This is a genomic window from Mycobacterium sp. IDUB_5 (genome assembly GCF_055419565.1).
Genome location: NZ_JBVAXX010000004.1, coordinates 282,583 through 392,815, shown reverse-complemented (window position 1 = coordinate 392,815; position 110,233 = coordinate 282,583). Strand labels below are relative to the sequence as shown.

Sequence of the window (110,233 nt, the reverse complement as noted above, 5' to 3'; positions counted from 1 at the left end):
CGAACCGAGGTAGCAGACCCGTCCCGGGTCCAGCGCCTGCAGTGCGCCCACGGGTTGACGGTCGAAGCGGAACTCCCCATCGTAGTCGTCGTCGAGCACGAAACGACCTGTGCGGCGCGCCCATTCGACCACCGCGGTGCGCCTCGATGGGTGCAACGGCATGCCGAGCGGATTGTGGTGTGCCGGAGTCAGAAGGACTCCCGTGACGTCGAGATCCTCCAGTTCCTCGACGACTGCACCGTGACCGTCGACGGCGATCGGTACCGTCGTTCCGCCCGCCGCCGTGATCGCGTCACGGAACAGGTGCAGCCCGTATGCCTCGACCGCGAGCGGTCCGCCGAGCACGCGGTTCAGCAGTTCCACCCCCTGACGCACCCCGGCGCAGATCACGATCGAGTCGACGGACGTTCGAACGCCGCGTGCTCGGGCCAGGTAACCCGCCAGGGCAGAACGCAATTCGACACGGCCGCGGGGGTCACTCATGTGCAGTGCCTCGTTCGGCGCGACGGTGAGCGCGCGACGCGTACAGGTGATCCACTGGCTTCGGGGGAACTCGGACACATCCGGAGAGCCGGGCATGAGGTTGTGCACCGGAGTGACGGACCTTCCCCGCGGGCGGGTACCGCTGTGCGGCTGGGCAGTGTTCAACACCCAGGTGCCTGCGCCTTGGCGGGATGCGAACCACCCTTCGGCGACGAGTTCGGCGTACGCGTCGGCGACCGTGTTGCGGGCCAGTCCGAGATCGGCGGCCAACGTGCGCGACGCAGGCAGCATCGTGCCTGGCGGCAGCCGACCGGATCGCGCCGCGTCGCGCAACGCCACGATCACCGCGTCTTTGGCGCCGCGCGCACCCGGGGTCAGCACGTCCCGCAGCTCGAGGTGCAGATCCCGCGCACCCGAATTGGCCCATGAAACCATCACTCGATTGAACCATCAGAACGGGCTTTTGCCGCATAGTGTCGATGACATGACACAGACGCTGAAGGGCCCGAGATTCCCGATCTACAAGAGCTCGCCGGAGCTCTACGAGGCGATGATGGCGCTGTCCACCGCCGCGGCCAAGGACGTCGAACCCGAGCTGGGAGAGCTGATCAAAATCCGCGCCTCGCAGATGAATCGGTGTGCGTTCTGCCTGGACATGCACACCCGCGATGCGCGCAAAATCGGCGTGAGCGACCAGAAGATCGACGTGCTCGCAGCGTGGACCGAAGCCGGCGACCTCTTCACCGCGCGCGAGCAGGCCGCGCTCGCACTCACCGAATCCCTCACGGTGCTCGGCGATCACGGCGTCCCCGAGGACGTCTACGCCATCGCGGCCGAGGCGTTCACCCAGCGTGAGCTCGGCCAGGTCATCGCGATGGCCGTCACCATCAACGCGTGGAACCGGATCAACGCCGCGGTCCAGGCCCCGCCGCCCCGCCGCTGATCCGCCGAAGAAGTGCCGTTGGACCCTACGGCCAGACGTCGCCGCCGACGAGCATGGTGGGCATGGATGCGACAACCACCCCGGTGACCGAACTGTCCGAGGCACAGAGTTGGCAGCTGTTGTCCGGACTCACCCTCGGCAGATTGGTGACGACCGTCGGCGGTTGGACCGAGATCTTCCCGGTCAACTACGTCGTCCAGCACAAGACCCTGCTGTTCCGCACTGCCGAGGGCACCAAATTGTTGACCGCTGTGCTCAACGAGAACGTCGTGTTCGAGGCGGATGACCACAATGCCGCTGAGGGGTGGAGCGTTGTGGTCCGCGGGACAGCCAAGCTTCTCCACACCTCAGCCGAGATCGCCGAGGCCGAACGCGCTGGGCTGTATCCGTGGATCGCGACCCGCAAATTGCGCTATGTGCGAGTCACCCCGCACACGGTGACCGGCCGGCGGTTCGTGTTCGGCCCGGAGCCTGACCAGACCGCGCTGGTCAGCTGAGGGTCACACCCAGTACGGCACCCGGGCGCGATACTGGCGCATCGCCAGCGCAGCGCACACCCAGCCGAGCACTGTCAGCACCAGCACGACGACCCAGTGCCGCAGTTCCTGATCCGCGCCGAGCAGAGGCGCCCGCACGATGTCGAGGTAGTGCAGCAACGGATTGAGTTCGACGATCTTGGCCCAGTGTCCGGCGCCCTGGGCCTGCAGTGTGGACTCGTTCCAGATGATCGGTGTCATGAAGAACAGCAGCTGCACCAGGCTGTTCAGCAGGGGGCTGATGTCGCGGTAGCGGGTCGCGAGAATGCCGAAACACAGTGACACCCAGACGCAGTTCAACGCGATCAGACCCAGTGCAGGGATGACGGCGAGGTCGGTCCATTTCCAGGGCTTGGGATAGATGATCGCGATGATCACGAAGATGATGATGTTGTGCGCGAACAGGATCATCTGCCGCCACACCAGGCGGTAGACGTGCACCGACAGTGGCGTCGGAAGCTGTTTGATCAGACCTTCGTTGGCGATGAACACCTCGGCGCCCTCGAGGATCGAGGCGTTGATCAGGTTCCAGATGATCAGCCCGAGTGTGACGTAGGGAAGGTGTTCGGACAGTTCGAGTTTGAACAGCTTCGAGTACAACGCACCCATCGCGACGGCGGTCGTGCCCGTGGCGATGGTGATCCAGAACGGGCCGAGCACCGAACGCCGGTAGCGCTGCTTGATGTCCTGCCAGCCCAGGTGAAACCAGAGCTCACGCTTGCCGAAGCCGCCGACCAGGTCGGCCCAGGCCCGGGTGAACGTCCTCGATTGCGCTGCGGCATCGGTGAACGTCATTTCCGTGTGAACCTCTCTCGTCGTCCCAACCGCCGCAACCGAATCCACTCGGCGAAGCCGCGGGGGTCGCGCGTCGACACCAGGAAGTACCAGCCGAAGCGCAGCCACTCCTGGGCGACGAGTCGGCGCATGCCGGGTTGCGACTGCAGGTAGCCGCGGTTGCGGTAGGTGTAGAACCGTTTGGCGTCGTTGTCGGGGTACTGGGTGTGCATGCGGCCGCCCAGGATCGGCTTAAATTCCTCGGTCCCGCATGGATGCAGGTACACCGCGTCCAGGCAGGTGCCGAACGGCAGGCCCGTTCGGATCAGCCGCCGATGCACCTCGGTCTCGTCGCCGCGGATGAACAGTCGCAGATCCGGCACGCCCACCGCCTCGATCGTGGACGCGCGGAACAGGGCGCCGTTGAAGAGCGATGCGATGCCCGGCAGCAGGTCTCCGCTTCCGTCGGTACGCAATTCGCTGACCAGGCGCCGCCACTGGAGTCCGCGGCGCAGCGGGAAGGCCAGCCGTTCGGGGTGCTCGAGGTTGCACACCATCGGCGACACCTCGGCCAGGCCGTGTCGGTCGGCGCACCTCAGCAGGGTGCCCAGCACCTCGCTGTCTGCCGGGCGGCCGTCGTCGTCGGCCAGCCACACCCAGTCCGCGCCGAGCGCCAGGGCGTGCAGCATGCCGAGCGCGAAACCGCCCGCGCCGCCCAGATTGCGCTGCGAACCCAGGTAGGTTGTCGGAATCGGTTGTCCGGCAACGATATCGCGCACCCGGTCGTCGGCATCGTTGTCGACGACGATGAGGTGGTCGGGCCGGCGACTCTGCGACGCCACGATGTCGAGGGACTTCGTGAGCTCGTCGGGACGGCGGTGGGTCACCACCACCGCGCATATGGTCTGCTCTTCGCGCGAGCGCTCATCGACGAAGACGTCACCCACGCGCGGTTTCCTCCAGGACTTCCCGCACGTGCCGTGCGGCGTCCTCACCCTCGTAGGCCCGCACCACGTCCTCGATGCCGCCCTCCATCTTCACGGTGCCGTGGTCGATCCACATCGCGGTGTTGCACAACCGGGCCAGGAACTCGTTGGAATGGCTGGCGAACACCAGGATTCCCGACCGGGCCACCAGATCGGCCAATCGGGTCTGCGCCTTCTTCAGGAAGTCGGCGTCGACCGCTCCGATGCCCTCGTCGAGCAGCAGGATCTCCGGATCGATGCTGGTCACCACACCCATTGCCAATCGCACACGCATACCGGTCGAGTAGGTCCGCAGCGGCATGGACAGGTAGTCCCCCAGCTCGGTGAATTCGGCGATCTCGTCGACCTTGGACAGCATCTGCTTGCGTGTCTGCCCGAGGAACAGACCCCGGATGATGATGTTCTCGAAGCCGGAGATCTCCGGGTCCATGCCGACGCCCAGGTCGAACACGGGAGCCACCCGGCCCTGCACCGTCGCCACTCCCCGGGTGGGTTCGTAGATGCCGGAGAGCAGGCGAAGCAGCGTCGACTTGCCGGCTCCGTTGTGCCCGACCAGACCGACCCGGTCGCCCATCTTCAGCGACATCGTGATGTCGCGCAGCGCCTCGATGACGACGACGTTGGAGTCGTTGCGCCCGATCGCGCCACCGGCCTTGCCGAGGAAGGCCTTCTTCAGCGAGCGCGTCTTGGCGTCGAAGATCGGAAACTCCACCCACGCATTACGCGTCTCGATGAACGGTTCCGACGAGTTGTGGGGACTGCTCACCGATGTCTCACAGGTACTGGCCGGTACCGGGATGACTGGGCCCGCCGCGTTGTCCCGGAATGCTCACACCGGGCGGCAAGGCGCCCTGGCGCATCTGCTCGAGCTGCTGACGGGCGGCCATCTGCTGGGCGAACAGCGCGGTCTGGATGCCGTGGAACAGGCCTTCCAGCCAGCCCACCAGCTGCGCCTGGGCGATCCGCAGCTCGGAATCCGTGGGCACCGCGTCTTCGGTGAACGGCAGCGTGAGCCGCTCGAGTTCGGCACGCAGCTCCGGCGCGAGGCCGTCTTCCAGCTCGCTGATGCTGGTGCGGTGGATGTCACGCAACCGGCCGCGGCTCGCCTCGTCGAGCGGTGCGGCGCGCACCTCCTCGAGAAGCTGCTTGATCATCGTGCCGATCCGCATGACCTTGGCGGGCTGCTCGACGAGGTCGGTCAGCGACTTGCCGTCGGAGCCCTGCTCGGCGTCGACCGATCCGTCGCCGATGATCTCGATGTTGTCGTCGTTTTCGGAGGTCATGCCTGAAGTCCCGCCTGAAGTCATATTCCTAGAGTGCCCCAGCGTTGCGTCGTCATTCCGGTCGGGCTCCGCGCCACTGGTAGATGCGCGCCTCGCCGTTGTCGTAGATCTTCTCCCAGGAGCGGGATTTGTCCAGCGACGCCAGGCCGTCGGGAATCACGAACCCCCGAACCACCGGCGTGCTCACGAGAAGGTAGCGGATGTCGAGCGCTGCGACGGCCTCGGCCACCCGGGGATCGGTGTCGGCGTCGTCGGCGTAGGCCCAGATGATGAAGCGGTTGTAGCCGGGCCCCTGCTGCACCGGGTAGTCGTAGTGGGTCCACAGCGGGTGCAGGTCGGCGATGGCGTACATCCACGCGGTGCCGTCGGTGTTTGCGTTCGCGATCAGGCTCTCGCGTGCCCCGGGCAGCGTCGCGAGGTGCGCGAAGGCCTCGAGGTCCTTGCCGTCGATGATCACCGAGTCGTACTTGTCGCCGAAGAGGAACTCGTGGCGGGGCAGGTAGTGCACAGCGGAGACGACGGACGCCACGCCGAGAACTGCGGCCACCGTCGCGTGCCGGACCCGAGCCGGCACTGCCGGGACACGGGCGGCGAGCCAACAGGCGGCGGTCACCGCGGCGATTCCGACCAGCGCGCTCAGCAGCAGCGTGATCACCGCCGACAGCCGGCGGGGGTCGCTGTAGAACAAGTCGCTGAACTGGCCGGTGGCCGCGCCCAGTGGGCCGCCGAACGGCGCGGAGGAGTGCACGATCGACACGACCAGCAGAAGCCACACCGGCACGGGCCACCACACCCGCCGCGCGGTGATCAGGATGCCCCCGGCTGCTGCCAGCGCAATCAGCCACCACTGGATCGGGAAGTCGTTGAGGTGGCGGGTGTGCTGCACGACGGCATCGAAGAGCGCCCGCTTCCTGCCCTGATGAGTCACGAAGGAATGCCCTTCGATGATCTCGGCCAGCTGCAGCACGCCGAGGAACTGGGGCAGCAGCAGCGCCACCGACGGAGCGCCGACGGCGACGAGGGTGCCGAGGTCGGCCAACCGCCCCCGGACGGGGTGGCGCAGCACCTCGACCAGCCACCAGGCCGCGACGAAGACGACCGTCACCACGCCGCCGGTGATGTGAACCGAAAACACCCCCACCACGGCGAGCACGGCCATCGGGATGCGGTCGCGGTGCGCCAGCGTCGTCGTGACGAGCACGAAGACCGGGATGGCGATGCCGTAGGCGGCGAGGTTGGGGATCGAAGCCGTGTCGAACTCGACGTACGGGACGGCGGTGAACGACGCCGCCAGCACCGCGGAGGTGGCGGCGGCGGCGAACGTGGGCCACGGTGCCGCCCAGCGGTGCATGAGCTGCCACGTCAAGATCGCGGCGCTGGCGGGGAACAGCCAGCAGGACACAGCGACGGAGACGACGGTGTAGGCCGTCGCCGGCGCGGCACCGGCCACCTGGGCGAACACCGCGGCGAGGGCGTGGAAGGTGGACGGGTAGTACAGCGCCTCGTGGGTTTCGATGTTGCGCAGTTCGCCCATGTGGGTGGGGGAGGCCTGGCCGGTGTCGAGGATGAACCGGATCGTGTTGGCGTGCCACACCGCGTCCCAGGTGCTGGGGATCGACTGCCAGTCGTCCAGTCCACGCGCAGCGGCGAGCCAGATGAGGACCGCGCCCAGGACGACGCCACCGCCGGCCACGAGTACGGCGCCGCGCGGCGGACGTGCGCGTTCGGCCGGGTCCGCTGCGGGCGTCCGGATCCGGCGCGCCAGTACTCGTACACCGGCGACCAGGCCCGTGAGCACCGCGAAAGTGAGCAGCGCCGTGCCCGTGTTCCATGGCACCCCGAGCGCCCCGAACGGCACGATCGCCATGGCCACCGCGCCGTAGGTCAGCGCGGGCCCGATCGCCACCGAGGCAGCCCAGTGCAGGCCGCCGCACCGAGCGATGATTGCCCCGGGGACCACCAGCAACGCGAGGGCAAGTAGCACTCCAAGCCCGAAGCTCACTGGACTAGTATGGCTGCCCAGATGACCCGTACCGGCCACGGCACGGGCAGCACGAGCGAGGTCGGGCAATCGCTCACCGTCTGCGCTGCAGCGGTACAGCGAGATTCCCTAGACGCACTAAGGTGGGCTGACATGGCATACGACGTCGCCCGGGTGCGGGGTCTGCACCCGTCGCTGGGCGATGGCTGGGTGCACCTTGATGCGCAGCACGGGATGCTGCTGCCCGACACGGTCAGCCGTGCCGTGTCCACCGCTTTTCGTGGCTCGATGCCCTCGGTGGACAGTGCACATCCCTCGTCGCGGCGCAGTGCGGCCGTCCTCGCGGCGGCCCGCCAGGCGGTGGCCGATCTGGTCAACGGAGACCCGGCGGGAGTGGTTCTCGGCCCCGATCGCGCGGTGCTGCTGACCTCGCTCGCCGACGCCGCGTCGGGTCGCGTTGGGCTCGGCTACGAGGTGGTCGTGTCTCGGCTCGACGACGAGGCGAACATCGCTCCGTGGCTACGCGCATCGAACCGGTACGGCGCCCAGGTCAAGTGGGCCGAGGTGGACATCGAGACCGGGGAGCTGCCCACCTGGCAGTGGGAGGGTCTGGTGAACCGGGCCACCCGGCTCGTCGCATTGACCTCGGCGTCAACGACTTTGGGTACGGTCACCGAGCTGCGCGAGGTGACCAAACTGGTCCACGAGGTCGGCGGCCTTGTCGTCGTCGACCACTCCGCAGCGGCGCCCTATCGCCTCATCGACATCGACGAGGTGGAGGCCGACGTCGTGGCGCTCAACGCGCTGGCCTGGGGTGGTCCGCCGGTCGGCGCGCTCGTGTTCCGAGACCCGTCGCTCATCGACGCGTTCGGGTCCGTGTCGCTGGATCCGGAGGCCGCCGGGCCGGCGCGTCTCGAGTTGGGATCGCACCAGTTCGGCTACCTCGCGGGCCTCGTGGCCAGCGTCGAATACCTTGCTGGTCTTGAGGATTCGGCCCAGGGCAGCCGCCGCGAGCGGCTGGCCGTGTCGTTGAGGTCCGCCTCGAGCTACCTCGACGGTCTGTTCGACTACCTGCTGTCCTCGCTGCGGGTACTACCGACAGTCATCGTGATCGGCAGCCCCGAGCAACGCATCCCGGTGTTGAGCTTCGCTGTCGAGAACGTGCCCGCCGAACGCGTCGTGCAGCGCCTTGCCGACAACGGCATCCTCGCGATCGCGAACGCGCCGTCGCGGGTGCTCGACGTCATCGGCGTCAACGACGTCGGTGGCGCGGTGACGATCGGCCTGGCGCACTACAGCACCGCCGCCGAGGTGGATCAACTGGTGCGGGCGCTGGCCTCGCTCGGCTAATCACACACGCGCAGAATGACTTTGCCGGACACGTCGCCGGATTCGAGCAGCTCGTGAGCAGCCTGGGCCTGCGAGATCGGGAACTCGGCGCCGATCACCGGCCGGACCTGGCCATCAGCGATCATCGGCCACACCTGCTCGCGCACCTGCGCCACGATCGCCGACTTCCCGGCGGGTCCGTCGACGGGACGGGCGCGCAGCGCGGTGGCGAACACGCCGCCGCGCTTGGCCAACAGCTTGCCGATGTCGAGGTCGCCCTTGACGCCGCCCTGCATGCCGATGATCACCAGGCGGCCGTCCTTGGCCAGGGCGTCGATGTTGCGGTCCAGGTAGGCCGCTCCCATGATGTCGAGGATGACATCGGCGCCGCCGGCCTCGCGGATCACCTCGACGAACTCTTCGTTGTGGTAGTCGATGGTGATCTCGGCGCCGAGTTCCGCGCACAGCTCCAGTTTGTTCGCCGAACCCGCGGTCACGGCGACCCGGCAGCCCAGCGCGCGGGCGACCTGGATGGCGTGGGTGCCGATGCCGCTGGCGCCCCCGTGCACCAGGAGAAGCTGGCCGGGCGCGATCCCGGCGGTCATCACGATGTTCGACCAGACGGTGCACGCGACCTCGGGCAGCGCGGCGGCGTGTTCGAGCGGCACACCCTCGGGAGCGGGAAGCAGCTGACCAGCTGGGACTGCCACGTACTCGGCGTAACCGCCGCCCGCCAGCAAAGCGCAGACCTGTTGCCCCGGCGCCCAGTCCGTGTTATCGAGGTCGGCGCCCAGACTCTCGATCACGCCGGACACCTCGAGACCGATGATGTCGCTGGCGCCCGGCGGGGGCGGATAGTGGCCGGCCGCCTGGAGGAGATCAGCCCTGTTGACCCCTGCCGCGATCACCCGCAGCAGCACCTCGCCGGGGCCCGGGGTCACATCGTCGACGGCTTGCCAGGTCAGTCGGCCGGAGTCGGCCACGATAGCCAGCATTCGCGCAACGCTACTACGCAGGGGAAACTGCAGCCTGTTTGCCCACTGGCATTAGGGTGCTGCCTCTAATATGGGCAAATGGAGGGGATAATCGGGGGGCGTAGTGCGAGCGATACGCCAGGTTTGGACATGTCAGAACAGCGTGCGTGGCAGAACTTCTTGGAGGCCGCGCTGCGCTTGTACGCCACGATGAATCGGGCGCTTGTGGACAGCCACAAGCTCACGCTGAATGACGTACGGCTGCTGGACCTGTTGGCGGCATCGCCGGCGGGGGCGGCCCGGATGGGGGATCTGGCGGAGTCGTTGATGTCGTTGCCGAGCCGCGTGACACGGCAGATCATCCGGCTCGAGAAGCAGAACCTGGTGACCCGCGGCGCCAGCCCGGACGACGGTCGCGGGGTGGTGGCGTCCATCACCCCGCAAGGCCGTGACGTGCTGGCGGCGGCGCAACTGACGTACGGGGCGGCTGTCCGCGAGCATTTCGTGGACAGGCTGTCGCGGCCGCAGGTGGCGGCGATGGGGGAGAACTGCCGCCGGATCAGCACCGCGCTGCAGTCGGGGGCGCCGTCGGCGAAGGTGGGCCGCGTCTAGACTGTCCCGCGGTGGCGTGGCAGAGCGGCCTAATGCACTCGCCTTGAAAGCGAGAGACGGCTAACACCGTCCGGGGGTTCAAATCCCTCCGCCACCGCAGGTCAGCAGGGTTGTCCGGGCGGGGTGTAATAGGGAACCCCTTCCACGGTGTAGCAGGGGATCTCCCCGGGCACGTACGGTACGGACGCCGATTCGATGGCGACGCCGGCGGCCACGCCGGTCGCGATCGCCGCGCCGGTGGCGATGTGCGCGATCGGTGCGCCGCAGCCCTCGACGCCGACGAAGCGGCCGTGGACGCCGGCGCAGATGTCGGCGCCTGCGGTGGGAGCGGAAGCGACGGGGGCGACGGCCGCAGCCAACGCCACCGACAGGGCTGCGATCGCAGATCTCGTCATCGACGAATCGTAGCCAGAGCTGGGCGGAACCGGTGAGAACTCGGGGCCTCGCGTCGAACCCGTTACACCCGGCCTGCGGCGAAGGCTGCCGCCTGGTCGACCATTCCGTTCTGCACATAGGCGAAGTGCCCCGTGTTGTTGGAGGGTCCCGCGTCGCAGTACTGGTCGCCGGTGGCGCATTGGTCGATCGTCCTGCTGCCGTAGACCGGGCTCTTGTCGACGAGCGAACCACCGCCGTTCATCGTGCGCATCGGATTGCCGAACACCGCGATCGCCGCGACGTGCGGTTCGTCCTCGGCGGGGATGGGCATCGGGGTGAACAGGCCGACTCGCTGGCCGATCGCGAGGAGGTCGATGACCCCCGCCCCCTGCGAGTAGCCGCCCAGCACGATCCGGGTGTTCGGGCAGCTCGCCGCGGTGGCGTGCACGTGGGCCAGGGCGTCGGAAGCGCCGACCCGCACCGACGAGTACAGGTTCCAGTCGGCGGGATAGTTCACGGCGTAACTGGATACCGACTTGCTGCCGACCTTGGTGCGGACAGAATTGATGAACGCGGTGCCGAGCCACCCCACCCCAGCAGGCTCCGTCGTCCCGCGGGCGAACACAACTTCCACATCACTGCAATCCTGTGCTGACGCCGCAGGTGCAACCATTCCGGTCGTGATGCTCGCGCATAAGGTTGTGGCAGAGGACAAGACACTCACTATTGATCGTTTCTTCATGCTGTTCTCTGTTGCACAAAGCAAAGTCATCGAAACGTCATCAGCAACTTCGTTTGCCATTGATTGGCGCGCGGGCGGCATATCCCCCGATCGGTGGACATCACAATCCACCGGGGCATTCCACCCAATAGCGGATGTGAATATCCGGCAAACCCGTCAATATCGACCCCATGACGATGGAAACGGCGCCCACAGCCGCGACAGCCCCAACAGCCAGCCAACCGCTGTGGCGGATCGCCCTGTCCAGCTACGTGGGCTCGGCGATCGAGTTCTACGACTTCTTCATCTACGGCACCGCCGCGGCACTGGTGTTCCCGACGGTGTTCTTCCCGGAGCTGAGCCCGATCATGGCGACGACGGCCTCGCTGGGGGCGTTCGCGGCCGCGTTCCTGGCCCGTCCGGTGGGGGCGGCCGTGTTCGGTCACTTCGGCGACCGCATCAGCCGCAAGCAGACCCTGGTGGTGACCCTGCTGCTGATGGGCGTCGCGACCGTCGGGGTGGGTCTCATCCCCAGCACAGCAACCATCGGAATCGCGGCGCCGCTGTTGCTGCTCGGCCTACGGCTGATCCAGGGCTTCGCCGTCGGCGGCGAGTGGGCGGGCGCGGTACTGCTCAGTGCCGAGAACTCGCCGCAGGATCGGCGCGGCTTCTTCGGCATGTTCACCCAGCTCGGCCTGGGCACCGCGCTGGTGCTGGCCAACCTCGTGTTCTGGGTGGTGCAGGCGATCTTCGGCGAGGATCCTGGCTCGGCCTTCTTCGACTGGGCCTGGCGAATCCCGTTCTTGCTCAGCGGGATTCTGATCCTCGTCGCGCTCTACATCCGAGTGCACGTCAAGGATTCCCCCGCGCTCGACGCGGACGCCGGACACCAGGGCGCCCCCCTGGTCGCGCTGTTCCGCCGGCAGGGCCGTCAGGTGCTGCTGGCCGCTGGTGTCGCGGTGTGCGCCCCCATGCTGGTGTTCCAGGCGGGCACCTTCTTCGTCCACTACGCCGCCGACCGCCTCGACTTCTCCTACGACCTGGTGTTGATGACCGGGGTGATCGGCGGTCTGTGCGCCGTCGGCTTCGCCGCGGTGTCAGCGATCCTGAGCGACACCTACGGTCGGCGCCGCATCGTCTCGTGGGGGTTCGCGCTGACGGCGCCGTGGGCGTTCGCGGTGTTCCCGCTGATCGAGACCGGCGACAAGACGATGTTCGGCGTGACGATCGTCGTGACCTACTGCCTGATCGGCTGGTGCATGGGGCCGCTCGCCGCGCTGCTTCCCGAGATCTTCGCCCCCGAGTACCGCTACACCGGCGCCGCGCTGTCGCACACGCTGGGCGCGATCGTCGGCGGCGCCTTGCCGCCCGTCGTCTCGCCGATGCTGCTGGCGTCCTACGGCGGATGGGCCGTGTCGGTGATGATGGGCGCGCTGGGGCTGGTCAGCCTCGCTTGTGTGCTGGCCCTGCCGGAGACGGCGGGCCGCAGGATCTAGCGGGTCACTCGCCGGTGAAGTTCGGCGGACGCTTGCCGAACATCGCGGTGATGCCCTCGGTGAGGTCTTTCGAAGCCAGGAACGCCGAGTTCCACGCCGCCACGTACCGCAGGCTCGCGGACACCGCCGCGGTGCGCTGCTCGTCGAGGACGTCCTTGACGCCGGCAACCACCAGCGGCGGGTTCGCGGCGATCTCGGCCGCGGTCGCGCGTGCCGCAGCCAGGGATGCGTCGGCGTCGGGGTACACGTCGTTGACCAGGCCGATCTTTTCGGCGCGCGCCGCGTCGATGTCCTTGCCCGTCAACGCCAGCTCACGCAGATGCCCGTCGGACAGGATCAGCGGTAGCCGCGCCAGCGAGCCAACGTCGGCGACGATCGCGAGCTTGACTTCACGCACCGAGAACTTGGCGTCGGCACTCGCGTAACGGATGTCGACGGCCGAGATCAGATCGACCCCGCCGCCGATGCACCAGCCGTGGACCGAGGCGATCACCGGCGTGCGGCAGTCGGCCACAGCGGTGATGGACTGCTGCATGGTCTTGAGGCGGGCGTGGAACTCGGCCCGGGGCTTGGCCAAGGCGCCCTCGGCCATCATCGGGGCCAGCGTGTCGCCCATCGCGGGCAGGTCGAGCCCGTAGCTGAAGTTCTTGCCGGAGCCGGTCAGGACGATCGCGCGCACCTCGGGGTCAGCGTCCAACTCGGCGAACACCTGGGGGAGTTCGACCCAGAACGCCGGCCCCATCGCGTTGCCCTTGCCCGGGCCGATCAACGTGACCTGCGCGATGCGGTCGGCGATCTCGACCGTCACTGACTCGTAGCTGCTGCCCATGGACCATGAGGCTAGCTCCCGCCGCGTGGCGGCAGCCATCAGCCCATCGAGTCGTCAGCCCATCAGAACGTCGGCGACCTTCGCGCTCGGCAGGAACTGGCACGCGGCGTCGGCGAGAAGTTGGCCCACCGTCTCGCCGTTGGCGCCGATCGGGTTGTTGCCCTGGGCGAGGATCGCCTTGACCACCGCGAGCCGGGTCGCCTCATCGAGTTTCGAATACTCCTCGCACGACATGCTGGTGGCGTTCGGTGGGGGTGGCACCTCGGGGACGTTCGACCCGCGGGTCGGCAGCGGCAGGTTCGGAATCGTGATCTCCGGCAACCCGGGGATGCTCGGCATCCCGGGGATGCTCGGCGCGCTGCGTTCGGTGGTCAGCGGCGGTCCCGGCTCGGTGGTCTGCGCCACCGCGCCTTCGGTGCTGCGCGAGCACGCCGTCGTCGCGCCGAGCACGATTGCCAGCCCGACCATGGCCGTCGTCGTCACCCGCGCGCGCGTCCTCATGGTCGCCACGATAGGGGGCTACACCCGCTCGAGATAGAAATACAGGTGACGCGGCGTGCCGGAGCTGGTGTCCATGGCGCCCTTGCCGTTCATGATGCCGATGACCGCGTTGTCGTCGACGATCTTGAAGTGGTCGTGCACCGGCTTGCCGTCGTAGACCATCGACGCGACCGTCTCGCCGCGGAACTCCTCCATCCACAGGCTGGCTTCGCCGTTCATCGCCTCGGCGTTGGAGAACCGGTTGCCGTCGGCGTCGAAGCAGACCAGCGGCTTCGCGTCGGCCGCGGAGTGGAACGTCTTGCCGAACCAGTTGAGCCGCTTCATGAAGCCGTTGGCCTTGTGGCCGGTGTCGAACTCGCCGCCCTTCCATTCGCCGATCATGAACTCGATGGTGGCGGGGGCGAGCGTGGCCCAGAACGTGTCGAGCTCGGCGTCCTCGATCCGGCCGGTCCGTGCGGTCAGGTCGGTGAAGGTCTTCCGGGGATCGGTCATGAGCGTCCTGTCCAGGTGCGGGCGAAGTCGAGGAAGGCGTCGTTCTCGTGCGGGGCAGCCACGGTGACCCGTACGCCGTCGTCACCATAGGGCCGCACGATGATGCGGGTGTTGGCGGCGTCGGCGGCGAACTGCTGGGCGCGGCCGGGCAGTGGCAGCCAGACGAAGTTGGCCTGTGATGACGGCAGCTCGTACCCGGCCTCGCGCAGGGCGTGGGAGACGCGGGTGCGCTCGGCGACGACGGCGTCGGTGCGCTCGAGCAGTTCATCGGCGGCGTCGAGCGAGGCGATGGCGGCGGCCTGCGACACGGTCGTCGCGGTGAAGGGCACGTAGACCTTGGACAGCGCGCTGACGATGTCAGGGTCGGCGACGGCATAACCGACGCGCAGGCCCGCCAGGCCGTAGGCCTTCGAGAAGGTCCGCAGCACGACCACATTGGGGTGCGATCGAACGAGACCGAAGCTGTCGGGCACCAGGTCGTCGCGGATGTATTCGATGTAGGCCTCGTCGAGCACCACCATGATGTGCGGCGGGACGGCCTCGACGAACGCGGCGAGCTTGGCCGGGTCGACGACGGTGCTGGTCGGGTTGTTGGGGTTGCAGACGAAAATCAGCCGGGTGCGGTCGGTGACCGCGGCCAGCATCGCGTCGAGGTCAAAGGTGTGGTCGCTCAGCGGCACCTGGATCGGGGTGGCGCCGGCGGTGCGGACCTGCAGGGGGTAGATCTCGAAGCTGCGCCAGCCGAACAGCACCTCGTCACCGACGGTCGAGGTGATCTGGATCAGCTGCTGGCACAGGCTCACCGACCCGCAGCCCACCGAGATGTGCTCGGGAGCGAAGTTGACGTGCTTGGCAAGGCGCTCTTTGAGCTCGACGTAGCCGTTGTCGGGGTAGCGGTTGATGCCGTCCATCGCGGCGGCGACGGCGGCGCGCACGCTGGGCAAGGGACCGTGCACGGTCTCGTTGCTGGCGATCTTGATGGCACCCGGCACGGTCTTGCCTGGCGTGTAGGCGGGCAGATCAGCGAGTTCGGGACGCAGACGGGCGGGCACCGAACCAGTTTAGGGGTGCGGTCGATCTGCTTTGCTTCTCGCGGCAGGGCCTGTGTACTCTCTTCCTTCGGCGGTCAACGTCAGGAGGCGTGCCAGAGCGGCCGAATGGGACTCACTGCTAATGAGTTGCCCGCCTTAAAGCGGGCCGGAGGTTCAAATCCTCTCGCCTCCGCCAACAACTGAACATGCACCACCAAGCGCCCGTAGCTCAACGGATAGAGCATCTGACTACGGATCAGAAGGTTAGGGGTTCGAATCCCTTCGGGCGCACTCTCTATTTCTTGTTGGCGAGCACCATGTCGACAGCCGCCGCGATGACTTCGTCTCCCGGCACAGTGCCGAACATCAACGACGGGCACGCCACCACGCCCGCCAGCATGGAGATCGCCGCTTCCAGCTGGACCCCGGCGAAGACGTTCTCCAACATCGCCCGGATCGGACGCTGCGCCTCGCTGTTCAGCGCGTCGCGGATCTCGCCCATGGTCTCCACCGAGGCCCACTGCGCCATCGCGTAGAGCACCTTGTCCATGTGCAGGTCCACCACGGCGGTGCGGAACGCGGTCAGCTCACCGATCAGATCGGCACGCAGCTCGCCGGTGGGCTCTTGGTGGGGCAGCTCGCCGATGGCGTCGACTGCGATCTTCAGGAGGTCGACGCGGGACGGCCAGTGGGTGTAGAGCGTGGTCTTGGAGTAGCCGGCGAGCTCGGCGACGCGGGCGTGGGTGACGGCGTCGGAGCCTTCGGCGATCAAGACGTCGAGTGCGGTCCGGCCGACGTCGGCGCGGGTGCGGAGGACGCGAGAATCTTCGCCGGAGGCAGCCTTGCCGCTGCGGCCTGCCATGTGTCCTCACCTCTGCCCGTCGTCTCTGCTGCCTCCAATTAACGCACGGATTCCGGCGTCGCCGGCGAAGACGTGCGCGGGGCACCCTGTGAGCGTCGATAAAATTCACCGGTGATGTCCGACGTTGCCATGCTCACGCAGTCTGCTCAGGCCAGTCTCGGCGTGAAGGATTACGGCGCGGCAGCCTCGGCGGCCTGGGCGGTGTTGAACGTCGAGCCGTTGAACGAGCATGCGATGCGGTTGTATGCGCTCGCGTTGCACGGGCAGGGCCGTGGCGCCGACGCGTTGGCGATGGCGTGGCGTCTGGTGACGGAGCATCCACGGTCGGCGCTGGCGCAGTACACCTACGCGAGCCTGCTGCACGAGTCCCGCATGGATCAGCAGGCGCTGGCGGTTCTCGACGAGTCGTTGCGGCTGGACCCGACGAACACGGACGCACTGGTGTTGCGCGGCGACATCTTTCGCACGACGTGGGGGCTCAAAGCTGCCGAGCAGCAGTACCTGCAGGCGCTGCGGATCGAGCCGAACAACGCGTTGGCGACACACAACCTCGCGGTGGCCCGGCTGCGGTGGGGGACGCTGACGCAGGCGGTGCGGGGCCTGCTGGCTGCCGACAGACTCGATCCGGCGTTGCGCCCGTTGGTGACCGACAACATCGGGCTGGCGATGGCGCGCGTGTTGCGGATGGCGACGGCGTCGGTGGTGTTCCTGGCGGTGGCGCTGATCGTGGTGATGGCAGCACACGACGACGGGATGTCGACGGTGATTCCGCGGATCGCAGCGGGAGTACTGGGTCTGGCTCTCGTTGTCCCGCTGGTGTGGGTGGTGCGTACGGTCCCTGCGGCGGTCTTGAGTGTTGTTGTGCAGCAACGTCTTTTGCTCGGGGTGCGAATGGCTTTCGTGGCGTTGGCGGTGCTGCTGGGCGTGGTGACGGCGGCGGTGGGCGCGAACCCGGTATCCGACGCGGCGGGCACGCTGCTGTTGTTCGGGGTGTTCGGGCTGACGGTGCTCGGATTCGTGACGGGTTCGTAGCGTTTCCAGCAAGTCGCGAGTGTGAGGCTACCGCCACCCTCGGCGAGGAGCGTAAAGCTAGCGTCACACTCGAATTGTTCAGTTCGTGGAGCCCTGAAGTCACTCGTGACGCGTCTCCTTCACATCAATGTTCTCGAATTCTTCCGGTGAGAAAGTGCCGGTCCGCCCCATGTACTGGTCGCCAGTCAGCCCGATTTCCTTTGCCGCTGCCGGGGATCCGATGAAACTCACAGAGATCAATCCGTTGGGTGATCGCCGACTGAGGGAAACGATGTGCCCCTTGATAGTTCCTGTTACTCGGCGGTGGATGATGCCCCCGATGCTGGACCTTGGCACTTTGACCCACTTGAGTGGAAGGCTGAACCTCTCATGTGAGGAGCCATACTGCAGCGCGTCCGGATATTCGAATCCATAGTCGTGGCTGATCGCTAGCCACTCGTTTGTGCTGCGGTGAACCTCGAACCAGCGTCCACGATAAAGGGTAAATGCGCTGTTGACTGGCGTCTCGGTCATGGTCCTTACTCCGGAAACAGCGGACGTCCTTCGGCATCACTGAATGAAGCCGTGAGGTCACTTAACGACGACGAGAGAAAATGGGAAAGCATTACGAGCCGCGATACGGCACTGATATCGCCGGCAGCAACGGCTACGACATCTCCCTCTCGGCTGAAAAGGGTGCAGTGTCCTTCTTCATCGATATCGCTGAGACGGTAGCCACGAGCAATGAGCTCGCGTTTACTGGGAATCCGCAGACGTTTCAGGCGGTGCATGGATCTATATGCCGCGCCAAACTGGCCGTACAGGTAGCGCTCGATGGTGCTCATCGTAGGAGCGAACAACTCGAGGTGTTCTGTTGACCGGCGCTGTGCCCTCGTGAGCGCATATCTATCCTGAGTTCGTCTGACGTACAGGCGGGTCTCGCCTCCAGTCGACCAGAAGATGGCAGCACCTGAACTATCCTCAGGTGTCAACGTGAAGTTTGCGGCTGCCGCCCATTCAGCCAGTCGATCTGAAATCGGAGGCGCGGTCATTCTTCCAGTATCCCGTCGATGAGGAGCTGGTCGACAGGCACTTCAACGTTCTCGGCGTTGTATACGAGCACTTGAAGAGCGCCGCCGTCTCTGCCGAAAGCTGGCGCGACTTGTGAAACCTCTATCGACCATCCGTTGGGCAATTCGCCGAACGTGTACGCGTGGTATTCGAGCTCCAAAGATTTGACAGGAAGCGAGCGCGATTCAAATGATGGCGCAACACCTTCCGGCATGACGCCAAGGTACGCGCCGCCGGGGCCGCCGATTCGGTCGAGGTGTTGCCCGTAGTCTCGAAGGAACGCGCTTCCCGACTCATACATCACACGAGTTCCCGGCATCGCTCCGTCATTCGGCGGGTAGTTATGCCAATGGTCACCGTCGGGTCCGATCTTGTTGTACCGCTCGTCGTACTGTTCCTTGCTGAGTGGGTTGCCGTGCTCATCATGCCCGTACGGCTCGTGAGGATTCTCGACAAGGCTCAATGTCTCCCGGTTGACGTCGTTCGGTGTCGGGTATTCCCCTGATTCCCAATGGTGCTCGAGCGGCTGACCGTATTCTGGTTCGTCAGGTCCGTCATCGATTCGATGCCATCCATCCCCAGACGGTTCGTGGGAATGCACCGGCGAGTGCGCGTGAGGATCTGAACTAGGCGCATTGTGGTCGTGCGTGCCGGCGTCCGTGTGATGGTCGGTGTCCGTCCTAGCGTGTGCATCAGCCGCAGTGCCTCCGCCTGCGTGCTCTCCTAGCCGACTGCCATCTGTTGGAGTGGTATGACCGGACGACTCCTTGCTCTGCGGTGAGGCATCAGTCGCGTGCTCAGGGGTAGGAGACCCATGAGGAGGCGCCTCGGCTGGGTGTGGCGCGTCTGTTTGCGGGTTGGCAGGCGTATCCGCGCCGTTGGGATGCGTCGATTCAGCTGACGGAACATGCTGCGGCGCAGCGCTTGTCGGCGCCTCTGACGGCCCATCATGCGAGGGCGAACCTCCGCCTGATGACTCCGGCGGCTGGGAAGAAGCCGAGTGTGCGGGCGCCTCCGTTGCCCCTCCCGACGGTCCGTGCGGCGTTGTCGATCCGCCACCAGATTCGGGGACCCCGCCGGGTGACGCCGACGGCGTGGACCCGCCCGGCGACGATCCATTCGGCGAAGCCGCCGAACCTGGTGACGTGTCGCCGCCGCCGCCTCGTCCTGCATCCACCGGTGCCCGCGGACCGGAACCGCCCTCAGCACCCGAGCCCGACGGCCGGCCCCCAGGAGCCGATGGCTCACCAGTGCGCGGGCCGCCTCCCGACGGCCCGCCACCTGACGGCGAGCCACCCGACGGCGTCGACCCACCCGGCGCCGGTCCGGCGCCGACAGACCCCGGCCCCGCACCGCCCGGAATACCCTCGGGCCGCAGCGGCGGCACCCCGCCTGCGCCGTTGGGGTTGAACTCCGGAACATGCGGCGTCTCAATGCGACTCGGCGTCCCACGGGTCCAGCTGCCCAGCTCGCCGACCTTGGGCAGGCGGCCTTCTTCGAGCACCCGTCGGCTCAGGTTCAGGCCCTTGGCGACGCTGCCGGTCTTCGACAGCGCGCCGCCGGGCACGAACAGCGAGCCGATGTTGAACGCCGCCTCGCCCGCGGCACGGCCAGGATGGTCACCCGACCACTTGTCCCACGCGACGAACTCCTTGCCCATGTTCGCCAGCACGCCAGGCAGGCTCGACGGGTCCTTGGCCACCGAGAGCGCCATCTCGGCCATGCCCTTCCAGGTGTCCGGATCGGCCATCGCCACGATCCCCGACACCGTCCCGATCAAGCCGGTCACCGCACCCACCTGGATATCGGTGTACAGCGTCACGGCGTTGGCGAGGTCGTTGCCTACCCGGTCGCCGAACGTCTCGACCAGGATGGGGCGGATCCACTTCTGGAACGCAGTCGCCGCATCGCCGATGAGGCCGGTGAGTTCGTCGAGCAGCCCGACGATGCCCTTCACCTGACTCTGGAAGTTGTGCAGGACCGTGCCGATGTCGTGGGCGACCTCCCGCAGGATGTCGTCGGCCTCACCGGTGAAGATGCCCTTCACCGTGTCCCACAGGCCGTCCAACGACAGCCGGTCGAGGATCCGCCGGATCGCGTCCTGGGTCTCCTGGACGCCGTTCGCAAAATCCGTAATCGATTGCGCCACAGACTTCGACACGTCGGCGAGCGACGAGATGGCGGTGCCCAGGCTCTCCATTGCGGTCTTCATCGCCGCGACCTCGGGGATCTGCTGGGCGGCGATCACGTTTTTGATGCCCGTCAGCTGCGGCTCGATCAGCGCGAATCCGGTGGCGAAGTTGCGCCACTGCGTCGCCGTCACCCCCATGATTGGCGCATTGCCAGACGGCCACGTCATCGCCGCGCCGGCGAAGAAGCCGATGCCAGGCAGCACCTGCAGAAACGGTTGGATCAGATACCACTTGTCCGGCGGCGGGACGGTGACACCGTTGGGCCCGGCCGGAACGTGGGCGGGCAAGGCCTTACCGGGCTCGGCGCCGACGCCGCCCGAGGGGCCGGGGCCGCCGATCGTCACCGACGCATCGGCGTTGCGGTAGTTGTAACCGGTGGCCTGCAACAGCATGCCCACGGCGTTGAAGGCGTTGGCGGCATCGGCGACGGCCGAGGTGAATTCGCCTGCCTGATGGCCGTATTTCAGCCCGAAATTCATGCCCGCCGGGTCCATGCCGGAGGAGATGCCGCCACCCAGCGCCGCGCCCAGCGCATCCGACAGCCGAGCCAGTTGGGCACCGATCGCTCCGGTCTGCTGACCCGCGGCGATCAGCGCCTCTGGGTCAACTTCGATCCGCACTGAGTGACCCCCCGATGGTCATACCTGCCACATCTGACCGTTCTTGGCGACGGCGTCGGTGTAGTTCTTGTGGGCCGTGTCGGCGACTTTCTGCAGCGCGGTGAGCGATTCCTTCATCTGCTCTGCGCCGCTCTCCCATTGCTTCTGTGCCTGGTCCTGGGCGTCGGAGGCGGCGCCTTCCCACGATCCGCGCAGCATGGCCATCGTGTGCTCGATGTCGTCGAGGCACTCGGTGACCTCACGGCCGAATTCCTCCATGTGACGGATCGCGGCGCGCAGCGCATCGAAGTCCACCACCAGCTCGCTCATCGCTCGTCCTTCGGCGTCGAGTCCCGTCCGGATTCCGGTGGCGATTCGGGTGCGGGAGCCTGGTCGCCCTGTGCCGCGCTTTCGACCATCGACGACACCTGCTCGACGAGGCCGCCGGCCATCTGAGCGCCCTGCTGCAGGAAGCCGCCGAGTTGTTGGGGCGCCGACTGAGCGGACTCCGCGACCGACCCCAGCTGATCGAGGTTCATCGCCTTGGCCAACCCCGTCAGCGGCTCGGAGGAGGGAGCAGCAGCCCCACCGACCGCCGCGGAAGCCGCCGGCGCCGCACTCGGAGCCCCCCCGCCGCCACCTCCGGCGGGCGCACCCCCGCCGCCACCGCCCTGCATCGTCGCGTTCAGTGCCTCACCGGACTGCTGGTCGGTTTTTGCGTACTCCTTGCCCGCGAGGCTCAGCAGGTCGGCCATGTTCTGCAGGCCACGGACCACCTGGCCGGCTCCGGTGTGCCACTGGTCCCACGCAGGCCCGTACGCCGAGGCAGCCCCGCCCTTCCAGCCCGAGCCCAGCAGCTGCCGTGTCTCCAGGTCGACGCCGGACAACCCGTCCTGCAGCCGCTGTCCGGCGTCGCGCAGGCGCTCCGACGCCGCCTGCAATTCCGAGACCACCACCTCGACCGAACGCTCCACGGCAAGCAGCCTATGGGCCGCCGGGAGGGGGTCCGTGCGCCAATTTCGCGGCGCCCCGAGGTTCTAGGGTGGTGACGTGCGCCTCCTCCTGATCGCCGACACACACGTGCCGAAGCGGGCCAAGGACCTGCCGCCACAGGTGTGGGATGCGGTCGACGCGGCCGACGTCGTGATCCATGCCGGGGACTGGGTGGAACCCGAACTGCTCGACGAGCTGGAGCAGCGCTCCCGCCGGTTGGTGGCCTGCTGGGGCAACAACGACGGCGACGAACTGCGCCGCCGGCTGCCCGAACGGGCCGACGTCGAACTGGGCGGGCTGCGCTTCACCGTCACGCACGAGACGGGCGGTGCCGAAGGCCGCGAGGCTCGCATGGCCAAGGCCTACCCCGACACCGACGTGCTGGTCTTCGGCCACAGCCACATCCCGTGGGACACCACCGCCGAGGGCGGTCTGCGTCTGCTCAACCCGGGCTCGCCGACCGATCGCCGGCGTCAGCCGCACTGCACCTACATGACGGCGACGGTCGGCGAGGGGGTGCTGACCGACGTCGAGCTGCACCAGGTGCCTCGCCGTGAGTGAGCGGCCCGCGACCGTCGACGACGTGCACCGCATCGCCGCCGGGATGCCGCACGTGACGCGCATCGAGGGCCCGAAGGCCGGCAATCCGATCTACCAGGTCGGCGGCAAGTCGTTCGTGTTCTTCCGGACCCCGCGGCCCGACGCGGTCGATCCCGACACCGGGGAGAAGTACCCGGACGTCATCGTGATCTGGGTGGAGTCCGAGGCCGACAAGCTCGCACTCACCCAGGACCCGTCGTCGCCGGTCTTCACGACGCCGCATTTCGACGGGCATCTGTCGGTGCTGGTGCGCGCGAGCCGTCTCGGCGAGGTCGCGGTGAGCGAGCTCCAGGAACTGATTCAGGACGCGTGGCTGTCCCGCGCGTCGAAACGCCGCGCGCAGCAGTGGCTCAGCCGAGACGAGTGACCGTGTCGTGCTCGGCACCGCAGCAGAACAGTGCGAGCCGGGCCGGCACGTCGCCGGGATTGCGCCACCGATGCCGAGTCCCGTTCTGCACCACGGTGTCCCCGGGGTGCAGCGTCACCTCGGCGCCGTCGTCGAGCTCCAGGATCACGGTGCCCTCCAGCACCACCTCGAAGTCGATGGTGTCGGTGGTGTGCATACCGGGATCATCGAGTTCCATGTAGGCCAGCAGGCCGGGCAGCTTCTCCTCGCCGTCGGCGATCGCCTCCTCGGTGGTGAGGTCGTCCGTCCTGGCCGTGGCGGTTCCCGGCGGCAGCGTGAACATCGAGAACCGGAACCCGCCGATCGGCGGAAAGTAGGTGCGCCAGTTCGGCATCGACCCGTCGTCGGGGAAGTGCGGCGTCTGGTCGCCGCCCCACAGCATCGTGAACTCCGACCCGGGAAGCAGCACCGGCGTGCGCGGGGCGACGCTCTGGTCGCTGACGAACACCGACTTCCCGGCGGCATCGTGACCGGTGACAACCCGACGGACATCCATTGACTCAGTCAACCACCGAGACCACCCCGGTCGTGGCAGTCTCAGCGGAATGGAGCACAAGCCGCCCACCGGCACGATCGAAGCCGCCCACCGCCAGCATCTGAGCACCCTCCCGTTCGACGACACCAGGGATTTCACCGACGCCGATCGCGGCTTCATCGCCGCGAAGACACCGTGCGTCATCACCGCCGCCGACGGGCGGGTGGTTTGGGACAACGACATCTACGACTTCCTGAGCGGGGACGCGCCTACATCGGTGCATCCGAGCCTGTGGAGGCAATCGCAACTGGCTGCCAAGCAGGGCCTCTACGAGGTAGTCGCAGGCATCTACCAGGTCCGCGGATTCGACCTGTCCAACATCACGTTCGTCGAAGGCGACACCGGCATCATCGTCATCGACCCGCTGGTCTCCACCGAGGTCGCCGCAGCTGCCCTCGCCCTCTACCGCGAGCACCGCGGCGAGCGTCCCGTCACCGCCGTCATCTACACCCACAGCCACGTCGACCATTTCGGTGGCGTTCTCGGGGTGACCACACAGGCAGACGTCGACGCGGGCACGGTCGCGGTGCTGGCACCCGAGGGCTTCACCGCGCACGCCGTGCAGGAGAACGTCTACGCGGGCACGGCCATGGCCCGCCGCGCCGGCTACATGTACGGGGCGGTCCTGGAACGCGGACCGCAGGGTCAGGTGGGCTGCGGCCTCGGTCAGACCCCGTCCACCGGTGAGGTGGCGATCATCTTGCCGACCATCGACATTCGCGAGACGGGGGAGACCCACACCATCGACGGTGTCGAGATCGAGTTCCAGATGGCGCCCGGTACCGAGGCGCCGGCCGAGATGCATTTCTACTTCCCGAAATTCCGCGCCCTGTGCATGGCCGAGAACGCCACCCACAACCTGCACAACCTACTGACGCTGCGCGGTGCGCTGGTGCGCGATCCACACGGCTGGGCCGGCTACCTCACCGAGGCGATCGACACCTTCGCCGATCGCGCCGACGTCGTGTTCGCCTCGCACCACTGGCCCACGTGGGGCAAGGACCGCATCGTCGAATTCCTCTCCCTGCAAAGGGATCTGTACGCCTACCTGCACGACCAGACCTTGCGCCAGCTCAACCAGGGCTTCACCGGGATCGAGATCGCCGAGACGTTCACGATGCCGCCCGCGCTGGAGAACGCCTGGCATGCACGCGGTTACTACGGCTCGGTGAGCCACAACGTCAAGGCTGTCTACCAACGCTACATGGGCTGGTTCGACGGCAACCCCGCCCGGTTGTGGCCGCATCCCCCGGAGGCGGCAGGACCCCGCTATGTCGCCGCGATGGGCGGGCTCGACCGTGTGGTGGAGATCGCGCAGCAAGCCTTCGATGACGGTGATTTCCGATGGGCAGCAACACTTCTGGACCATGCCGTCTTCACCGACGAGAATCATGCGGGTGCTCGACAGCTCTACGCTGACACCCTCGAGCAGCTGGCGTACGGGGCGGAGACCGCCACGTGGCGCAACTTTTTTCTCGCGGGAGCCACCGAGCTGCGCGACGGCAACTTCGGCACCCCGACGTCGACATCGACGACGATGGCGGCCCAGCTCTCCCCGGAGCAGATGTTCGACGTGCTGGCGATCAGCGTGAACGGGCCGCGCGCATGGGATCTCGACCTGGCGATCGACGTGACATTCCAAGACCTCGCGACCAATTACCGGCTCACTCTGCGCAACGGTGTGTTGGTCTATCGCAGGGTCGATGCCGACGAACAGACCGCGCAGGCGACGCTGCGGTTGGCGACCAAAGTGCGGCTGCTGAGCCTGGCGGCCGGTGACGCGACGTCACCGGGGGTCGAGATCGTCGGGGACGCAGCAGTTCTCACACAACTGGTCGGGGTGCTGGACAAGCCGGACCCGGCATTCGACATCGTGACGCCCTAGGGCTGGCCGCCGTCGGCGCGGATGATCGATCCGGTGGTGAAGCTGCTCGCGTCCGACATCAAAAACAGCGCAGCGCCGATGATCTCGCGCGGCTGGCCGGCGCGCTTCATTGCCAGGTGGCCGAACGCCTGGTCGGGGTCGAACGTCCACGCGTCGGCGATGTCGGTGAGAAACGGACCGGGCATCAGCGTGTTGACCCGTACCGTCGGTCCGAAGGCCTTCGCCAGGGCCTCGGTCATCGCATTGAGGCCCGCTTTGGCTGCCGCATACGGGAGGAACATCGGATCCGGTCGCAGCGAGCCGCTCGTGCTGACGTTGATGATCGACCCGCCGCCTGCGGCCAGCATCCGTTCCCCGACGAGCGCGGAGAGTCGGAACGGCCCCTTCAGGTTCAGGTTGAGCACGGCGTCGAACAGCTTCTCGCTCACAGAGGTGAGGGAGTCGTACAGCGGGGACATGCCCGCGTTGTTCACCAGCACGTCGATGCGCCCGAATCTGTCGTGGGCGGCGTCGACGAGGCCGTCGAGCTGATCCCACCGTCCGACGTGCACCGCGTAGGGCAACGCGCTGCGTCCCGTCTCGGCCGTGATCTCGTCGGCCGTCGCGGCGCAGGTCTCGTAGGAGCGGCTGGCGATCACGACGTCGGCGCCGCACCGGGCCGCGGCGAACGCCATCTCGCGCCCCAGCCCGCGGCTGCCCCCGGTCACGAGCACCACGCGGTCGGTCATGTCGAACAGCGCATCGGCGTACCCGGTCACGGGCCCTATGGTGGCACGGTGCAACTGCTTCTCGTCCGACATGCGCTCCCGCTGCGCAGCGAGCCGGGGGAGGGTTCGGACCCGAGCCTGTCGCCCGACGGTGTGGCTCAGGCCGCCCGGCTGCCCGACGCGCTGGCCCGCTTCCCGATCACCCGGCTGGTGAGCAGCCCGCAGGTGCGGGCCATCGACACCGGCAGGCCCGTCGCCGACGCCCTCGGCCTACCCATCGAGGTCGACGATCGGCTCGCCGAGTACGACCGCGACCTGGAGCACTACATCCCGATCGAACAGATCGCGCAGGAGAGCCCGCAGGAGCTGCAGCGGTTGATCGACGGTCACCTGCCCAGCAGCGTCGACGAGGACGCTTTCCGCGCCCGCATCACCGCCGGCATCGAGGACGTGGTGGCTGCTGCCGATCACGAGGACACCGTCGTGGTGTTCAGCCACGGCGGCGTGATCAACGTGCTACTGCACACCATCCTGCGCACGCCGCGGCTGCTCAACTTCCACGTCGACTACGCCTCGGTGACTCGTGTGCTGTCCTCCCGCAGCGGTCGGCTCTCGGTGGCCAGCGTCAACGGCACCGAACACGTATGGGATCTGCTGCCGCGAAACACCAGGTGGTAAACAGAACGCCGTGACGGACCTCGAAGGCCTCGACCTCACTGCCCTGGATCGCCACCTGCGCGAGGTGGGCGTGCCCCGCTCCGGTGATCTGCGCGCCGAGTTGGTGTCCGGCGGCCGGTCGAATCTGACGTTCCTGGTGGCCGACGATGCCTCGACGTGGGTGCTGCGCCGGCCCCCGCTGCACGGGCTCACGCCGTCGGCCCACGACATGGCCCGCGAGTACCGCGTGGTGGCCGCACTGAAAGACACTGCGGTGCCGGTGGCCCGGGCAGTGACGATGCGCAACGACGACTCTGTGCTCGGTGCGCCCTTCCAGATGGTGGAGTTCGTCCCCGGCCGGGTGGTGCGCTACACCCATCAACTCGAGGCTCTCGGCGACAAGGCGGCCATCGAGCAGTCCGTCGATGCGCTGATCGCCGTGCTCGCCGATCTGCATGCGGTCGAACCCGAGGCGGTCGGTCTCGGTGACTTCGGCAAGCCCACCGGTTATCTCGAGCGTCAGGTGCGGCGCTGGGGATCGCAGTGGGATCTGGTGAAGCAGCCCGACGACGCATGCGATGCGGACGTCAGGAAGCTGCACGCTCGCCTGGCGGAATCGGTGCCGGCCGAGAGCCGGGCCGCGATCGTGCACGGCGACTACCGCATCGACAACACGATTCTGGACTCCGAGGACGCCACGAAGGTCGTCGCCGTCCTCGACTGGGAGATGTCCACACTGGGCGATCCGCTCAGTGACGCCGCACTGATGTGCGTCTACCGGCATCCGACGTTCCACTTCGTGCATGCCGACGCGGCGTGGGCGTCGGAGTTGGTACCCGATCCGGACGCGCTCGCCGAGAAGTACTCGCGGGCCGCCGGTGTCGAGCTGCACGACTGGGACTTCTACATGGCGCTGGCCTATTTCAAGCTCGCGATCATCGGCGCCGGCATCGCATATCGAGCCCGAGAGTCCGGCGTGACCGACGAGGGCGACCGCGTCGAGGAAGCCGTCGCACCGTTGATCGCCGCGGGGTTGAGCTCCCTCTCGTAGATTCACGAGGTTTCTTCCGCGGTAGCGGTGGGTAGAGTGACGCGTGCCCTCAGGTGAGATGAAGCGTGACGTCGGTGCTGAACTCGACATCGAGATCAGTGCGCCGACAACATTGGAATTCCAGATTGCAGTTGCGCCGCAGCCGGGCGCCCAGGTGACCGAATCCTTGTCATTCGTGTTGGACGGCAAGGAGATTCCGCTGGAGAAGATCAACGAGATCTCCGGCGATCACGGTAACCGCATCCACAAGTTCGATGTCGAGAAGGGCAACCTGAAGGTCAGCTACATCGCATCCGTGCGCGGGCTGGCCGATCCGACGCCGGTCACCGAACTCGACTTGACGACTTACCTGCGGCCCAGTAGGTACGCCGAGGCGGACAAGTTCTTCGGCTTCGCCGCGACCGAATTCGGTGACTACACCGACTCCGTGGCGCTGCTGGAGAAGGTGTCGTCGTGGGTCGGGTCGCGATTGCAGTACGTGCCCGGGTCCAGCGATCCGATCGACGGCGCGGCAGACACCCTGCTCGCCGGATCCGGGGTGTGCCGCGATTATGCGCACCTCGTCATCGCTCTGCTGCGCGCGGTCAACGTCCCCGCCCGCCTGGTGTCTGTGTACGCGCCGGGCTGCCAGCCGATGGATTTCCACGCCGTGGCCGAGGCGTTCGTCGACGGGCAGTGGCGGGTGGTCGACGCGACCCTCCTGGCGCCGCGACAGTCGTTGGTGCGCATCGCGACGGGGCGCGACGCAGCCGACACTGCATGGCTGGACAACCACAAGGGCTTGATCAACGTGAACAACATGGTCGTCACCGCAACCGTCGACGGTGACCTACCGAGGGATTCCGTCGATCAGGTGGTGTCGATTCAGTGAGGCCGGCCTACAACCCGGCTTTGAGATTCTTCTTCGCCGCCCGGCGCAGCTGGAAGATGCGCACCGCCCCGACGGCCACGGTGAGCAGGCCGCCGGCGACCGCCGCGGCGAGGATCGCGACACCCAGCGGCAGGCTCCAGCTCCAGCCGAGGAAAGCGAATTCGGCCGACTCGGTGTTCTGAGCGATGAAGATCAGCAGCACGATGAGAATCAGGAAGCCCAGTGTCAGCGCCGACCACAGCGCCGCGGCGCGGGTCCGGTGCACCGCGGATTCAGGCGGCGGAGGGGTGCCTTTCGCCGGTGTCGTCGGCACGTCGTACGTGGGCGGCGGCTCGGCCGACGAGAACGGTTCGCTGGACATGGCACCATTCTTGCCCTTTCGCGCTTCGAATGAAACATGCGCAGATGTCGCGTTAGGGTCACGACAGCTTCCGCGATCTGGAGAGGACGTTCCAGCGTGATCCGTTTCCGATGCCAGTCTCGACAATCCCGATGGTCGCCGCTGCGCGTCCTTCTGGCCGTGGTCCTCGCTTTCGCCGTCGCGGCGTGTGGCAGTTCCAATCCGCTCGGTGGTGGGGAGGTCTCGGGCGATCTGAAGTCGATCAAGGTCGGCTCGGCGGACTTCACCGAGTCCAAGATCATCGCCGAGATCTACGCGCAGGCGCTGGAGGCCAACGGTTTCACCGTCTCGCGGCAGTTCGGGATCGGCAGCCGTGAGACCTACATCCCGGCCGTGCAGGATCATTCGATCGACCTGATCCCCGAGTACACCGGCAACCTGCTGCAGTACTTCGACGAGAAGAGCCCGGCCACCACGTCAGATGCCGTGCTGCTCGCGTTGTTCAAGGCGCTGCCCGGCGACCTGTCGATCCTGGTTCCCTCACCCGCCGAGGACAAGGACACCCTGGCGGTGTCCGAGGCCACGGCGCAGCAATGGAACCTGAAGTCGATCGCGGATCTCGCAGCTCGCTCGCCTGAGGTGAAGGTCGGCGGCCCGTCGGAATTCCAGACGCGACAGACCGGGCTGGTGGGGCTGAAGGACAAGTACGGTCTGGACATCACGCCGGCCAACTTCGTGGCGATCAGCGACGGCGGCGGCCCCGCGACAGTGCAGGCGCTCACCGGCGGCACAGTCACCGCGGCGAACATCTTCTCCACCTCCCCGGCGATCGAGCAGAGCAAGCTGGTGGTGCTCGAGGACCCGAAGAACGTGTTCCTGGCGGCCAATGTGGTGCCGCTGGTCGCCTCGCAGAAGATGTCGTCCGATCTGAAGACCGTGCTCGATGCCGTCAGCGCCAAACTGACGACCGAGGCGCTGATCCAGTTGAACACCGCTGTCGAGGGCAACCAGGGCGTCGATCCAGACGAGGCTGCGGGAAAGTGGATCGCCGACAACGGCTTCGACAAACCCGTCGGGAAGTAGGCGCGATGATCACCTTCACCAATGTCAGCAAGAAGTATCCGGACGGCACCGTCGCTGTCGACGACCTGACGCTCGAGGTCCCCGAGGGCACGCTGACGGTGTTCGTCGGGCCGTCGGGCTGTGGCAAGACGACGTCCATGCGGATGATCAATCGGATGATCGAACCGACGTCGGGCACCCTGACGGTCAACGGCGACGACGTCACGAAAGTCGACGCCGTGAAGCTCCGTCTGGGCATCGGATACGTGATCCAGAGCGCGGGTCTGATGCCGCATCTGCGAGTGATCGACAATGTGGCCACCGTCCCGGTGCTGCGCGGCGAATCTCGGCGCAACGCAAGGAAATCCGCGCTGGGCGTGCTGGAGCGGGTCGGCCTGGACCCGGCCCTGGCCAACCGTTACCCCGCGCAACTCTCCGGCGGTCAGCAGCAGCGCGTCGGGGTGGCGCGTGCGCTGGCCGCCGATCCGCCGATCCTGTTGATGGACGAGCCGTTCAGCGCGGTCGATCCGGTGGTGCGCGACGACCTGCAGAACGAGATCGTGCGGCTGCAAAAGGAATTGCGCAAGACCATCGTGTTCGTCACCCACGACATCGACGAGGCGATCAAGCTCGGCGACAAGGTCGCGGTGTTCGGCCGGGGCGGGGTGCTGCAGCAGTACGACGAGCCGTCTCGCCTGTTGTCCAATCCCGCCAACGACGCGGTCGCCGGCTTCGTCGGAGCCGACCGCGGCTACCGGGGTCTGCAGTTCTTCCACGCCACAGGCCTCCCGCTGCACGACATCCGGCACGTGGGTGAGCCCGAGATCGACGCGCTGACACTGGCTTCCGGCGACTGGGTGTTGGTCACCCACCCCGACGGCTCCCCGTACGCATGGATCGATGCCGAGGGCGTGAACCTGCACCGGGAGGGCCGCTCGCTGTACGACAGCACGATCGCCGGGGGATCGCTGTTCCGTCCCGACGGCACCCTGCGCCTCGCGCTGGATGCCGCGCTGTCCTCGCCGGCCGGTCTCGGCGTCGCCGTCGACGAACACAATCAGGTCGTCGGCGGGGTCCGCGCCGACGACGTGCTCCAGGCATTGGACGCCCAGCGCACCGCTCGGCAGGCGGTTCCGGCGGGGCAGGAGCGCAGCGACTCGGGGAGAGAAGAGTCGAAGTAATGCGTTATCTGTTCACCCATCTCGACGATCTCTGGGCGCTGACGGTGATCCACCTGCGGCTCTCGTTGATTCCCATCGTGCTGGGTCTGGTGATCGCAGTTCCGCTGGGCGCGCTGGTGCAGCGCACGACGGCGCTGCGTCGGCTCACTACGGTGACGGCGAGCATCATCTTCACGATCCCGTCGCTGGCGCTGTTCGTGGTGCTGCCGCTGATCATCCCCACCCGGATTCTCGACGAGGCCAACGTCATCGTCGCGCTCACGCTCTACACCGTGGCGCTGCTGGTCCGGGCCGTGCCGGAGGCGCTCGACGCGGTCTCGCCGGCGGTGCTCGACGCGGCCACCGCGGTCGGCTACAAGCCACTGACCCGAATGCTGAAAGTTGAACTCCCGCTGGCGGTTCCGGTCCTGATCGCCAGCCTGCGCGTGGTCGCCGTGACGAACATCTCGATGGTGTCGGTCGGCTCGGTGATCGGCATCGGCGGCCTCGGGACGTGGTTCACCGAGGGCTATCAGTCGAACAAGAGCGACCAGATCGTGGCCGGCATCATCGCGATCTTCGTCCTCGCGCTCGTCATCGACACGTTGATCATGTTCGCCGGCAAACTACTGACGCCTTGGACGAGGGCGCAGACCGGATCGGCGAAGGCGGCACCGAAGGGGGCGTCGGTGTGAACTTCCTCGAACAGGCACTGTCCTTCATCTTCACCGCGGCCAACTGGTCCGGGCCCTCAGGGCTGGGCATGCGGATCGTCGAGCACCTGCAGTACACCGCGGTGGCCACGTTCTTCTCCGCGCTGATCGCCGTGCCGATCGGGATGTTGATCGGCCACACCGGGCGCGGCACCTTCCTCGTCGTGACCGGAGTCAACGCGCTGCGCGCGCTGCCCACCCTCGGCGTGCTGCTGCTGGGCGTTCTGCTGTGGGGTCTCGGGCTGGTGCCGCCGACGGTGGCGCTGATGCTGCTCGGCATCCCACCGCTGCTGGCCGGCACCTACGCCGGCATCGCGAACGTGGACCGAGCGGTGATCGACGCCGCGCGGTCGATGGGCATGACGGAACGCCGCATCCTGCTGCGTGTCGAGACCCCCATCGCGATGCCGCTGATCCTCGGCGGCCTGCGGACCGCGACGCTGCAGATCGTCGCCACCGCGACCGTCGCGGCCTACGCCAGCCTTGGCGGCCTCGGTCGCTACCTGATCGACGGCATCAAGGTCCGGCAGTTCCACGTCGCCCTGGTGGGGGCCCTGATGGTGACCCTGCTGGCGCTGATCCTCGACGCTGCGATGGCGTTTGCGGTGTGGCTTTCGGTGCCCGGCAGTGGGCGGTTGCGTGGCAGCCGATCGCTGCCCCAGCCCTTCCTCTCCGACGAGGTCGCACTCGAATCTCGGCCCAGTTCGGCAGCCCGCCACGAACGGGTGGGGCCGTCGCCTACGGTAGACCCATGAGTGAAGCCGACCGCTCTGAGACGACGACCTTCCCCGCCGTGCTGACGTGGCGTGCGCCCGACGTGCCGCGGATGGAGTCGGTCCGCGTGCAGCTCTCAGGCAATCGCATCAAGGCCTACGGTCGCGTCGTGGCGGCCGCCACCGCGGCGCATCCCGCATTCAGCGCCTCCTACGATCTCGTCACCGACGAGACCGGGGCCACGAAGCGATTGTCGATGACCGTCACGCTCGCCGAGCGGGAGCGGCAGCTCTCGGTCGCGCGCGACGAGGAGAACATGTGGCTGGTCCAGGAGCACTCGGGCCAGACCAGCCGGTCGTCCTACGAAGGCGCGCTCGACGTCGACGTCATTTTCAGCCCGTTCTTCAACGCCCTGCCCATCCGCCGCGCCGGAGTGATGCCAGGCAGCGGGGAGTCGGTCACCGTTCCGGTGGTCTACCTTCGGGTTCCTGACCTGTCGGTGGACGTCGAGCACATCGGCTACGCGGCCACGCCCGACGGCATCAAGCTGAATTCGCCCGTCGCCGACACCACCGTCACCGCGGACGCGAACGGCTTCATCCTCGACTATCCCGGCTTGGCAGAACGGATCTGATCACCCCGCCGGCACGGCCGGCGGCGGCCAGCTCGTCCCGCCAGCCCGGCGCGCCGATCGTCGTGCCGACGATGTCGGGCCGGCTGACGCTGTCGTAGCGCACCCGGGCGCCGTGCCCCGCGGTGACCAGTTCGGCCACCGAGCCGTGCTCGGCCAGCTGCTCGCGGGCTCGGGTCAGCAGCCCCAGCGTTTCGTCCAGCACCGGCAGCAGCTCCGCGGCGTTGGCTTCGCACATCGCACGCACCAGCTCAGGAGACGTCGCCGCCACCCGCGTGCCGTCCCGGAAAGAGCCTGCCGCCAGCGCGAACGCCAGCGGAACATGCCCGGCCGTCGCTGCGAGCGCTTCGGCGAGCAGGTGGGGCAGGTGCGAGATCGTGGCCGCGGCCCTGTCGTGCTCGTCGGACCGCGCGGGGACGACGAACGCGCGGCAGTCCAGAGCCAGCGTCATGACCTCGGTCCAGACCCGCGGATCGACATGGTCGTCGACGCTGAGGACCCACGGCGCGCCCATGAACAGATCCGCCGTCCCGGCAGTCCAGCCCGAGTGGGCGGTACCCGTCATCGGATGGCCACCGACGAACCGGTCGAGCAACCCGGCCTTGCGCACCTCGTCGAGAACTGCGCCCTTGACGCTGGTGACATCGGTCAGCGGGCACTGCGGCGCGGCGGCACGCACGTGGGCCAGCATCGTCGGCAGGGCGGGCATGGGGACGGCGAGCACGACCACCGCACCGAGATCGGCGGCACGGGTGAGGGCCTCGTCGAGGTGGGTGGTGGCGTCGTATCCGTCGAAGCGGGCGGCCTCGACCCCGTCGACCGATCGGTTGTATCCGAACACGGGACGTCCGGCCGCCCGGGCCGCGCGCATCAGCGAGCCCCCGATCAAGCCGAGGCCCAGCACGCAGACGGGTGTCTTCTCCACCTGTCCAGGTTGGCATAGCGCATGGTCAAGGCCATGACAGGGGACTACGGTTAGCTCTCATGGGAGCGCAGCGTGCACAGGCTCAGCAGCGTTCGGTCGACGAACCGGACGGCTTCGGCGTGGCGGTGGTGCGTGAAGACGGGAAGTGGAGGTGCACCGCGTTGCGCGCGGCCGCACTGACCAGTCTGTCGGTCGCCGAGACGGAGCTCCGCGAATTACGAAGCGCAGGAGCAGTTTTCGGGATTCTCGACATCGACGACGAATTCTTCGTGATCGTCCGCCCGGCGCCGTCGGGCACTCGTCTTCTGCTGTCCGACGCCACAGCGGCGCTGGACTACGACATCGCGGCCGAGGTGTTGGAGAAGCTCGACGCCGACTTCGACGACGAGGAACTCGAGAGGGCCGACCCGTTCGAAGAAGGCGATCTGGCCGTGCTGTCCGACATCGGCCTGCCCGAGGCCGTCCTGGGCGTGATCCTCGACGAGAGTGACGACCTCTACGCCGACGAACAGGTGGGTCGAATCGCGCGGGAGATGGGTTTCGCCGACGAGCTGGCCGCTGTGCTGGACAAATTGGGCCGGTGACCGACGAGCAGCTGATTCGGGCTGCCCTGGACGCCGCCGCGGCGGCGGGTCCGCGTGACGTGCCCATCGGAGCGGTCGTCGTGGCTGCCGACGGTACCGAGCTCGCCCGCGCGGCGAATGCGCGCGAAGAGCTGGGCGATCCGACCGCGCACGCGGAGATCCTCGCGCTGCGGGCCGCGGCCACGGTGCACGGTGACGGGTGGCGGCTCGCGGGTGCGACGCTGGCGGTGACGGTCGAGCCGTGCACGATGTGCGCGGGTGCGCTGGTGATGGCGCGGGTCGCGCGGGTGGTGTTCGGCGCGTGGGAGCCCAAGACCGGGGCGGTCGGCTCGCTGTGGGATGTGGTGCGCGATCGCCGGCTGACGCACCGGCCGCAGGTGACGGGCGGGGTGCTCGCCGACCTGTGCGCGGCGCCGCTGGAAGAGTTCTTCGCCGGTCAGCGCTGACGAGCCGGTTTGGGTCGCAGGCCGCCCATCGGTAAGCTGCCACACGGTGGCGTGTCCGAGCGGCCTAAGGAGCACGCCTCGAAAGCGTGTGACGGGTAACCCCCGTCCGAGGGTTCAAATCCCTCCGCCACCGCCATAGCCCCTCACCTGCTCGCCCAGGTGGGGGGCTATTTTCATGTTTGCTGACTGGCGGCGCGCCCACCTTGTGCCCACCTTTTGCCCACAGTTTCGACTGAATACGACTTGTGCAGGGTGACTGCAACGGCGTCGAGATCGGTATCGAATAGGTCCGCGTAGGTGTCCAGCGTGACCTTCGCGGACTGGTGTCCGAGCATCCGTTGCAGGGCTAGGACGTTGACGCCGGCACTGATCGCCAAGCTGGCCGCGGTGTGCCGGAGATCGTGCGGCGTAATCTTCTGGACCTTGGCCCGTTTGGTCGCGCCCTCGAACCACCCGCGGGTCGACTTCGGCCGGGGGAGGTACTTGCCGTCCGGGCCGGGGAACACCAGATCGCCCGGTGCCTTGTCGGCGCACAGCGGCGAGATCTCGTCGAGCACGAACGAGGGCACCGGCACCGAGCGGACCTTGCGGCCCTTGGTCTGGCCCACTGCGTGGTCGACGCCGAGCTGTACCGCATTGTCGGCGACCACTAGACGCCGTCTCAGGAACTCGACGTCACTGACCCGCAGTGCGATTGCCTCGCCCCATCTGAGCCCGCAGAACGCCAGCACGTACACCAGCGGGCGATGGTCACCGGACTCGGCGGCCAGGCGGTGCACGTCGTCAGCGGACAGGTAGATGTGCCGGCGGACTGACTTGCGGGGGAGACCGTCGATACCGCGGGCCGGATTAGACGCCAGACGCCGAGCCTTCACCGCATCCTGCAGAATCCCACTCAGCACACCGTGCGCGCGCAGCACCGTCGTGGACCCGCGGCCGTCGCGGACCATCTGCGCAACCCACGACTCGATATCGGGCACAGTGACTTTCGAGACCTGCCAGCGGCCCCACTTCGGCTGAACATGCACCCGCCAGGCAGATTCAATCATCCGATAGTTCGACTTCGCTGTGGCCTGTTCCTTGCGGGTGAGCCAATCCGGCGCCAGCTCGGCGACCGTGACCCGGCCAGCCGTTTCTGGGATGTACTCGCCCTTGAGCTTCTTCACCTCAACCGTGTTGGCGAACGCCTCCGCGTCGCGCTTCGTCGTGAACCCGCGCTTATCTGTCTGTCGATGATCGGGCGTGCGGTACCGAACTCGGTAAAGAGTTGCACCACTTGCAATTTGGTACTTACTGATCGTAGCCACTGGCCTACTTTGTTCGCTCGGCTTGAGTGAGATAGCCGGCATCAACAGCCTTGCCGACCCAACGCTTAACCGTCGCGGTAGACAACCCAAACTCTTTGGCCAGTAACGCGGTTGGCTTGCCCTCCTGAAGCCGCACCCACCGGTAAGCACGCGCTAGGTCATGCAGATCAGCTTCGCAAAGGCCGTTCGTCACCACTCGGTCCCAGAAGTCATCAGGCGGCCCCGGTGCGCCGACCTTGTTGCCCTCAGCGCGCATGACTGTCTCGGCGGCGACGTAGCGGATGAACGGTTCGACGGAGATCTTCGCTAGTTCGCCGCGTTGGATTGGCGGACCACCGTAGACCCTCTCGGCGGTCAACTTGGTCACGATGAGCTTGCCCGTGCCGTCTGGCTCCACTGTTGCGACCAGGTCGTACGGCAGGCGGTCGGAGTCTGACGTCTCGGCGCTCACGTCGACCGAGGCGAAGCCAATAAGAGTCGGTGCCACCGGATACCCCGCTTTCATGCGGCCCGGAAACCCCGAGTTCCCGTCTGTGGCGATTATTTGCACATCACACAGGCTGTCATGCCATGACCGAGGTTCGCAATACCGGTATTGCAAACCCCGCTCACTCACTGTAGCTTTCTGCCATGAGCTAGTTATTCAAAGGGGGCTCATGCAATCGAAGGGATAAGGAAGTTGGCTGCTACGCCGAACGGGATGGAAACCGCGACCCCAAAGGAGGTAGCGGAGTATTTGCACACCTCCGAAACGGGACTCGCACAACTCCGCTACAAGGGGAACGGACCCAAGTTCGTGAAGATCGGTGGCCGGAAGGTCATCTACCGGTGGTCCGACGTGCGGGACTACCTCAGTGCAAACACGTTGCAGCGCACCGATGATCCTCGCGGGATCACCGCGTGACTACCGAAACGCATGTGCTCGCGGCCCGTCTCGCGGCGGCGTCCGAGGTGTTCCCGATCGCGAAGGTCGACGACTGGGACTCCACGGCCCGCGTAACCGCAGACGGCGACGTCATCACTGTGACGGTGCGCGATCACATGGGGAAAGCGACCCGCGAGTACCGGGCCGTCCTACAGCTAGTCAGCTCGACAACCGAAGAAATTCGAACGGCCCCCGTCGATCCCGGTGTTCGAGCACCGGGCGGGAGCCGTCGCGTCTTAGCCACCCGACAAGGTAGCGAGACCATCTGATGATGGCACAGGATAAGGACTGGTGGCCACCCCCCGGCATCGGCCTGCGGGTGTGGGAGCACATACGGCCGCACGTCGGTGACACCGGGCCATGCTTTCGCCGCGAGCGCGGCACGCGCAAAGTTACGCCGGAGCAGATTTTGCAGCAGTGCAATGACTGGCTTCACAAATCGGGGACCGGCTCAACGCTGCACAGCCTGCGGTACTGGGCAGGTTCGTCGGGCATCACGGTCGAGTACGGCCGAGTCGTGCAAGCATTCCTCGGACACGCTAGCCCAGCCACTACGGCCGTCTACGCCGAAGTCCAGCCCCAGCCGATCGCCGCCATGGTCGGAACGTTTCGGCAAATCGACCTAGGCGGTTGAAAGGTGGGCCAGCGCAATCCGATCTACATCGTCCCGGGCGGTAATCCGCGCAGCGGGTTCACCGTGCTGTCGGACGAACTCATTCGAATGGGGGCGCACGACAAAGCGCTGGGCTCGGATGGGTTCGCGCTGGTCGCCCTCCTCCTCTCCCGTGCCTCGACGACCGGCTCGGCATGGCAGACGTCGGGCGGCCAGATCTCCGCCGATCTCGGATGGGGGATGAACCGGCAACGGGCACAGCGGGCCATCGAGACCGCAGTGAAGGACGGTCGGCTCATCGTGCGCGAGTACGTCCGCGACGGCGAGATCGTGGCCCGCAGACGCGCCTACGTGCTCTGCCCCGGAGGCCGTCGGTTCACCGACGCGGAACGACTTCACTACGAACAGCCAATCCGTGTGCCAAGCAAGGCGTCGACGATTGGGGCGACCGCGTGATATCAGGGGCGGCCGTCAGGACATCGCCGCCGCCGTGTTGCCCTACGGGCCTTGGTTGCATCTCGAATGCGACCAAGCCGAACTCCTCGAAATGGGCGAAGTTCTTTGCGCGACTTGGGATGCATCGCAGCACAATTCTGTCCTACACGTGTCTAATTCAAGGGTGGGCTCGTCGCTCACAAGGCCGCGCTGTTGCAGATCTCCCTCAATGCAAGCGAGCCGAACAAGGGATGACCGGCGCGTCCGTCATTTGCGCGAGGACCGTCAAGGCCGTGTTGACGCACGATTCACTCAGAACGGCAGAACTCGGTCCGTCAGCTAATCACTGGGGAATCGAGCTCCTAAAGGGCATAGCGCAAAAGTACGGTGACACACGGCAAATGCAAGCGTTCAGGGCAACTCCGGATCGACAGGAGTACCGTCCAGAATTACCGAAAACTCAGATTCGACCGGAGTGGCAACGGCCCTGTGTTACCGGCCCGCTTTTTGTGGGAATTGCGCGACAAGGTGGTTCAACCGCAGTCGCACCAAGGTGTAGTCCCAGCGTTCGCCCCTGCAGTGGGGCTCAGTTTTCACGCCCACTGTTTTGGAGACATCGAATGGCTTTTTCCTACAGGTTCGGTCGCCCGCAATGAACCAAATCGCCGAGGCCGGCAGCCTGATCGACTGGAGTCGTACCGTGTCCCTTCGCGACGTTGGCTCAACCAGATTCGTTGCCGCCGTTTGCGTCACAGCAACCGGTGACGACGTCTTTTGGCTGGTGCGCCCTTCGCTGCTTGACCGCGACAACGCTGAGTGTGGCGATGCTGCGCAGCCCCACGAGCAGAGCGGTCGACTGCCAGGGTACGTACGTGACCGCATCTGGGGCGACGCGCTCCGCTGCGGACAGCCTCGTTACGACGGCCGACCGTGCCGGCGCCGCGTCAAAGAGCCCGGCCAAACTTGCCGGGCGCACGCCGTGAGGCCGGAATGAGCGCGCCGCGTTTTCATCCGCGTGGCCGATCGCCGACGCTCAGAACCACCGCAAGGTACGTCAACGATCTCGGGCGGCCGCCGTCTCGTTACCGGCGCGCCCATCATGCCCCGCAGCCGGGCATCACCAACCCCGTTGTCATGCCCCACAGCCGTGCATTACCGACGACTGCCGAGACCGGTTGTCTTGCACGACTAGGGGTGCATCACAACACCATTCCGTCATGCACGGCTCCTGTGCAAGCGTCATGCACGGCTGTGGGGCAACAAAGTAGAACACACCTACTAAACCCAATCTCGTCATGCACGCAAGCGTGCAAGACGACCGCATCCCCCTGCCGCAACTTGACCACAACGCAAGTTAGGCCTGGTTACCACTCGACGCAGGTCGCTGACCGCGCGCGCGGAGAAAGAGGTGTCCGCGCAATCGGAGATGACGAGAGCACCTGCGCCGCAACTGCGGGCAGCGAATCGTGAAGCACAACACATCGCAAGCTGCGGAATCGCAGGCTGAGGTTGAGATGTCGCTCTACGCAGTCGACCACCTGATCACCAGCGACAAGCTCGACGGACACCCCGACGAGAAGGAATTCCATGAATATCGGGCTCGCTTAGATCAGCGGTATCGAACCGGGCTCGACAAGGTAGCTTCCGCACACGGAAGTGAATCATCAACGGATGCGCAAGAATTGAAATTAGACGAACTCATCGACACCGATGAAGCCGCGAAGATCCTGGGCTGCTCAACCCGATGGATCCGAAACATCCATCAGGACTTGGACGGCATCAATCACGGCAGCCGGTGGTTCTTCAACCGACAGACCGTCGCCGACTACGCCGAAGCAAAGAACACGAAAGGCAACTTGCAATGTCCCTCGCCTACCTCGAATCTCAGATAGCGGATCTGCGCGCCAAAGCCGCTGATATACAGCGACAGTGGGCCGCGGACAAGGACAGCATCGAGGCCGACGCGACGTTGAGCCCCGAAGGAAAACAGGGGGAACTTGAACACGGTTACGCCGGTAATAAGAGCGCACTCGATGCTCTGCGCGCGCAGGAAATTGACCTCGTGGAAACCAAGCGACGCTCCCTGGAAAGGTCGCTATTCGGACTATCTGCTGTCGCCAGCAGCGACCCGAATCAGATCATCGCCTACCGTGACGCACGAGACCGAGTCGCGCGACTGGAGCGGGTCGAGGAAGCACAAGAGCTCTACGACGCAGCGATGCGATCTGACGACCAGACCCTCATCGCAGCGCTGCTCGCGAAAGCAGTCGAACCTTCTGTGGCCGGCGGCCCAAGCTGGCGCAGCATCCGCGACGCACACATCCAGCAGCACCCACTTGCCGGCGCAGACCTCGCCGACCTCGCCCGACTGCAGAGCTACAACACCATTCAGCGCACGCTCGCGTACGCAATCATGCGGATCCAGTACTCCCCGCCAGGAACCAGTAGCAGCAGTGGGAGTTACGTCCCACCTAACTACAGCAGGTAGTTGACCCCGAACCTCGCTCCACTCCGAACCAGTCATTTTCGACGTTCATCACCGGAAAGGCTGCTCGACGACCTTCTTCCCGAATAAGACCTTCTCGACTGTCAGCTGCCCGCCCACCCCCTGGGGGGTGACCCCCGCCGGGGGTGACCGGTGCCCCTCAAGGCATAGGCACACGCCCCCCCTAAGCCAAAATGCTAATCAAGCCAATGTGATTCAGGATCATTTTTTGTTGAACACCATATCGATCCATCGAAGGTCTCGTCCGCTCTAGGCTGAATCTAGTCGCTCACAACCCATCTCAGCGCCAGACGTGGACTAAGCTCCACGAGACGGAGTGGGATGAATCTCAATGGGCGAGGCCGCCACTCTGATCGATTGGTTCGACGACGAAGCTACACAACCGCCGATTGGTAGATAGCCGAAGAAAACTTCTGCGAGTTAACCGGCAATCAACTGGCGGTCGCACCGCCGGCTACCCAGGCTTGGTCGGCGCCACCTTCTACGACCTGCATGATTCGTGGTCTTAGGTCGAGATCATCCAAATCCCGAACTTGGGGGTCGGGGTCCACGTCGCCGATCTTCGGCGCCCGATGAGCCTCGGGGCCACGGGTGCACCCCGAAGAGTTCGCCAACATGCATGAGGTCGTCGGCGGGACGCCCAATTAGGTGTCGCTTGTCTGTGACGCTGACGAGCGCCGATGACTACGGTTGCGCGAGGCCGCGGGGAAGCTGCACTGGGAGAACATCACCTGACGGCCTGAATGGACGGTACTGCGCGCAAGATCCCGGCGGCTACCAAGACGCTCGACCAGCCCAGCCGTCGCTGGCGGCCGGGCTCTGGGACATCGAAACCGATCCGCGTACGGCGATATTGGACGACTCAACGCCTACCGAGTCCCGGCGTACCAGGCAAGGATGCACGCTCGGCATGGTCGGAGGAGGCGCTGTGGACGGCGGCATTCTGAGGTACTGGAACCTCCCCCGACGCTGACTGGCTGTGAAATTGCATCCCGGACGACCCGGTCCTGGACGAATTCTCACTGAGATCGTCGCCGAGATGCCGAGACGGGATGCTCTCCCTCTAACGGCGACTGGTCGCGTCCATGCGCCGGAATCAACCCGTACAACTGCGGTGCCACACTGATCGCCCGTGCGATGATCCACAACGACACCCCGCGTTATAACATCACGTTCGACCACGAAGGCGACGTACCGGAGGATTGCGGATCGAGTCCCTTCGGGGACCTGCTCATGCCGGTGCCCGGCGACGTCGTCATACCGCCGTGATCAGGTGGACACGTCGTCGGTTATGACACCTGGGACTACGCCAAACTCGACAGAATCCCCTGCGCCACCCACCTACGCGTCCGCGAAAATTGGGACGGCGGCTAGCATGCAGCGCTACCGCGACACTGCCGAGCCTGCGCCTGGCGGCCCTCCCGATGGGATCCAAAATCCGTAGTGCCAGTCTGGGCCGTCCAAGTAACCTGCCATGGTGCCCGACGCACGTGGTTATCATCTGATCAGCGACTTGCCCGATGACGGCTCTCGTCAGAAGGAGGTCTATGCCCGCTTCGGGCTGGCCGTGTTCAAGGCACAGGTCTTTGACCATGCACTGGTCAATCTCCTCACAGTGGCCGGAACGATCGACAACAAGATGTCGTCCGAACAGATCGATCAATGCCTCGAGGATTTGTTCAAGAAAACTACCGGGGCTCTAGTCACCAATGCCTCGAAACAATCTCGGCTCGACGCCAAAGATTTGGAGACCTGCCGGGCTGCAGTTGCCGAACGCAACCGGTTGATTCACGGGTTCTTCCGTGAGCACTCCGACAACTTCATGACTAGTTGCGGCCAGCAGCTGATGCTCGACGATCTCGGAGAGATCGAAGACCTTATCCAGATGGCCGACGACGCATGTAACCGAGTCATGATGGCAATCGGGAAGCCGTACGGATTCACGGACGAACTGGTTGATCAACACCTACAGGAAATGCTCGAAAAGCTTCGCTCTGGTGACGCGCGCACTGGGTCGGAGTAGCGGCACGGCGCGTTCGGCGGGCAGGTGAGGTTGAAAAACCCGGGCTTGATTGTGGTAACACCCCTACTAACTCCCGCGCTGATCTAGGTACCGACGACGATGGGCAGAGGTGTACCACCGCCGCAACAGCATCGCCTGATATCCGCGCCGCCAGAGCTTCGCCGGCGCTGCCGACCGCTCTGCGTACGGATTCTTCGCGCCGACCTCCGCAGAGCGGCCCTCAAGTAGGGCGCGTTGCAGTTGATCTTTCACCTCGACCTCAGTTCGTTCGTCGTTTGCCCGCTGAACAAATTTGACGTCAAGAACGCCTTGGCATCAATACGCCTCTCGGGCGGGCGGCGGCAATACGGCCACTCGTAACAACACGTTCAACATGGGCAGCGCTGTTTCGATTCGGCAGCGCGGCAAGGGATTCAGAGTGGGACCGGTCTGTCGACAGATCGGCGTGTCAATCATCCGTACGCCCGATTCACCCTCGTCGCCTCCACCCGACCGATCGTGAGCAAGGGGCTGCACAGTCTCAATGAATAACGCATTGTGTATCACGACCGCTGCGGCGCCGGAGTCCAGCCAGTCGTGGATTTCATGGGAAAGTGCGTTTCGGGTGTTGAAACCAGCTGCCTGAGTAAGGGCCGCCAAAGTCAGCACCGACAGCAATCAACCGCTGCTCGGAGTCGAAGCTACAGCCGTCACCGGGCGCACTGCACTCGGGGTGCGCATCCACTCTGCACCTGAGTGCGCGCAGGGAACCGCCCGGCTCATCCCGCGCGACCGCTTGCTCGTTGTGCTGCGTCTCGGCCTCAAGGTCGTCCAGGTCGTGACCCATCCCAGTCCGTTCTTCAGCTCGTACCGGACCGCAATGCGCGCCGTGTTGCGCGTCGGGTTCGCCTTCGCGACGAGGCAGCCGTCGTGCGCGTCGGCATGGAAGGAAGCTAACTCCGAGACCTGCCCGGAAAGTGTCCTCAGCGGCTACTCCAACCCTCCGGGACGCGGTGGAACTATTAGCGCTGGGGGAGGCGTCCTCTCCCGCCATCGAGTCGCGAGCGTGCGACGCAATCGCTGAGGCTACGTACGGGTCTGCGAATCCGAGGCGCTGGCAGCGGTCGGTGCGCCGGAGCCGACACGACCGCGCGGCGCACCCGCATCGATTCAAATCGACGCTGGTGACGACCGCGCGGTCTGATTGACGGGCCGCGACCGCTAAACCAACGGGCAGTCGCCCCCTGTCCAGGGACACACGTTGGGATCGTATGGGCGATCTCGGAAATGCTGGACCAGGACCCGCTTCGTCTTTGGGTCCTTCTGGTCCATGAATCGTGCGACGCACAACGCGGCGACCTTCTCAGCGCCCGCCTGCTTCAAAGCCTTGGCCACCGACTGGATGTGGCCACCCCTCGCCCAAGTGTCATCGATCAGCAGCACCCGCGTATGCGCTGGGATCGCAGATCTGACCTCATAGAGTGATGTGTCGAGCTCGCGCCGTTCTGACTCGGACTTCCCCTTGGCCGCTTCGGGCGCCGCAACCACAATCTCATGTTCCTCACCGAGGAGGGGCGTCAGAATGTCTGAACGGAGTGGGTGAATGGATGGAATCGTCTTCGTTGATGGAACCGTTGCCCATTTCGTCAGAGTGCTGCCGCCTAAAAGGACGCCTGCACAATCGAAGTGCGCTCTGACGCCAAGTGAAACGAGCGAAGTCACGCGCTGAAGCATTAATGCGCTCGGGGGATTGTCCTTGTAGGCGCGCATCATCTTATTGCTCTGGGACTCGCTAACGGCATACACCATTGAGCCCACCAAATCGGCGGTGCTGGAGTCGTACTTGAATTCACACGGCCAGCAAGTGGCGTACTCGTCCTTCATCTTCCAAGAGCCGCGACACTTCGCGCACGTCTCACCGTAGATGGGAACAGTGTTCCTCAGATACCCGCCTGCATTGGTTACCAAGCTTTTCTTGATCTGCGCGAGGGCAGCGTCAGCGTCGGTCACCGGAATGCGAGCTGCCGCAACGCCTCGTCTGTTCGCTGCGGCTCAGATCGAATCTCGTCCACAATAGGGTCAAGCTCTTTCAAGCTAGATACCATGTGTACGCCGGGTCGTCGCATCAACGTGCGTGCCCACTCGTTGCGCTCTACAACCATGTCCGACAGGATTACGGGCCGACCGTGCTCGACAGCCAATCGCGCTTGAATACGCGCACCGCTTGTCTCGCCCGCCTCTACGACTATGGTGGCCAGTCCATATCCCGACATCAGCGCATTACGCATCGGGAAGCTGTGTTTCTGCGGCGCGGCATCTGGCCAGAACTGTGATAGCACCAGGCCGTGGTCGGCGATGGCAGCTTGTAGGTCGCGGTTCTTCGCAGGATAGGAAACGTTGCAGCCGGTGCCGAGGAACGCCACGGTACGGCCTCCCTCACCCAGGGCGGCGGTGTGCGCTGCGGTGTCGATGCCAGCAGCCAGACCAGAGATGACGGCCAAGCCTTGGCGGACAAGGAACCGGGCAATGCTCGAGGCCATCTCCACGCCACGCTCAGACGCCTTGCGCGACCCGACCACCGACATGCCGGGGTCGTCTACATCAATCCGGCCCTGTGCAAAAAGGAATGGCGGCGTCTCAACAATATCTAGCAGCCGCTGTGGAAACTCTTTGTCCAACACGGACATGAACTGGAGCCCATCGCGCTCCCATTCCAGGAGATTGGCCTCAGCTTCCTCCAGCGCGGCGGCAGCGATGGGCGAGGGGATCAGCTCGTCGGGGTTGTATCGCTCCCAAACCGCCCACGCGCTCCCGTACTCCAAGACTTCCTCGGTGAGCCTGGGCCAACTAAGACCGTCCGGTCGGGTCCGCAGGAGAGCGACGAGGGCAGTCTGTTCGTAATTCATCGTGCGGCCCCCATACGTTCCATATGTTCGCGCAGTATCAATCGGTGTCGTCGGGTGTCATACGTGTTCATACGCGTTCAATTGTGCCCTTAAACTAAGACATGTCTAGCCCCCTGTACGCCTGACCTGCGGGATTAGCAGCGGCGTGTTGCTAGGCCACCGTCCAGAGTGCCGACTCAGAGGCCAGACCGCAGCTCGCGGCAGCCATGCCCAGCTCAAGAGTGCCACAGACCGGCAGGAGGCGAGCTTCGTACTGCCGCTCGTCTGGTTCGATGGTCGCGGGCCGCCCAAGGGCTCGTCCTCACACCGTGTGACATCCCCTCCGTTGGACCGTGGCGCTCCCGGGGCACATCTCTCTTTTGGAAGGAGCTGACGGCATGAGCGCAGCACTCGATCCGCGCGTTCAAGAGTTTGAACGACGGCTTGACGAGGCCTTGGCCGCGCGCCCCACGGTGCGATTAGGTGGAGCCGATGCCCTACGCCTGGCGGCCACCCTGGTCGAGGCTGTCGCCGCAGAGCGCGGGGAGCTAGCGCAACACCTGGCGGAGGGCCTTCAAATACTTGCCCCAGCGCTAATCGGCACAAGCCGGGGCCAAGAGATCGACGCGGCGGACGTACTCGCTGATCTGGAGTTTGCGACCCACTACTTCCATCTTCGCGAGCTCTTGTATTACACCTACAACGCACCAGGAAGCACAGCTTGGACCTTCGAGGACGGTCGGGTCGCGATTCGCTATTTGGACGCATCGATACCGCGTCAATTTTTCATCGCAGCGAACAACTGGTTTCTCGACTCAATGGCCACCTTCGCGAATGAGGAGCGGAGCGAGCGAATCGGTACCCTCTTGCGAGGAGCGCCTGAGTTCGAGCTAACCCCGGAGGCGACCGAGGCAATGACGCTCATTAAAGCGGAGGTTGGCCTCAAGTTTGATCGCTATTTCAACATGGTGTCTGACGTTTCCGTCGCCGCTGGAGCATATACGTTTGCCGATTTTCTGAGGGTGTATGAAGCGCTCCTCGTCAAGGCCCTTTACCACCGATATCACGCGAAGATCAATGGAGCGCGGGGCATGGTCAGGATGTCCATGACCCAATTGGCAAGCGATATTGAGGCCTCGGTGGAAGGTGTCTCGGCGGAAACCGCTCACGCAGTGGTGGCAGATATCGCCTATAGCGCCGACGCGCGTCGCGCCAGGCTAGATCCGGTGTACTTCTCCCTGTATCACCTTTCCGATGCAGACGAAATCGTCATGCTCCCGCATCACTTCGCGCTGTGGGAGGGCTTCGTATGCTTCCTCCGACTCGTTGCCCTCCGCGATCCCCAGTTGTTTCTTAGCAGCTTCAGCAATCAGATTGGGAGTGCACTAGTGCGCCGTCTTGCAGAGTCTGCCGAGGATGCTGGGTTCCGCGTCCGCACGAACGTCCCTCTGGTTGGTTACGACACGGACCTTCCAGACATCGACCTCCTCATCATCTCCGAGGAGCGGACGCTGGGCTATGTCATGTTGGCCTGCGAAGTGAAGAGTCCGCTTCCTCCTGCGTGGGCGAAGGACCAGCTCCGAGTCCTTGAAGCTGACAGCATCGCTAAAGCCTTCGACCAACTACAGCGAATCAACTCATTTTTCGGAAGCGAAGATGGAGTGCGGTTCCTCCGTGAGCAGGTTCCCCCAGACGGTCTGCCAGACTTTACGGAATTCGCCATTGCGCTTTCGACGATGGTTGCGACATCGGACAACGCAGGTGCCTTCTTTTCTGACCGTGGAACAATCATCGACTTCCGGACCCTTGAGCGATTGCTGAGTCGGTGCGACGGAGACATTCTGTACGTGCTTAAAACACTCAGAGAATTCCCGAAGTGGGCGGATGACAGCTTTGACCGAGTGATGGTCGAGGCCCAGGTCGGTGATCTAGCCGTGTCATACGAAGGGGTCACGCTAAAGGGCCTTATGGAGTTTCGCCTTAATACCTTCCGTAGCGCGGGAGCACCCGAGGATCTGGTGCGCGGCATGCTCGACAATGGCGACCGTCCGTTGGACGTGTTACGCGAGCGCGGTTTCGAGTTTGGGAACGACAGCAGCGACGACTCGCCGCCGTGAGACCGGCCCTCGCTACCCGCGTGCAGTGCCGGGCCTCCCTGCTTGCAGCTCGCCCCGCGATCTGCCGCACAAGGCCTAATTTGGATGTCGTGCGGCCCGCGCGGGCTCCACTTATCGTCCCGGCCTTGCCCGCCCGGCGCGACACGCCCGCCCGGCCTAGCGCACGCGTGCCCACAGATTGCCCACAAACTGCTGGCGCATACAGGTACCCAGGATGATCTGCGGTGACGTATAGCTGCTGGTGGAGGCGAGCGCTGGCTTCTGACCGGGCGGCCGGATAGGGTTCAAATCCCTCCGCCACCGCCAAAGCCCCGGCCGTCGGCCGGGGTTTTTCGTCGCATCACCAGAGTGACGTCGTGAGCTCACGCCCATAGCTTTTCGACATTGCTGACGCCGCGACCGAGCGCCCTCGCGCTGATTGCCTTGATCGCGCGCCGCTCGACGACATCGAAGCTGGCTCCCACGTGGTTGTGAAGCGCGGTCCTGCCGGCTTCCAGCTGGTCGTCGAGCAGCAGGTCGACGATCTCGAGGTGTTCGGCGATGGTCGCCGTCACCCGCTCCTCGGTGATGAAGTCGTACATCCGGATCAGCCTGATGCGCCGATTCACGTTCGCGAGCGCGTCGACCATGGCCATGTTGCCCGAGGCCATCGCCAGCTCCAGGTGGAACGACTCGTCGAGCAGCACCATGTCCGCTTCAGCCGGTGGTGGTGAGGCCTCGAACTGCTTCCACGTAGTGCGCAGCATCGCGAGCTTGTTCTTGTCATAGGAGAACTCGTCGTTCTGCAGGATTCTGGTGATGCCCCGCAATTCAATGGTGATGCGCAGCTCGTAGAGGTCGCGAACGCCAACGATGTCGAGTGCGACGGGGTAGTAGCCGTCGTGGCGTCGCTCGAGCATGCCGTCGGCGTGCAGTCGCACGAGCGCTTCGCGAAGTGGGGTGCGGCTCACGTTGAGCACGTCGCATAGCTGCGATTCCACCAGCCTGGTCCGGTCATCGATCTCGCCGGTCATCAGCTTCTTGCCCAGGTCCACGTAGACCCGGTCTCGCAGGGATTCCGGTTCGTTGACGGTGAGGCTCACGTTGCGATTATCCCGCTACCGCCCGTTCCGGCGGAGACGCCGACGCCGACCCCAACTGGCCGAGCGCGGTGATGACCGCCTCACTGGACGCATGCGCACCGAACACACCGCCTTGCATCGTGATCATGTTGAGCGCCGCCAGGTGATTGGCGTAGTCGGTGGCCCCGGTGGCGTCCGACACGACCAGGCATTCGTATCCCCGATCGTTGGCGTCGCGCATCGTGGTGTGCACGCACACGTCGGTGGTGATTCCGGTGAACACGATGTGCGTGATGCCGTTGCTCTTCAGGATCAACTCCAAGTCGGTCGCGTAGAAGCTGCCCTTCCCCGGCTTGTCGATGACCGGCTCGCCCGGAAGCGGGGCCATCTCCGGGACGATCTCCCACCCTGGCTCGCCGACGGTCAGAATGCGCCCGCACGGCCCGAGCGAGCCGATTTCGGCGCCGATCTGTGCCGATCGCCATCTTTTGTTCGCGGGCAGGTCCGACAGGTCGGGACGGTGCCCCTCTCGTGTGTGGATGACGAAGAGGCCGGCCCGGCGGGCCGCGGCCAACACCTCCTGCGCGGGTCCGAGCGGAGTGCGGGTCAGCGACAGGTCGTAACCCATGGCATCGACGTAACCTCCCTCTCCGCAGAAGTCGACCTGCCAGTCGATGTTGATCAGCGCAGTGTTTCGGCCGGGAATGGCGCCGTCGTAGGGCCAGGTGTACGGGTTGGCGGGGATGGTCACCGACCTCATGCGTTCTCTCCTGTCAGTGCCGGCTGGAGCACAGGCGCGGTCTGGGATGCCGGTTGCCCGGGCAGGAAGGCGAACGCGGTGAACGCCAGGCCTCCGGCGACCATCGCGACCACGGCGTCCGAGAGCTGCGGAGCGAAGAAGTGGGTCAACAGCGCGACGGCCGCGCCGATTGCCCACGCGGCGAACGGTTTCCAATACACGCCGCGGCGTGCCGCGCTGCGTCGAGAAGCGAAGACCAGCTGATCGAGGATGATGACGATGCCGATGGGCGGTACCAGCACGCCGAGGATGTTCAGCCACGTCGCAAAGTAGGACCAGATACCCGCGACTGCCGCTGCAATGCCAACGACTCCGAGCACAATTGTCAACTGGCGCATCGTCTTCCCGGTGATGTGGCCGAAGCCCACGGCCCCGTTGTACAGGCAGTGCGCACACACGCTGCCGAGGTTGACGAAGACGAACAGGATGCCGAGCGGAATGAGAACGCCGCCCTTGCCGACGAGGACGTGGAGGAAGTCGCCACCCGTCGTGCCCGCCTCTGCAGAAGCACCGAACGCGACGATGAGCGCACCGACGAGCTGGGCGATCAGGTAGGCGACGGGGAAAGCGGCGAATGCGGCGAGCGCACCCTCCTTGCCGTTGCGAGCCCATCGGGTGAAATCGGCAGTCATCGTGCCGGAATCGGCAAAACACGCAATGGTCATGGTGACGGCGACACCGAAGCTGAATGCCGCCGCGCCCGCGCCGCCGTGATAGGAAAACGCTGTGCCGAGCCCGGTTCCGGCAGCCGCGATGATGACCGCCACCACCCCGAGCGGGACGAACAACGCCGACGCGACGACCCCGATCCACGAGATCGCCCGGATACCGACGAATGTCAACGCGACGAACAGCACGCCGGCCAACAGAGTGATCCACGGCGCGCTCCATCCCATCGACACGTTGAGCGTCGAACCGACCATGCCGGTCTGGAAGGCGAACCAGCCGATCACCAGTGTCGACAGGAAGCTCGACACGACGCGAAACCCGTTGCTACCAAAGGTGTCAACCGCGGTCAGTGCAAAGTTCTTGCCGGACTTGCCGGCCAGATAACTCAGCGTGCCGACGTAGCCCATGAGGACGAGATCCCCGATCAGGATCGCGACCAACCCGACGGTGAAGCCCAGGTTGTAGACGATGATCCCGGAGAAGACCGCTGAGGTCATGATCATCGGAAACCCGACCCAGACCGCAGAGACCGAAAACAGGGACTTGCGGGCGGAGTCGGGTACGGGTTCGTGTTCGTATTCTTCGCCGAGGCCGGATTGGACATGGCTGTCGGTTGTCGTGGAATTCGCCACTGCACAGCTCTTTCGCTCGGTAGGTCCGGATACGAAGCTGTATCCATTGCTGTATACAGTGCGGTATACGTGTTACCGGTCTGTTGACCTGCGTGAAGTTCCGATGACCATCTCCTCACGCTGAGGGTGCTCCTGCGCGCCACCGACGGCTCCCACCCGCGCCGCTCCGCCGACGTCTCGAGCCTGCGATTCGAAGCGAGGGTTTTGCTGTAGCGGCGCCGCCATTGGTGTTACTCTGCCGAAAATAAGCGGGCTCATCGGGGAACCTGCTTGTTTAGGGGGGCGTCATGGTTCATTCCGCATCTATCGGTCGGGTCGGGGCATTAGCTGTCGCACTCGGGATCGGGTTGGCCGTGGCCAGCTCCCCGGCAGTCGCGTTGGCTGACGGCACGGGGGAGAGCTCGTCAACGGTCGACAACGGCCCGGACCGCAGCGCGCCGTCTAGGAAAGCGCGAACCGCCGATGCATCCGACGACACCCCTTCGGTCGAGCGCCCGACCGAAATGCGGGGCGAACCGGCAGATGAACCGGCTACGCAACCCCGCAAGACCAGAAAGACCAAGCGCACCGACGACGAGCCTTTGGTGTCGAAGCGCCACGCCCGACTGAGCGAGCGGACAGAAGGTGTGGCACCGACGTCGCGGGTCCGGGTCGAACCCGATCGGACATCCGTTGAGCCGGCTGTGCAATCTCCGGCCGAGCCGCCGCCGGAACCGAAGCCGACGAGTATCAGCGTTCCCGAGCCTGCCGCGGTGAAGGCACCGGTCACATCGACGGAGACGGCTGCACCCACGCGGATTCCGGTGGTCCGCACGGTTCTCGGCACGGTCAGTGACTTCCTCGCCTCCGACTTCGGCCACGGGACGCAGCCCGGCACTCCACTTCTGTGGGGCCTCATGGCCTGGGTGCGCCGCCAAATGCACGACGAGGATTCGGTGAGCGCGACCGCGCTGGCAGCAGCGAACAGTTCTCCGGTCGCCACCGGTGACGTGTACGCCGGCCTCGAAGACAAGACCGTCAAAGGCAATGTGCTGGACAACGACACCGATGCCGACGGCAACGCGCTCACCGCCAGCGTGGTCGTCGCCCCGCTGCACGGCGTGGTGACGTTGAGCTCGAACGGCTCGTTCGTCTACACCCCGACGACGAACTACCACGGCGCCGACACGTTCAGCTACTCCGCCTTCGACGGCGCTGCCGCGAGCAATGTCGCGATCGTCACGCTGACAGTCGCTGCCGTGGACGACATCGTCTTCAAGTTCACCTACGGCAGCGGCTCGCAGTACTGGACGCCGCAGGCCAAGGCGGCGCTGGAGGCCGCGGCCAGCCGCGTGTCGGAGTACATCGCCACGTCGAGTCCGGTCACCCTCACCTATGACGTATCCGGTGAAATCAATTCGTCGGCAACGTATCTTGCGAGAGGCGGCTCGAATTTCGGTGTGCCGAGCCGACCTGCCTTCTCGAACGCCATGATCAAGAAGGTCACGTCGCGCTTCCACACCGACGCGAATCGTTCGGCTGCGGACGGCACACTGCTGTGGAACTTCGCGTACACGTATTCCTACGACGATTCGCCGGCGTTGAACGAAAATGACTTCCAGTCGGCGGCCATGCATGAGCTGCTGCACAGTCTCGGCTACCAGAGCATGCTGGACACCCTGCAGACGAGCCGGAAATCGTGGCTCACGTACGACAAGTTCATCACCGATGCGAACGGTGTGCGGGTGATCAGCAGTCGAGGCCGATTCAACAGTGCCTACGCCACCAATGTCACCGGGGGCAACGGCGGCTTGTACTTCGGTGGCGCCAACGCGGTAGCCGTGTACGGCGGACCGGTTCCGCTGCAGGCATACTCGGTGTCGCACCTGCGGTCGTCGACCTTCCCGTACAACACCGCGAGCCGCAAGCTGATGGGTCCCACCCTGTCCACCGGCGTCATCCTCCGAACGATCAGCCCCGTCGAGCAGGCCATCCTCCGCGATCTCGGCTACACGGTGGTGTCGCCGGCGGCGTCGGTGTTCACGACCGCCATCGCCACGAGCCTGTAATCGGCTACGTCAGAATCAGAACGACGGCCTCGCCGTCGTGGTCACCGGTGGTGACCGTGTCGGTGTTGTAGGCGTTGTCGAGCGCGACGTGACCTGCCGAGGTGGCTTGTCCGCTCGCGACGAGCTTGGTGGCCAGCGCCTCGCGGGCGATGTTCGACGAGACGTAGAGATGGGCGGGGCGGCCGTTGTAGGTACCCCACTCCTCCTGGCTGAACGCCCCGCTCCACACGTAGCCACCGGGCGTCGCCACCGGCGCAGGGCCGAAGATCCGGCCATGGTTGTTGGTCTCGAGGAAGAAATTGTCCGAATAGCCCAGTAGAAGGCCGCTCGGCTGCTGACGATAGGTCTTGCCGTCGATCATGCCGCGGAACCCGCCGCTGTGGATGGACTGCGGGGGAAAGCCCGATGCGCGCATGGCCTTGTTCAGCCGGATCTTGGCTTGAAATGCGTTGGTGGACTTGGAGTCCACGATGACGACGTTGACCGGCTCGAGCAAGGTCCTGCCGTCGTCGAGTTGGCCGCCGTAGTCGGAGATCTTGCCTGTGGGCGTGATCATCCACTTGCCGATGTCGCCGTACTGCGTGGTTGCCCGGTCATTCGGCGCAGGTGCCACGGGCTCGGCCGCGGTCGTGGCGCTCTCAGCGGTGGCAGTGGTGGTGGCGCGCTCGGCGCGACGATCTGCGGCGGCCTCGAGTTCCCGCTGAACGACCTCGAGCACCTGGAGCCTGGGCCGAGTGGCAGTCGGGGAAGTCGTCGACTGCTCCTCGCCGTCGCTCGTGGCTCGTGCTCGGAACAGCGATCGAGGCCGGGTCGCCGGCCCGTCTGCCGTGCTGGGGCCGCGCGAGGTCGTCTTCGACTCAACCGTCTTCGACGGCCTCGACTCGGTGGCAGAAACGCCACGAGTGTTGCCGGCGGATTCGTCAGCGTGTGCGACGGCCGTGCCGCTGACGACGGCGGCGCCGACCCCGAGCATGAAGGCGAGCAGCCCGACACGTCCGATGCAGGACCCTGACGGTTCTGCTTCACTCTGTGAAAGAAGTTGCTGCTGTGCGAAATATCCAGCACTGTGCCGGCCCATGGCCATACCTTCCGTCCCCCCTCGGCGGCACGCAGAATGGGCGGGCCGTCGACCGAGCATGAGTCTATCGGCTGATCTTGACATCCAGGGCAAAGACGGCGGAGGTAGCTGTCGGTGGCACGCAAAAGGCCCGCCACCAGAGGTAGCGGGCCTTCTGAGTCGGGCGCTTACTTCTTGAAAGCGTCCTTCACGTTTTCCACGGCGTCTTTGACGCTCGCCTTGGCCTGGTCGAGCTTGCCCTCGTTCTCGGTGCTCTTGTCGCCTGTCACCTTGCCCAGGCCTTCTTTGGCCTTCCCGCCGAGGTCGTCGATCTTGTTGCTGGCCTTGTCGTCGGCGCCCATCTGCGCGGTCCCTTCGCTCGTGTGTCCAGCCCGAGGGTCGGGCCGTTGGGAGTGGGGTACCTGAACGGTCCGCATTTGAAACACACCGTCACGGGTCGACTCCGACGGGTCAGGTCACACGCCGGCGGGCACCTCGGCCGGGACGGGCTCGACCGTCACCTTGATCGCCTCGCCGTTCTTGACGATCTTGAAGGCCTCGAGGACGTCGTCGAGCGGGATGTGACGGGTGATGAGGTCCTTGACCGGCACCTGCCCGGTCGAGATGTACTCCAACGCCCGCTTGTTGTGCTCGGGGGCGGAGCCGTTGGCGCCGTGGATGTGTAGCTGCCGGTAGTGCACCAGGTTGGAGTCGCAGGTGATCGTCGGGTTCGTCTTCGGCAGACCGCCGAAGAACGAGATCCGCCCGTTGCGCGCTGCCATCGAAATGGCTTGTTCTTGAGCCACATTGGCTGCCGTCGCGGTGATCACCACGTCGGCGCCGCGGCCGCCGGTGAGTTCCATGACGCGCTCGACCACGTCGACCTCGGCGCCGTTGATGATCTCGTCGGGGGCGACGGCATCAGCGGACATCTGCAGGCGCGCGGCGTTCACGTCGACCAGGTACACGGGCCCGCAGTTGTGCACGCCACGCGCTATGCGGATGTGCATGCAGCCGATGGGGCCCGCGCCGAACACCACGACGGTGTCACCCTCTTCGATGCCGAGCAGCTCCTGGGCGTTGATCGCGCACGCGAACGGCTCGGCTGCCGACGCCTCGTCGAAGCCGACGTTGTCCGGAATACGGTTCAGCCCATCGACTTTGAGCACCTGGCGCGGCACGATCATGTACTCGGCAAAGCCGCCGTCGTACTGGTAGCCCATCGACGTCTGGTTCTGGCACACCGCCATCCAGCCCTTGCGGCACTCGTAGCATTCGCCGCACGGCACCGCCGCGATGACCTGGACGCGATCGCCCACTGCCCAGTTGCTGCCGAAGGTCGCGTTGACCTGGTCGCCCACCTCGACGATCTCGCCGGCGATCTCGTGTCCGATCGTGCGCGGCGGCGTCAGGTTCTGGTGGCCGTTGTAGAAGATCTTGACGTCGGTTCCGCACGTCGAGCAGTTGCGGACACGCAACTTCACCTCATCGGGCGCGCAGTCCGGTTCCGGAACGTCTTCGAGCCGGACGTCTTCGGGGGCGTAGAAGCGCAGTGCCTTCATCGTGGGTGTCCTCTCGGTTGTGCCGACACGCTCGTGCTCGGACGGTGTGCTCTACAGCACTCTATCCGGCATACGGGCATAAAACCACCGTAAATCTTGACCGAATATGCCCGAGTCCTTGCGGAGATGCCCGTTTGTGCGGTCTACTTGACGATGTGACCGGCGTCACCGGCGAGAATCGGAGGAGCTCCATGTCAACAGCAACCCAGGACACACCACCCCGTGCCGGGGCGCGGGTGCGCGTCCAGAAATTCGGCACCGCACTGTCCAACATGGTCATGCCCAATATCGGGGCGTTCATCGCGTGGGGTCTGATCACCGCGCTGTTCATCGAGCAGGGCTGGCTTCAGGGCATCTTCTCCGCTCTGAAGAACCCGGACGGATGGGTCGCCCACATCGGCGGATGGGGCTCCTACGACGGCGGCGGCATCGTCGGCCCGATGATCACCTACCTGCTGCCGATCCTGATCGGCTACACCGGCGGCCGGATGGTGCACGGCAACCGCGGCGCGGTCGTCGGCGCGATCGCGACGATCGGCGTGGTGACAGGTGCCGACGTGCCGATGTTCATGGGCGCCATGCTGATGGGTCCCCTCGGTGGCTGGTGCATGAAGAAGTTGGACGCCCTGTGGGAGGGCAAGGTCCGTCCTGGCTTCGAGATGCTGGTCGACAACTTCTCCGCAGGCATCCTCGGCATGCTGCTGGCGATCGTGGGCTTCTTCGGTGTCGGCCCGATCGTCTCGGCGTTCACCCGCGGCGCCGGCAACGCCGTGGACTTCCTCGTCTCCAACGACCTGCTGCCCCTGACCTCCTTGCTGATCGAGCCGGCGAAGGTGCTGTTCCTCAACAACGCCATCAACCACGGCGTGCTCACCCCGCTGGGCACCACGCAGGCCCTGGAAACCGGCAAGTCGATCCTGTTCCTGTTGGAGACAAACCCCGGCCCCGGGCTCGGTGTGCTGCTGGCGTTCATGTTCTTCGGCCGCGGAGCGGCGCGGGCCTCCGCGCCGGGCGCCGCGATCATCCAGTTCTTCGGCGGCATCCACGAGATCTACTTCCCCTATGTCCTGATGAAGCCCAAGCTGCTTGCCGCCACCATCCTCGGCGGTATGACAGGCGTGTTCATCAACGTGCTGTTCGGCTCCGGGCTGCGCGCTCCCGCCGCGCCGGGATCGATCATCGCGATCTACGCCCAGACGCCGGGCAACAGCTTCCTCGGGGTGACGCTGGCCGTACTGGGCGCCACCGCGGTGTCGTTCGCGGTCGCCGCGTTCCTGCTGAAGACCGACAAGGACATCGACGAGCCCGACCTGGCGGCTGCGACCGCCAGCATGGAGTCCATGAAGGGCAAGAAGTCCAGTGTCGCTTCGGCTCTCGTGGGCGGGGTCGCGACTGGTCCTGGTTCGGGGATGGGGCCCATCCACTCCATCGTGTTCGCCTGCGATGCCGGTATGGGCTCGTCGGCCATGGGTGCGTCGGTGTTGCGCAGAAAGATCCAGAGTGCTGGTTTCGGTGACGTGAAGGTGTCGAACTCGGCGATCTCCAACCTGACTGACACCTACGACCTCGTCGTGTCCCACCGCGACCTGACCGACCGCGCCCGCCAGCGCACGCCGTCGGCGCTGCACGTCTCTGTCGACGACTTCATGGGCAGCCCCCGCTACGACGAGATCGTCGGCACGCTCGCCGAGACCAACGGCGCAGCGGGCACCGACGCGACACCGGTACCCGACGAGCCCGCGCCGGCCACCGACGGCGACGTGCTGTCCGTGGACTCCATCGTGCTCGCTGGCACCGCGCGCAGCGCTGCCGACGCCATCGACGAAGCAGGCCGATTGCTGGTCGCCGCAGGCGCAGTCGAGCAGGCCTACGTCACCGCCATGCACGACCGGGAGAGTTCGATCTCGACCTACATGGGCAACGGTCTGGCGATCCCGCACGGCACCAACGAGGCGAAAGACGCGATCCGGCGCACCGGCTTGTCGTTCGTGCGCTACCCCGAGCCGATCGACTGGAACGGCAAGCCGGCCGAGTTCGTGGTCGGGATCGCCGGGGCCGGAAAGGATCACATGGCGCTGCTGACGAAGATCGCACAGGTGTTCCTCAAGGCCGACGACGTCGCCCGGCTGCGGCAGGCCACGACGGCCCAGGAGATCAAGACGATCCTCACCGCAGCCGACTAGCGTGACGTCGGTGGATTCCGACACCCGCCAGAGCAGGATCGTCGAGTTCGCCCGCACCCGTGGGCGAGTCGAGGTGGCATCGCTCGCGACAGAACTCGACGTCGCGAGCGAGACCATCCGCCGTGATCTGAAGGTGCTCGCCGGCCGCCGGCTGCTCAAGCGGGTGCACGGCGGCGCGGTGCCACTGGAGACGGCGTCCTTCGAGTCGGGTGTCGAGTACCGCAGCCAGGTCGATCTCGCGCAGAAGCATCGCATCGCGATCGCGGCCACCGAGCTGCTGCACGGCGCCGAAACCGTCTATCTGGACGAGGGATTCACGCCCCGGCTGATCGCCGAACGGTTGGCCGAGGAGGAGCTGACTGTCGTCACGTCGTCACTGCTGGCGGCCGAGGCACTGGCACACAGCCGCACCGTCACCGTGCTGCTCCTCGGCGGCCGCATGCGGGGGAGGACCCTGGCCACCGTCGATCACTGGGCCGTCGACATGCTCTCCGGGCTGGTGATCGACGTGGCCTTCCTCGGCACCAACGGAATTTCCCTCGAGCACGGGCTGACGACGCCCGATCCGGCGGTGGCCGCGGTCAAGAGCACCGCGGTACAGGTGGCGCGGCGACCCATCCTGGTGGCCGCGCACTCGAAATTCGGCGAGAGCAGCTTCTGTCGCTTCGCGAAGGTGTCCGACTTCGAATCGATCGTCAGTGGAGCCGAACTCGACACGTCGCTCGCCCGAAGGTACGAGGCCCTCGGCCCCGTCGTGGTCCGCGCCTAGTCACTCGCCGTCGTCGACGCGCTTCATCATTCGTCGTTGTCCACGACGGTGTAGAACGAGTCACCGTCTTCCGGGGTGCCGTCGATCTGGCCGAGCGTGCGGCGATCGGTCTGCACCTCGGGATCGGGCGGCGGCAGCACGTCGGGCTCTTCGGCGGCGAGCCGCTCGTCGAGGCTCTCGTCCTCCTCGGCGTCGATCCACTCATCCGGCGGATCGACGACGATGTCGCCGTCGTCGTTGCGCACCTCGTCGGAGTCCAGGGACTCACTCGGCCCGAGGGTGTTGTCGGGCCCTGAATCGTCGTAATCGCCGTTGGTATCCATGTCGTCAGCCATAGAACATCACGGAGTAATCGGCGGTCCACGCGCCCCCGGAACACTTGAGCGGCACGCCGTCGGGCGACTGCGCCACGCCGGTCGCAGCCCCGCACGGTGAGCGCAGCAGGCGCACGCCTTCCAGCGGCGGGAACGACACCCACATGCGCTTGGACCCGCACGCCAGCGTGTTGCCGCTGGCATCCAGGCCGAAGTTGTAGCGGGTGGCCTGGTTGCATTCGCCCCCGGCATGCACGCCGCGATCCACGTACGGGACGCATGAGGCGTCGTCGCAGGCGCCGGGCGACGCCGTGGCGGTTCCTACCCCGACGCCCAGGATCGGAGCGACGAGCAGACCACCGGCAAGAGCGAGCAGACCTTTCATGCCCTGCAGCCTAAGTGGTCGGCTCGTCCTCCCGAGCGGGCTTTGCCGGCATTGGCCCCAATTCAGTCTTGTCGGGGCGTCAGGGGCAGCTGACCTCGATCTCGAACGGCTTGGTGACCGGTTGCATCGGGTTGGCCATGTCAATGCCGGTGGCGTTGCCCGAGATCTTGTAGGTCTTGTCGTCCTTCTCGACCTTGGCCTCACCCTGGCCCGCAGCACTGGCGTAGCCCAGCGTCACGCCGTTCACGTTGCCCAGTGCGACCGAGACCACCGACGGACTGTCACCCGTGGTGACCACCGCACCGACACCGCCGGTCGGGTTACCGATCGCGATGTTGGTGTTGCCGCCCGCGTCGGTGCAGAGCACGTTGCCCTGGATCTCCTGGTCCTTGCCGTCGATGGTGACGGTGGACTTCCCTTCGGCCGCCGCGGCGGACGAGGTCTCTCCTGATGTCTCGGACTTCTTCTCGGAGGAACAGCCTGACAGGCCGGCGATGAGGATCGCTGCGCCGCCGACGGCGACCAGGAATTCACGCTTCATCACGGTTCTCCTTCATATCGTGCGATCCGCCGGTGGATCGCCGCGGTCAGTATGGGTGGCGGGCCGGGCCGGGTGAGCAATATGACGAAAATGTGACACAGCCGGGAGCCAGCCGATACCCAGACTCGGCCCTCGTGGCCCCGATTTCCGGCAGTGGAAGAATCGACGCTCGTGCCGCCCCCCACCCTCTCCGATCCGTTCTTCAGCGTCGACGCGGAGTTGCCGGGGCGTCCGGGCCGGGCCGGCGTGATCCGTACTCCGCACGGCGAGATCCGCACTCCGGCGTTCATCGCCGTCGGCACCCAGGCCACCGTCAAGGCCGTGCTCCCAGAGGCCATGAAAAGTCTTGGTGCGCAGGCGATCCTGGCCAATGCGTACCACCTCTACCTGCAGCCCGGCGCGGACATCGTGGACGAGGCCGGCGGCTTGGGCGCCTTCATGAACTGGCCGGGTCCCACGTTCACCGACAGCGGCGGCTTCCAGGTGATGTCGCTGGGTGTGGGGTTCAAGAAAGTGCTGGCGATGGACACCACGCGGGTGCAGACCGACGACGTCATCGCCGAGGGTAAACAGCGGCTCGCCCACGTCGACGACGACGGCGTGACGTTCCGCTCGCATCTCAACGGCTCGACGCACCGCTTCACCCCGGAGGTGTCGATCGGTATCCAGCATCAGCTCGGCGCCGACATCATCTTCGCGTTCGACGAGCTGACCACGCTGGTGAACACCCGCGGCTACCAGGAGCAGTCGGTGCAGCGCACGCACCGGTGGGCGCAGCGGTGCCTGGCCGAGCATCGCCGGTTGACGGAGGTGCGCGCCCACAAACCGCCGCAGGCTCTGTTCGGTGTGGTCCAAGGCGCCCAGTACGAGGACCTGCGCCGGCAGGCCGCGCGCGGGCTGACCGAGATCGTCGACGACGACGGCGTCGGTTTCGCCGGGTACGGGATCGGCGGCGCGCTGGAGAAGCAGAATCTCGCCACCATCGTCGGCTGGGTCACCAGCGAGCTGCCCGATGACAAGCCGCGACATCTGCTCGGCATCAGTGAGCCCGACGACCTGTTCGCCGCGGTGGAGGCCGGCGCGGACACGTTCGACTGTGTCTCGCCCTCGCGGGTGGCACGCAACGCCGCGATCTACTCGGCGGACGGCCGCTACAACATCACCGGGTCGCGCTACCGGCGTGACTTCACGCCGCTGGACGCCGAGTGCGACTGCTACACCTGCGCGCACTACACGCGGGCCTACCTCCACCACCTGTTCAAGGCCAAGGAGATCCTCGCCTCCACGCTCGCGACGATCCACAACGAGCGCTTCGTGGTCCGGTTGGTCGACGACATCCGCGCGGCCATCATCGAGGGTCGGTTCGACGAGCTGCGCAAGCACGTTCTGGGTCGGTACTACGCGGCGCGCGCACAATAGGGCATGACTGCAGGGAGGACGGAAGAGACGCCTGACGTCCTGCTGCGCGAGCTCCTCGACCCGGCCCACCGTGCCGATCCGTATCCGCTCTACGCGGGCCTGCGCGCTCACGGCCCCCTGCTGCTACCCGACCACAATCTCGCGGTGTTCTCGTCGTACGCCGATTGTGACGAGGTGCTGCGTCACCCCGCGGCGTGCAGCGATCGGCTGAAGTCCACGGTGGCGCAGCGTGCGATAGCCGACGGCGCACCGGCGCGCCCCCTGGGACCGCCCGGCTTCCTGTTCCTCGATCCGCCCGACCACACCCGGCTGCGCCGATTGGTGAGCAAGGCCTTCGTCCCGAAGGTGGTGCGCGAGCTGGAACCCGCCATCACACGCATGGTGGACGATCTGCTCGACGAGGTGACGAGCCCGTTCGACGCGGTCGCCGGGCTGGCCCGCCCGTTGCCGGTCGCGGTGATCTGCCGTCTGCTCGGGGTGCCGGTCGAGGACGAGCCCCAGTTCCGCGCCGCCTCCGCGCTGGCGGCTCAGTCTCTCGATCCGTTCCTGCCGATCACCGGGGCCGCCGGTGACAACATCGAGGAACGTCTGAGGGCGGCTCGCTGGCTCCGGGAGTACCTGCGCGGCCTGATCGCCGACCGGCGGCGCGAACCGGGTGAGGACCTGATGTCGGCTCTGGTCGCGGTCGAAGAGTCCGGTGACGTGCTCACCGAGGACGAGATCGTCGCGACGTGCCATCTGCTGCTGGTCGCCGGGCACGAGACGACGGTGAACCTGATCGCCAACGCGACGCTGGCGCTGCTGTGCCACCCCGGCCAGTGGGCGGCGCTGGCCCGGGATCCGGGCCGAGCCGCCACGGTGATCGAGGAGACGCTGCGGTACGACCCGCCGGTGCAGCTGATCGGTCGGGTCGCGGGGGAGGAAATGGTCATCGGGGATGCAACCGGCGGGCAGGAGCGAAGCGACAGGGGGAATGTTCGAGTTCCCAAGGGCGACAACATGCTGCTCTTGTTGGCCGCCGCGCACCGTGATCCGGCGGCGACGGAGCGGCCGGACGATTTCGATCCGGACCGCCCGCTGATCCGTCACCTCGGATTCGGCAAGGGCCCGCATTTCTGCATCGGGGCTCCGCTCGCGCGCCTCGAGGCCACCGTGGCGCTGACCGCGCTGACCAACCGCTTCCCCGATGCACGGCTGGCCGCCCAGCCGGTCTACAAACCGAACGTCACGCTGCGCGGCATGGAGGAGCTGTCGATCATATTGTGACGCAAGCTAACTCAGCGCCGCAATGACCTCACCGGCGGCGCGCTCGCCGGCTTCGACCGCCCCCTCCATGTAGGCGCTCCAGTGCGTCGCGGTGTCGGTGGAGGCCCAGTGGATGACGCCGATCGGCTCGGCGAGCGCGGGACCGTAGGTGGTCCACACGAGTGGACCGCAGTTGGCGTTGTAGCAGCCGCGCGTCCACTGTCGGCTGCCCCATTCGCCGTCGATGTAGAACTCGGGATGCGCTGCCCGGTCCCCGTAGTGACGGACCAGTTCCGCGGTGAGCGCTGCCCGCCGGTCCTCCTCGGACCAGTGCAGGTGCGTGCGTGCCTGCTCGCCCTCGAGGAACAGCAGGATCACCCCGCGGTCGTCGCCGGGGATGCAGGTGTCGTTCGACATCCGCGCGGGTCCGACGTCGGAGATCAGCTGGCCGTTCTGGCCGTCGGCACGCCAGAACGGCTCGTCGTAGACGAAAAACGCTTTCATGGCAGCCGAATTCGGCATGCGCTGGGTGAGCTGGTCGCGATAGCCCGACAGCGGCGGGTCGTAGGAGATGCGGCCGGCCAGCATCGGCGAGATCGCCACGATCACCCGGCGTGCTCGGGCGGTCCGGCCGCCGCGGCAGTGCACAGTGACACTGTCGGTGGTGTGCTCGACCAGCTGCACCGGCGCCTCGAGCACCAGGTGGCTTTCGACCAACGCGGCCAATCGATTCGGGATCTCGGCCGTACCGCCGACGAATCGGGTCGTCTGCGCCCCACCCTCGGATTCGGCGAACAGCTCGGCGGTGACACCGCACGTCTGGATCGTGAACAGCAGGTGCAGGAACGACACCTCGACCGTCGGCACCGCGAGGATTCCCACCGTGCAGATCTCGAGCAGCGTGCGTGCCACCGGGGAGAGTCCCTGACCGTCGTACCAGGCGCCCGCGGTGATCGCGTCCCACTCCGCGGCATGCGGCGCCGTCCACGGCGCCTCCGGGGGAACATCGGCGGCCAGCTCGTCGAGCAGGCGCAGCACCTTTTCCAGCTCGGCGAGCTCACCGCCGAACCTGCGATGGAACTCGCTCTCGCGCAACACACCTGAGCCTGCCAGCTCGTAGGACGTCTCGCCCTCGTCGTACTGCTCGTAGGTCTGCACCCCGAGTTCGGCGGCCAGCGCGAACATCCGGTGGTGGGTGTCGCCGATCCACTGGGCGCCCAGTTCCACCGGCAAGCCGGGCGCCACCTCCTCGGTGAGGACGCGGCCACCCACGCGTTCGTCGGCCTCCAGGATCACCGGAGTCAGGCCCGCGGCGAGAACGGTGCGGGCCGCGATCAACCCGGAGATACCCGCGCCGACGATGGCGACGTCCGCCTCGAGTGCTGCCATGCCGACAGCTTCTCACGACGGCCTAGAGCGGGTTGAGAATTCGCTGCAGGAACTGCCGGGTGCGCTCGTGCTGCGGATCGCCGATCACCGAGGCCGGCGGACCCTGCTCGAGGATGACCCCGGAATCGGTGAACAGAACCTGATCGGAAACGGCACGGGCGAACTGGATCTCGTGAGTCACGATCACCAGAGTCCAGCCCTCGACGGCCAGATCGCGGATGACCGCCAGCACCTCACCGACCAGTTCGGGGTCCAACGCGGAGGTGGGTTCGTCGAACAGCACCACCTTGGGCTTGAGCGCCAGCGCCCGGGCGATCCCGACCCGCTGCTGCTGCCCGCCGGAGAGCTGAAACGGATACTGGTCGCGTTTGTCGGCCAGCCCCACCTGCTCGAGGAGCGTCACCGCCTCGGCCCGGGCCTCATCACGCGGACGCTTCTGCGCGACGATCGGCCCCTCGGTGACGTTGTCCAGCACCGTCTTGTGCGGAAACAGGTTGTGCGACTGGAACACGAAGCCGCTCTGCGACCGGTACTCCCGGAGCAGGCTCTTCGCGACGGGCGCACTGAAATCGACCTCGACGTCGCCGACCCGGATCACGCCTGCGTCGGGCGCGTCGAGTGCGTTGAGTGCGCGCAGCAGCGTGGTCTTGCCCGACCCGGAGGGGCCGATGATCGTCGTCGCCGAGCCGCGGGGCACGGTGAACGACACGTCCTTGAGCACGTCCAGCGGGCCGAAGGACTTCCGCACGCCCGTGGCGACGATCCGGTCTTCGCTCATCTCGCCACGTACCTCTCCAGTCGATGCTCGATTCTGGCCTGGCCGAAGGACAGCACCAGACAGATCACCCAGTAGTAGACGGCGGCGGTGCCGTACAGCGCGAAGAACTCGAACGTCGGCGCGGCGATGATCTGGGCCTGCCGCAGGAGTTCGGTGACCAGGATGGTCGACGCCAGCGACGTGTCCTTCACGAGCGAGATCAAGGTGTTCGACAGCGGCGGTACCGCGACGCGCGCGGCCTGGGGCAGGACGATCCGGCGCAGGGTGCCGGTGTAGTCCAGCCCGATGGTCTGTGCCGCCTCCCACTGGCCCTTCGGAATGCTCTGGATCGCCGACCGGATGATCTCGGCCGCGTAACCACCGACGTTGAGCGAGAACGCGATCACCGCGGCGGGGAACGGATCGATCTTGATGCCGAACTGCGGGAGGGCGAAGAACACGATGAACAACTGCACCAGGAGCGGGGTTCCGCGGATCACCGAGATGTAGAACCGGGCCACGTTGCTGGCCACGACATTCGACGACAGGCGCGCCAGGGCCACGGCAAGCGCGATCACCAATCCCAGCGCGAAACTGATCACGGTCAGCGGGATCGTCATGGTCAACGCCGCTTTGGCCAGCGGCCACAGATTGTCGGCGATCAACGTCCATGTCGAACGCGGTGCGGGCGTCGCGGCGTCAGGTGCGCCCGAGGCGTTGGCGTTCAGATACTTCTGCGAGATCTGGGCCAGCGTGCCGTCGGCGCGCAGCTGGTCGAGTGCGCCGTTGAGTTCGGGCAGCATGCCGCTGTCTTTGCGCGCCGCGAACCCCTGCTCGCTCTTCTCGCCTGCGGGACCGGCGATCTTGACCGCCGTGTCCTTGGTCTCAGCGAGATAGGCGTACACGGAGATGCTGTCGTTGATGACGACGTCCACCCGGCCCTGGCTGAGCAGTGCCATCGCCTGGGTGAAGCCCTCGACCGTCTCGATGCGTGCGCCCGCCTTGCGGGCCAGATCCGCCCAGTTGCTGGTGGCGCTCGTGGCCGCGACCTTGCCCTTGATGTCGGCCAGAGTCTTGATCGAGGTGTTGTCGGCACGGGTGACGATCACTCCTTCACCCACCGAATACGGCTGAGAGAGATCGTATTTGGCGTCCCGCTCGGGGGTGATCGTGACCTCGTTGGCGACCACGTCGAACCGGTTGGCCTCCAACGCGGCGAACATCGAATCCCACGGCGTCTCGACGAACTCGACCGTCACGCCGATCTTGTCGGCGACCGCCCGCGCCACGTCGACGTCGTAGCCCACCAGTGCCCCGCTGGCGTCGTGGTAGGAGAACGGCGCGTAGACGCCCTCGGTGCCGACCCGCAGCACGCCCGAGGACTTGATCGGGGTATCGCTGTCGGTGGCCGGTCCGCCGCACGCGGCGAGCAGCAGCGCCACGAGGAGGAGGACCGCCGGTAACGCACGGCGCAGTCGGTGCATCGGGCGCACGCTAGCAACACCGCCCGTCGACCGAAAGGGTTCTGCTCACCCGGGCAGATAAACCCACGGTGAGCGAGGCAGACGCGCCGGATCGAACTCGTCGAGCATGCCGGCCACGGTCGTCGACGTGAAACCGAGAGAATCGCCGATCAGGGACAGCGTCTGCGCGACCCCGATCTCGGCGAGGGTGACCGCGCCGTCGCGCTTGGCCAACCGGGCGCCGTCGGCGTTCAGGACGAGGGGGACGTGGGCGTAGACCGGTTCTTCGTGGCCGAGCAGCCGTGCGAGGTAGGCCTGTCGGGGCGAGGAGGAGAGCAGGTCGTCTCCGCGGACCACCTGGTCGATCCCGGCTTCGGCATCGTCGACCACCACCGCGAGGTTGTAGGCGGGCACCCCGTCGCCGCGGCGGACGACGAAGTCGTCGACCAGGCCCGTGTAGTCGCCGTGCAGCACGTCGTGCACCGTCGCCGTGGTCGTGTCGGTGCGCAGCCGCAGCGCCGGGGGCCGTCCGGTGTCGGTTCGTCGCCGCGCCCGCTCGGCGTCGGTCAGGTCGCGGCACGTGCCCGGGTACGCCCCTTCAGGGGCGTGTGGAGCGCGCGGCGCCTGTGCGATATCCCTACGGCTGCAATAACACTCGTAGAGCAGGCCGCGGCGGTCCAGATCCTCGACGACCGCGTCGTAGCGTTGCGGGTGGTTGGTCTGCCTGGTGGCCGGACCGTCCCAGTCGATGCCGAGGGCGGCCAGGTCGGCGAGCTGACGCTCGGCGATGTCGGTGTGGGTGCGCTCGTCGAGGTCCTCGACCCGCATCAGGAACCGGCGGCCGGTAGAGCGGGCGAAGAGCCAGGCCAGCACGGCCGTGCGCAGGTTGCCCAGGTGCAGGTCGGCCGACGGGCTCGGGGCGAACCTGCCGGCGCCGGTCGAACGGGTCACCGGTTCACTGTGTCAGACGGCGCGCCGGTCCTGGCTCTGCAGTGCGACCGATGCCGCCGCCACCGCGGGTGCGACGCCGACGCCGCGCCCTTGCGCGGTGACCGCGAGGCGCGTGCGATCCCCGCGGAACAGGTCGCGGGAGAACTCGCACGGGGTGTCGTGCTGGTCGTAGGTGATCCGGGTGATGAGCAGCAGCGCGGAGTTCGCTTTGATGCCCAGCAGCGTGGCCTCTTCGGCGGTCGCGTTGACCGCCTCGATGCGCTCGTCGGCGCGGGCGGCGACCAGACCGTAGCGGCTTTCCAGGATCTCGTAGAGCGAGCCGCCGAGTTGCTGTTCGAGCAGGCCGGGAAACGCGTCGGCGGGAAACTGCGCCAATTCCAGGGAGATCGGCGACCCGTCGGCCAGACGCACGCGTTGGATCTCGATGACGAAGTCATCGGCGGCGAGGCCCAGCGCTTTCTGGGCGGCGGAATCGGGCGTGCAGATCTTCGTGGACAGGACCCTGGTGCCTGCGACGTAGCCCTGGCTGGCCAGGAACGCGGGGACGCCGACGACGTCGCCGAGGCTGCGCTGCACCTGGGCGTGGCTGATGAAGATCCCTCCGGCCCGCCCGATAACCCGGTCGATGAGGCCGGCCTCCTCGAGGGCGGCGAGGACCTGGCGCAGGCTGGACCGGCTGGTGCGGTACCGCTCGGCGAGCTCACGCTCGCTGCCGAGCTTGGTGCCGGGTACGCCCGCGTTGATGTCGGCCACGATGCGGCGCCGCAGATCCTCGGTATGCGTGGCCACCACCGTGCCCCTCCCGCCTGAATTTGGTCTGACCAAATCAGGATACGTGCTCTCTAGAGGTCGGCGAGCGCCTCTGCCGATTCGGGCAGTATCTGGCCACCGTCGACGACGAGTGTCTGGCCGGTGATGTAGACGGCCTCGTCGGTGGCGAAGAAAAGTGCGGCGTTGCCGATGTCGGCGACCGTGCCGAGTGTGCCGGTCGGGATGGCGGCCTTCATCTGGTTCATGTACTGCTCGCCCATCTCGACGAGGCCCTCGGTCAGGATGTTGCCCGGCAGGACCGCGTTGACCGTGATCTTCTTGCGTGCCAACTCGATCGCGGCGGTGCGCAGGAACCCGAGCTGCGCGGCCTTGCTCGCGCCGTAGTGCGACCAGCCGGGAAAGCCGGTGATGGGCCCGGTGATCGACGAGGTCAGGATGATGCGGCCGTGGCCGCTGGCGGTCAGCGGCTCCAGCGCCGCTTGCACGATGTAGAAGGTGCCCTTGACGTTGGTGTCGAGCACCTGGTCGAGGTCCTCGGGCGTCATCTCGCTCAGCGACGCCGACGGGAAGATCCCGGCGTTGGCGCACACGATGTCGAGGCCGCCGTGGCGTTCGACGGCGGCAGCCACCGCCGCGCGACAATCCTCGGGGCTCGTCACGTCGGCCGTCACGCCGCTCACCGAACCAGGGAGATCGGCGAGATCGGTGACGGTGCGCTCGATGTCGGCCTGGGTGCGGGCGGTGAGCACGACGTTGACGCCGGCCCGGGCGAAGACCTCGACGATCCCGCGGCCGATGCCCTTGCTACCGCCGGTCACGATGGCCGTGCGGCCCTGCAGGGAGGTGAACATGGACAACCTTTCGAGTGTCAGGTCAGCGAGTGACCATCGGAGGACAGGTACTTCTCGGCGAGCGTGCAGCTGCCCGCGGCGTAGGTCACGGAAATCGCCTGTGATTCCCGGGAATGGCTGTGCGTGCCCATCCAGGCGAGCAGGAGCAGACGGCGCAGCAGGACGAACGAGGCGAGCATGTCCTCATCGGCGGCAGTCATCTCGCGGCGGGTGCGGTAGCCGCCGACCCAGGCGTCCTGCCAGTCCGGGACCGAGGGATGGTCCTCGAAGAACGACACCGCGGTGCCGAAGTCGTAGAAGTACCAGCCGAATCCGCAGTCATCGAAGTCGATCACCGTGATCGTTTCGCCGTCGACGAGCAGATTGGCCAGCCTCAGATCGGCATGCACCAATCCGAAGGTGTCAGTCGCCGTACCGTATTCGGTGAGGCGGCGGCCGAGGAGCTGCTCGGCTCGCGTCAGCACCTCGGCCTCGTGCGCGCCGACTCCGATCGCGTCGCGCCATTGACCCCAGCGAGGTGAAGCACCCAGGCTGTGTTCCCAGTCCCAGGCGAAGCGGCTGAACGCCGCCGGACGCTGCCAGCTGCGAGCATGGTCGTGCAATGCGGCGGTGATGCGACCCAGGGTGTGGAAATCGGTTCTGGTGAGCGCGTTCTCGTCGGGTTCGGCGCCGGCCACCATCTCGAAGTGCACGACGTGCCGCTGCGCGCCGTCGTGCTCGACGGTGACCACCCGGCGCCCGTCCCGGGCCGGTACCACCATCGGCACCGTGACGTCGCTGTCGCGGCGCAGCGCGTCCAGCCACATCAGCTCCGACTCGATCTGATCGGCGCGGTGGTAGTTCTTGCGGTGCACCCGCAGGATCGACCGATGCCCGCAGCCCGGCTCCTCGACAGCGAAGGTGGCGTTTTCCGAGAGGTTCAGCAGCCGCAACGCCGAACCCTGCGGCAGGTCGAAATCCTCGAGTGCCTTCTGCGCGACGACCTCATCATCTCCGAGGTCATCACCGGATCCGCTCAATGGTCCCGCCCCTCGATCCCCTGAAGCACGGTCGTGATCGCTTCGCGGGCAGTGACCACATCGGCCGTGCTGCCGCTGATGTAGAGGCGACCCGCAGCTCCGATCATCTGCACGTCCACCAGAGTCAGTCCGGGCGCGGCGCGCTCGGCTTCGTTGGCGGCCACCGCGGCGAACAGCGCGGGCGTCATCTCGTAGACGAGCAACGACTGCCCCGGCAGCACCATCGAGGCCTGACGGTTGCGGTTGAGGATCACCGCGTGCTGATCGGTGATGTCGTCGATCACGTCGTGGTAGAGCACCCGCGGGCGCAGCTGATCAGACGCCGAGCTCTTGGTGCCACTCAGGATCGCCTCGCCGGCACGGCGCACGTCGGCGAGATCGCTCGAGTGGATCTCGAGGACACCGAACTGGCGCTCCACGTAGAGGATTCCGGGCTGGATACCGGGCACCTCGCGCAACGCCAGATCGATGACCCGCTCGATCGCCAGCGCAGGTGACACCTCGACGATGAGCGCGTGCTCACCGGCATACGGCGGATATCCCCTGGCGCGGGTCGGTGTCCCGAGATAGGCGGCGAACTGCTGCTGCAGGTCTTCCACAAGCAGGTAGACGCGGATGTCGGTCCGGGTCGGTGCGTCGGTGGCGGCCATCGGGTGAGGTTACTGCGAGGCGACGGAGAAGTGCGCGCCGAGCTCGTTGTGCGGGCGCGGGATCACGTGCACGCTGATGAGCTCGCCCACCTGGGAAGCGGCTTCGGCACCGGCCTCGGTCGCGGCCTTGACCGCACCCACCTCGCCGGTGACGATCACGGCCACGAGGCCGTCGCCGACCTGTTGGCGATCGGTGATGGTCACGTTGGCGGCCTTGACCATCGCGTCCGCCGCGGCGAGCGCCGCGACGAAGCCCTTGGTCTCGATCATGCCGATCGCGTTGCTGGCCATGGTTTCTCCTTTTGTGTGGGTGTTGTGACGGGTGTACGGGTTGTGACGGGGTGGCTATTCGTTGGCGTCGATGGAGCCGATGATGAGTGCGTCGACGGGCGGCGGGGTGCCGGTGAACCAGCTCGCCGCGACGGAACCCTGGGTGATGAGGACGTGTTCGCCGACGCCACTGCCCAGCACGTCGAATGCGATCATTCGCGACCCGGAGTCGTCGACCTCGACTTCGAGAAAGGCGCCGGCGGGCAGACCGTCGATGCGTCGGGTCGACCAGACCTGACCGGTGACCGTGCCACGGATCATGTTCGCTCCTTGTGGATCGTCACGCCCAGCGCACGGGCGCGTTCGCGGGCCAGCGGGGTGAGTACGGCGCGGGGGCCGAGGACGAGGGAAGATCCGGACGCGGCGATGTCGGCGATCTGCCGCTCGGTGACCGCGCCCCGGTCGACGCGTCTGCTGCCGCCGGCGCCGCCACGTTGCGTGCCTGCCAGCCGGAAAGACAGTCGGCCGTGCTTGAGGTCGGCTCGGGTCTTGGGATTTTCGAACAGCCGCAACAGATTCCGTACGAACGCGTCGAGGTCCCGGTCGGTCGCGATCCGAACGGTGTCGGTTCGCGACCGCTCGTCGGCAGCCAGCGGTCCGGTGGCCACGGGACCGCTCTGTGCGGGCGCGGCGGGTGCCGGTGCTGAGGGTTGCGGGGCCGGCCGCGTCGCCGGCGCGCTGGTGAGGTCGCCGATCGACTCTCTGATCACCTCGCGCACCATCTGGCGCAGCGCATCGCGGTCGATGCTCACCGCACGCTCCGGGCCAGGGCCTCTTCGGCCGCCGCGGCGGCCTGACGGATGTCGGACTCACTGCCGGACAGGTAGACCCGTCCCGTGGCACCGATCATGCGGAAATCGATGACCTTGATGTCGGCGGCCTTCTCGGCCTCGTTGGTGGCGAGGATCGCGTACGAGGCGGGCGCGATCTCGAGCACGTAGAGGGTCTCCCCGGCCAGCACCATGGACCCGATCTTGTTGCGGTTGATCAGGAATGCGTGCTGGGAGTCGATGCTCGAGATGATGCGCGACGCCAGGATCTGCGGTGGCTTGACGTCAGCCGCTGCATCGCCGTCCCGATTGAGCTCGGCCAGTGCGGCGTCGGCCGCGGACTGCACCGCATCAGTGTCACCGTGGAACTCCAGGTACCCGAACTGACGCTCGACGACGAGCACACCGGCCTGAACCTCTGCGTGCTTGAGGGCGACGTCGGTGATGCCCTCGATGTCCAGACCCGGTGCCACTTCGATGATCTGAGCCGCCACGCCGGCGCGCGGCAGGGCGCCCTTGATCCAGGTGCCCAGATACGACATCGTCTGCGGCTGGAGCCGATCGATGAAGATGAACGAACGCAGTTCAGCCACGGGTCACCTCTTGATCAGTTGGGCGAGTTCTTCGGCCACCATCGCGCGCAGCTCGGCGCGCAGTGCCTCGATGCCCGGGTCGGCGGCGCGGCGGGACGGGGTCGGGCGGCTCGGCGCGGGAGCGGGTGCAGCGCCGGACGCGTCGTTGGACGCACGTGGATAGGCGGGCACCGGCTCAGTGGGGGAGCGCCACGGCGAGAGACCCGCGAAGCTGGGCATCGCCACGCCGGCGTCGGCGTTGTAGGCGATCCGCGTCCAGTTCATCAGGTTCTCGGGTTGCAGATTCTCGCCGATGGAGCTGCGCCCGACGAATCCGGTGCCAATGGTCATCGACGGCGCGAGGTTGGTCTCCAAACCGGAGCTACCGGTGCTGTTCCCGACGTTGACCGACACCCGCAGCACAGGCACCGATGCGGCGAACTCGGTGATGACAGAGGCGCTTTCGCTGTGGATGGCGGCCGAGTGTCCGGCACCGGCGATGCGCACCACCGCGCGCGCGGCGCGGATACCGCGCTGGGCGTCGGCGACCGTGGTCATGCCGAGTACAGGGCTGAGCTTCTCGTGGGTGAGCACCTCCTCACCGATGAGGTCGGTGAACGGGGCGATCAGCACCTTCGTCTTGGGGGTGACGCGCAGCCCGATGCGCTCGGCGATCCATGCCGCATCGCGGCCGACCACCTCGGTGTTCAAGGTGCCCTCTCCGAACATGTACTCCCGCAGGCGTTGGGTGGCGTCAGCATCCAGAACGTGGGCCCCGTGGCGGGTGAGTGCCGAGGTGAGCTTGCCGGCGATCGACTCCTCGGCGATCAACACGGATTCGTTGGTGCACAGCACCGAGTTGTCGAACGCCTTGCTTTCGACGATGCGCCGAGCGGCGGCGTCGATGTCGGCCGTGGCGTCGACGAACACCGGAACGTTGCCCGGGCCGACGCCCAGCGCAGGATTGCCCGAGGAGTAGGCCGCCCGCACGACGCCTGTGCCGCCGGTGGCGACGATGACATCGGTGCGCTCGTCGATCATCATCGCCTCGATCAGCGGCAGCGTCGGCTCGTCGATCACCTGGACGATTCCGTCGGGGGCACCGGCGGCGACGGCGGCCTCAGCCAGGAGCCGGGCCGCGTCGGCCGAGCATTGCCGAGCCCGCGGATGCGGCGCGACCACCACCGCGTTGCGCGTCATCAGAGCCAGGATCGCCTTGAAGTACACCGTCGCAACGGGATTGGTGGTCGGGCACAACGCCAGCACGATGCCGGCCGGGCGGGGGATCTCCACGATCTTGCGGGCGGTGTCGATACGCGGGGTCACGTAGTCCTGATCGCGATAGAACTCGACGATTCCGCGTGAGCAGGCGCGGTTCTTGACGATCTTGTGCTCGACGACGCCCATCTGGGTCTCGGCGACCGCGGCGGCGGCAAAGCGTTCTGCGTTGCGGTGCCCGGCGTCGGCGACCGCGTCGACGATGCGTGCCACCGACGCCTGGTCGTACTCGGCGTACGCGGCCGCGGCGAAGCGCGCCCGTTCCAGAAGTTGACCCGCCTGCGCTACCGATATCACGGCTTCCTCCGTCCGGTCGCGGCCAGCTTCGCGCGCCCGACGGCGACCTCGACGCGGTCGAGCACGTCCTCACACAGGTCACGGTTGAGCAGCAGGCCCGGTTTGAATTGCAGGACACGGGGATCGAGGGTGGAGAAGATCGCCCACACGCCGCCCCGGTACAGCTCGCGCATGACGAACTTCGCACCCTCCGGGTGGTCGAACTCCAGACCGATCACCACACCGTTCTGCCGGATGCCGACGAACCACTCCGGATGGTCGGCCTGGATGCGGGCCAGACCGCGCGCAAAGATGTCGGCGATGTAATGCACCGATGAGCGGACTTCGGGACGGCTCGTGATCTCGAGAGTCTTGAGAGCGGCCACGCAGCCCAGTTCGGCGCCGCCGAAGGTGGAGATGTGGCCGAAGCCGTCCTGATCGAGCCATTGCGCGGCACGATCGCTCAGCAGTGCGGCGGTGATCGGATACATGCCGCCCGAGAGGCCCTTGCCCGTCACCATGATGTCGGGTTCGATGCCGTGCTTGGTGATCGCCCACATCTCACCGGTGCGCATCAGCCCGGTCTGCACCTCGTCGGCGATGTAGAGCGCGTCGTAGCGCACGCACAGGTCCTTGACCGCTTCCAGATATCCGATGGGGGGCAACGGGAATCCGTATGTGGCGGGGATGGTCTCCATGATCACCGCGGCGACGTCGCGGCCGCGCAGCGCCTGCTCCATCGCGTCGGTGTCACCGAAGGGCACCTGGACGAATTCGTCGGGCCGGTCGGCGAGGAAGAGTTTGGCGAATCTGTCGTCGCCGGTGGCGACCGCCAGTCCGGTGTGGCCGTGGTAGGCCTTGACGATCGAGACGATCTTGCGGCGCTGCATGGCGTGGCGTGCGCTCTTGAGCGCGATGTCGATGGCCTCTCCGCCGCCGGAACCGAACGCGACCTTGGTCAGCGACGCCGGTGCCGACTCGATCAGCTTCTGCGCCAAAGCCGTTCGCGCGACGGAGGGGAAGTGGTGGTTGCCGACGTCGAAGTACTGCATGCCTTCGGAAAGCGCTGCGACCAGTTCGGGATTGCGGTGGCCGAGGTTGTAGGTGCCGCCGTTGAGATGCATGTCGATCAGGCGGCGACCGCTCATGTCCCACAGGAAGTAGTCCTGCCTGCGGTCGATCACGAGGTCGACACCGGAATCGGTCCAGAACTGGGTCTTGTCCGGGTTCCAGTACTCCTTGGCGCGTTCGAGCACCTGTGCCTTGGATTCGAACGAGAACGTGCCGTAGTCGTACACGAAACTCCCTGTCGTCAGGTCGCGAGGGTTGACCAAAAGTTAAACGGTAGGACCATTTATGTCAACAGGGACCGTTTGGGGTTGCGCGGTTGATTTGGTAGTGCCAATATGACTGCGAATATGCCCTGTGGTCTAGGCCACACAGACTGCCCATGATGGGTCTCTCCTTCGCCTGGAAGGTGTTCGTCTTATGACAGAAGATGTCGTTCCCCGCCAAACATCGAACGATTCGGTGCAGCGGCTCAAGCGCAACGCCGTGGGCACCTTCGGGGTGATCTTCATGGCAGTGGCGACAGCGGCCCCGATCACCGCGATGGTCGGCAACGTGCCGATCGCCGTCGGTTTCGGCAACGGCGCCCACGCCCCGGCCGGCTATCTCGTGGCGACGATCGTGCTGGGCCTCTTCGCGATCGGATACGCGACGATGGCCAAGCACATCACCTCCACGGGTGCGTTCTACGGCTACATCTCCCACGGCCTCGGCCGTGTCATCGGGATGGCGAGCGGCCTGATCATCACGATGGCCTACGTCGTGTTCGAGGGCTCGCTGATCGGCATCTTCGCGTTCTTCTTCCAGAACCTGTTCGAGAGTCAGTTCGGTATCGGGGTCCACTGGTTGATCCCGGCGCTCCTGATGCTCGCGCTCAACTGCATCCTCACCTACTTCGACGTGAACCTCACCGCCAAGGTGCTGGGCGTGTTCCTGATCACCGAGATCGTGATGCTCTCGCTCGGTGCCATCGCCGTCGCGGTCAAGGGTGGCGGCCCGGATGGTTTCGCCGTCGGTCAGATCCTCAACCCGGTCGGTGCTTTCCAGCCTGCCGCCATTGCCGGCGCCAGCGCCGGTCTCGGCCTGTTCTTCGCGTTCTGGTCGTGGGTGGGCTTCGAATCCACCGCGATGTACGGCGAGGAGTCCAAGGACCCGAAGAAGATCATCCCGCGCGCCACGATGATCGCGGTGCTCGGCGTCGGCATCTTCTACATCTTCGTGTCCTGGATGGCGATCGCCGGCACCGGCCCGCAGAAGTCCATCGAGCTGGCTCAGTCGGCCGACACCTCGTCGGAGATCTTCTTCGGTCCCGTCCGCAGCACCTACGGCGAGTGGGCCATCACTCTGTTCAACATCCTGCTGGTGACCGGATCGTTCGCGTGCGGCATGGCATTCCACAACTGCGCCTCGCGTTACCTCTACGCGATGGGCCGCGAGGGCCTGCATGCCGGCCTGCAGAAAACGCTCGGCGCCACGCACCCGCACCACGGCTCGCCGCACATCGCCTCGTTCGTGCAGACGGGGATCACGCTGGTGATCATCCTGGCCTTCTTCTTCGCCGGTATGGACCCCTACGTGCACATGTACACGCTGCTGGCGATCCTGGGCACCATGGCGATCCTGATCGTGCAGGCGCTGTGCGCATTCTCCGTCGTCTCGTATTTCCACTTCCACAAGAACCATCCGTCCAGTGCGCACTGGTTCAAGACGTTCCTGGCGCCTCTGCTCGGCGGTATCGGGATGCTCTACGTGGTGTACCTGCTGTGGGAACACAAAGATGCAGCCGCAGGCGCTGCGTCGGGCACACTGCTGTTCCAGCTGACACCATGGATCGTGGTCGGCCTGTTCGTGCTCGGTGCGGCGATGGCGCTGTACTTCAAATTCGCGGACAAGGACCGGTACGAACTGATCGGTCGGATCGTGTACGAGGACAACGAAGTTCGCGACTAGATTCGCGCAGAGGAGACCGGCGAGGAGGCTTCGGTGGCAGACGAGTTGGGCCGGTTCCGGGTACTGAACGCAAAGCCCGTCAATCTCGACGGGTTCAGCGTCCCGGACGCCCGGCTCGGTCTGGCCGCGATGAGCAGCCCCCATGACCCCTCCCCGTCCCTGACCATTCGGGACGGGGAGGTCGCCGAGCTCGATGGCAAAGGCGCCAGCGAGTTCGACGTGATCGACGAGTTCATCGCCCGCTACGGCATCGACCTTTCGGTCGCGCACGAGGCGATGGCGCTCGACGATGTGACGCTGGCCCGGATGGCGGTGGACATCAACGTCCCCCGCGCCGAGGTGGTGCGGCTGATCGGCGGCACCACCCCGGCCAAGCTCGCGCGCGTCATCGCGCTGATGTCCCCGGTCGAGATGCAGATGGCCATGGCCAAGATGCGCGCCCGTCGGACTCCGAGCAATCAGGCGCACGTGACCAACCAGCTCGACGACCCGCTGTTGATCGCCGCCGACGCCGCCAGCGCCGTCGCCTACGGTTTTCGGGAAGTCGAGACCACGGTCCCGGTGCTCGGCGATGCGCCCTCGAATGCGGTTGCGCTGCTGATCGGTTCGCAGGTCGGCACGCCGGGGGCAATGGCGCAGTGCTCGATCGAAGAGGCGTTGGAACTGCGGCTGGGCCTGCGCGGGCTGACCAGCTACGCCGAGACCATCTCGATCTACGGCACCGAGCAGGTCTTCGTCGACGGTGACGACACCCCGTTCAGCAAGGCGATCCTCACGTCGGCGTACGCATCGCGCGGCTTGAAGATGCGCGTCACCAGCGGCGGCGGCGCAGAGGTCCTGATGGGCGCGGCAGAGCAGTGCTCGATCCTCTACCTGGAATCGCGCTGCGTCTCCCTCGCCCGAGCGCTCGGTTCCCAGGGTGTGCAGAACGGCGGCATCGACGGTGTCGGTGTGGTCGCGTCCGTGCCCGAGGGCATGAAGGAACTGCTCGCCGAGAACCTGATGGTGATGATGCGGGACCTGGAGTCGTGCGCGGGCAACGACAACCTGATCTCCGAGTCGGACATCCGCCGCAGCGCGCACACGCTGCCGGTGCTGCTCGCCGGCGCCGATTTCATCTTCTCGGGGTTCGGGTCGATTCCGCGCTACGACAATGCTTTTGCGCTGTCGAACTTCAACTCCGACGACATGGACGACTTCCTGGTGCTCCAGCGTGACTGGGGCGCCGACGGCGGGTTGCGCACCGTCGCACCCGAGCGTCTCGAGGCGGTGCGCCGTCGGGCGGCCAAGGCCGTGCAGGCCGTCTACCGGGACCTCGGCCTGGCCGACTACGACGACGCGCGCGTCGACCAGGTGGTGGCGGCCAACGGGTCCCGCGACCTGCCCCCCGGGCATCCCAAGATGGTGGCCGAGGCCGCGGCGTCGATCGAGGCCAGGCAGCTCACCGTTTTCGACGTCATCGCCTCGCTGCATCGCACCGGCTTCAGCGACGAGGCCGAGGCCATCACCACCCTCACCCGAGAGCGCCTCAAGGGTGACCAACTGCAGACCTCGGCGATCTTCGACGAGCAGTTCTGTGTGCTGTCCAAGCTGACCGATCCGAACGACTACACCGGCCCGGCAACGGGTTACGCGCTCACCGAGGCGCGGCGCGCCGAGATCGACGCGATCCGGCAGGCCCGCACCAGCGCAGAGCTGACCGCCGACCAGGAAGAGCACCGCGGCCACGTCACCGTCGTCGACGTCGAACCCGCCCGCCAGGGCAGCGATCCGCGCGAGGTGTGCATCGGCCTGTCCCCGGCCTGGGGCCACAGTGTGTGGCTGAGCCTGTGCGGGTTGACGATCGGTGAGGTGCTTCGGCAGTTGTCGGCGGGGCTGGAAGAGGAAGGCTGTGTGGCGCGCACCGTGCAGATTCGCTCCACCATCGACGTCGGCCTGATCGGCCTGACCGCGGCCCGGCTCTCCGGTTCCGGAATCGGAATCGGTTTGCAGGGCAAGGGAACAGCGCTGATCCACCGCCGCGACCTTGCGCCGCTGGCGAACCTGGAACTGTTCAGCGTAGCGCCGCTGCTGACCGCCAAGATGTACCGGGAACTGGGCCGCAACGCCGCCAGGCACGCGAAAGGCATGGCGCCCGTGCCGATCTTCACCGGCGGCACCGACGAATCCATCTCCGCGCGCTATCACGCCCGGGCGGTGGCGTTGGTGGCGCTGGAACGTGAGGCATGCGAGCCGGGGGTAGCCCCCGTCACGGTGAAGGTGGACCGGCCATGAGCGAAATCACCGTCGAGAACGCTGTCGATGGCAAGCTGGGTCTGGGCGATCTGCGGATGGACCCTGCGGCGTTGGCTCACCAGGCCGCCGTGGCCGAACGGGGCGGCAACCCACAGCTCGCCGAGAACTTCCTGCGGGCAGCGGAATTGGCGACGATCGATGACGAGGACGTGATGGCGCTCTACGAGGCGCTGCGTCCGCACCGCTCGACGGCCGACGAGCTTGACCAACTGTGCGCGTCCCTGATCGAGCGGGGAGCGCCGCGGTGCGCCGCGCTCGTCGAACAGGCCGCCGCCGCCTACGCTCGCCGCGGCCTGCTGCGTTGACCCGCACGGTCGCCGGGATCGACATCGGCAACCACACCACCGAGATCGTGCTGGCACGGGTGGACAGCGGCGCCGAGGGTCGTGTCACCACACTCGCGCACGGCCAGGCTCCCACCCGCGGTCGCAAGGGCAGCCACGATTCGCTGCAGGGCGCCGCCGCCCTGCTGCACAAACTCGAGGTGGACGCCGGCGTCAGCGCCGACGAACTGCTGCTCTCCGCGCTGCGCCCGGTCGACACCGCGACCGCGCCGATCCCGCCGGCCTACTCACCGGCCGCACCGGTGCGCAGCCTGCGCCGCCCGGACGCCAGCACCCCTGCCGGCGCGGGACATGCGGTGGGGCACCATGTTCGGCTGACCGACCTGGGTTCCGAACCGGTGCCACGACCGGTGATCGTGTCAGTCGACGCGGTCACCGATTTCGAGGTGGCCGCGCGGGAGATCGGCGCGGGGGTGGCTCGCGGCTGGCGCATCGTCGGGGTGGTGGCCGCACAGGACGACGCCGTGCTCATCCGCAACCGAATCCCGGTCGCCGTGCCGGTCGTCGACGAGTGCGAGCTCGACGGACTGGCACCCGGTGCGCTGATCGCGGTCGAGGTGGTCGAACAGGGACGTGCCTACCGGGCGATGGCCGACCCGATCGCGCTTTCGGCGGCGTTGGGATTGGACGTGGAGTGTCTGCCCGATGTCGCCGAGTTCTGTCGGGAGCTGGCCGATGCGGCGGCGATCGCCGTCACCGCGCGCACCGAACCACCGACCCCGCCCGCCGAAGACGATGACTACGTGGAGATCCGTGTCGACGGGGGAGTGGTGCGGTACACGCCCGCGGAGGCGCATGCGGTGCTGCGTCGCTCGGTGCCTGGCTCGGTGAAAAAGGTTCGGCTGCAGTCTGTTCCGTCAACCGCACGCGGGCTGGCCGTACACGATGCGTTCTTCACCGACCTGGCGACGATCGACAACGGGGCGTGGCTGCGGCGCGGCGTCGTCGACGCCCACGGGACCGTCGTCGCGTTGCTGGCTGCCGAGGAAGCGGCCGACGCCGCCGCTCACCTGAGCGAGCTGACCGGCCGTCCTGCCCAGACGTTGGCCTCGGAGCCCGAGGCGGCGGCGTGGGGGGCACGCACCACGCCGGGCTTCCCGCCGGAGGCGATGGTGTGCGATATCGGCGGCGGCACAGTCGATCTCATCGGCGCCGGCTCGACCGTGGTGGCCGCGGGTGCGGGAGAGTCGATCACCGTGGCGATTGCTGCGGTGCTCGGTATCCCGCAGGCACTCGCCGAATCGGTCAAACGCACCCCCGCGGTGCGAGTCGAAGGTCCGCACGTCGCACACGAGGAGGACGGCAGGCGGGTGTTCCTCGACGCCCCCGCATCCTCGGACGCGATCGGTCGGTTGTGCACGAGGGGCAGTGCGGGCCTGGTGCCGTTCTCGAATCGCCTGGCCGCAGAGGAATGGCGCAGCCTGAGGCTCGCGGTCAAGCAGGAGACCGTCGCGGCCAACATCGCGCGGTGCCTGACCGCGTTCGACGAGCCGCCGCGCGCGCTGGTGCTGGCCGGGGGCGGTGCGCTCGACGACGAGTTGATGCGCACGGTCGCCGAGGCGCTGCGACCCGGCCGGGTCGTGGTGGGCCGAGCACACATCGACGGTGTGCACGGTCCGCGCTTCGCCGTCGCCCGCGGCCTGGTCGCCCTCTACGCCGACCAGACGCGAACTCGCGCGAATCGCCGCTGAAACTCGCGAGTTTGCGTCTGCTCGTCGGTGATCAGCGCCGCGCAGGAAGCGGCAGTCCTGCGATCGCGTGGGCGATGTGGCCGCGCCAGTGTGCGGGGTCGATGCGGTGGACCGCGTCACCGTCGAAGGCGCTGGAGATCACCACATCCGGAGTGATCTCGACGAGAACGCGAAGGCTCTCGGCGATCGTGGCAGCATCGGCGGGCGTGTGGAAGCTGTCGATGTAGCCGCCGCGCCATTCACCGTCGATGTGGAACAGCGTGTCGCCGGTGAAGAGGTAGCGGCCCTCGGCGCCGCGAACCAGATAGCAGACGCTGCCCGGCGAATGGCCCGGGGTGGGGATGATCTCGATGCCGTTGGCGTCGGTGTAGCGGCCTGTCACCGGCACGTCGACATGGTGGTGCCTGGTGATCTGAGCGAGATCGCCGGCCGGCGCGTGCAGTGTGGACCCGAACCGCTCGGCGATGCGGGCGAGCATCGGGCCGGCCTCGTCCCGGTGGCTGAGGTAGTGGTGGCGCACGCCGCCAAGTGCGTCGAGTCCGTCGAAGTCGGCGTCGGTCGCCGGTGAGTAGAACAGGATGTTGGCCGGTGTCCACAGATAGGCGTGGGTGGTCAGCCCGGGAAACGGTGAGTCGGTGCGGGTTTCGTAGAGATCGTTGAGTACCTGATGCATGCTCTCAGGCTGCAACCTCAACACCCATTGAGGTCAAGTACTCCTGGCGAGCAGACGCGAACTAGCGTGAATCGCCGCGGAAACACGCGAGTTCGCGTCTGCTCGCGGGGGGTCTAGAGCTCGGCGAGTTGCTTGACCGTAGGGGCGATGCTGTCGATCCACGCTGCCGGAGAACCGTTGGGCGGGAAAACGATCGCCTCGTCGACACCCAGCTTGGCGTAATCGCCCATGGCGCGGACGAACTCGTCGCGGGTCTCGGGCGCCGGGCTCAGATCGTTGACCATGATGGTCTTGCGGATGGCGTCGTAGTCGGTACCGACGTCGTCGCAGTGCCCGCGCAGCACCCGCAGCTTGTGTGCGACCTCGTCGGGTGAGGTGCCGAAGAGGTTGCAGGCATCGCCGTACTTGGCCACCAACCGCAGAGTCTTGCGCTCGCCGCTGCCGCCGATGAGCACCTTGGGCTTGTTGATCGGCTGCGGGTTACACAGCGTCTCCTGCAGGTGGTAGTGCTTGCCGTGGTACTCGCCGTTGTTGTTCGGGTCCCACATCTGGTTGCAGATCTGGATGGTCTCTTCGAGCCGCTCGAAACGCTCAGCCAGCGGCGGGTACGGAACCCCGAGGCCGAGGTGCTCACGCTCGAACCAGGCCGCTCCGATGCCGAACACCGCGCGGCCGCCGGAGAGCACGTCGACGGTCGTGACGGTCTTCGCGAGTAGCCCGGGGTGGCGGTAGGTCACGCCGGTGACGAGCAGGCCGAGGTCGATGCGGGAGGTCTGGCCCGCGAGGAAGCCGAGAAGCGTGTAGCCCTCGAGCATGTTGGCCTCCGCGGGCAGGCCGGTCGGCTCGATCTGGAAGTAGTGGTCCATGAACCACAGTGAGGTCGCGCCGGCGTTCTCTGCTGCTGCGCCGGCGCGGGCGAGTTCGGGTCCGATGGCTGTGGTGCCGCCGTCGATGTCGAGGATCGGAATGCTGAGGCCTAGGTCCATGCTTGCTTAAAGTCGCTATCCGGGGCGTGCATTCCGCTTGGCAGAAACTTAGTTGCGGGGCTCCGGACGGCCAAGCCCGGGCACGATGTCGTCGAGGCGGAACGTCACCGGCCGGTCGATCTGGTCGAAGGTGCACGAGCGTGGCTCGCGGTCGGGCCGCCACCGGTTGAACTGTGCGGTGTGCCGGAAACGCGTGCCCTCCATGTGGTCGTAGCGCACTTCGACGACTCGCTCCGGCCGTAGCGGCACGAACGACAGATCCTTGCCCGCATTCCACCGCGACCCGCCGCCGTAGCGGCGCACCACATCGGGGTCGACGTGCGCCGCCCAATTCCACGGGTGTTCGTCGAACGTCGTCACCAGCGGCTGCAGTTCGGCGAACAGCGCACGCCGGCGTGCCATGGGGAACGCGCCGATGACGCCGACAGACGCCAGCGATCCGTCGTCGGCGTACAGGCCCAGCAGGAGTGAGCCGATCGCATCCGGTCCCGACTTGTGCAACCGGTACCCGGCGACCACGCAGTCCGCCGTGCGCTGGTGCTTGATCTTGAACATCACGCGTTTGTCGGGCTGGTAGGTGACCTCCGCCGGTTTGGCGATCACGCCGTCAAGACCGGCGCCCTCGAACACCGAGAACCAGCGCTGGGCGGTGGCCAGATCGGTCGTCGCCGGTGTCACGTGAAACACCGGTCCCGCCCCGGCCAGCGCGTCGACGAGCACGGCTCTGCGGTCGGAGAACGGTCGTCCCGTCAGGTCCTCGTCATCCAACGCCAGCACGTCGAACGCGATGAACGCGGCGGGCGTCTGATCAGCCAGCATCCGAACCCGCGAGGCGGCCGGGTGCAGCCGCAACTGGAGGGCCTCGAAATCGAGGCCGTGTCCCGTCGCTATGACGATCTCGCCGTCGATCACGCAGCGCGGCGGTAGTTCGGCCCGCGCGGCGTCGGCGATCTCCGGGAAATACCGCGTCATCGGCCGTTCGTTGCGGCTGCCCAGTTCGACGTCGTCGCCGTCGCGGAACAGGATCGAACGAAACCCGTCCCACTTCGGCTCGTACCAGGCGCCGGGCGGCATCTCGGCGACCGACTTGGCCAGCATCGGCGAGACGGGCGGCATCACGGGCAGGTCCATCACCCTATTGTTGGCGGCGATCCAGCCGCGGTGTGGGCCCACTCCCTTGGTTAAGCGACTCCAGTCAACGGCGCGCCGTTCGGAATCGGAGCTACAGTTGTCGATCGTCTGAGCGCGCCTGAGACAGTAAGAGCGGATCGTGGGCGTTGACGAGGAGGATGCCGGGGTCGTCCGCCAGCCACAGTTCGCGTAGCCGCCGATGGTTCTCCTGAACTTTCTTCCAGTCATGGGCGATGAGGCGTTCGAAGACCGTGAGGGCAATCGGTGCCGATCGGGATCCCCCCGTTACGAGCGCCACTTTCGCTGCCATGTCTCATTTCCCTTCTTAAGGAACCGCCGGTCTGTTGTATTTGGAACGTAAGAGACCGCTGGTCCTTTGTCAACCGGGTGGCTAGGCTGTCGTCGCGTGCAGACGTTTCAACGAGCGCGCAGTGCCGAGCAACGCGAGGCCAGACGAGAAGCGATCCTGGGCACCGCGCATCAGATGCTCACCGAGATGCCCGTCAGTCAGGTGACCATGAACGGCTTGGCGCGCCGGGTGGGACTCGCCAAGTCAAATGTCATGCGCTACTTCGAGTCACGTGAGGCAATCCTTCTCGACCTGCTGTCCCGGATGTCGGCTGAATGGTTGGTCGAGGCGACAGCCCAAGTGGAACAGCACCTTTCGCGGGACGGAAACGCCCCGGAGAGAGCGCACACGCTCGCGCAGATCTTCGCGGCCTTGTTCACCGAGCACCGGGTGCTGTGCGACTTGCTCAGCGCCGAGACGTCCGTGCTCGAACACAACGTCTCCGAAGAGGTGGCTCTTCGATACAAGCGCGGAGCGCTCGAGGCCCTCGACGGGCTGGCTGCCTTGATCGTCGACGTCCTACCCGAACTCGACGCCGAGTCAGGGCACGATGCCGCGTTCACCACCATCGTCCTGGTCGGAGCAATGTGGACACACAGCCACCCGTCTCCGGCGATGGCGGCGGTCTATCGCGACGAACCAGCGCTGGCCACGGTCGAGGGCTTCACCGAATCCCTTGACCACATGATTTTCACCTACCTCACCGGCCTGCTCGCGATAGCGGCCGGGACGTAGCGCGCGGCCTCAGCCCTTGCGCCCCACCAGCGCATCGACGGGATCCGGTGCGCCGTCGCGCCCGCGCACCACCCGGAACGCGACGTACCCGACGATCAGCGTCAGCACGACGAAGATGAGCGCGAAGTACTGCAGGAAGAGCGAGTCGCCGGCGGGGTTGTAGACCTCCTGCCGTGGCCAGCCGATGTTGACCACCAGCAGTCCGCCCATCACGACGGCGATCAGGTTGACCGGAATGCCCCAGCGACCCAGGTCCATGATCGGCTTGCCGTGCGACAGGCTCGTCCCGCGCAGCCGGTGCACCAGTGCGGGGACGGTGACCATCAGGTAGGCGAGGTAGACGATGACGACCGACACCGACGCGATGGCGGCGAACACGCTGGCCTGACCGAGGTTGACCAGCAGGACGAGGATGGCCAGCGCGCTGACCGAGATGCCGGTGATCACCGGGGTTCCGGTCCGCTTGTTGACCCGGGCGAGGAACGAGCCGAGGGGCAGCCGGTTGTCACGGGCCATCGAGAACATCACGCGGGACGCCGAGGCCTGGATGGCGAGCGTCGCCGAGAAGATCGCGACGGCAACCAGGCCCAGCAGCGTCTTGCCGAGCCACGTGTCGAGCTGGCTCTCGATCACCCACGCCATACCGCCGTGGGCCAGGTCGTCACCGAGTTCGGGCGCCGACATCAGCGCGGCCAGGATCATCAGGCCTCCGCCGACGAAGGACACGAGCAGGGCCATGACGATCGCCTTCGGCGCGGTGCGACGCGGGTCGCGGGTCTCCTCGGAAAGCTCTGCGGCACTGTCGAATCCGTACATCACGTAGGCGGCCATCAACATCGAGGCGAGGAACGCCGGCAGGTAGGCCACGCCGCTGCCGTGGCCGCCGGTGTCGGCGACGGCCTGCACCGGGCCGCGTTCGGCGGTCAGGAACATCGCGCCGATGATCAGGACGACGCCGATGATCTCCAGCGTCACCCCGGTGACGGTGATGCGGGCCATGAAGCGCACGCCCGCGGCGCTGATGATCGTGCACAGCACGATCGTGACCGCGCCCAGGATGATGCCGTTGGTGGCGCCGTCGACCGACAGCGGATCCATATCGGTACCCACCACCTGGAAACCGCTCCAGATGGGCGGCAGCACCGTCTGCATCGCGATCGCCAGGGCCGCGATCGACACGATGTAGCCGATCAGCATGAACCACCCGGCGAACCAACCGATGGCGTTGCCGGCGAGCCGGCGGGACCACTGGTAGATCGCACCCGCGACCGGGAACTTGCCGGACAGTTCGGCGAACACCAGGCAGACGCAGAACTGGCAGATGAACACGATGGGCCAGGTGAAGAAGAAGGCCGGGCCGCCGAGCGCAAAGCCGAGCGGGAAGAACGCGAACACGGTGGTCAGGATCGACACGAAGGAGAAGCCGCTGGCGAACGAGGCGTAGCCGCCGATGCCGCGGTGCAGTTCCTGGGTGTAGCCGAGGTCCTCCAGCGTGGAGGCGTCCTCCGCGGAGGAGATGGCGGGGTCGTAGCCGGCGGTCATGGCGCTCCTGACATGAGACATTCCTGTCGTGCGACAGAAACGTACAAAGTCTTCGTGTGCTGGCCGTTTCGGTTATGTCACGGCTGTGTGACCGGAGCCTGGACAGGTCACAATCGACTCCATGCCGCACGCTCATGATCTCGCGCAGAGCGTCGCCGCGCTCGACGGCTGCGCCGACGAGGCGGGCCTGCGTGCCGAGATCACCCGTGCGGCGACCAGCCTGACCCGACGTCCCGAACAGTCGCAGGCGTGGTCGGCGGTCCTGCGCCACGCCGTGGCCGCGGGGGTGCGCCTGGTGGAACCGGCGGACTGGACGTGGTTCGTCTCGGGCAGCGTGGCGCGTGGCGAGGCCGTCCCGGGGTCCGATGTCGAGACGATGGTGATCCTCGGCGACGGGATCGGCGACACCGCCAAGACCGACCTGTTGGCGCGTGCGGCCCAGGTGCACGCGCTGCTGGAGCGCTGCGGTGTCTCCGGCGACGCCAACGGCGTCCTGGCCAGCCGGGCGCGGTTCTGCCGGAGGCAGCGCAGCTGGGTCGAGGGCATCGAACGGTGGGCCAGTGAGCCCGAGCGTGACCGGGGGGTGGTGATGACGGGGTTGATGGCCGACGCGTCCGCCCTGTCAGGAGCGGAGGACACGCTGCGGGTGTCGGCGCGTGCGGCGGCGGGCCGACACTACGCGGTCCGCCAGGCGATGCTGCACGACGCCACCGCGGTGCGCGCGACCGTTCCGTCGCGGTTGCGCGTGTTCGTCAGCGCCGGGGACTCCGTCGACGTCAAGCGCGCGGTGCTGGATCCGGTGGTCAAGATCGCCCGCTGGGCGGCGCTGTCGGTCGGCTCGACGGCGCTGCCCACCCGGCAGAGGTTGGCCGACGGGGCCGCCGGCGGGGTGTTGGACGACGATGACGCCGCGACGCTGGACGAATGCCACCGATGGTTGACGCACTTCCGATGGCAGGGACGCGTAGCGGATGTGCGTAGCCGCGATGTTGTCGCGCTGGGGGATCTCTCCCCACAGGATCGCGCCGGGCTGCGCAGCGTCGCCCGCGACGTGTCCGGGGTGATGCGCAAACTGTCGTACCTGTCCTCGATCTCGGCGTTCGCCGACACCTGATGCCGGTGGACCCCGAAGAGCACATCGTCGCGACGACGGTGGCCGTGCACCGTATCGAGGGATGGCGCCCCGACACCGAGCACCTCGACGCGCTCACCGCCATCGTGCGGGGCGACCTCCGCTGCGACGACCATCTGGCCGCCTACCGGAATCGTCACCCACCGCCGAGTCCCCAGCGCCGCCGGTGGCGCGTCGGACGGCCCGCGCCCTACCTGATCCCGGGAACGCAGTTGCTGCGCAACGAATTCGGGGTGACCACTGCCGAGGTCCTCGCCGACCTGGAGTACATGACGTCCGCGGCGCGGATGGTGGAGTGGCTCTGTCGACAGCCCGGTGCAGACCCTCTCGACGTCCGCGATATCCATCGGCACCTGTTCGGCGGGGTGTACGCCTGGGCGGGACGCTACCGAACCGTCGAAATACGCCGAGGAAAGCACTCGTTCGGCTCGGTGTCGTCGATCGACGATGCGATGGCGGCGGTGCACGCACGAGCGCAGCAGTTGACCGGCGAAGATCACGATGCGCCGCGGATGGCCTACGAGCTTGCGCGAATCTACGCCGACTACAACCAGATTCACCCCTTCCGCGAAGGCAATGGACGCGCCGGCGCCCTGTTCCTCCTGGGTATTGCGACGCGCTGTGGCCGGCACCTCGACTTCACCGGGATCGAGCGCGCTGACTGGTACGCCGCGGCGATCGACAGCATGCCGCTGCGCCGCGACGGCCAGGCGAGTCACCGGCCGTTCCTGTATCTGCTGAATCGGGCCGTGCGATGAGCGCATGATGACGGCATGCTGCGAATCGCGCTGTGCGTGCCGGTGGTCGTTGCGCTCGCGGCCCCCTGCGCGGCTCAGCCGCAATCGGGGTCTGCGGCGGCCGTCATCGACGAACTCAAGGATCAGGGCTACGACGTCGCGATCAACTGGGTGAGCGGCATCAGTAGCCGACCGCTGTCGGAGTGCCGCTCGCTGGGCGTTCACAATCCAGACCTCACCGGCCCGCCGCCGGAGACGTTCACGACGGTGTACGTCGACGTGTCCTGTCCCAACGATCACGACGACGGCGGCGTCTGGATCGAGGGCGGCCCGGGCGGCATCGGAGTCGGCATCGGTAACTGAGCGCGATGACGACAGCGATGACATTGTCTGGGTACTCGGGTCTACGTGAGTATGGATGCCATGGACCTGCCCGTGATGCCGCCGCTGGAGCCGATGCTCGCCAAGGCGCAGAAGGCGGTTCCCGCCGAAGTCGGCGTGTGGTCCTATGAGCCGAAGTGGGACGGATTCCGGGCGTTGGTGTTCCGCGACGGCGACGAGGTGGTGCTGCTGTCGCGCAGCGGCAAGGATCTGGCCCGCTACTTTCCGGAGGTGCTCGACGCCGTGCGCGACGAACTGGCGCCGCGCTGCGTGCTCGACGGGGAGATCGTCGTGCCGCGCGACGTCGGCGGGCGGGTGCGGCTGGACTGGGAGTCGCTGAGTCAGCGCATCCATCCCGCAGACTCCCGGGTCCGGATGCTCTCGGAGCAGACGCCGGCGCACTTCATCGGTTTCGACGCCCTCGCCGTTGGTGACACCTCGCTGCTGAAGGAGCCGTTCCGCACCCGGCGAGAAGCCCTGATCGACGCGGTCAACGAGAAGCAGTGGTGCCACGTCACCCGGACCACCGAGGATCCCGAGCTGGGCACCCGGTGGTTGCAGGACTTCGAAGGCGCGGGGCTGGACGGGGTGATTGCCAAGCGACTCGACGGCGTCTATCTCCCGGGCAAGCGCGACATGGTGAAGGTCAAGCATGCCCGCGACGCCGACTGCGTGGCCATCGGCTACCGAATTCACAAGAGCGGGGAGGGAATCGGCTCGATCCTGCTCGGTCTCCACCGCGAGGACGGCTCGTTGCACATGGTGGGCGGGGCCGCCTCGTTCACCGCGAAGGCGCGGCTGTCGCTGCTGGCCGACCTGGAGCCGCTGCGCATCGGCGACGACGTCCGCGACGGGGAGCCCAGCCGGTGGAACTCCGCAGCCGACAAGCGCTGGATACCGGTGCGGCCCGAGCGGGTCTGCGAGGTCGCCTACGACCAGATGGAAGGGGACCGCTTCCGCCACGCCGTCTCGTTCCGCCGGTGGCGGCCCGACCGTGACCCCGCCAGCTGTACGTTCGACCAGCTCGACGTGCCGGCGACCTACGATCTCTACGACGTTCTGGAGTCCTGATGCCCAGTCCTGCAACCGAACTCGACGTCGACGGGGTGAAGGTCCGGCTGACCAACCCGGACAAGCCCTACTTCCCGCAGCTGGGCGCCGACGGCACCAAGGGCAAACTCGTCGACTACTACCTGTCGGTGGCCGATCGGATGGTCGCGCTGCTGCGGGACCGCCCGGTGCACCTGCAGCGGTTCCCCGACGGTATCGACGGCGAGGAGATCTACCAGAAACGCGTACCGCAGAAGCATCCCGACTACCTCGAGACCTGCACGGTCACCTTCCCGTCCGGCCGCACCGCCGACGCGTTGAAGATCACCCACCCGTCGGCGATCGCGTGGGCCGCCCAGATGGGTTCGGTGACGCTGCATCCGTGGCAGGTGCGTTGCCCCGACACCGAACATCCCGACGAGTTGCGCATCGACCTGGACCCGCAACCGGGCACCGGGTTCGTCGAGGCCCGCACCGTCGCGGTCGACGTCCTCAAGCCGCTGCTCGACGAGCTCGGGCTGGTGGGCTACCCCAAGACCTCGGGCGGACGCGGCGTGCACGTGTTCCTGCGCATCGCGCCCGAGTGGGATTTCATCGCGGTCCGCCGCGCCGGGATCGCGCTGGCCCGCGAAGTCGAGCGGCGGGCGCCGGACGCGGTGACGACGTCGTGGTGGAAGGAGGAGCGTGGAGAGCGGTTGTTCATCGACTACAACCAGAACGCCCGCGATCGCACGTTCGCCTCGCCGTATTCGGTGCGCAAGACGCCGATCGCGACGGTGTCGACGCCGCTGACGTGGGACGAGCTGCGCACCGCCGACCCCGACGACTACACGATGCTCACCGTGCCCGACTTCGTCGCGAGCCGGCCCGATCCGTGGGCCGACATCGACGCGACAGCCCACCGCATCGACACGCTGCTGGACATGGTGGCCGCCGACGAGGAGCGCGGGCTCGGCGATCTGCCCTATCCGCCCAGTTATCCCAAGATGCCGGGCGAACCGCCGCGCGTGCAGCCGAGCAAGAAAGTGGCCGCGCACTGGGATGACGAAGGCAACCCGGTCACGCGGGACTAGCACGCGACGGGACTGCGGCCGCGGGGTCTATTTGAAGGGGTTGAGATCTCGACCCAGTACGTATTGAAGGCGTTGCGGCAGTGGGCGTACGGCCGCCGCGGTGAGCTTGTTCACCGTGCCCGGAATACAGATGGGCTTGCCGGCCATGACCGCGTCGTATCCCTCGCGCACGACGTCTTCTGGGTTTTGCCAGAGTAGGCCGGGGAGGCGGTCGGCCGCGTCGCGGGCGCCCATGACATCGTGGAACTCACTGTGGGTGAAGCCGGGGCAGAGTGCGGTGACGTGGATTCCGTGCGGCTTGAGTTCCATGTCGAGTGACTGGGACATGTGGAGTACGTAGGCCTTGATGCCGGTGTAGAGCAGACCTTCTCCGGGCGGCCCCATGGCGGCCAGGGAGGACAGGTTGATGATGCGGCCCCAGCGGTGCTGCTTCATGTTCGGGACCACGCGGTGAGCGAGTTCGGTTGTGGCGGTGACCATCAATTGGAGTTCGGCGGCGACCGATTCCCAAGGGTTCTGCGAGAATTTCGTGCTCGCGGACAGTCCGGCGTTGTTGATGAGCACATCGACGGGCATGTCGATGTTGGTGGCGTGTTCGATGATGGCTGCCGGCGTGGTGGGGTCGTTGAGGTCTGCGGCGAGGACCTCGCAGCGCCGACCGTGTGTTCGGTGTAGGTCGGCGGCGAGTTCTTCGAGGCGCTCGGCACGGCGCGCGACGAGCAGGACGTCGTAGCCTCGGGCGGCGAGGTGGCGGGCGAACGCGGCGCCAATGCCGGCGGACGCTCCGGTGATCAGTGCGGCCCGTTGCGGATCAGTCATGAACATCCCCTTTCAGGTTGACTGGTGCGGGTGTCACGCGGCGGTCTGACGCGTGTGGGTGAGGTAGTTCTGCACGTCGAAGGTCCTGGTGCGGGAGCGGAACCGGAAGGTGAAGGTCGGCCACATCGTTGAATTGCGGCCGCGGGAGTCCAGATACCAGCTCGAGCACCCCCCGGAGTTCCACACGGTTTCCTTGAGTGCGTCGTCGACCCAATCATTGTGTGCTGCTTGCGCTTCAGGACGGACATCGACCGACGCAAAACCCTCGCGGCGCATCGTTGCCAGCGCGGCGGCGAGGTAGGCGGCTTGGGATTCGAGCATGTACACGATCGAGCTGTGACCCAGGTTGGTGTTGGGTCCGTACATCACGAACAGGTTCGGGAAGCCCGCAACTGTCATGCCCAGGTGCGCATTCGGGCTGCCCGCCCAGTGCGCGGCCAGGGTGGCGCCATCGGCGCCGGTCAGTAGGTGCGCCACCGGCGGCTCGGTGGGGGTGAACCCGGTGGCGAAGATGATGGTGTCGGCGTCGTGATGCCTGCCACTGCCGTCGCGAACGCCGGTATGGGTGATCTCGGCCAGGGCAGTGGTGACCACCTCGACGTCGTCGCGGGAGAGCGTGGGTAGCCAGTCATTGGTGAGCAGGATCCGCTTGCATCCGATGCGGAAACTAGGCGTCAACGCCGCGCGTAACTCCGCGTCGGGCACCTGGCGGCGCAGCTGAGCCTTCGCGACGAGTTCGACCAGAGGGAGCAGCCAGGTCAGGTGCGCCAGCGCTGCGAGGTAGATTTCGCGGTAGCCATAGACCATCCCGCGAACCAGCCTCTGCACAAGCGGAATTCGGCGATACAGAGCCTTCTCGCGGCGGCCCAGCGTGCGATCCAGACGGGGCATCACCCAGGCAGGGGTGCGTTGGAACACCGTCAGATGAGAGGTCCGGTCTGCAATTTCGGGTACGAACTGCACCGCTGAGGCACCGGTGCCGATGACGGCGACTCGCTTGCCCGTCAGGTCGTGGTCGTGTTTCCAGGTGGCGGAGTGAAACACGATGCCACCGAAGTCGTTCAGTCCCGGCACGTTTGGCAGCTTCGGGGTGGACAGCGCGCCAGTAGCCGCGACCAGCACCGTCGCGGTCAGATTGCCCAGGGAGGTGCGGACTCTCCAGCACTGCCGCTGCGCATCCCAGGATGCACCGAGCAATTCGCATCCTGTGACCAGGTGACGCCGCAGTCCCGTCTGGTCGGCCACCGTGATGAGATAGCGGTGAATCTCGGGTTGGCGGGCGAAGGTGTGACTCCACTTCGCGCTCGGTGCGAAGGAGAACGAGTACAGCGATGTCGGTACGTCGCAAGCACACCCGGGGTAGGTGTTGTCACGCCACGTGCCGCCGACCTCGTCGGCCCGCTCGATGATCAGTAGGTCGGCTCCGGGTTCGGCGCGCAATACCGCCGCGGCGGCGGCCATTCCGGCGAATCCCGCGCCAACGACCAGCGTGTGCACCGATGGCGGAAGGGTAGAGGTCCTCGGTGACGGTGCGCTCATCGAGTACCACCACCGCCGACGTGTCGGTCCAAGAAGTCGATCTGATCGGTGACGATCTGCTCGAAGTGCGGATCCAGATAGGGCTCGAAGTGTGAGATGTCGTAGGACTTCACCTCCCCGCGGGGGATGCGCGCCACGATCCTTTGAGCCTTCGCGTAGGGGGTGACGTCGTCCTTGATGGCCAACTGCACCAGCGTCGGTGCGGTGATTTTGGCGGCGTGGCGGCCCGGCGAGTACAGCGGGACCTGCAGAGCGATGCGCGCAGCCACGTCGTTTTCTGCGAGTAGTTCCTCGCGCTTCTCCCCGGCCATCCGTTCGACCAATTCGGCGGCCCCGGGGGAGGTCATCATCGCCACGTCGCCGGGGTAACCGATGGCCGCTGTCCGGTAGGGCGGGCGCCCCAGCCATGCGCCGATCTGGTCGCGCAAACCAGCCGAGACCAGCCTCGCGACCAGTTTCGGTGATTGTGAGAACGCGGACGCCGGACCGGAGACGTGCGGCACCTGGACGACGACGGCTGCGAATTCGTGGTCAGCGGCGGCCAATGTGAGCACGTGGCCGCCACCGAAAGAGGAACCCCACCCCACGACCCGAGAGGTGTCAACATCGTCCAGGCTGCGCGCGTAGGCGATCGCGGCGCGCCAGTCCGCCTGTTGTTTTGCGATGTCCAGGATTCGACGGGGCTGCCCGTCGCTGGCTCCCCAGTGCCGGTAATCGAACACCAGGGCCGCGTAGCCCGCCTGGGCGAATCGTGCGGCGTAGGCGTCCAGACGCAGTTCGCGGAAGGCGGCGAACCCGTGGGCCAGCACGACGATAGGCGGATTCTTGACGCCGTCGGGCCGGTAGAGCCACGCCGCGCAGGTTGTGCCCTCGGACGTGAAAGTGACGTCATGCCGGTCGTAGCTGGGTCGTGGGGTCATCAATCTGCCCTCCGTCGGGTATCTTGAATGGCGTTCAACAAAACGTAGCACCGTGTTGAATGGCATTCAACACGGTGTGACGTAGACGGCACCCAGGAGGACGTGATGGCGCAGAAGCGCCCGCAGGCCGCCGAAGAGAAGCGTGCCGAAATCGTTGCAGCAGCACGGCGACTGTTCATCGACGCGGGTTACGACGCGACCTCGATGAGCCGCCTGGCCAAGGAAGCCGGCGTCGCGCCCAACACCATTTACTGGTACTTCGGTGACAAAGACGACGTGTTGATCGCGGTGCTCGACGCGGTCATGGCCGACGTGTGGCCGCAGTACGAGGCAATCGCAAGTCAGCCGATCGCGGAACGGCTGCTATGGATCGTCGGCAAGCTCACCGAGATGAGCCGTCTCCTCACGACGGTGCATGCGCGCGTCGAGCACTCCGGGGCCATTGCCGAATGGCATCAGAACTTCCATGCGATCACCGGCAGCCTGCTTCAGTTCGAACTCCAGGCCGCCGGAGTTCCCGCGCCCGACGCCGAAGTCGCGATCGGCGTCTTCACGGTCGAAGGGCTTCTCATGCACCACCACGACGAAGGTCAGCAGCGGGCCATCATCGACGCCCTGGCTTCGCGCTGGACCACACACCGGCCAGGGGTGATCACGTAACCGCAAGGGCGACAGTGAGTTCGGCGATCGACCGCGGGTCCTGGAGCCTCTCGCCGTAGGCGTCCCGTAGCTGCCGCAGCCGATAGCGGATCGTCGACGGCGACACGAACAGGTCGGCTGCCACGTCGTCACGGCGGCCGTGATGCAACAACCAGGACCGCAGCGTCTCGACGAGCCGCTCCCGCGTCCGATCGGGCAGCCCCGCCAACGGAGACAACACTCGGTCACGTAGATCGGCGAGCGCGTCGGCGTCCGCGCCGACGACCAACTCCGGGAGGAACTCGTCGGTGTCGAGGACGCCGGCTGCGTTCGGCCCGCGCTGCGCCGCGGCCCGCACCGCCCGCCGAACCGACGTCCGCGCCGCCTGCCACGACGCCGCCGGCCCCACGACGGCATTCGTGGATTCCAGCGACACGAGGAACGGCGGACGTGCTGAGCCACCGACGTCGCACACCAGGACGACGCGCTGCCCCGGGGCCACCTCGACGGCATCGTCGGGCACGTTGAGCGTGCGGGAGTCGGATGAGATCGGGGTGTGCCGTCGGCTCGCCAGGACCACCGCGGTGAGCGTGCGCGGGGCGGTCCAGTTCGCCTCGGCCGCGGCACGTTCCACCTCGTCGGCCGGTGCCCCGTTCAACAACACGCGAACCAGTCGCTCACGGTGCCGCTCACGGTCCAATCCCGACCTCGCCTGCTCCTCGGCGTAACCCGCCACCCCGGCCGCGGAGATCTGGTCCAAGTAGGCGAAGAACATCTCGGCGAACGCGCTGATCTGGTCCCGGTCGATGTCGTCACGGACGGCCACAGAGCTCCAGTCGCGCCAGAGTTCGCGCGCGCCGACACGATAGGCCGCCAGTTGTACCTCGGTGGGTCGGCCGTTACGGGCTTCACGCCGACCGAAGCGGTACGCGGTGTCCAGCACGTCCTGCATGGGCACAGCCGTGAGCGGTTCGGTCGACGCGTGCAACTGGTCGAGCAGGGCGCCCAACAGCTGGTCGGCCGAGGCGGTGATGACCGGACGCCACGAGTCCTCGGCAGCGGTCGCGAGCTCAGGGACCTCGGCGATGACGGCCAGCACCATGCGGTCGATGAGAGCCGGCAATCCCGCCCGCATCGCCGCCAGTGTGTGCGGAGGCAGCCCGACGATTCGCGTTCCCGGGATCGGCAGCTCAGGCATGAGGCCGACTGTACGGGTTCGAAGAACCGCGAACTGGCCGCCAGCGACAGTTTTAGCGCAAAGAATTGGCCGTTCAGGGCGAGAAGTTGACCACAGAGGTGAAGAAGAATGGGGCCATGACCATCTCCTCGACCATGCCCGGTAGCGGCACCAGCCGGGAGGACATCTCGCTGCGGCTGCTCAAGGGCTCGGCCAAGAAGTCCTACGAACCCGTCGTCGACATCGACTGGAGCGCCCCGCTGGCCGACGACAAGTACTTCGTCCCACCGCACATGTCGTCGCTCTGGGGCACGCCGCTCTGGGAGCAGATGTCCGATCAGCAGCGGATCGAATTGTCCCGGCAAGAGTTCGTCAACTACCTGTCGATGGGAATCTGGTTCGAGAACATGCTCAACCAGTCGTTGCTGCGAGGGATGATCCACTCCTCACCGACGGCCCACACCACGTTCTACGAGCTGACGGAACTGGGCGACGAAGCGCGCCACATGCTGATGTTCGGCAGAGCCATCGAGCGGCTGGGCGTCGAGCCTTTCTGGCCGACAGGGAACGCAGCGCGCCGGGTGAACGCCATGGCCTTCGTGTTCCGGGGCCCCATGCTGTGGATCGCAGCGCTGGTCGGCGAAGAGATCTTCGATGCGCTGCAACGCAGGATCCTCGAGGACGGGCAGGACGTGCAGCCGCTGGTGCAACGCGTGATGCGCATCCACGTCACCGAAGAGGCCCGCCACATCCAGTTCGCCCGCGACGGCATCCGGCGCGACGTGGCCACGCTGTCGCCGCGCATGCGCTGGCTGTTGGCCAATCTGCACGGCCTCGGCGCTCGGCTCTACTTCCAGAACTTCACCCGACGCGGCCTGTACCAGCGCGTAGGACTCGACGCCGCCGAAGCGCAGCGGCAAGCACGCGCCAACAAGAACTTCCACGCCGTGCAGCGAACGGGTTTCGCATCGCTGGGCGAATTCCTCGACGATCTCGGCCTGATGGGGCCGCTGGCGCGCCGGATGTGGAAGCGGAGGCACTTCCTGTGATCGACCTCGGTGAGGGGCAGGACGGAAGGCCGGGCTACGCCGGACCGGCCAGCCTGGTCGTCGGCGACGTCCGTCATCCCGTACGAGTGCGGTTGACCGGCTCCATCAACCCCTTCGACGGGCATTACCACTGGCAGGGCACCGTGTACGACGCCCCGCCGGAGGTGCGGTCTGGCAGCGCGGCGGCACGCCTGTGCGTAGCCGACGTCGATGTCACCGCTCGGCTCGTGGAGCGGACCGCGGGTGGACACCTGATGATCAGCGGTGTCGGCCGGCCGCCCTTCGCGCCCTGACCGACAGGGGAATCGCGTCGCGGCGTGACCGCAGTCGCTACCCTGCCCAGGTGACCTTCCGCAAACTCCTCGCCGCGCTGGCGATCTTCGGGGTGCTCGCCAGCGGCGTCGGCATCGCGTCGCTCGTGCTGGTCGCCAGGTCCGACGATCAGCAGTCCGCGGTGCCGCGCCGGACACCGCCCGAGCCGCCACCGCCGTCGGTGCCCACGGTCAAGGAGTTCCTGATCGGAGTCACGGTGACCAACCAGGCCTGCCAGCCGAACGGCCCGTGCGTGTACACCTACACGATCGAGCCCAAATACGTTGGCCTGCATCCTTTCCCGGAGACGCCGTTCGCCGTCGAGTACGAGGTCACGGGCGGCAACGCGCCACAGCCGGGCAGGTTCACCGTGCAGGGCGAGAAGGCGGAGATCTTCAAAGACGTCCAGATCGAGGGGCCGCCGGGGGCGCGCCTGTCGGTGAACGTGCTGCGCGTCGTCGAGGAGCCACCGCCTCCTCCGCCGCCACCCGGTGCGCCGCCACCACCGCCGCCACCCGCACCGACGGCGCCGCAGCCGTGACCGAACCGCAACGGAGCCCCTGGATCCGCAACTTCAACCCGGCGCCGGCTGCGCCGCTTCGTCTGGTGTGCTTCCCACACGCGGGCGGGTCGGCCAGCTACTACTTCCCGCTGTCACGGGCACTCTCCCCGGAGTTCGACGTCTTCGCCGTGCAGTACCCGGGGCGCCAGGACCGCTACAAGGAGCCGTTCGTCGAGACCATCGACGAGCTGGCCGACCAGATCACCGCCGAACTCGCCGCGGTGCCCGCCGGGCCGGTCGCGTTCTTCGGGCACAGCATGGGCGCCGTCCTTGCCTTCGAGGTGACCCGCAGGCTGGAGGCCGCGCAGGGCCGCACACCAGTGACGATTTTCGCCTCCGGCTCACGCGCCCCCAGCCGCTACGGCGACGAACGGGATCACAAGGACGACCGCGAGCTGGTGGACGTGATGCGTCAACTCGGCGGCACCGATCCGCGGGTGCTGGAGAACCAGGAGATGCTCGAGACGTTCCTGCCGGCGTTCCGCAACGACTACCGCGCCCTGCAGGCCTACCACCGTGGCACCGACATCGGCGTCCACGCTCCCGTGGTCGTGATGACGGCGACCGATGACCCCAAGACCAGCGTGGCCGACGCCTCGGCGTGGCACGAGCACACCTCAGCAGGCGGGTCCGTGCACACCTTCTCCGGCGGGCACTTCTATCTGGAGAAGCAGCCGCAGCAGGTGATCGACGTCATCGCTGCGACGTTGCGGGGGCTCCCGGGCTGACCGGTCACGAACCCGGGGTGAGGACCGCCTTGCCGGTGCGCGTCCCGCCGCTGCGATCGATCCAGGTGAGGTCGACGACGTCGCCCGGGTAGTGCCGGTCGAGCAGCGCCGGCAGCGACTTCGACGAGTCGAGCCGCACCCCGTCGACGGAGATCAACAGGTCGCCATCGGCCAGCCCGGCCTGCTCGGCGGGGCCGCCGCGCAGAACCTCCTGGATGACGACGCCCGATTCGCCGCTGTCCGCGGCGCGGATACCGACGCCCAGCAGGACCGGCGGTCCGATGTGCACGCTGTCGGAGGCAGCCCCGGCGCGGATCTGGTTGGCGATCGACATCGCGTCGTTGATCGGGATCGCGAAACCTTTTCCACCCGGTCCCATCCGGAAGTTCACCGACGCGGCCGTCGTGATACCCACGACCTCGCCGTCTCCGTTGACGACGGGACCGCCAGAATCACCTGCGCGCACCGGCGCGGCGAACTCGATCAGGCCGGTGATCTCTTCGCTGGAGCCGGTCAGGCTGTCCTCGGCGTTCACGGTCTGACCGAACGCGGTGAACGTGCCGGTCTCACGGGTCAGTGGGGCCTGCGTGCCCGAGGCGTTGCCGAGCGCGACGACGGGTTCGCCGGGCACCAGGACGTTGGAGTCACCGATGCGGGCCGGGGGGAGCCCGCCGGCACCCTGCAGCTGCAGGACGGCGACGTCGCGCTTGCGGTCATAGCCGACCAAGGTGGCGGGGTAGGCGCGCCCGTTGACGGTGCCGGTGATGCTGTCTGCGCCCTGGACGACATGGAAGTTGGTCAGCACCTGACCACCCGGGTCGATCACGAAGCCAGTACCTGCGCCGATGACACCCTGATAGTTGACCTGCGTGTCGATCCGCACCACCGACGGCTCGACCTGTGTCGAGACTGCGACGAGATCAGTGGGGGCGGCGGCAGCCGGCGCCACGGGGGCGACGAACGCCAGCACTGCGGTCACTGCGGCCAGGGCGAACCTCAGCCGGGGAAAGGAACCCATAACAGTCAATAGTGGCCGTCGGACGAGCTGCTGTCGAACGAGATCGTGCTTGCTCAGTCCTCGACCGCCACAGAACCGCGGGTACGGCGACGCTTGCTGAGCAGGGTCCCTTTGCCGCTCGGGCGCTTGTTCTGGAGCTTGCCGGCGGCCTCGGAGTCGTCCGTGTCGGAATCGTCAGCAGGTTCCGCCTCGGCGACCGGGGCGGGCTCCTTCGTCGTCTCGTCATCCGTCTCGACGGCGTCATCCGCCGCGTCCTCTACGTCACCGGCCGCGGCGTCGGCACTGTCCGTGCTCTCGTCGCTCTCTTCGCTCTCGCCAGTCGTGTCGGCCTTGCGGCCCCGTCGCGACGTGCGCTGCTTGACCTTCACCGGTTTGGGCGGCGGAGGCGGTAGCTCGGCGACGAAGGCCAGGTAGAACGCCAGGAATCCGAGGAGGGCGACCGCCGCGGCGGCGCCGTAGATGCCGAACAACCACTGCCCGGCGCTGTCGAGCGAGATCCAGATCTCGGCGATCGCTGCCCCGATGATCAGTGCCGCGGCCAGCACGTGCAGCACGATTGAGGCGGTGCGCAGCCGCAGCGCCGCGTGGGGCACGCCGAATTCCGGCCGGCGGGTGCGCTGCAGCGTGAACACGACGGGGAGCGCGGCCAAGCCGATCAGTGCGCCGGTGACGATCCGCAGCGCGGTGCCCAACGTGTGCGAGGTGTCGCCGAGCAGTTCGAACGTGCGGGGGAGGACGAAAAAGTAGTAGAGGACACCTGCGGCAACGGCGAACGACACGTGCCAGACCACCGCGACGGTGCGGCCCATACTCCTCCTCGATCGTGGTGCCCGGGGTGCGACGACGTGGGTGAACCGGTCGATCGCACCCCGGGCGAGTGCGGAGGATGCGGGATTTGAACCCGCGAGGGCGTTAACCCAACCCGCGTTCCAGGCGAGCGCCATAGGCCACTAGGCGAATCCTCCGTCGGCAATCGTAACCGACCGGCATGGTGGCTCGAAAAATCCGCCACCCGTTAGACTCCTCGTGGACCCCGCGCGGCGTCCATCCTGTGAACTCCCCCAGGGCCGGAAGGCAGCAAGGGTCAACGGGCTCTGGCGGGTGCGCGGGGTCCCCTTCATGTCATGCACAGACGACGGGAAAGGCGAGCGGTGTCGTTTCAGTCGCTGAGCCGCGAGGAGCTGGCTCAGCAGCACGAACTGCAGCAGCGCAACTACGTCGAGCTGCAGGCCAAGAAGCTCCAGCTCGATCTCACCCGCGGCAAGCCGTCGCCGACCCAGCTCGATCTGTCCAACGGCCTGCTGAGCCTGCCGGGCGACGGCCCGGATGCCTTCCGCGACCCCGACGGCACCGACACCCGCAACTACGGCGGCCTCCACGGACTTCCGGCGCTGCGAGCCATCTTCGGCGAGCTGCTCGGCATCGGAGTGTCGAACCTGATCGCGGGCAACAACGCCAGCCTCGAGTTCATGCACGACGTGGTCGTCTACTCGCTGCTGCACGGCGGCGTCGACTCGCCGCGACCGTGGATCGACGACCTGCGTGACGGCACCGGTGTGAAGTTCCTGTGCCCCGCTCCCGGATACGACCGGCACTTCGCGATCACCGAGAGTCTCGGCATCGAGATGATCACGGTGCCGATGCGCGAAGACGGACCCGATGTCGACCTGATCGAAGAGCTCGTCGCAGCGGACCCGGCGATCAAGGGCATGTGGTGCGTGCCGGTGTACGCCAACCCCACGGGTGCCACCTATTCGTGGGAAGTGGTCCGGCGTCTGGTCCAGATGCCCACGGCGGCAGCGGATTTCCGTCTGATGTGGGACAACGCCTACATGGTCCACACGCTCACCCTCGAGTTCGCCAAGCAGGTCGACGTGCTCGGCCTCGCTGCGGCGGCGAATCATCCGAACCGGCCGCTGGTGTTCGCCTCGACCTCGAAGATCACGTTCGCCGGCGCGGGAGTCAGCTTCTTCGGCGGATCGCTGGGCAACATCGCCTGGTACCTGCAGCACGCGGGCAAGAAGTCGATCGGACCCGACAAGGTCAATCAGCTTCGGCATCTTCGCTTCTTCGGCGACGCCGACGGTGTGCGCCTGCACATGCGCCGCCACCAGGAGCTGCTCGCGCCCAAGTTCGCGCTCGTCCAGCAGATCCTCGAGGACCGCCTGGGTGAGTCGAAGATCGCGTCGTGGACCGACCCCAAGGGCGGCTACTTCGTCAGCCTCGACGTGCTGCCCGGCACCGCCAAGCGCACCGTGGCGCTGGCGAAGGACGCGGGTATCGCGGTGACCGAGGCCGGCGCGTCCTTCCCGTACCGTAAAGACCCGCAGGACACCAACATTCGTATCGCGCCGACGTTCCCGGGAATGGCCGATCTGCGTGAGGCCATCGACGGTTTGGCCACGTGTGCGTTGCTGTCGGCGACCGAGTCGCTGCTGGCGGAGAAGTAGTCGGGGTAGGTCGGTAGCCTGCTTTCGTGGCTCTCTACCGTAAGTACCGTCCGGCGACGTTCGCCGAGGTCGTCGGCCAGGAACACGTCACCGAGCCGCTGTCGGTCGCGTTGAACTCGGGCCGCATCAACCATGCGTACCTGTTCTCCGGGCCCCGCGGATGCGGGAAGACGTCCTCGGCGCGCATCCTGGCCCGCTCGCTGAACTGCGCCCAGGGGCCCACTGCCACTCCCTGTGGAGTGTGCGATTCCTGTGTGGCCCTGGCCCCCAACGGCCCCGGCAACGTCGACGTCGTCGAACTCGATGCGGCCAGCCACGGCGGTGTCGACGACACGCGAGAGCTGCGCGATCGCGCGTTCTACGCCCCGGCACAGTCGCGGTACCGCATCTTCATCGTCGACGAAGCGCACATGGTCACCACCGCGGGTTTCAACGCGCTGCTCAAGATCGTCGAGGAGCCACCCGACCACCTGATCTTCGTGTTCGCCACCACCGAGCCGGAGAAGGTGCTGCCGACGATCCGCTCGCGCACCCACCACTATCCGTTCCGGCTGCTGGCGCCCCGCACCATGCGGTCGCTGATCGAGAAGATCGTCGCGTCGGAGACCGTCGACGTCGACGACGCGGTGTATCCGCTCGTCATCAGGGCAGGCGGTGGTTCACCGCGAGACACGCTGTCGGTGCTCGATCAGCTGCTCGCCGGGGCCGAGGGAAACCATGTCGCCTACCAGCGGGCACTGGCACTGCTGGGCGCCACCGACGTCGCGTTGATCGACGACGCGATCGACGCGCTGGCCGCGGGTGACGCCGCGGCGCTGTTCGGCGCGGTCGAAGGTGTCGTCGACGCGGGCCACGACCCGCGGCGCTTCGCGACGGATCTGCTGGAGCGGTTCCGGGACCTGATCGTGCTGCAGGCCGTGCCCGACGCGGTCGCCCGCGGCGTCGTCGACGGCGCCGAGGACGAACTGGACAGGATGCGGGAGCAGGCGGCACGGATCGGAACGGCCACGTTGACCCGCTACGCCGAGGTGGTGCACGCCGGGCTGGGGGAGATGCGCGGGGCGACGGCGCCGCGCCTGCTGCTCGAGGTGGTGTGCGCGCGCCTGCTGTTGCCGTCGGCCAGCGACACCGAGGCGGCGCTGCTGCAGCGGGTGGAGCGCATCGAGACCCGCCTGGACATGTCGATCCCCGGCGATGGGACCAGCGCCCCCGCTGCCGCGGCACCGGTCAAGCAGTACGTCCGCAGGACCCAGACCGCCGACCACGCGCCGGCTCCGGCGGCCCCACCCGCTCCGGCGGCGACAGCCCCGGCCGCGCGACCACCTGCTCCTCCGGTGGTGCCGAAGCCGACGCCGCCGCCACCCTCACCGCCCACGCCCACGCCCACGGCCACGCCCGAAACCGAGCCTGAACCTGCTGCCGCTCAACCGGTTTCGTCACCGCCGCCGGTGCGCCAGCCGGCGGCACCCGCGGTCGAGGCGCCCCCCGTGACCCCGGCGGCGACCGTCGCCGCCGGCGAACCGAACGCGGCGGCCGTGCGCAGCATGTGGACCACGGTGCGTGAGAAGGTCAGGGAGCGCAGCCGCACCACCGAGGTGATGCTGGCCGGGGCCATCGTGCGTGCGGTCGAAGACGGCACGCTGATCCTCAGCCACGAATCGGCACCGCTGGCCAAACGGCTGACCGAGCAGCGCAATGCCGACGTCATCCGGGAGGCGCTCAAAGACGCGCTGGGGGTGAACTGGTCCGTGCGCTGCGAAGTCGGGTCCGCACCCGCAGCGGCGCAGGAGGCTACCGCTCGGCCGCGCCGGATGGCCGACGAACCGCCGCCGCCGCCGGATGGGGATGACGAGGCGAGCATGCTGGCCGAAGCCGACACCATCGATCCCGCCGCGCCCCGCCGGGATCCGGAGGAGGCGGCGCTGGAGTTGTTGCAGAGCGAGTTGGGCGCGCGCCGCATCGACGGTTGAGCGGCTACGCGCTCCACCAGGGCCGCAGCGGCAGACCGCCGTCGCCACCCCGCTCGTCGAGTTTGACCGCCAACACCTGGTGCAGCTGAATCGCGTTCTGCTCGAAGCCGACGCGTGAGCCCGCCATGTACAGGCCCCACACCTTGGCGGTGGCCAGCCCCACCTCGGCGACCGCCTGGTCCCAGTTGTCGACCAGATTGCGGCACCAGTCCCGCAGCGTCATCGCATAGTGGTGGCGCAGATTCTCCTCGTGCAGAACCTCCAAGCCGACGTCCTGGACCTCGGTGATGATGCGCCCGGATCCGGTCAGCTCCCCGTCGGGGAACACGTAGCGGTCGATGAACCCGCCGGCGGCTGCGCCGTGCCGGTTGTCGTGCCGGGTGATGCAGTGATTGAGAAGGAGCCCGCCGGTCCGCAGTTTGGACTTCAGGAACCGGAAGTAGGCCGGATAGTTCGCCACGCCGATGTGTTCGGTCAGGCCGATCGAGGACACGGCGTCGAACTGTGACTCGCGCACGTCGCGGTAGTCGCAGTGGCGCACCTGCGCCAGATCTCCCAATCCTTCGTCGAAGATGGCCTTCTGGGCCCAGTCGGCCTGCTGACGCGACAGCGTGACGCCGATGGCCTTCACACCGTGGCGGGCGGCGTAGCGCACCATGCCACCCCAGCCGCAGCCGACGTCGAGCAGTCGGTCGCCAGGCTTCAGCCGGAGCTTCTCGAACACCAGCCGGTATTTGTTGTCCTGCGCCTCTTCCAACGACGCATCCGGGCTCGAATAGCAGGCGCACGTGTAGGTCATCGACGGGCCCAGCACCCACTCGTAGAACGTGTTCGACACGTCGTAGTGGTGATGGATTGCTTCTGCGTCACGAGTCTTGCTGTGCCGCAGCCCTTCTGCGACCCGACGCCAGCGCGGCAGGGCTTCCTGCGGTGGCGGTGAGATCGGTTTGAGGCGCTCGATGCCGATCGAGCGGACGATCTGGGCCATCACGCGCGCGGGTGGCCGCTTGAAGTCGAGTTTCTCGGTCAGCGCGTTGAGCAACGGGTACGGGTCACCCGGGTGGACGCCGTGCATGTCGAGGTCACCCGAGATGTAGGCGCGCGCCATCCCCAGGTCGCCGGGGGCGGTGGCCAGATACGTTGTGCCACGCGGGGTTCGCAGATCGAGTCCGAGTTCGGCATCGGCGGGCCCGGCGCTGCTGCCGTCGTAGGCGGTGAACTTCAAGGGCTGGGTGCCCGAGGCGAAGATCTCCAGGATCTCGGCCAGGCTGAGTTTGGGGGCCTCCGTGGCCTCTCGAAAAGTCGTCATTGTCGCCGCACCGCCTTCGCATACAGGTCCAAGAACCGTGAGTCCGGGTCGTAGGTCTTCTTCGCCGTCGTGTACACCTCGCCGCCGTAGAGCTCGTCGAAGTCCTCCCGCGAGTAGAAGGCGTCCGAGTACAGGGACTTGTGCCCCGCGAGATCGCTGACCTTGCGTTCGATCATCTTGTTCGTGTACCCCTCCTCGGGACCGATAGGCACCGAGGACCAGAATCCGACGTTGACGTAACTGTGCTGCGGCCGGATCGGGTACAGCGGCCAGCCGCCAGCTGAACTCGTCGATTCGCGAAGCCGCAACGGGCACAGCCAGATCGGTTCGATCGGGACGGTGTCCAGGAACCAGTCGACGAAGGCGGCGGTGTTCTCGATGGGCACCTCGATGTCCTGCACCACCCGCTCCCGTGGCGGCCGTCCGTTGCGCTTCTCGACGCGGTCGGCGATGTCGAAACGCTGGTCGTAGCCGATCAGCTTCCAGTAGACGCTGCTGCGCCTGAAGCGTCGCGGCCAGAGGCGCCGGATTCTGGGGTTCTGGGCGCCGAAAGCCCGTGAGCACCAGAACCAGTCGGTGTCCCAACGCCACAGATAGTCGTGGATCGTCAACCGGTCGTGCTTCTCCCCGGTCGGATGCTGGATGGACCGGTAGTAGATCTGCTGGCCGGTGTAGTCGCTGACGGGGCCGGGCGTGGCCGATTGCGTGCCCAGACTCAGGTAGCTCTCGTCGGTGGTGAACACCACACCGTCGAGGTAGTCGACCCGCTCGCCGTTCCAGCCGCCGGTCTCGATGATGCGATCCATCGCCTCCACGAGCTCGGTGACGGAGTGAAATCGAAGGTGCCGCAACATCACGAAAGGCTTCACCGGCTCCAGCTCGATCTTCAACCGCACCGAGTAACCCAGCGTGCCGTACGAATTGGGGAAGGCGCGAAACAGGTCGGAGTTCTCGTCGACCGAGGCACGCACGATTTCCCCTGTGCCCGTGAGGATGTCCATCTCGAGCACCGACTCGTGCGGCAGACCGTTGCGGAACGACGTCGACTCGATACCCAGCCCGGTCACGGCGCCGCCGAGGGTGATCGTCTTCAACTGGGGGACGACGAGCGGTGAGAGTCCGTACGGCAACGTGGCCGCGACGAGGTCTTCGTAGGTGCACATGCCGGCGACGTCCGCCGTGCGCGCCGCGGGATCGACCTCGATGACACCGGTCAGGCCCGAGACGTCCAGACCGGGCGCGGTGCTCTTGGCTCGGGCGCGAAACAGATTCGAGGTGGGCTTGGCCAGCCGTACGGTCGCACCTACCGGGATGGCCCGGTAGCTGGTCAGAAGCCGCTGCACACCATCGGCGTGCGCGGCCCATGCGTCGATCGAGCCCACAGCCACACATATACGCTAGTCCGCGGTTGCATCCGGTGCGACCGCACCCGACTCGACGACAAGGAGTTCCACCGATGGGACAGGTCAGCGCGTCCAGCACGGTTCTGATCGACGCCGACCCCGCGACAGTGCTCGGCGCCGTCGCCGATTACGAGGCGATGCGTCCGAAGATCCTGTCCGAGCACTACCGCGGTTACCGCGTGCTCGAAGGCGGTCAGGGCGCAGGAACGGTCGCCACGTGGACACTGCAAGCCACGAAGTCGCGCTCACGTGAGGTGAAGGCCACCGTCGACGTCGCGGGCCGCACGGTGATCGAGAAGGACGCCAACTCGTCGATGGTGACCAACTGGACGGTCGCACCGGCCGGTCCGGGATCGTCGGTGACGGTCAAGACGTCCTGGCAGGGTGCCGGCGGCATCGGCGGGTTCTTCGAGAAGACGTTCGCGCCGATCGGTCTGCGCAAGATCCAGGCCGAGGTGCTCGGAAACCTCAAGCGCGAGGTCGAGGGCACCGAAGCGGTTCAGGACGTCTAGCGGTTCAGGACGTCTAACCGCGCTGGGCGCTGAGGAAGGCCACTACGCCGCGTACGATCGCATCGGCGTACTTCTGCCGGCCCTCGGGGGACTTCATCAAGCCCGAGTCGATCGGGTTCTTCATGTTCCCGCATTCGACGAGGATCGACGGGTACTGGGCGAGGTTGAGTCCGGCGATGTCGGCGCGGGGATTGAGCCCCGAGGAGCCGATGTAGGTCGCGGGCGGGATCCCCGAGCCCGCCATCGTGTCGCGCATCACCTGGGCGAACTGCACCGCGGGTCCGGCCTGCGCCGCGTTGAGCGGCGGCGACGAGTACAGCACGTGGAACCCGCGCCCGGTGGACGGACCGCCATCGGCGTGGATCGACACGACCGCGTTCGGCCGTATCGCGTTCGCCATCGCGGCGCGCTCGTCGACGCAGGGTCCCGGCCCACTGTCGTCGCCGCGCGACATCGCGGTCCGCACCCCGAGTCCGGTCAGCGCCTGTCGGACGCGCAGCGTCGTGTCCCAGGTGAACGTGTGCTCCGGGTAGCCGTCGTCGGTGGCCGTGCCACTGGCCTGGCAGTCCTTGGTACCGCCGCGGCCGGTGGGGACCTGGCGGCTCAACCCCGCCATGGACGCCTGGTGGCCGGGGTCGAGGAACACGATCATGCCCGCGACGTTGGACGGTGCGGCGCCCGCCGGCGCGGCGAGCGTCGACGCCGCGACGAGCAGCCCGGCTACGGTCAGGGCGCCGACACGGCGAGTGGCTCGGAGTAGCACGCCGCCACGGTAGACCGCGCGCGGACTACGCTGGAAGCCCTGAGCGCTGCTTCGGCGCGAGCGCAACCAAGTCGAGACCGACACGCAATCAACACGCAAGAGGATCAGCATGCAGCCCGGTGGCCAACCCGATATGTCCGCACTGCTCGCCCAGGCTCAGCAGATGCAGCAGCAGCTGATGGAAGCACAGGAATCGCTGGCTGCCTCCGAGGTGCACGGTCAGGCCGGCGGCGGTCTCGTGCAGGTGACGATGCGGGGCAGCGGAGAGGTGGTTGGCGTGGCCATCGACCCGAAGGTCGTCGACCCGTCGGACGTGGAGACGCTGCAGGACCTCGTCCTCGGGGCCATCGCCGACGCCGCCAAGCAGGTCACCATCCTGGCCCACGACCGGCTGGGCCCGCTGGCCGGCGGCATGGGTGGCCTCGGCTTGCCGGGGATGTGACTTGTTCGAAGGACCCGTTCAGGACCTGATCGACGAGCTCGGCAAGCTGCCCGGGATCGGTCCCAAGAGCGCCCAGCGGATCGCTTTCCACCTGCTGTCCGTCGAGCCGCCGGACATCGACCGGCTGACCGCCGTGCTGAACAAGGTCCGCGACGGCGTGACGTTCTGCGCGGTGTGCGGCAACGTCAGCGACGAGGAGCGGTGCCGGATCTGCGCCGATCCGCGCAGAGACGCATCGCTGGTGTGCGTGGTCGAGGAACCCAAGGACGTGCAGGCCGTCGAGCGGACACGGGAGTTCCGCGGGCGCTATCACGTGCTGGGCGGGGCGCTCGATCCTCTCTCAGGCATCGGGCCCGACCAGCTGCGTATCCGGGAGCTGCTGAACAGGATCGGCGAGCGTGTCGACGGGGTCGAGGTCGCCGAGGTGATCATCGCGACCGATCCCAACACCGAGGGGGAGGCGACCGCGACGTATCTGGTGCGGATGCTGCGTGACATCCCCGGGCTGTCGGTCACGCGCATCGCCTCGGGTCTGCCGATGGGCGGGGACCTGGAGTTCGCCGACGAGTTGACGCTGGGCCGCGCGCTGGCGGGCCGTCGTGCCATGGCCTGAGTGCCATGGCCTGACCTGTTCGCGTGATCGGTCGGCGTTGTCGGTGGCTGTTGACACCATGACCGCATGAACAGGGTCATCCTCGGCGGCGAGGCCGTCCGGGCGGGAGTGGCGACCCGGCATGAACTTCGCCGCGACTACACGACGCTCTACCGGGGCGTGTTCATCCGCAACGGGGTAGAGGTCACGCTGCGGGACCGGGCGGTCGGCGCGTGGTTGACGACGGGCCGTACGGGAACGATCGCCGGTGTCGCGGCCGCGGGGTTGCACGGTGCCCCGTGGGTGGATGTCGATGTTCCGATCGACGTGATCGGCGTCAGGCGCTCCCCCCGCGAAGGCGTGGTCGTCCACACCGACGTGCTCACAGACGACCAGATCACCACTGTCGGCGGGCTGCCGGTGACCACGCGGGTGCGTACCGCGTTCGATCTCGGGCGTCACCTCGGCCGCGCCGAGGCGTTGGCTCGGCTGGATGCATTGATGTGGAATCAGCGGTTCGATGTCGCCGAGGTCGTCGAGCTGGCGGATCGTTTCCCCAGGGTGCGGGGTGTCGCGCAACTGCGCGAACTGCTGCCGCTGGTCGACGGCGGTGCCGCGTCGCCGCGCGAGAGCGCGATCCGGCTTGCGCTGCACGACAACGGCTTTCCCTGTCCCGAGACGCAGTATCCGGTGCTCGACGGATCGCGGCCCGTCGCATTCCTCGACCTCGCCTATCCGGAGTACGGCGTCGCGGTCGAGTGTGACGGCGACGACCACCACGTCAAGAACATCGCCGGCCTGCGGATGCTGGAGCAGCGTGAGTGGATCGTGATCCGGGCGATCGCCGAGGACCGTCCCAGTGCCTGGCTTGCCCGTGTCGCAACCGCGTTGCGGGACAGGGGTTGCCAGCTGCCCGCGGCGCTCGTCACGACGCAGTGCGCGTGACGGCCTCGTGCCGCAACCGGGCGGTGAGCCGACGG

Annotated in this window: 117 protein-coding genes, 5 tRNA genes and 1 other RNA gene (2 of these 123 running past the window's edge); 56 read left to right on the top strand and 67 right to left on the bottom strand. The window is 66.7% G+C overall.

Annotated features, from left to right (window positions below):
- Positions 1-918 carry the 5' portion of a MocR-like pyridoxine biosynthesis transcription factor PdxR gene (gene pdxR / locus ACZY1G_RS15025; protein WP_463812635.1) on the bottom strand. The gene continues 483 nt to the left of window position 1, outside the view, so the window shows 918 of its 1,401 coding nt (coding positions 1-918); it begins with the start codon at positions 916-918; its stop codon lies beyond the left edge, outside the window.
- Between the two features lie 49 nt (positions 919-967).
- On the opposite strand from pdxR, the gene ACZY1G_RS15020 reads away from it, so the two are divergent.
- Positions 968-1,426, top strand: a complete 459-nt coding sequence (locus ACZY1G_RS15020; RefSeq protein WP_463812634.1) for a carboxymuconolactone decarboxylase family protein — start codon at positions 968-970, stop codon at positions 1,424-1,426.
- A 62-nt stretch (positions 1,427-1,488) separates the two neighbouring features.
- Positions 1,489-1,923, top strand: a complete 435-nt coding sequence (locus ACZY1G_RS15015) for a pyridoxamine 5'-phosphate oxidase family protein (RefSeq protein WP_463812633.1) — start codon at positions 1,489-1,491, stop codon at positions 1,921-1,923.
- A 3-nt stretch (positions 1,924-1,926) separates the two neighbouring features.
- On the opposite strand, the gene wzm is transcribed toward ACZY1G_RS15015, so the two are convergent.
- The 5 genes from wzm to ACZY1G_RS14990 are packed head-to-tail and all read right to left on the bottom strand — an operon-like array spanning position 1,927 to position 7,007.
- Entirely contained in the window at positions 1,927-2,757 is an 831-nt protein-coding gene (wzm, locus tag ACZY1G_RS15010) for a galactan export ABC transporter permease subunit Wzm/RfbD (protein ID WP_463812632.1), read from the bottom strand.
- On the bottom strand, positions 2,754-3,683 hold the full coding sequence (gene glfT1, locus ACZY1G_RS15005; protein WP_463812631.1) for a galactofuranosyltransferase GlfT1: 930 nt from the start codon (positions 3,681-3,683) through the stop codon (positions 2,754-2,756). The genes wzm and glfT1 overlap by 4 nt, the downstream gene beginning before the upstream one ends.
- Complete coding sequence (wzt, locus tag ACZY1G_RS15000; protein WP_463812630.1) at positions 3,676-4,488, bottom strand: galactan export ABC transporter ATP-binding subunit Wzt/RfbE; 813 nt, start codon at positions 4,486-4,488, stop codon at positions 3,676-3,678. The genes glfT1 and wzt overlap by 8 nt, the downstream gene beginning before the upstream one ends.
- A gap of 7 nt (positions 4,489-4,495) precedes the next feature.
- On the bottom strand, positions 4,496-5,029 hold the full coding sequence (locus ACZY1G_RS14995) for a bacterial proteasome activator family protein (protein WP_463812629.1): 534 nt from the start codon (positions 5,027-5,029) through the stop codon (positions 4,496-4,498).
- A 28-nt stretch (positions 5,030-5,057) separates the two neighbouring features.
- Positions 5,058-7,007 carry a DUF6541 family protein gene (locus ACZY1G_RS14990; protein WP_463822824.1) on the bottom strand — a complete coding sequence of 650 codons (1,950 nt, stop codon included), beginning with the start codon at positions 7,005-7,007 and terminating at the stop codon, positions 5,058-5,060.
- A 132-nt stretch (positions 7,008-7,139) separates the two neighbouring features.
- Between ACZY1G_RS14990 and ACZY1G_RS14985 the strand changes: the two genes are divergently transcribed.
- Positions 7,140-8,336 (top strand): cysteine desulfurase-like protein, encoded by a 1,197-nt coding sequence (locus tag ACZY1G_RS14985; RefSeq protein ID WP_463812627.1) that lies wholly within the window; start codon positions 7,140-7,142, stop codon positions 8,334-8,336.
- Here ACZY1G_RS14985 and ACZY1G_RS14980 read toward each other — a convergent pair.
- A complete protein-coding gene (locus tag ACZY1G_RS14980; protein WP_463822823.1) occupies positions 8,333-9,310 on the bottom strand; it encodes an NAD(P)H-quinone oxidoreductase in 978 nt (325 codons plus the stop codon). The two genes, ACZY1G_RS14985 and ACZY1G_RS14980, sit on opposite strands and share 4 nt — an antisense overlap.
- A 78-nt stretch (positions 9,311-9,388) precedes the next feature.
- Here ACZY1G_RS14980 and ACZY1G_RS14975 point away from each other — a divergent pair, with 78 nt between their 5' ends.
- Entirely contained in the window at positions 9,389-9,901 is a 513-nt protein-coding gene (locus tag ACZY1G_RS14975) for a MarR family winged helix-turn-helix transcriptional regulator (protein ID WP_463822822.1), read from the top strand.
- Between the two features lie 10 nt (positions 9,902-9,911).
- Positions 9,912-9,998, top strand: a tRNA-Ser gene (locus ACZY1G_RS14970).
- 4 nt (positions 9,999-10,002) lie between these two features.
- Here the strand turns inward: ACZY1G_RS14970 and ACZY1G_RS14965 are convergent.
- Both ACZY1G_RS14965 and ACZY1G_RS14960 read right to left on the bottom strand, forming a co-directional pair.
- Positions 10,003-10,296: a hypothetical protein gene (locus ACZY1G_RS14965; protein ID WP_463812624.1), complete on the bottom strand. Its 294-nt coding sequence runs from the start codon at positions 10,294-10,296 to the stop codon at positions 10,003-10,005.
- Between the two features lie 62 nt (positions 10,297-10,358).
- Positions 10,359-10,949: a cutinase family protein gene (locus ACZY1G_RS14960; RefSeq protein ID WP_463822821.1), complete on the bottom strand. Its 591-nt coding sequence runs from the start codon at positions 10,947-10,949 to the stop codon at positions 10,359-10,361.
- Positions 10,950-11,194: 245 nt separating this feature from the next.
- Between ACZY1G_RS14960 and ACZY1G_RS14955 the strand changes: the two genes are divergently transcribed.
- Positions 11,195-12,493, top strand: coding sequence for an MFS transporter (locus ACZY1G_RS14955; RefSeq protein ID WP_463814756.1), 1,299 nt, complete (start codon positions 11,195-11,197; stop codon positions 12,491-12,493).
- Between the two features lie 4 nt (positions 12,494-12,497).
- Here ACZY1G_RS14955 and ACZY1G_RS14950 read toward each other — a convergent pair whose 3' ends face one another.
- From ACZY1G_RS14950 to hisC, 4 genes are read right to left on the bottom strand one after another with little or no spacing between them, the layout of a single operon-like run.
- On the bottom strand, positions 12,498-13,322 hold the full coding sequence (locus ACZY1G_RS14950; RefSeq protein ID WP_463822820.1) for a crotonase/enoyl-CoA hydratase family protein: 825 nt from the start codon (positions 13,320-13,322) through the stop codon (positions 12,498-12,500).
- A 54-nt stretch (positions 13,323-13,376) separates the two neighbouring features.
- On the bottom strand, positions 13,377-13,823 hold the full coding sequence (locus ACZY1G_RS14945) for a hypothetical protein (protein WP_463812621.1): 447 nt from the start codon (positions 13,821-13,823) through the stop codon (positions 13,377-13,379).
- Positions 13,824-13,841: 18 nt separating this feature from the next.
- Positions 13,842-14,315, bottom strand: a complete 474-nt coding sequence (locus tag ACZY1G_RS14940; RefSeq protein WP_463812620.1) for a DUF4334 domain-containing protein — start codon at positions 14,313-14,315, stop codon at positions 13,842-13,844.
- Positions 14,312-15,367: a histidinol-phosphate transaminase gene (gene hisC, locus ACZY1G_RS14935; RefSeq protein WP_463812619.1), complete on the bottom strand. Its 1,056-nt coding sequence runs from the start codon at positions 15,365-15,367 to the stop codon at positions 14,312-14,314. The genes ACZY1G_RS14940 and hisC overlap by 4 nt, the downstream gene beginning before the upstream one ends.
- An 83-nt stretch (positions 15,368-15,450) precedes the next feature.
- On the opposite strand from hisC, the gene ACZY1G_RS14930 reads away from it, so the two are divergent.
- Positions 15,451-15,542 (top strand) — tRNA-Ser (locus ACZY1G_RS14930).
- Between the two features lie 22 nt (positions 15,543-15,564).
- Positions 15,565-15,637, top strand: a tRNA-Arg gene (locus ACZY1G_RS14925).
- Between the two features lie 4 nt (positions 15,638-15,641).
- On the opposite strand, the gene ACZY1G_RS14920 is transcribed toward ACZY1G_RS14925, so the two are convergent.
- Positions 15,642-16,208, bottom strand: a complete 567-nt coding sequence (locus ACZY1G_RS14920; protein ID WP_463822819.1) for a TetR/AcrR family transcriptional regulator — start codon at positions 16,206-16,208, stop codon at positions 15,642-15,644.
- Positions 16,209-16,322: 114 nt separating this feature from the next.
- Here ACZY1G_RS14920 and ACZY1G_RS14915 point away from each other — a divergent pair, with 114 nt between their 5' ends.
- Entirely contained in the window at positions 16,323-17,240 is a 918-nt protein-coding gene (locus tag ACZY1G_RS14915; protein WP_463823006.1) for a BTAD domain-containing putative transcriptional regulator, read from the top strand.
- 99 nt (positions 17,241-17,339) lie between these two features.
- Here ACZY1G_RS14915 and ACZY1G_RS14910 read toward each other — a convergent pair whose 3' ends face one another.
- Genes ACZY1G_RS14910 through ACZY1G_RS14890 form a run of 5 tightly spaced genes read right to left on the bottom strand, consistent with a single transcriptional unit; the run spans position 17,340 to position 22,055 of the window.
- On the bottom strand, positions 17,340-17,753 hold the full coding sequence (locus tag ACZY1G_RS14910; RefSeq protein WP_463812617.1) for a hypothetical protein: 414 nt from the start codon (positions 17,751-17,753) through the stop codon (positions 17,340-17,342).
- Between the two features lie 5 nt (positions 17,754-17,758).
- A complete protein-coding gene (locus ACZY1G_RS14905) occupies positions 17,759-18,271 on the bottom strand; it encodes an Imm61 family immunity protein (protein ID WP_463822818.1) in 513 nt (170 codons plus the stop codon).
- On the bottom strand, positions 18,268-21,102 hold the full coding sequence (locus tag ACZY1G_RS14900; RefSeq protein WP_463822817.1) for a glycohydrolase toxin TNT-related protein: 2,835 nt from the start codon (positions 21,100-21,102) through the stop codon (positions 18,268-18,270). The genes ACZY1G_RS14905 and ACZY1G_RS14900 overlap by 4 nt, the downstream gene beginning before the upstream one ends.
- A gap of 18 nt (positions 21,103-21,120) precedes the next feature.
- Positions 21,121-21,411, bottom strand: a complete 291-nt coding sequence (locus ACZY1G_RS14895; protein ID WP_463812614.1) for a WXG100 family type VII secretion target — start codon at positions 21,409-21,411, stop codon at positions 21,121-21,123.
- On the bottom strand, positions 21,408-22,055 hold the full coding sequence (locus ACZY1G_RS14890) for a WXG100 family type VII secretion target (protein WP_463822816.1): 648 nt from the start codon (positions 22,053-22,055) through the stop codon (positions 21,408-21,410). The genes ACZY1G_RS14895 and ACZY1G_RS14890 overlap by 4 nt, the downstream gene beginning before the upstream one ends.
- A gap of 76 nt (positions 22,056-22,131) precedes the next feature.
- Between ACZY1G_RS14890 and ACZY1G_RS14885 the strand changes: the two genes are divergently transcribed.
- Complete coding sequence (locus tag ACZY1G_RS14885) at positions 22,132-22,635, top strand: metallophosphoesterase family protein (protein WP_463822815.1); 504 nt, start codon at positions 22,132-22,134, stop codon at positions 22,633-22,635.
- Positions 22,628-23,041, top strand: a complete 414-nt coding sequence (locus ACZY1G_RS14880; RefSeq protein ID WP_463822814.1) for an MmcQ/YjbR family DNA-binding protein — start codon at positions 22,628-22,630, stop codon at positions 23,039-23,041. Before ACZY1G_RS14885 ends, ACZY1G_RS14880 begins: the two co-directional genes overlap by 8 nt.
- On the opposite strand, the gene ACZY1G_RS14875 is transcribed toward ACZY1G_RS14880, so the two are convergent.
- A complete protein-coding gene (locus ACZY1G_RS14875) occupies positions 23,025-23,576 on the bottom strand; it encodes a cupin domain-containing protein (protein ID WP_463822813.1) in 552 nt (183 codons plus the stop codon). The genes ACZY1G_RS14880 and ACZY1G_RS14875 overlap by 17 nt on opposite strands.
- 49 nt (positions 23,577-23,625) lie before the next feature.
- On the opposite strand from ACZY1G_RS14875, the gene ACZY1G_RS14870 reads away from it, so the two are divergent.
- On the top strand, positions 23,626-25,500 hold the full coding sequence (locus ACZY1G_RS14870; protein WP_463822812.1) for an alkyl/aryl-sulfatase: 1,875 nt from the start codon (positions 23,626-23,628) through the stop codon (positions 25,498-25,500).
- Here the strand turns inward: ACZY1G_RS14870 and ACZY1G_RS14865 are convergent.
- Positions 25,497-26,300, bottom strand: a complete 804-nt coding sequence (locus ACZY1G_RS14865) for an SDR family NAD(P)-dependent oxidoreductase (RefSeq protein WP_463812608.1) — start codon at positions 26,298-26,300, stop codon at positions 25,497-25,499. The genes ACZY1G_RS14870 and ACZY1G_RS14865 overlap by 4 nt on opposite strands.
- Here ACZY1G_RS14865 and ACZY1G_RS14860 point away from each other — a divergent pair.
- Genes ACZY1G_RS14860 through ACZY1G_RS14850 form a run of 3 tightly spaced genes read left to right on the top strand, consistent with a single transcriptional unit; the run spans position 26,277 to position 28,786 of the window.
- Positions 26,277-26,885, top strand: coding sequence for a histidine phosphatase family protein (locus tag ACZY1G_RS14860; protein WP_463822811.1), 609 nt, complete (start codon positions 26,277-26,279; stop codon positions 26,883-26,885). The two genes, ACZY1G_RS14865 and ACZY1G_RS14860, sit on opposite strands and share 24 nt — an antisense overlap.
- Before the next feature lie 10 nt (positions 26,886-26,895).
- Positions 26,896-27,915, top strand: coding sequence for a phosphotransferase family protein (locus ACZY1G_RS14855; RefSeq protein ID WP_463822810.1), 1,020 nt, complete (start codon positions 26,896-26,898; stop codon positions 27,913-27,915).
- A 58-nt stretch (positions 27,916-27,973) separates the two neighbouring features.
- On the top strand, positions 27,974-28,786 hold the full coding sequence (locus tag ACZY1G_RS14850; RefSeq protein WP_463823005.1) for a transglutaminase-like domain-containing protein: 813 nt from the start codon (positions 27,974-27,976) through the stop codon (positions 28,784-28,786).
- Between the two features lie 7 nt (positions 28,787-28,793).
- Here ACZY1G_RS14850 and ACZY1G_RS14845 read toward each other — a convergent pair whose 3' ends face one another.
- Positions 28,794-29,147, bottom strand: coding sequence for a LapA family protein (locus ACZY1G_RS14845; RefSeq protein WP_463812605.1), 354 nt, complete (start codon positions 29,145-29,147; stop codon positions 28,794-28,796).
- Positions 29,148-29,243: 96 nt separating this feature from the next.
- On the opposite strand from ACZY1G_RS14845, the gene ACZY1G_RS14840 reads away from it, so the two are divergent.
- From ACZY1G_RS14840 to ACZY1G_RS14820, 5 genes are read left to right on the top strand one after another with little or no spacing between them, the layout of a single operon-like run.
- On the top strand, positions 29,244-30,209 hold the full coding sequence (locus ACZY1G_RS14840) for an ABC transporter substrate-binding protein (protein WP_463822809.1): 966 nt from the start codon (positions 29,244-29,246) through the stop codon (positions 30,207-30,209).
- Positions 30,210-30,214: 5 nt separating this feature from the next.
- The gene (locus ACZY1G_RS14835) at positions 30,215-31,369 is read left to right on the top strand and encodes an ABC transporter ATP-binding protein (protein WP_463812603.1); all 1,155 of its coding nucleotides are present in this window, start codon (positions 30,215-30,217) and stop codon (positions 31,367-31,369) included.
- Positions 31,369-32,043 (top strand): ABC transporter permease, encoded by a 675-nt coding sequence (locus ACZY1G_RS14830; protein WP_463812602.1) that lies wholly within the window; start codon positions 31,369-31,371, stop codon positions 32,041-32,043. Before ACZY1G_RS14835 ends, ACZY1G_RS14830 begins: the two co-directional genes overlap by 1 nt.
- Entirely contained in the window at positions 32,040-32,816 is a 777-nt protein-coding gene (locus ACZY1G_RS14825; RefSeq protein ID WP_463812601.1) for an ABC transporter permease, read from the top strand. The genes ACZY1G_RS14830 and ACZY1G_RS14825 overlap by 4 nt, the downstream gene beginning before the upstream one ends.
- Positions 32,813-33,409 carry a putative glycolipid-binding domain-containing protein gene (locus ACZY1G_RS14820; protein ID WP_463822808.1) on the top strand — a complete coding sequence of 199 codons (597 nt, stop codon included), beginning with the start codon at positions 32,813-32,815 and terminating at the stop codon, positions 33,407-33,409. Before ACZY1G_RS14825 ends, ACZY1G_RS14820 begins: the two co-directional genes overlap by 4 nt.
- On the opposite strand, the gene ACZY1G_RS14815 is transcribed toward ACZY1G_RS14820, so the two are convergent.
- Positions 33,372-34,331 (bottom strand): prephenate dehydrogenase, encoded by a 960-nt coding sequence (locus ACZY1G_RS14815; protein ID WP_463812599.1) that lies wholly within the window; start codon positions 34,329-34,331, stop codon positions 33,372-33,374. The genes ACZY1G_RS14820 and ACZY1G_RS14815 overlap by 38 nt on opposite strands.
- Positions 34,332-34,390: 59 nt before the next feature.
- Here ACZY1G_RS14815 and ACZY1G_RS14810 point away from each other — a divergent pair, with 59 nt between their 5' ends.
- The 3 genes from ACZY1G_RS14810 (at position 34,391) to ACZY1G_RS14800 (ending at position 35,497) form a co-directional block, all read left to right on the top strand.
- On the top strand, positions 34,391-34,915 hold the full coding sequence (locus ACZY1G_RS14810) for a tRNA adenosine deaminase-associated protein (protein WP_463812598.1): 525 nt from the start codon (positions 34,391-34,393) through the stop codon (positions 34,913-34,915).
- Entirely contained in the window at positions 34,912-35,361 is a 450-nt protein-coding gene (locus ACZY1G_RS14805) for a nucleoside deaminase (protein ID WP_463812597.1), read from the top strand. Before ACZY1G_RS14810 ends, ACZY1G_RS14805 begins: the two co-directional genes overlap by 4 nt.
- 45 nt (positions 35,362-35,406) lie before the next feature.
- Positions 35,407-35,497, top strand: a tRNA-Ser gene (locus ACZY1G_RS14800).
- A gap of 37 nt (positions 35,498-35,534) precedes the next feature.
- Here ACZY1G_RS14800 and ACZY1G_RS14795 read toward each other — a convergent pair.
- Both ACZY1G_RS14795 and ACZY1G_RS14790 read right to left on the bottom strand, forming a co-directional pair.
- Positions 35,535-36,668 (bottom strand): tyrosine-type recombinase/integrase, encoded by a 1,134-nt coding sequence (locus ACZY1G_RS14795; protein WP_463822807.1) that lies wholly within the window; start codon positions 36,666-36,668, stop codon positions 35,535-35,537.
- A gap of 4 nt (positions 36,669-36,672) precedes the next feature.
- On the bottom strand, positions 36,673-37,173 hold the full coding sequence (locus tag ACZY1G_RS14790; protein WP_463822806.1) for a hypothetical protein: 501 nt from the start codon (positions 37,171-37,173) through the stop codon (positions 36,673-36,675).
- A 195-nt stretch (positions 37,174-37,368) separates the two neighbouring features.
- On the opposite strand from ACZY1G_RS14790, the gene ACZY1G_RS14785 reads away from it, so the two are divergent.
- From ACZY1G_RS14785 to ACZY1G_RS14765, 5 genes are all read left to right on the top strand, one after another.
- Positions 37,369-37,572 (top strand): helix-turn-helix transcriptional regulator, encoded by a 204-nt coding sequence (locus tag ACZY1G_RS14785; RefSeq protein WP_463822805.1) that lies wholly within the window; start codon positions 37,369-37,371, stop codon positions 37,570-37,572.
- A gap of 658 nt (positions 37,573-38,230) precedes the next feature.
- Entirely contained in the window at positions 38,231-38,662 is a 432-nt protein-coding gene (locus ACZY1G_RS14780) for a hypothetical protein (protein WP_463822804.1), read from the top strand.
- A 1,445-nt stretch (positions 38,663-40,107) separates the two neighbouring features.
- A complete protein-coding gene (locus ACZY1G_RS14775) occupies positions 40,108-40,533 on the top strand; it encodes a helix-turn-helix domain-containing protein (protein ID WP_463822803.1) in 426 nt (141 codons plus the stop codon).
- The gene (locus ACZY1G_RS14770; RefSeq protein ID WP_463822802.1) at positions 40,503-41,129 is read left to right on the top strand and encodes a hypothetical protein; all 627 of its coding nucleotides are present in this window, start codon (positions 40,503-40,505) and stop codon (positions 41,127-41,129) included. Before ACZY1G_RS14775 ends, ACZY1G_RS14770 begins: the two co-directional genes overlap by 31 nt.
- 1,495 nt (positions 41,130-42,624) lie before the next feature.
- Positions 42,625-43,170, top strand: coding sequence for a hypothetical protein (locus ACZY1G_RS14765; RefSeq protein WP_463822801.1), 546 nt, complete (start codon positions 42,625-42,627; stop codon positions 43,168-43,170).
- Positions 43,171-43,236: 66 nt separating this feature from the next.
- Here ACZY1G_RS14765 and ACZY1G_RS14760 read toward each other — a convergent pair whose 3' ends face one another.
- From ACZY1G_RS14760 to ACZY1G_RS14750, 3 genes are all read right to left on the bottom strand, one after another.
- Positions 43,237-43,422: a ribosome modulation factor gene (locus ACZY1G_RS14760; protein ID WP_463822800.1), complete on the bottom strand. Its 186-nt coding sequence runs from the start codon at positions 43,420-43,422 to the stop codon at positions 43,237-43,239.
- A gap of 948 nt (positions 43,423-44,370) precedes the next feature.
- Entirely contained in the window at positions 44,371-45,159 is a 789-nt protein-coding gene (locus tag ACZY1G_RS14755) for a phosphoribosyltransferase (RefSeq protein ID WP_463822799.1), read from the bottom strand.
- The gene (locus ACZY1G_RS14750) at positions 45,156-45,971 is read right to left on the bottom strand and encodes a DNA-processing protein DprA (protein WP_463822798.1); all 816 of its coding nucleotides are present in this window, start codon (positions 45,969-45,971) and stop codon (positions 45,156-45,158) included. Before ACZY1G_RS14750 ends, ACZY1G_RS14755 begins: the two co-directional genes overlap by 4 nt.
- Before the next feature lie 461 nt (positions 45,972-46,432).
- Between ACZY1G_RS14750 and ACZY1G_RS14745 the strand changes: the two genes are divergently transcribed.
- Positions 46,433-48,151: a hypothetical protein gene (locus tag ACZY1G_RS14745; RefSeq protein ID WP_463822797.1), complete on the top strand. Its 1,719-nt coding sequence runs from the start codon at positions 46,433-46,435 to the stop codon at positions 48,149-48,151.
- Positions 48,152-48,513: 362 nt separating this feature from the next.
- Here ACZY1G_RS14745 and ACZY1G_RS14740 read toward each other — a convergent pair whose 3' ends face one another.
- From ACZY1G_RS14740 to ACZY1G_RS14730, 3 genes are read right to left on the bottom strand one after another with little or no spacing between them, the layout of a single operon-like run.
- On the bottom strand, positions 48,514-49,233 hold the full coding sequence (locus ACZY1G_RS14740; protein ID WP_463822796.1) for a GntR family transcriptional regulator: 720 nt from the start codon (positions 49,231-49,233) through the stop codon (positions 48,514-48,516).
- A gap of 7 nt (positions 49,234-49,240) precedes the next feature.
- Entirely contained in the window at positions 49,241-49,972 is a 732-nt protein-coding gene (gene biuH / locus ACZY1G_RS14735) for a biuret amidohydrolase (protein ID WP_463812595.1), read from the bottom strand.
- Positions 49,969-51,312, bottom strand: coding sequence for a cytosine permease (locus ACZY1G_RS14730; RefSeq protein WP_463822795.1), 1,344 nt, complete (start codon positions 51,310-51,312; stop codon positions 49,969-49,971). The genes biuH and ACZY1G_RS14730 overlap by 4 nt, the downstream gene beginning before the upstream one ends.
- A 752-nt stretch (positions 51,313-52,064) precedes the next feature.
- Between ACZY1G_RS14730 and ACZY1G_RS14725 the strand changes: the two genes are divergently transcribed.
- Positions 52,065-53,360, top strand: a complete 1,296-nt coding sequence (locus ACZY1G_RS14725; protein ID WP_463822794.1) for an Ig-like domain-containing protein — start codon at positions 52,065-52,067, stop codon at positions 53,358-53,360.
- Between the two features lie 4 nt (positions 53,361-53,364).
- Here ACZY1G_RS14725 and ACZY1G_RS14720 read toward each other — a convergent pair whose 3' ends face one another.
- The 3 genes from ACZY1G_RS14720 to ACZY1G_RS14710 form a co-directional block, all read right to left on the bottom strand.
- Positions 53,365-54,078 (bottom strand): hypothetical protein, encoded by a 714-nt coding sequence (locus ACZY1G_RS14720; RefSeq protein ID WP_463822793.1) that lies wholly within the window; start codon positions 54,076-54,078, stop codon positions 53,365-53,367.
- Positions 54,079-54,605: 527 nt separating this feature from the next.
- On the bottom strand, positions 54,606-54,779 hold the full coding sequence (locus ACZY1G_RS14715) for a CsbD family protein (RefSeq protein WP_463812591.1): 174 nt from the start codon (positions 54,777-54,779) through the stop codon (positions 54,606-54,608).
- Positions 54,780-54,893: 114 nt separating this feature from the next.
- Positions 54,894-55,979, bottom strand: coding sequence for a zinc-dependent dehydrogenase (locus tag ACZY1G_RS14710; protein ID WP_463822792.1), 1,086 nt, complete (start codon positions 55,977-55,979; stop codon positions 54,894-54,896).
- A 191-nt stretch (positions 55,980-56,170) separates the two neighbouring features.
- On the opposite strand from ACZY1G_RS14710, the gene ACZY1G_RS14705 reads away from it, so the two are divergent.
- Positions 56,171-58,162 carry a PTS mannitol transporter subunit IICBA gene (locus ACZY1G_RS14705; protein WP_463812589.1) on the top strand — a complete coding sequence of 664 codons (1,992 nt, stop codon included), beginning with the start codon at positions 56,171-56,173 and terminating at the stop codon, positions 58,160-58,162.
- Positions 58,163-58,172: 10 nt separating this feature from the next.
- Positions 58,173-58,931: a DeoR/GlpR family DNA-binding transcription regulator gene (locus ACZY1G_RS14700; RefSeq protein WP_463812588.1), complete on the top strand. Its 759-nt coding sequence runs from the start codon at positions 58,173-58,175 to the stop codon at positions 58,929-58,931.
- Positions 58,932-58,957: 26 nt separating this feature from the next.
- Here ACZY1G_RS14700 and ACZY1G_RS14695 read toward each other — a convergent pair whose 3' ends face one another.
- The 3 genes from ACZY1G_RS14695 to ACZY1G_RS14685 all read right to left on the bottom strand — a co-directional run bounded on the left by ACZY1G_RS14695 (position 58,958) and on the right by ACZY1G_RS14685 (position 60,171).
- Positions 58,958-59,266, bottom strand: coding sequence for a hypothetical protein (locus tag ACZY1G_RS14695; protein WP_463812587.1), 309 nt, complete (start codon positions 59,264-59,266; stop codon positions 58,958-58,960).
- Positions 59,259-59,630, bottom strand: coding sequence for a hypothetical protein (locus ACZY1G_RS14690; RefSeq protein WP_463812586.1), 372 nt, complete (start codon positions 59,628-59,630; stop codon positions 59,259-59,261). The genes ACZY1G_RS14695 and ACZY1G_RS14690 overlap by 8 nt, the downstream gene beginning before the upstream one ends.
- A 79-nt stretch (positions 59,631-59,709) precedes the next feature.
- Positions 59,710-60,171 carry a lipoprotein LpqH gene (locus ACZY1G_RS14685; protein WP_463812585.1) on the bottom strand — a complete coding sequence of 154 codons (462 nt, stop codon included), beginning with the start codon at positions 60,169-60,171 and terminating at the stop codon, positions 59,710-59,712.
- A gap of 171 nt (positions 60,172-60,342) precedes the next feature.
- Between ACZY1G_RS14685 and tgt the strand changes: the two genes are divergently transcribed.
- Both tgt and ACZY1G_RS14675 read left to right on the top strand, forming a co-directional pair.
- Positions 60,343-61,590 (top strand): tRNA guanosine(34) transglycosylase Tgt, encoded by a 1,248-nt coding sequence (gene tgt / locus ACZY1G_RS14680; protein WP_463822791.1) that lies wholly within the window; start codon positions 60,343-60,345, stop codon positions 61,588-61,590.
- 3 nt (positions 61,591-61,593) lie between these two features.
- Positions 61,594-62,856, top strand: a complete 1,263-nt coding sequence (locus ACZY1G_RS14675; RefSeq protein ID WP_463822790.1) for a cytochrome P450 — start codon at positions 61,594-61,596, stop codon at positions 62,854-62,856.
- 6 nt (positions 62,857-62,862) lie between these two features.
- Here ACZY1G_RS14675 and ACZY1G_RS14670 read toward each other — a convergent pair whose 3' ends face one another.
- From ACZY1G_RS14670 to ACZY1G_RS14605, 14 genes are read right to left on the bottom strand one after another with little or no spacing between them, the layout of a single operon-like run.
- Positions 62,863-64,224, bottom strand: a complete 1,362-nt coding sequence (locus ACZY1G_RS14670; protein ID WP_463822789.1) for a flavin monoamine oxidase family protein — start codon at positions 64,222-64,224, stop codon at positions 62,863-62,865.
- Positions 64,225-64,246: 22 nt separating this feature from the next.
- The gene (locus ACZY1G_RS14665) at positions 64,247-65,002 is read right to left on the bottom strand and encodes an amino acid ABC transporter ATP-binding protein (protein ID WP_463812581.1); all 756 of its coding nucleotides are present in this window, start codon (positions 65,000-65,002) and stop codon (positions 64,247-64,249) included.
- The gene (locus ACZY1G_RS14660) at positions 64,999-66,465 is read right to left on the bottom strand and encodes an ABC transporter permease subunit (RefSeq protein WP_463812580.1); all 1,467 of its coding nucleotides are present in this window, start codon (positions 66,463-66,465) and stop codon (positions 64,999-65,001) included. The genes ACZY1G_RS14665 and ACZY1G_RS14660 overlap by 4 nt, the downstream gene beginning before the upstream one ends.
- A gap of 45 nt (positions 66,466-66,510) precedes the next feature.
- The gene (gluQRS, locus tag ACZY1G_RS14655) at positions 66,511-67,395 is read right to left on the bottom strand and encodes a tRNA glutamyl-Q(34) synthetase GluQRS (RefSeq protein ID WP_463822788.1); all 885 of its coding nucleotides are present in this window, start codon (positions 67,393-67,395) and stop codon (positions 66,511-66,513) included.
- A gap of 12 nt (positions 67,396-67,407) precedes the next feature.
- The gene (locus ACZY1G_RS14650; RefSeq protein WP_463814753.1) at positions 67,408-68,184 is read right to left on the bottom strand and encodes a GntR family transcriptional regulator; all 777 of its coding nucleotides are present in this window, start codon (positions 68,182-68,184) and stop codon (positions 67,408-67,410) included.
- 53 nt (positions 68,185-68,237) lie between these two features.
- A complete protein-coding gene (gene fabG, locus ACZY1G_RS14645; protein ID WP_463822787.1) occupies positions 68,238-69,017 on the bottom strand; it encodes a 3-oxoacyl-ACP reductase FabG in 780 nt (259 codons plus the stop codon).
- A 17-nt stretch (positions 69,018-69,034) separates the two neighbouring features.
- On the bottom strand, positions 69,035-70,036 hold the full coding sequence (locus tag ACZY1G_RS14640) for a phosphotransferase enzyme family protein (RefSeq protein ID WP_463812577.1): 1,002 nt from the start codon (positions 70,034-70,036) through the stop codon (positions 69,035-69,037).
- A complete protein-coding gene (locus tag ACZY1G_RS14635) occupies positions 70,033-70,686 on the bottom strand; it encodes a microcompartment protein (protein ID WP_463822786.1) in 654 nt (217 codons plus the stop codon). Before ACZY1G_RS14635 ends, ACZY1G_RS14640 begins: the two co-directional genes overlap by 4 nt.
- 9 nt (positions 70,687-70,695) lie before the next feature.
- Entirely contained in the window at positions 70,696-70,977 is a 282-nt protein-coding gene (locus ACZY1G_RS14630; RefSeq protein WP_463812575.1) for a BMC domain-containing protein, read from the bottom strand.
- Between the two features lie 54 nt (positions 70,978-71,031).
- On the bottom strand, positions 71,032-71,277 hold the full coding sequence (locus ACZY1G_RS14625) for a EutN/CcmL family microcompartment protein (RefSeq protein ID WP_463822785.1): 246 nt from the start codon (positions 71,275-71,277) through the stop codon (positions 71,032-71,034).
- Positions 71,274-71,768 carry a hypothetical protein gene (locus ACZY1G_RS14620; protein ID WP_463822784.1) on the bottom strand — a complete coding sequence of 165 codons (495 nt, stop codon included), beginning with the start codon at positions 71,766-71,768 and terminating at the stop codon, positions 71,274-71,276. Before ACZY1G_RS14620 ends, ACZY1G_RS14625 begins: the two co-directional genes overlap by 4 nt.
- Positions 71,765-72,379 (bottom strand): BMC domain-containing protein, encoded by a 615-nt coding sequence (locus ACZY1G_RS14615; RefSeq protein ID WP_463812573.1) that lies wholly within the window; start codon positions 72,377-72,379, stop codon positions 71,765-71,767. Before ACZY1G_RS14615 ends, ACZY1G_RS14620 begins: the two co-directional genes overlap by 4 nt.
- A 3-nt stretch (positions 72,380-72,382) precedes the next feature.
- On the bottom strand, positions 72,383-73,933 hold the full coding sequence (locus tag ACZY1G_RS14610) for an aldehyde dehydrogenase family protein (protein ID WP_463822783.1): 1,551 nt from the start codon (positions 73,931-73,933) through the stop codon (positions 72,383-72,385).
- On the bottom strand, positions 73,930-75,210 hold the full coding sequence (locus ACZY1G_RS14605) for a class-III pyridoxal-phosphate-dependent aminotransferase (protein WP_463814752.1): 1,281 nt from the start codon (positions 75,208-75,210) through the stop codon (positions 73,930-73,932). The genes ACZY1G_RS14610 and ACZY1G_RS14605 overlap by 4 nt, the downstream gene beginning before the upstream one ends.
- Before the next feature lie 190 nt (positions 75,211-75,400).
- On the opposite strand from ACZY1G_RS14605, the gene ACZY1G_RS14600 reads away from it, so the two are divergent.
- From ACZY1G_RS14600 to ACZY1G_RS14585, 4 genes are read left to right on the top strand one after another with little or no spacing between them, the layout of a single operon-like run.
- Positions 75,401-76,930, top strand: a complete 1,530-nt coding sequence (locus ACZY1G_RS14600) for an APC family permease (RefSeq protein ID WP_463812571.1) — start codon at positions 75,401-75,403, stop codon at positions 76,928-76,930.
- A gap of 33 nt (positions 76,931-76,963) precedes the next feature.
- Complete coding sequence (locus tag ACZY1G_RS14595; protein WP_463822782.1) at positions 76,964-79,204, top strand: propanediol/glycerol family dehydratase large subunit; 2,241 nt, start codon at positions 76,964-76,966, stop codon at positions 79,202-79,204.
- Positions 79,201-79,530: a diol dehydratase small subunit gene (locus ACZY1G_RS14590; protein ID WP_463822781.1), complete on the top strand. Its 330-nt coding sequence runs from the start codon at positions 79,201-79,203 to the stop codon at positions 79,528-79,530. Before ACZY1G_RS14595 ends, ACZY1G_RS14590 begins: the two co-directional genes overlap by 4 nt.
- Positions 79,527-81,260, top strand: coding sequence for a diol dehydratase reactivase ATPase-like domain-containing protein (locus tag ACZY1G_RS14585; RefSeq protein ID WP_463822780.1), 1,734 nt, complete (start codon positions 79,527-79,529; stop codon positions 81,258-81,260). The genes ACZY1G_RS14590 and ACZY1G_RS14585 overlap by 4 nt, the downstream gene beginning before the upstream one ends.
- Before the next feature lie 31 nt (positions 81,261-81,291).
- On the opposite strand, the gene ACZY1G_RS14580 is transcribed toward ACZY1G_RS14585, so the two are convergent.
- From ACZY1G_RS14580 to ACZY1G_RS14565, 4 genes are all read right to left on the bottom strand, one after another.
- Positions 81,292-81,933: an MBL fold metallo-hydrolase gene (locus tag ACZY1G_RS14580; RefSeq protein ID WP_463812567.1), complete on the bottom strand. Its 642-nt coding sequence runs from the start codon at positions 81,931-81,933 to the stop codon at positions 81,292-81,294.
- A gap of 113 nt (positions 81,934-82,046) precedes the next feature.
- Positions 82,047-82,919 carry an LLM class F420-dependent oxidoreductase gene (locus ACZY1G_RS14575; RefSeq protein ID WP_463812566.1) on the bottom strand — a complete coding sequence of 291 codons (873 nt, stop codon included), beginning with the start codon at positions 82,917-82,919 and terminating at the stop codon, positions 82,047-82,049.
- A gap of 48 nt (positions 82,920-82,967) precedes the next feature.
- Positions 82,968-84,050 carry an ATP-dependent DNA ligase gene (locus ACZY1G_RS14570; protein ID WP_463812565.1) on the bottom strand — a complete coding sequence of 361 codons (1,083 nt, stop codon included), beginning with the start codon at positions 84,048-84,050 and terminating at the stop codon, positions 82,968-82,970.
- A gap of 91 nt (positions 84,051-84,141) precedes the next feature.
- Entirely contained in the window at positions 84,142-84,360 is a 219-nt protein-coding gene (locus tag ACZY1G_RS14565; RefSeq protein ID WP_463822779.1) for a hypothetical protein, read from the bottom strand.
- Between the two features lie 96 nt (positions 84,361-84,456).
- Between ACZY1G_RS14565 and ACZY1G_RS14560 the strand changes: the two genes are divergently transcribed.
- Positions 84,457-85,134 (top strand): TetR/AcrR family transcriptional regulator, encoded by a 678-nt coding sequence (locus ACZY1G_RS14560; RefSeq protein ID WP_463822778.1) that lies wholly within the window; start codon positions 84,457-84,459, stop codon positions 85,132-85,134.
- A 9-nt stretch (positions 85,135-85,143) separates the two neighbouring features.
- Here the strand turns inward: ACZY1G_RS14560 and ACZY1G_RS14555 are convergent, their stop codons facing one another.
- Positions 85,144-86,676, bottom strand: coding sequence for an amino acid permease (locus tag ACZY1G_RS14555; RefSeq protein ID WP_463822777.1), 1,533 nt, complete (start codon positions 86,674-86,676; stop codon positions 85,144-85,146).
- Between the two features lie 121 nt (positions 86,677-86,797).
- On the opposite strand from ACZY1G_RS14555, the gene ACZY1G_RS14550 reads away from it, so the two are divergent.
- From ACZY1G_RS14550 to ligD, 5 genes are read left to right on the top strand one after another with little or no spacing between them, the layout of a single operon-like run.
- The gene (locus ACZY1G_RS14550) at positions 86,798-87,790 is read left to right on the top strand and encodes a putative nucleotidyltransferase substrate binding domain-containing protein (protein WP_463822776.1); all 993 of its coding nucleotides are present in this window, start codon (positions 86,798-86,800) and stop codon (positions 87,788-87,790) included.
- Positions 87,790-88,566 (top strand): Fic/DOC family protein, encoded by a 777-nt coding sequence (locus tag ACZY1G_RS14545; protein WP_463822775.1) that lies wholly within the window; start codon positions 87,790-87,792, stop codon positions 88,564-88,566. Before ACZY1G_RS14550 ends, ACZY1G_RS14545 begins: the two co-directional genes overlap by 1 nt.
- A 15-nt stretch (positions 88,567-88,581) precedes the next feature.
- Positions 88,582-88,908: a hypothetical protein gene (locus ACZY1G_RS14540; RefSeq protein ID WP_463822774.1), complete on the top strand. Its 327-nt coding sequence runs from the start codon at positions 88,582-88,584 to the stop codon at positions 88,906-88,908.
- A 51-nt stretch (positions 88,909-88,959) separates the two neighbouring features.
- A complete protein-coding gene (locus ACZY1G_RS14535; RefSeq protein ID WP_463823004.1) occupies positions 88,960-89,997 on the top strand; it encodes an ATP-dependent DNA ligase in 1,038 nt (345 codons plus the stop codon).
- Positions 89,997-91,049: a non-homologous end-joining DNA ligase gene (ligD, locus tag ACZY1G_RS14530; protein WP_463822773.1), complete on the top strand. Its 1,053-nt coding sequence runs from the start codon at positions 89,997-89,999 to the stop codon at positions 91,047-91,049. The genes ACZY1G_RS14535 and ligD overlap by 1 nt, the downstream gene beginning before the upstream one ends.
- 27 nt (positions 91,050-91,076) lie before the next feature.
- On the opposite strand, the gene ACZY1G_RS14525 is transcribed toward ligD, so the two are convergent.
- The 3 genes from ACZY1G_RS14525 to ACZY1G_RS14515 are packed head-to-tail and all read right to left on the bottom strand — an operon-like array spanning position 91,077 to position 94,327.
- Positions 91,077-91,868 (bottom strand): SDR family NAD(P)-dependent oxidoreductase, encoded by a 792-nt coding sequence (locus ACZY1G_RS14525; RefSeq protein ID WP_463822772.1) that lies wholly within the window; start codon positions 91,866-91,868, stop codon positions 91,077-91,079.
- A 33-nt stretch (positions 91,869-91,901) separates the two neighbouring features.
- Positions 91,902-93,407 (bottom strand): flavin-containing monooxygenase, encoded by a 1,506-nt coding sequence (locus tag ACZY1G_RS14520; protein ID WP_463822771.1) that lies wholly within the window; start codon positions 93,405-93,407, stop codon positions 91,902-91,904.
- Positions 93,404-94,327, bottom strand: a complete 924-nt coding sequence (locus ACZY1G_RS14515; RefSeq protein ID WP_463822770.1) for an alpha/beta hydrolase — start codon at positions 94,325-94,327, stop codon at positions 93,404-93,406. The genes ACZY1G_RS14520 and ACZY1G_RS14515 overlap by 4 nt, the downstream gene beginning before the upstream one ends.
- Positions 94,328-94,432: 105 nt before the next feature.
- On the opposite strand from ACZY1G_RS14515, the gene ACZY1G_RS14510 reads away from it, so the two are divergent.
- Complete coding sequence (locus ACZY1G_RS14510) at positions 94,433-94,987, top strand: TetR/AcrR family transcriptional regulator (RefSeq protein WP_463822769.1); 555 nt, start codon at positions 94,433-94,435, stop codon at positions 94,985-94,987.
- On the opposite strand, the gene ACZY1G_RS14505 is transcribed toward ACZY1G_RS14510, so the two are convergent.
- Positions 94,980-96,164, bottom strand: a complete 1,185-nt coding sequence (locus tag ACZY1G_RS14505) for a PucR family transcriptional regulator (RefSeq protein WP_463812552.1) — start codon at positions 96,162-96,164, stop codon at positions 94,980-94,982. The genes ACZY1G_RS14510 and ACZY1G_RS14505 overlap by 8 nt on opposite strands.
- Before the next feature lie 116 nt (positions 96,165-96,280).
- On the opposite strand from ACZY1G_RS14505, the gene ACZY1G_RS14500 reads away from it, so the two are divergent.
- From ACZY1G_RS14500 to ACZY1G_RS14485, 4 genes are read left to right on the top strand one after another with little or no spacing between them, the layout of a single operon-like run.
- The gene (locus tag ACZY1G_RS14500; RefSeq protein ID WP_463822768.1) at positions 96,281-97,192 is read left to right on the top strand and encodes an AurF N-oxygenase family protein; all 912 of its coding nucleotides are present in this window, start codon (positions 96,281-96,283) and stop codon (positions 97,190-97,192) included.
- Complete coding sequence (locus ACZY1G_RS14495) at positions 97,189-97,485, top strand: DUF4873 domain-containing protein (RefSeq protein ID WP_463822767.1); 297 nt, start codon at positions 97,189-97,191, stop codon at positions 97,483-97,485. Before ACZY1G_RS14500 ends, ACZY1G_RS14495 begins: the two co-directional genes overlap by 4 nt.
- Before the next feature lie 50 nt (positions 97,486-97,535).
- The gene (locus tag ACZY1G_RS14490) at positions 97,536-98,045 is read left to right on the top strand and encodes a hypothetical protein (protein ID WP_463822766.1); all 510 of its coding nucleotides are present in this window, start codon (positions 97,536-97,538) and stop codon (positions 98,043-98,045) included.
- Positions 98,042-98,794 carry a thioesterase II family protein gene (locus ACZY1G_RS14485; protein ID WP_463812548.1) on the top strand — a complete coding sequence of 251 codons (753 nt, stop codon included), beginning with the start codon at positions 98,042-98,044 and terminating at the stop codon, positions 98,792-98,794. Before ACZY1G_RS14490 ends, ACZY1G_RS14485 begins: the two co-directional genes overlap by 4 nt.
- A 4-nt stretch (positions 98,795-98,798) precedes the next feature.
- Here ACZY1G_RS14485 and ACZY1G_RS14480 read toward each other — a convergent pair whose 3' ends face one another.
- The 3 genes from ACZY1G_RS14480 to ACZY1G_RS14470 all read right to left on the bottom strand — a co-directional run bounded on the left by ACZY1G_RS14480 (position 98,799) and on the right by ACZY1G_RS14470 (position 100,777).
- The gene (locus ACZY1G_RS14480; RefSeq protein WP_463812547.1) at positions 98,799-99,812 is read right to left on the bottom strand and encodes a S1C family serine protease; all 1,014 of its coding nucleotides are present in this window, start codon (positions 99,810-99,812) and stop codon (positions 98,799-98,801) included.
- 53 nt (positions 99,813-99,865) lie between these two features.
- Positions 99,866-100,621: an eL24 family ribosomal protein gene (locus tag ACZY1G_RS14475; protein ID WP_463822765.1), complete on the bottom strand. Its 756-nt coding sequence runs from the start codon at positions 100,619-100,621 to the stop codon at positions 99,866-99,868.
- A gap of 71 nt (positions 100,622-100,692) precedes the next feature.
- Positions 100,693-100,777: transfer RNA gene (locus ACZY1G_RS14470), tRNA-Ser, on the bottom strand.
- 60 nt (positions 100,778-100,837) lie between these two features.
- On the opposite strand from ACZY1G_RS14470, the gene ffs reads away from it, so the two are divergent.
- From ffs to ACZY1G_RS14455, 3 genes are all read left to right on the top strand, one after another.
- An RNA gene (gene ffs / locus ACZY1G_RS14465) (signal recognition particle sRNA small type) lies at positions 100,838-100,932 on the top strand.
- 31 nt (positions 100,933-100,963) lie between these two features.
- On the top strand, positions 100,964-102,262 hold the full coding sequence (locus ACZY1G_RS14460) for an aspartate aminotransferase type Ic (protein ID WP_463822764.1): 1,299 nt from the start codon (positions 100,964-100,966) through the stop codon (positions 102,260-102,262).
- A gap of 26 nt (positions 102,263-102,288) precedes the next feature.
- Positions 102,289-104,232, top strand: a complete 1,944-nt coding sequence (locus ACZY1G_RS14455; protein WP_463822763.1) for a DNA polymerase III subunits gamma/tau — start codon at positions 102,289-102,291, stop codon at positions 104,230-104,232.
- A 4-nt stretch (positions 104,233-104,236) separates the two neighbouring features.
- On the opposite strand, the gene ACZY1G_RS14450 is transcribed toward ACZY1G_RS14455, so the two are convergent.
- Both ACZY1G_RS14450 and ACZY1G_RS14445 read right to left on the bottom strand, forming a co-directional pair.
- Positions 104,237-105,541 carry a class I SAM-dependent methyltransferase gene (locus tag ACZY1G_RS14450; RefSeq protein WP_463822762.1) on the bottom strand — a complete coding sequence of 435 codons (1,305 nt, stop codon included), beginning with the start codon at positions 105,539-105,541 and terminating at the stop codon, positions 104,237-104,239.
- A complete protein-coding gene (locus ACZY1G_RS14445) occupies positions 105,538-106,929 on the bottom strand; it encodes an FAD-binding oxidoreductase (protein ID WP_463822761.1) in 1,392 nt (463 codons plus the stop codon). Before ACZY1G_RS14445 ends, ACZY1G_RS14450 begins: the two co-directional genes overlap by 4 nt.
- Positions 106,930-106,997: 68 nt before the next feature.
- Here ACZY1G_RS14445 and ACZY1G_RS14440 point away from each other — a divergent pair, with 68 nt between their 5' ends.
- The gene (locus tag ACZY1G_RS14440) at positions 106,998-107,456 is read left to right on the top strand and encodes an SRPBCC family protein (RefSeq protein WP_463812541.1); all 459 of its coding nucleotides are present in this window, start codon (positions 106,998-107,000) and stop codon (positions 107,454-107,456) included.
- Between the two features lie 13 nt (positions 107,457-107,469).
- On the opposite strand, the gene ACZY1G_RS14435 is transcribed toward ACZY1G_RS14440, so the two are convergent.
- Positions 107,470-108,219 (bottom strand): Rv3717 family N-acetylmuramoyl-L-alanine amidase, encoded by a 750-nt coding sequence (locus tag ACZY1G_RS14435; protein WP_463822760.1) that lies wholly within the window; start codon positions 108,217-108,219, stop codon positions 107,470-107,472.
- Between the two features lie 109 nt (positions 108,220-108,328).
- Between ACZY1G_RS14435 and ACZY1G_RS14430 the strand changes: the two genes are divergently transcribed.
- The 3 genes from ACZY1G_RS14430 to ACZY1G_RS14420 all read left to right on the top strand — a co-directional run bounded on the left by ACZY1G_RS14430 (position 108,329) and on the right by ACZY1G_RS14420 (position 110,198).
- Positions 108,329-108,661, top strand: coding sequence for a YbaB/EbfC family nucleoid-associated protein (locus ACZY1G_RS14430; RefSeq protein WP_463822759.1), 333 nt, complete (start codon positions 108,329-108,331; stop codon positions 108,659-108,661).
- A 1-nt stretch (position 108,662) separates the two neighbouring features.
- The gene (gene recR / locus ACZY1G_RS14425) at positions 108,663-109,274 is read left to right on the top strand and encodes a recombination mediator RecR (protein ID WP_048422551.1); all 612 of its coding nucleotides are present in this window, start codon (positions 108,663-108,665) and stop codon (positions 109,272-109,274) included.
- A gap of 66 nt (positions 109,275-109,340) precedes the next feature.
- Positions 109,341-110,198: a hypothetical protein gene (locus ACZY1G_RS14420; RefSeq protein WP_463822758.1), complete on the top strand. Its 858-nt coding sequence runs from the start codon at positions 109,341-109,343 to the stop codon at positions 110,196-110,198.
- Here ACZY1G_RS14420 and ACZY1G_RS14415 read toward each other — a convergent pair.
- Positions 110,179-110,233 carry the final stretch of a cytochrome P450 gene (locus ACZY1G_RS14415; protein ID WP_463822757.1) on the bottom strand. 1,259 nt of this gene lie beyond the right edge of the window, so 55 of the gene's 1,314 nt are visible here — the last part of the coding sequence; its start codon lies off the right edge, out of view; it ends in the stop codon at positions 110,179-110,181. The two genes, ACZY1G_RS14420 and ACZY1G_RS14415, sit on opposite strands and share 20 nt — an antisense overlap.

What these genes read in the sequence shown, in the direction of transcription:
- ACZY1G_RS14955 (WP_463814756.1), top strand. Translation starts at nt 11,195, where the DNA reads ATGGAAACGGCGCCCACAGCCGCGACAGCCCCAACAGCCAGCCAACCG.
- ACZY1G_RS14685 (WP_463812585.1), bottom strand. Translation starts at nt 60,171, where the DNA reads ATGAAGCGTGAATTCCTGGTCGCCGTCGGCGGCGCAGCGATCCTCATC.
- ACZY1G_RS14440 (WP_463812541.1), top strand. Translation starts at nt 106,998, where the DNA reads ATGGGACAGGTCAGCGCGTCCAGCACGGTTCTGATCGACGCCGACCCC.
- ACZY1G_RS14770 (WP_463822802.1), top strand. Translation starts at nt 40,503, where the DNA reads ATGTCCCTCGCCTACCTCGAATCTCAGATAGCGGATCTGCGCGCCAAA.
- ACZY1G_RS14835 (WP_463812603.1), top strand. Translation starts at nt 30,215, where the DNA reads ATGATCACCTTCACCAATGTCAGCAAGAAGTATCCGGACGGCACCGTC.
- ACZY1G_RS14845 (WP_463812605.1), bottom strand. Translation starts at nt 29,147, where the DNA reads ATGTCCAGCGAACCGTTCTCGTCGGCCGAGCCGCCGCCCACGTACGAC.
- ACZY1G_RS14625 (WP_463822785.1), bottom strand. Translation starts at nt 71,277, where the DNA reads ATGATCCGTGGCACGGTCACCGGTCAGGTCTGGTCGACCCGACGCATC.
- ACZY1G_RS14590 (WP_463822781.1), top strand. Translation starts at nt 79,201, where the DNA reads ATGAGCGAAATCACCGTCGAGAACGCTGTCGATGGCAAGCTGGGTCTG.
- biuH (WP_463812595.1), bottom strand. Translation starts at nt 49,972, where the DNA reads ATGAGGTCGGTGACCATCCCCGCCAACCCGTACACCTGGCCCTACGAC.
- ACZY1G_RS14600 (WP_463812571.1), top strand. Translation starts at nt 75,401, where the DNA reads ATGACAGAAGATGTCGTTCCCCGCCAAACATCGAACGATTCGGTGCAG.
- ACZY1G_RS15020 (WP_463812634.1), top strand. Translation starts at nt 968, where the DNA reads ATGACACAGACGCTGAAGGGCCCGAGATTCCCGATCTACAAGAGCTCG.
- ACZY1G_RS14510 (WP_463822769.1), top strand. Translation starts at nt 94,433, where the DNA reads ATGGCGCAGAAGCGCCCGCAGGCCGCCGAAGAGAAGCGTGCCGAAATC.
- ACZY1G_RS14820 (WP_463822808.1), top strand. Translation starts at nt 32,813, where the DNA reads ATGAGTGAAGCCGACCGCTCTGAGACGACGACCTTCCCCGCCGTGCTG.
- ACZY1G_RS14745 (WP_463822797.1), top strand. Translation starts at nt 46,433, where the DNA reads ATGAGCGCAGCACTCGATCCGCGCGTTCAAGAGTTTGAACGACGGCTT.
- ACZY1G_RS14635 (WP_463822786.1), bottom strand. Translation starts at nt 70,686, where the DNA reads ATGGCCGCCACCGACGCACCGACCCGGACCGACATCCGCGTCTACCTG.
- ACZY1G_RS14675 (WP_463822790.1), top strand. Translation starts at nt 61,594, where the DNA reads ATGACTGCAGGGAGGACGGAAGAGACGCCTGACGTCCTGCTGCGCGAG.
- ACZY1G_RS14705 (WP_463812589.1), top strand. Translation starts at nt 56,171, where the DNA reads ATGTCAACAGCAACCCAGGACACACCACCCCGTGCCGGGGCGCGGGTG.
- ACZY1G_RS14865 (WP_463812608.1), bottom strand. Translation starts at nt 26,300, where the DNA reads ATGTCGGACGAGAAGCAGTTGCACCGTGCCACCATAGGGCCCGTGACC.
- ACZY1G_RS14580 (WP_463812567.1), bottom strand. Translation starts at nt 81,933, where the DNA reads ATGCATCAGGTACTCAACGATCTCTACGAAACCCGCACCGACTCACCG.
- ACZY1G_RS14670 (WP_463822789.1), bottom strand. Translation starts at nt 64,224, where the DNA reads ATGGCAGCACTCGAGGCGGACGTCGCCATCGTCGGCGCGGGTATCTCC.
- ACZY1G_RS14995 (WP_463812629.1), bottom strand. Translation starts at nt 5,029, where the DNA reads ATGACTTCAGGCGGGACTTCAGGCATGACCTCCGAAAACGACGACAAC.
- ACZY1G_RS14515 (WP_463822770.1), bottom strand. Translation starts at nt 94,327, where the DNA reads ATGACCCCACGACCCAGCTACGACCGGCATGACGTCACTTTCACGTCC.
- ACZY1G_RS14945 (WP_463812621.1), bottom strand. Translation starts at nt 13,823, where the DNA reads ATGAGGACGCGCGCGCGGGTGACGACGACGGCCATGGTCGGGCTGGCA.
- ACZY1G_RS14915 (WP_463823006.1), top strand. Translation starts at nt 16,323, where the DNA reads ATGTCCGACGTTGCCATGCTCACGCAGTCTGCTCAGGCCAGTCTCGGC.
- ACZY1G_RS14570 (WP_463812565.1), bottom strand. Translation starts at nt 84,050, where the DNA reads ATGGACCTGCCCGTGATGCCGCCCGTCTCGCCGATGCTGGCCAAGTCG.
- ACZY1G_RS14965 (WP_463812624.1), bottom strand. Translation starts at nt 10,296, where the DNA reads ATGACGAGATCTGCGATCGCAGCCCTGTCGGTGGCGTTGGCTGCGGCC.
- ACZY1G_RS14550 (WP_463822776.1), top strand. Translation starts at nt 86,798, where the DNA reads ATGCCGCACGCTCATGATCTCGCGCAGAGCGTCGCCGCGCTCGACGGC.
- ACZY1G_RS14690 (WP_463812586.1), bottom strand. Translation starts at nt 59,630, where the DNA reads ATGAAAGGTCTGCTCGCTCTTGCCGGTGGTCTGCTCGTCGCTCCGATC.
- ACZY1G_RS14870 (WP_463822812.1), top strand. Translation starts at nt 23,626, where the DNA reads ATGGAGCACAAGCCGCCCACCGGCACGATCGAAGCCGCCCACCGCCAG.
- ACZY1G_RS14960 (WP_463822821.1), bottom strand. Translation starts at nt 10,949, where the DNA reads ATGGTTGCACCTGCGGCGTCAGCACAGGATTGCAGTGATGTGGAAGTT.
- ACZY1G_RS14905 (WP_463822818.1), bottom strand. Translation starts at nt 18,271, where the DNA reads ATGACCGCGCCTCCGATTTCAGATCGACTGGCTGAATGGGCGGCAGCC.
- fabG (WP_463822787.1), bottom strand. Translation starts at nt 69,017, where the DNA reads ATGTTCACCTCCCTGCAGGGCCGCACGGCCATCGTGACCGGCGGTAGC.
- ACZY1G_RS14875 (WP_463822813.1), bottom strand. Translation starts at nt 23,576, where the DNA reads ATGGATGTCCGTCGGGTTGTCACCGGTCACGATGCCGCCGGGAAGTCG.
- ACZY1G_RS14950 (WP_463822820.1), bottom strand. Translation starts at nt 13,322, where the DNA reads ATGGGCAGCAGCTACGAGTCAGTGACGGTCGAGATCGCCGACCGCATC.
- ACZY1G_RS14630 (WP_463812575.1), bottom strand. Translation starts at nt 70,977, where the DNA reads ATGGCCAGCAACGCGATCGGCATGATCGAGACCAAGGGCTTCGTCGCG.
- ACZY1G_RS14575 (WP_463812566.1), bottom strand. Translation starts at nt 82,919, where the DNA reads ATGGACCTAGGCCTCAGCATTCCGATCCTCGACATCGACGGCGGCACC.
- wzm (WP_463812632.1), bottom strand. Translation starts at nt 2,757, where the DNA reads ATGACGTTCACCGATGCCGCAGCGCAATCGAGGACGTTCACCCGGGCC.
- ACZY1G_RS14565 (WP_463822779.1), bottom strand. Translation starts at nt 84,360, where the DNA reads ATGGCAGCGAAAGTGGCGCTCGTAACGGGGGGATCCCGATCGGCACCG.
- ACZY1G_RS14980 (WP_463822823.1), bottom strand. Translation starts at nt 9,310, where the DNA reads ATGCTGGCTATCGTGGCCGACTCCGGCCGACTGACCTGGCAAGCCGTC.
- ACZY1G_RS14665 (WP_463812581.1), bottom strand. Translation starts at nt 65,002, where the DNA reads ATGAGCGAAGACCGGATCGTCGCCACGGGCGTGCGGAAGTCCTTCGGC.
- ACZY1G_RS14660 (WP_463812580.1), bottom strand. Translation starts at nt 66,465, where the DNA reads ATGCACCGACTGCGCCGTGCGTTACCGGCGGTCCTCCTCCTCGTGGCG.
- ACZY1G_RS14535 (WP_463823004.1), top strand. Translation starts at nt 88,960, where the DNA reads ATGGATGCCATGGACCTGCCCGTGATGCCGCCGCTGGAGCCGATGCTC.
- ligD (WP_463822773.1), top strand. Translation starts at nt 89,997, where the DNA reads ATGCCCAGTCCTGCAACCGAACTCGACGTCGACGGGGTGAAGGTCCGG.
- ACZY1G_RS14850 (WP_463823005.1), top strand. Translation starts at nt 27,974, where the DNA reads ATGAAGCGTGACGTCGGTGCTGAACTCGACATCGAGATCAGTGCGCCG.
- ACZY1G_RS14430 (WP_463822759.1), top strand. Translation starts at nt 108,329, where the DNA reads ATGCAGCCCGGTGGCCAACCCGATATGTCCGCACTGCTCGCCCAGGCT.
- ACZY1G_RS14480 (WP_463812547.1), bottom strand. Translation starts at nt 99,812, where the DNA reads ATGGGTTCCTTTCCCCGGCTGAGGTTCGCCCTGGCCGCAGTGACCGCA.
- ACZY1G_RS14545 (WP_463822775.1), top strand. Translation starts at nt 87,790, where the DNA reads ATGCCGGTGGACCCCGAAGAGCACATCGTCGCGACGACGGTGGCCGTG.
- ACZY1G_RS15015 (WP_463812633.1), top strand. Translation starts at nt 1,489, where the DNA reads ATGGATGCGACAACCACCCCGGTGACCGAACTGTCCGAGGCACAGAGT.
- ACZY1G_RS14500 (WP_463822768.1), top strand. Translation starts at nt 96,281, where the DNA reads ATGACCATCTCCTCGACCATGCCCGGTAGCGGCACCAGCCGGGAGGAC.
- ACZY1G_RS14505 (WP_463812552.1), bottom strand. Translation starts at nt 96,164, where the DNA reads ATGCCTGAGCTGCCGATCCCGGGAACGCGAATCGTCGGGCTGCCTCCG.
- ACZY1G_RS14520 (WP_463822771.1), bottom strand. Translation starts at nt 93,407, where the DNA reads ATGAGCGCACCGTCACCGAGGACCTCTACCCTTCCGCCATCGGTGCAC.
- ACZY1G_RS14475 (WP_463822765.1), bottom strand. Translation starts at nt 100,621, where the DNA reads ATGGGCCGCACCGTCGCGGTGGTCTGGCACGTGTCGTTCGCCGTTGCC.
- ACZY1G_RS14710 (WP_463822792.1), bottom strand. Translation starts at nt 55,979, where the DNA reads ATGAAGGCACTGCGCTTCTACGCCCCCGAAGACGTCCGGCTCGAAGAC.
- ACZY1G_RS14940 (WP_463812620.1), bottom strand. Translation starts at nt 14,315, where the DNA reads ATGACCGATCCCCGGAAGACCTTCACCGACCTGACCGCACGGACCGGC.
- ACZY1G_RS14695 (WP_463812587.1), bottom strand. Translation starts at nt 59,266, where the DNA reads ATGGCTGACGACATGGATACCAACGGCGATTACGACGATTCAGGGCCC.
- ACZY1G_RS14985 (WP_463812627.1), top strand. Translation starts at nt 7,140, where the DNA reads ATGGCATACGACGTCGCCCGGGTGCGGGGTCTGCACCCGTCGCTGGGC.
- ACZY1G_RS14790 (WP_463822806.1), bottom strand. Translation starts at nt 37,173, where the DNA reads ATGAAAGCGGGGTATCCGGTGGCACCGACTCTTATTGGCTTCGCCTCG.
- ACZY1G_RS14785 (WP_463822805.1), top strand. Translation starts at nt 37,369, where the DNA reads ATGGAAACCGCGACCCCAAAGGAGGTAGCGGAGTATTTGCACACCTCC.
- ACZY1G_RS14450 (WP_463822762.1), bottom strand. Translation starts at nt 105,541, where the DNA reads ATGACGACTTTTCGAGAGGCCACGGAGGCCCCCAAACTCAGCCTGGCC.
- ACZY1G_RS14525 (WP_463822772.1), bottom strand. Translation starts at nt 91,868, where the DNA reads ATGACTGATCCGCAACGGGCCGCACTGATCACCGGAGCGTCCGCCGGC.
- ACZY1G_RS14555 (WP_463822777.1), bottom strand. Translation starts at nt 86,676, where the DNA reads ATGACCGCCGGCTACGACCCCGCCATCTCCTCCGCGGAGGACGCCTCC.
- ACZY1G_RS14830 (WP_463812602.1), top strand. Translation starts at nt 31,369, where the DNA reads ATGCGTTATCTGTTCACCCATCTCGACGATCTCTGGGCGCTGACGGTG.
- ACZY1G_RS14715 (WP_463812591.1), bottom strand. Translation starts at nt 54,779, where the DNA reads ATGGGCGCCGACGACAAGGCCAGCAACAAGATCGACGACCTCGGCGGG.
- ACZY1G_RS14975 (WP_463822822.1), top strand. Translation starts at nt 9,389, where the DNA reads ATGGAGGGGATAATCGGGGGGCGTAGTGCGAGCGATACGCCAGGTTTG.
- ACZY1G_RS14895 (WP_463812614.1), bottom strand. Translation starts at nt 21,411, where the DNA reads ATGAGCGAGCTGGTGGTGGACTTCGATGCGCTGCGCGCCGCGATCCGT.
- ACZY1G_RS14810 (WP_463812598.1), top strand. Translation starts at nt 34,391, where the DNA reads ATGGGAGCGCAGCGTGCACAGGCTCAGCAGCGTTCGGTCGACGAACCG.
- ACZY1G_RS14910 (WP_463812617.1), bottom strand. Translation starts at nt 17,753, where the DNA reads ATGACCGAGACGCCAGTCAACAGCGCATTTACCCTTTATCGTGGACGC.
- ACZY1G_RS14420 (WP_463822758.1), top strand. Translation starts at nt 109,341, where the DNA reads ATGAACAGGGTCATCCTCGGCGGCGAGGCCGTCCGGGCGGGAGTGGCG.
- ACZY1G_RS14920 (WP_463822819.1), bottom strand. Translation starts at nt 16,208, where the DNA reads ATGGCAGGCCGCAGCGGCAAGGCTGCCTCCGGCGAAGATTCTCGCGTC.
- ACZY1G_RS14540 (WP_463822774.1), top strand. Translation starts at nt 88,582, where the DNA reads ATGCTGCGAATCGCGCTGTGCGTGCCGGTGGTCGTTGCGCTCGCGGCC.